Below are 115,343 nucleotides of genomic sequence, written 5' to 3'. Positions count from 1 at the left end.
TGCACGGCCATCCCGGTATAGCAGCCCTTTTCCCCTAAAAGATCCCGGATCTCATCCACAGCACGGGAAGTTCTCTTGGCCGTATCTCCTTCATCAAAAGTAATATCCATTACTGCACAGCGATCCTTATAGTAATCCTCTATGTCATCCATGGAGATAAAGTCCTCTCCTGCATAAATATTAACGGCAGCATCACACCAGAGTACCTGATCCACTCCGTCCACAGCCTCTATCTGATCCTTATACTGCTTCGCCTCATAAAGACTTACATCCTTTACCATCACCCGTGCGGTTCCCGGATATCCGAACGTCTCCTCCATACGGTCCAATCCAATACGGGATGCCGCCTCCCTTGGCAGATATTCGGTCAGATCGTAATTCACATTTACAAACAGCATTGCAATAAAGGAAAAAACACATCCTGCCACAAATATGCTTTCAATCCATTTCTGCCTTCTTAAAATAAAGCGGGCAAGGCGGACAGACAACCGTTCCGTCAAGCCATTCTCTGTCTGCTTCTCTTTCTTTTTATGTACGAATTTCAATTTCTCCTTCATTTGATCCTGCTCCTAACATCCCGGGGTTCATTTCATTCAGCGCTTCAGTACCACCATAAACCAGTGACGTCCGTCCGCCTCATAATGGGCCATACCCAAATACCGATAATAATCCAGCGTATCCTGATAAGCTTCTCCTCTGCTGTACTGTTTTTCCAGCACATCCATGATTTTATCAAAAGCAGCTTCCCCATCCTCACAATTTCGTATATAAAGCTCCTTATAAGTGCTGTTTTTCCCATCTGCATACCCATTTTCCATGGCCTCCTTAAGGCGGGCAGCCGCAATCCGGTTCAGCTTTACATCCATTTTTAAGCCCGCATACCGGTCATAGGACGTATGCATATCCCCGTCATACTCATGTTCCCGATCCGGTCTGGCGTCAAAATACTGATCCCGCTTTTCATCGCATAAATACTCAAACAAAATCTGCTCCTGCGTATCATAGCAGCCTGCAAAATAGGCTCCTCCTCCCGTATTTTCCTTCCATGAGGCTCCGGTAAGAGCACCTTCTGCCGAAAAGGTATATACCGCATTATCAAGCTCCAGATCTCCCAGATTCATTCCACCGTCCTCATGGAAATAATACCACTCATTTCCTACCTTTTGAAATCCGGTCGCCATGACCCCGTCCTCCCTCAGATAGTAAGTTCTTCCTCCAGCTGAAAGCCAGCCTGTGGCTGCTGTCATATCCGCTTTCTGCCAATACCACTTTCCATCCAGACAGATCCATCCCGGATCAGAACCTCCCGGCTCTGCCGCCAGCGCATCCATATTTTCCATTTGAAGCAGAACCGCCCCGATCAGGCACATCAACCTGATACTCTTCCATTTTTTCATACAACCGATCTCCTGATTCTTTGCTGGTCATGTTTATTTTCTCAACTCTGTGAACGATAATTGACATATGTTCATTACTTAACTATAATAGATTATACTAATGAATGTTTAAAATAACAATGATTGATTTCACATTCAATGTACGTTAATCAACATATTTGATTTTTATGTTCATTATTATACAAAATCCCATACATAAGGAGGTTATGAAAATGGGAACAGAACTGATCGACCGAAGAATCCGCAAAACGCGGAAACAATTAAAAGACTGTCTTATTTCTCTGTTAAAAACAAAGCGTATACAGGATATCACCGTCCGGGAGCTGACGGAAATGGCAGACTTAAACCGCGGAACCTTTTATCTTCATTATAAAGATGTGTTTGATCTTCTGGAACAGACAGAAACTGAGCTCCTTGGAAAATTAAACTCTGTGATCCAAAAGCACCGGGCTGAAGAGCTTTTAGACCGCCCCTTTAATATTTTCCATGAGGTGTATACGCTGGTATATGAAAATGCGTCTCTGGTAGAAATTCTCCTGGGAGAAAATGGAGATTTGAACTTTCTCAACCGGATGAAACAGATCATGCGTGATAAATGTCTTCACGACTGGATGGAAGTGGTTCGTACCGAAAGTACCGCAGTATTTGACGCCTACTTCGCCTTCATCGTTTCCGGCTGCCTGGGGCTGGTGCAGCACTGGCTGAAGACCGGTCTTAAGGAAACGCCGGTTCAGATGGCGCGGCTGACCGAAAAAATCATTACTGACCAGCTTCATGTGCTTTCCCAGAATCCTCTGGAATAAAGCATCCCCATTAAAATCCGCAGTTTCAGTCAAAATCTCTGTAGCGCCTCTGAGTAATCTGTGGTATAAAAGAAGATATTCCTATGGAAGAAAGCTAAAGGAGAGTCCTATATGACAAAAGATGAATTATACAGAGAAACCGCCTGCGTACGGATCAAAAAGGGAGCCGGGCGTTCCTTAAAGGCTGGCGGAGCATGGATCTATGACAATGAGATCGACACCATTTCCGGTGAATATAAGGACGGAGATCTGGTAACAGCCGAGGACTTTGACGGCTATCCTCTGGGCCATGGCTTTATCAACACACATTCCAAACTGACCGTTCGGATGTTATCCAGAAAAAGGGATGCTGTCATTAATGATGAATTTATCGAAATGCGGGTAAGAAATGCCTGGGAATACAGGAAGGCCACCGTAGATACCTCCAGCTGCCGTGTCATCTTTGGAGAAGCCGATTTCCTGCCGGGTATTGTGATCGATAAATTTTCCGATGTTCTGGTAGTAGAATCCCTGGCTCTGGGAATTGACCGTTTAAAGCCGGTAATCCTGGAAAAGCTGCTTAAGGTACTCAAAGAGGAGGATATCCATATTCGGGGTATCTACGAGCGCAGCGACGCCAAGGTACGTCTGCAGGAGGGGATGGATCGCTATAAGGGCTTTATCGGCGAAGCCTTTGATACCAAGGTGGAAATTCTGGAAAACGGGATCCGCTATCTGGTGGATGTAGAGGATGGACAGAAAACCGGCTTTTTCCTGGATCAGAAATACAACCGGCTGGCTGTACAGAATCTGTGTAAAAAAACGCAGCCGGAACGAGTGCTGGACTGCTTTACCCATACCGGCTCCTTTGCCTTAAATGCGGGAATCGCCGGTTCCGGCCATGTTCTGGGAGTAGACGCCTCGGAGCTTGCAGTGGAACAGGCCCGTGAGAATGCCCGCCTTAACGGCTTAGAGGATCGGGTTCATTTCCAGTGCGCCGATGTATTTGACCTTCTCCCGCAGTTAGAGCAAAGAGGAGAACGCTTTGATGTGGTAGTTCTGGATCCTCCCGCCTTTACCAAATCCAGAAGTTCCATCAAAAATGCAGTAAAAGGCTATCGTGAAATCAATATCCGAGGCATGAAGCTGGTAAAAGACGGAGGATACCTTGCCACCTGCTCCTGCTCCCATTTTATGGATCCGGAACTTTTCACAAAAACCATCCGTGAAGCAGCCGCCAATGTACACAAACGGCTGCGTCAGATCGAATACAGAACCCAGGCCGCCGATCATCCGATCCTGTGGGCGGCAGACGAATCCTATTATCTCAAATTCATCATCTTCCAGGTGTGCGATGAAAAATAATTCAGGAAACTATTGTAATTTCTGATTTTTATTCCACCTGTCATTTGGAATTAAAGTGAATCAAGCAGGCGGGAGTAATTAACTCCCGTCCTCTCACACCAGCAAGCATCAAACGGTTTAACAAAATCACTTTTTAATTAAAAGTGTTAAATTCTCATATTTCCTTCTGTCCCCAATCTGTAAGGCAACTATTGATATAATCACTTGTTGAATATATTTGCTATATTCCACAGTTTTTCAACTGCAGCTTCCATTCACTCACTTCTATTCGTATGGATTTCTTTCCTTTTTCCCTAATTTTAAAATTTAAACAAACCAGTAAATCTGATTTAGTTTAGAAATAAATTTCACAAAATGTCACAATTTCCCAATACGCAGCATTATTTCTCAAAGTTCTCAAAATATTGTACTTTAATCATGCAAATGATACAATATTTTCACGATATCACTTACAGCGCGCAGGTAATGAATCACTATTACTAGAACACACAGGAGGACAGTATGAGAATATTTATACAAAAACTAGGTAAGTCTCTGATGGGCCCCTTATCCATCATTGTTGCAGCAGGTTTGCTTTTGGGTTTAGCTTCCTCTCTGCAAAATCCCAATGTATTTGGAACTGCACTGGCTAATGTAAAATTTGTAAACGATTTTATCAGTCTGGTTAATTCCCTTGCAGGCGGATTGTTTGGTCTTCTTCCAATTCTTTTCTGTATGTCTGTTGCGCAGGGAATGTCAAAAGAAGATAAGGAAGTAGCCACATTTACATCCGTTATCGGCTTTATACTATTTCACACCACAATCCGGTTCTTTCTGCAAATTAACGGTATTACTGCAGAGACTGCCAGCATTGAATATTTAACCAGCCAGGGAATGAGCCTTTTAGAGGCCACTCAGGAAAATGCAGCCTATGATACGGTAATGGGTATTTTTACTTACCGGATGAGTATTTTCGGAGGTATTATCGTAGGACTATGGTCTGCCATGATTCACAACCGGTTCCACGAAACTCAGCTTCCCACTGCATTCAGCTTTTTTAGCGGCAAACGGTTCGTCCCCATTATGATTGTAGTGACCATTCCATTTTTAGCCATTGCCATGTACTTTATCTGGCCTGTCTTTAATATGGTCATCAACGGATTTGGTACCCTTTTATCTGTTGCCGGTGCATTTGGCACTTTTATTTACGGCTTCTTAGAGCGTCTCCTGATCCCTACGGGACTGCATCATATCCTAAATCAGCTAATTCGTTTTACTCCCATCGGTGGCACTGCCATGATAGATGGCGAACAGATTTCCGGTGCATTAAATATTTACAACCAGCTTCTGATGTCCAGTAATCCAGATATGGATGTAATGCGCCAGGCTACCAGATTCCTGACTCAGGGAACCCATCCATTTATGGTATTCGGTCTTCCCGCTGCCTGCTATGCTATGTATAAAACCGCCTATCCAAAGAACCGTGAGAAAGTAAAAGGCATACTTTTAGCTGCCGGTTTAACCAGTTTCTTCACAGGAATTACAGAGCCCATCGAATTTGCATTTTTCTTTATTTCTCCTCTGTTATGGATCTTCCATGCTTTTATGGCTGGTCTGTCATTTCTTATTAACACACTTCTTGGTGTATGTATCGGAAATGCCGGAGGCGGTCTGGTTGATTTAGTACTTTTTGGTGTTTTTAGAGGCTCAGAAACAAAATGGCTTCTCAACGTGGCAATCGGTCTGGTTTATGCCGTGATTTACTTTTTGGTATTTCGGTGGGCAATTACCAAATTTAATATCAAGACTCCCGGCCGCGAAGACGAATCAGATGAAATTAGCTACAGTGAAGATGTAACAGAATTGGGCTCTTCCATTTTGTCTGCTATAGGTGGAAAAGATAATATCATAGAAATTGACAACTGCATTTCCCGTCTCCGTTTAATTTTAAAAGACACCTCTGTCATTGATGAAAATGCATTAAAATCCACTGGTTCCCTGGGCCTGATCCGCATCAACGAAACGGCCTGCCAGATTGTATATGGTGCAAAAGTAGAAAAAGCTGCCGCAGAATTAAAACGGGCAGTAAAAGCAAACTAGGAGGAAATAAACCATGCTGACACAGACTAATCGCATTCAAAAAGACTTAGAAACACTGGCTTCTTACACATCCACCCCAGGCCATGGGGTAACCCGTTCCTCCTATTCCAAAGAAGATACTCTGGCCAAAGAATACCTGATAAAAGAAATGAAAAAGCTCCATCTTGATGTCTATGAAGACGGAATTGGAACGATTTTCGGCAGACGAGAAGGCACTCTAACAGATGCTCCCGTTGTAATGTTTGGTTCTCATTATGATTCTGTTGTAAATGGCGGCGCCTTTGACGGCGCTGCCGGTACTGTCGCTGCATTGGAAGTCATGCGGGTTCTTACAGAGGAACAGTATGAAAATGATTACCCTATGGAACTGATTCTGATGAACGCAGAAGAAGGGGCTACCTTCGGCCCCTGCACAGGCGTAACTAATTCCAGGGCAATGGTAGGTACTTTAACTATGAAGGAATTAAATACAGTAAAAAACCGGTTTGGACAGACAAAATTGGAAGCTATGAAGGAATATGGGCTGAATCCTGACTTAAAATCCTGCATCCGCAGACCCGGATCTATTAAAAATTTTGTGGAAATGCATATAGAGCAGGGTCCTGTACTTGATCGGGAACAAACGGAAATTGGCTTAATTGAATATCTGGCAGGAATTGGCCGCTATACGGTCCGCTTTTACGGAAAAACCGGAGATTCCACAGCTCCTATGGACTCCAGAAAAGATGCTCTGGTAGCCGCCGCTGCTTTTATCCAGGAATTTGATCGCCAAATCAAGGCATTGGGTCCTGACGTGACCGGAATGGTAGGCAAGTTAGACATTGCGCCCAACTCCAACCAGTTTGTGCCGGAATATGCAGAAGGCAAAATTGAGATCCGTACATTCCGAAAAGAAATCATTGAAACCACTGATTTTAAGCAGTTAATTCAGAACATTTTGGATAAAGTCAGTTGGGAGTACCACATAAATTGCCATCTGGAAGAAATCTGTCGGATTCACTACCCCAATCCTACCGGCCCCAGTGTAATGAATGCTGAAAATGTAGAGAAAATGAAATCCATCTGTAAAGATCTGGGATACAGCTACCTGGTAATCAACAACGGAACCGGTCATGATTCCATGATTATGACAGATTTCTGCGATACCAATATGATTTATGTTCCCAGCAGAAATGGTGGGGTTTCCCATTGTCCGGAAGAATGGACGGATTACGAGAGTATAAAAAAAGGCGCAGATGTCCTTTTGTATCTCATCAAAGATTTGACAAAAAAGAAAAATTAGAAAAGAGGCATTTATGAATACACTGAAACAAATTGATTATGGTTATGTAAAAAATCCAGCCCCTGACTGCAGTCAGATTCCGGTTATGCTTACCGACGAAACCATGGAATCCCGGTACCACAAGGTTATGAAACGGATGAAAGAAGAAAGCTTTGACGTCTTAATAGTTTATGGCGATCTGGAACATGGAAGTAACTTTGAATATTTAACCGGCTTTCTGCCTCGTTTTGAGGAAGCTCTATTAGTTATGCATAAAGACGGTTCTAACTATATGATTATGGGAAATGAAAATCTAAATAAAGTCTCTTCCTCAAGAATCAAAGCCACTCCTCTCCATGCCCCTCATTTTTCCCTGCCCAATCAGCCCATGGAGGGTGGAAAAGATATTGTATCTATTTTATCTGAGGCGAAAATCTGCAAGGGTATGCACATCGGTGTTGTTGGTTGGAAACAGTTTACCAGCCCTGTAGAAAATAACCATTCACTGTTTGATGTTCCCTATTATCTTATAGATGCTATCAAACACCTGGCTGGGCCTGATGGCTGCATCGAAAATGCCGTTTCCCTTTTTATCGGAGAAAACGGCGCCCGCCGCACCAATAATGTTAATGAACTGGAACATTATGAATTTGGCGCTTCTCTAGCCGGAGACTGTATTCTGGCTGCAATGAACCAATTATCTGAAGGCATAAAAGAAACGGAACTTGGAAATACCTTAAATGCCCTTGGGCAGAAAAACAGTGTGGTAACTATTGCCGCTGCTGGAAAGCGTTTTGTAAAAGCTAATCTCTACCCTACAGATAATACCGTAAAAACAGGAGACACTTTAAGCCTTACTGTCGGGTATAAGGGAGGATTGTCCTCCCGCTGCGGGTATGCGGTCAAAAATTCTTCCCAACTTCATGAATCTGTCAGAGACTATGTGGATGTGGTAGTAAAACCATACTTTCGTGCCTATGCCCTATGGCTGGAGCAGATTCACTGCGGCATGACCGGCGGAGAACTATACAATCTCATAGAACATGTGATGCCCAAAACAGACTATCACTGGTCTTTATGTCCAGGCCATCTGACTGCTGATGAAGAATGGCTTTCCTCACCTGTATACAGCGACAGCCAAGAACTGCTGGTCAGTGGAATGCTGTTTCAGCTTGATATGATTCCTTCTGTAGAAGGGTACGGCAACACCAATGCTGAGAGTACTATTGCACTGGCAGATGAAGCTCTGCAAAAACAGATACAGGCCCAGACCCCGGCACTCTGGAACCGAATTGCAGCCAGAAGGGCCTATATACAAAAAGAACTGGGAATCTGTCTTAACCCTCATGTGCTTCCCATGACTTCTACCGTCGCCTATTTAAGACCCTTCCTTTTTGAAAAAGCAAAAGCTATGAAGGTAACTGATTAAAATGGTTAATATAACCATCATATAACAGATGAATCACCAAATGCAACGTTAAATAACTGGAACGGTTAATATTCATCACTTCATCAATACTGGTACTCTGAAAGTACAAATTATATCTGGAAATACTGGACAATTCATTTTTGTGGAAATTGGTAATCGATACCATAGTAATCCCAGAAACATCCAAATTGACCAGTGTTTCCCTGTACTTTTCAATATTTCCCGACCAAGATGCAATAAACAGCAAATCATTCTGACTCATATATTTTTTCACAATTTTCAGTTCTGTAGAAGCAGAGATCATAATAATTTTCTTGTTTACATTGAGAAAACAGCGAGCCATCTCCTGGAGCATCAGCCTCTGCCCCTGTCCGGTTCCATAGGCGTAGATATTTTCTGCTTCATCAATCTTTTTATAAATTTCCTCTATCTGACCATTCTGACGAAACAGTTTTATCGTCTGCGCAATGTCTTGATTTAAAACCTCCACAGAATTTATATCCTGTCTCTCTATCTGAATATCGTCATTTTTTAAAAAATATTTAAATTCGCTGTATCCACTGAAATTTAGTTTTTGGGTCATGCGCAGCACAGTTGCTGTCGAAACGTTGCATCTTTCAGCTAATTTTGCAATACTCAATGTCGTACTCATATGTATGTTATTCTGCACAAAATTTAAAATATGAAAATCAAGATAATTCAGCTTTGAGTAATTTTTATTAATAATACCATCCAGTTGAGTCCCCATTATGCCAACCTCCTGTTAATTCCATTGTCCTGTTCCGACTGTTCATATATACGCCTGATCATACATGAAAAAATATTAGATTTTCCCTGTGAACTAAATAATCTAACAAAATCCCCATTTTCATAATATTCCCAAATCATATCTTAGGCTGTCGGATCTGTCATCTAGGAATATATACAATTTTAAAATATACAACCGTATTACACAGCCTCAGGCATATTCCCATAATAGATCTTTAACATATCTTTACGTCTCCTAAAATCATGTCCTCATTCTATCATATATTCTCTACATTTTACAAGTAAGTTTCCTGTGAGATGAGAATCCCCTAAAATGAAACTTCAGACTATGAAAAATAGCTGATGAAAAATAATTCAGGAAACTATTGTAATTTCTGATTTTTTATTCTATAATACAGCCATAGCAAAAATTCATTTGATAGGAACAAGTAATCCTCAGCGGATTTTTCAGAGAGACAGCGGCTGGTGTGAGCTGTTATTGAACCTGACGGATGAAATCATCCTGGAGAAGCAAACTGAAGTTTAGTAGGAGCGCCGGAGCAGAGCCACGTTACAGGTGATACGCATTAGAGGATGCGGAGATGAGCTGAATTTTATTCAGGAATTAAGGTGGTACCACGGTTTTTAATCGTCCTTTTTATAAGGGCGATTTTTTTTATTTTAAAGGAGGTTTTTTATTATGAAACTGCAAAAGAAACAAATCCTGCTGGTGAGCTTTATGCTCTTTTCCCTGTTTTTCGGGGCAGGAAACCTGATATTCCCGCCATTTTTAGGACAGAATGCCGGAAGCCAGACTCCTCTTGCCATTGCATCCTTCCTGATCACGGCCGTAGCCCTTCCCGTCCTGGGCGTCATCGTTGTGGCGAAGTTTGACGGTCTGGAAAAGCTTGCAAGAAGGGTTAATCCGAAATTTGCCATCGTATTTACCATTCTGATCTACCTTTCCATCGGCCCGGGACTCGGTATCCCCAGAGCAGCCTCCCTTCCCTTTGAAATGGCAGTAGCTCCCTATCTTCCCAAAGAAGCGAACCTGTCTTTATTCATGCTCGGGTTTTCCCTTGTATTTTTCCTCATTGCCGGATGGCTGGCTCTTACCCCTAATAAACTGGTAGAGAGAATCGGAAAATTTTTAACCCCAAGTCTGTTATTTTTACTGCTTTTTGTATTTTTTAACTTTCTTTTAAAGGGAAATGTCCATGTGGCAGGTCCGCAGGAAAGCTATGCTTCCAATCCTCTTGTGAAAGGCTTTCTGGAGGGTTATATGACTATGGACACGATTGCAGCCTTGAATTTCGGCCTTGTAATCGCTACCACCATTACAGGACTGGGAATCAGCCGTAAATCGGATGTGATGAAATATACGGTGATGACCGGTATTTTCGCAGGACTTATCCTGGCCGGTGTCTATCTCATTCTGGCTTATATGGGTATGAGCTCTTCCGGTGTGTTCCCGATTCAGGAAAACGGCGCATGGACTCTGCGCTGCATCGTGCATCAGCTCTTTGGGGATACGGGCGCCGTTCTTCTGGCAGCCATCTTTACTCTGGCCTGCCTGACAACCTGCGTGGGACTGATTACCTCTATCTCCCAGTATTTTTCAACCCTGACTACCCGGCTGTCCTACCGCCAGCTGGTTTTTCTGATCGCAGGTTTTTCCTTTGTAGTCTGCAATCAGGGACTCAATGTGATTTTAAGTATTTCCGTACCTGTACTGGATGCAATTTATCCGATTTCCATCATGCTGATCGTGCTCGGACTGTGTGATGCAAAGCTGGGACATATTCCATTTATCTATCCCTGTACCATCGGCTCTGTGGGATTCATCAGCGTCGTATACGCGGCTGAAAACATCGGCCTGGAACTTGGCGTTTTAAGCCCCATCTTCCACTCCCTTCCACTGTATTCTTCCGGTTTGGGATGGACCGTTGTCGCTGTCTTTGTTATGGCGGTATGTATTCTCACCTTCCGCTTTTTACCGGTCCGCTCTGAAATCCAGTCATAATAAAACGAAGCTCCCTGTATACTGAACTAACCGTATACAGGGAGTTGTTTGTTATTATGAAAAATGATGGATCCTGGGATTTTTCATTCTGGGGAATCATACTCACGGGAGTATTATTTTTAATGGCCTATGGAGCCGGCCAGTGGACTGCAAGACAGGCAGAGGCGGGATTTTTCGGCCCTTCTGACCATCTTGAAGCATCTGCGGACGGAAATTGGGGACTGGGTTTTCCTGAAAAAGGAAAAACACCCGTTGGAAATGCCTCTGCCGAATATTTAAAAAAATACCATGCCTGGTATGCCGGAAATCCGGACGAAAAAGTAATCTATCTCACCTTTGATGCAGGCTACGAAAATGGAAACACGGAACCGATCCTGGATGCACTGAAAAAACATCATGCACCGGCAGCCTTCTTTTTAGTGGGAAACTATCTGGAAACAAGCCCTGAACTTGTAAAGCGGATGGTATCGGAAGGCCATATTGTGGGCAATCACACCTATCACCATCCCGATATGTCAAAGATTTCCGGCAAAGAAGCCTTCCAAAAAGAGCTGTCTGACCTAGAAGCCCTCTATGAGCAGACCACTGGCCAGAAAATGAAGCGATACTACCGTCCTCCTCAGGGAAAATACAGCGAAAACAACCTGCAAATGGCAAAGGATATGGGATATCAGACCTTTTTCTGGAGCCTGGCCTATGTGGACTGGTATGAAGACAAACAGCCCTCGAAAGAAGAGGCCTTTGAAAAACTTCTGGGCCGCATCCATCCGGGGGCTGTGGTTCTCCTTCACAGTACCTCAAAAACCAATGGGCAGATTCTGGATGAACTGCTGACAAAATGGGAAGAAATGGGATATCGTTTCGAATCCCTGGATCATCTTACGGCTCAGTCTGCCAGATGATCCTCCCATTCCTTTTCCCGAAAACCCGGGAAGGCCCACTGGTCTGTAACTGCCAGAGGGCGTTTTACAAGCATACCATCGGATGCAAGAAGCTCCAGCTGCTCCTCCTCTGTCATCTGGGGCAGCTTGTCCTTAAGGCCCAGCTCCTTATACAGATTCCCGCTGGTATTGAAAAAGCGCTTTAAGGGAAGGCCGCTTTTCTTATGCCAGACGGCCAGTTCCTCCTTTGAGGGATTCTGTTCCTTAATGGGTCTTTTTTCATAGGAAATCCCCTTTTCATCCAGCCAGTTTAAGGCTTTTTTACAGGTACTGCATTTGTCATAGCACAATATCGTCAGCTTCATTCTTCTGATTCCTCCATTTCCAAACTTCCTGAAAAGTGACGGTCGTCCAATGTATGGGCCCTGATCCCTGTTCCCTTTCCATTCAGACACTGAATCTGTATCTCCCCGCCTGCAAGCTCTACGGTATCCTCATAAAGAGCCGTTTCCTCTCCGGTAAATACCAGTTTCCCCCCTTCGATCCGCAGGGCAGAGGGTTCATCCTGATTAAGCGTTTCCTCCTTCCACTCCCCCTCCAGGGCCGTTTCTCCCTGAAGCCTTAAGCTTCCTTCTCCGCGTATGGTAAGAGTACCTGCCCCCTTTTTCAGGGCGGCGTCTGTACTTAAAAGTTCGCTCTCTGTCCCCTTTTTCAAAACCAGGGTAAGATCTCCCTGGATTTCAAGAGCCGGAGTCTTTCTTTCCAGGCTGCCTGCCTTTAGTCCGTCCAGAGTCAGTGTGTATTGGCCTTTGGAATTTCTCAGCACCCATCCTTTTCCCTCCGTAACCTTTCCCTGCAAGGGAATGGGTATTTCTTCTCCGTCAATCGCCACATGGCTTAAAGGAACCTGAACCCTGGAGGTGGTAAGCCCCAGCTTTGACGCTGCAAAAAGCCCCAGAAATACAACGGCCGGACAGAAGAACATCACAAGGCCGATAAACAGAAGGGTCTTCACAATTCCCCCTGTAAATTCCTTCATATTTTCTCTCATCCCTGTTTTATCCTTTCCTGCACGTACATGGTGTTTTTAAGTTCCAAATCCTTTTTTGCCTGTTCTAACCGCCTGTAAAATTCCTCATAAAACCCTTTTGTTTCTCCATACGGCTCCATGTAAAACCGGTTCAGCACATAAAGACAGATTTTTTTTGATTTCTCCTGCCCTTCTGCTCCCAAAGAACGGATCCTTTCTCCCAATTCCTTTGTCATGTAGTGCCAGTCACTGATAAACTGCTCATAGGCCGCAAAATCAGGCGTATCCAGCCATTTGCGTACCCGTACCTTTGTCCGATTTTCCTTCCTGCACTCATGGATCTGGAGAAAATACCGGAAGCTTCCGTTTTCATAAAGACGGCCCAGAGGAAAGAGACGGCAGAAGCCTGGCCGGAATGTATGAATGGAACACCGGCCTTCTGAGTTTAAAAAGGAACAGGCCTCTTTCTCCCCCGTCATCTTTAAATACGGAAGGATCAGTCCGTCTGCCATTTTAAGACCCACAGCCTCCTTCATCAGCTCCTCAAAGCTTTTTCCAAGCCCCTCTGACAGGCGGCAGATATCATAAGGATCCAGCAGAATGGAATCCCCCATGCCCTGACAGCAGGCAGAGCAGCCCTCACAGTCTCCGCAGTCCGCCTTTACCATATCCTCTGCCCCGTAAAGCTTTCCATCGGAAATTTCCGCCAGATCAATCCTTCGTTCCATATTGTTCCCTCTTTCTTTTCCTTCCGGACATGTTACGGATCCACCTTAAGCCCTGCAAGCGCCGCGGCAAACGCATTGTTTAATGGTTCCGTTTCTTCTTTTTTCTGCTGGTTTAAGTAGCGGGCCACATCCTTTTTGGATACGCCGGCTCCTTCCTTCTTTCTCCGGTCCTTAAAAGCAGACAGCTTCTCCTTGTGACCGCAGCTGCATACGAAAATCTGTCCCTCTCCCTTTCCCCGCAGCTCCATTTTTTTATGGCATACAGGGCAGCGGGCATTGGAGGTCCGGGAGACAGTCTCTCTGTGACCGCAGGCCCGATCCTGGCAAACCAGCATCTGGCTGTTTTTTCCCTTTACAGAAAGCATCCGTTTTCCGCAGACCGGACATTTGGTATTGGTCAGGTTATCATGGCGAAACTGCCCTTCTCCTGTTTTAATCTGCCCCAGAAGTTCCTTACAGTAGTCACGGATTTCTTCCATAAATGCATCCCGCTTTAAGTCTCCCTTTGCAATGGCTGAAAGCTTCATCTCCCACTGGGCGGTAAGCTCCGGTTTTTTTAAGTCCTCCGGCACCAGCTCTAAGAGCTGTTTTGCCTTGGAGGTGAGGAAAATATCCTTTCCCCGCTTTTCAAGTAAAAAACTGGAAAAAAGCTTTTCGATGATATCTGCACGGGTCGCTACCGTGCCAAGTCCCCCTGTCTCTCCCAGCGTTTTTGCCATAGCCTTATCCTTTGACTCCATATAAGCAGCCGGATTTTCCATGGCAGACAGAAGGCTGGCCTCATTAAAGGGCGCAGGGGGCTTTGTCTTCCCCTCCGTCATGGCAAGAACTACTCCCTTCAGGACATCTCCTTCCTTCAGGCTCAAAAGTTTCTGGCTGTCTGCGCTGCTTTCTGCTGCCTCCGTGCTCTCATCTTCCTCCCATGAGCCGCTCTGTCCCTCATACGCTGTCTTCCAGCCCGTCTGGGTAACCACATTGGCCCTGGCTGTAAAGCGCTCGCTGCCGATCCGTACCGTTACCTCTGTCTGCTCATACTCGCAGGGCGGATACAGCACCGCCAGAAAGCGGCGGACAACCAGATCGTAGATCCGTCGCTCATCTACGGTCATGTGATCCAGCTGGACAAACTGTTCTGTGGGAATGATGGCATGGTGATCTGAAACCTTTGAGTTATCCACAAAAGCCATCTTCTGGGCAAGAGGACGGTTGATCATAGTCCCTGCGATCTTTCGGTATGGCCCTACAGAGCAGGCTTTTAAGCGCTCCTTTATCGTTGGGACAATGTCCTGGCTCAAATATCTGGAATCCGTTCTGGGGTACGTCAGTACCTTATGATTCTCATACAGCCGCTGCATGATGTTTAATGTTTCCTTGGCTGTATAATTATACTGTTTATTGGCGTCTCTCTGAAGCTCTGTCAGATCATATAAAAGCGGCGGCTGCTTCTTTTTGGGCATTCTTTTGATCTGCTCTGCCTGGGCAGACTCATTTTTAAGAGAGGACAAAAGTCCCTCTATCCGCGCCCGGTCAAAGGAACTGCTGCTGGATGCAGCCTTATCCTGCCAGGTAAAGGAAATCCCCTGAACCCTGGCTTTCATTCCATAATAAGGTTTCGGCACAAAGGCTCTGATCCGCTCCTCTCTGGCTGCAATCATGGCTAATGTAGGCGTCTGCACCCGTCCGCAGGATAACTGAGCATTATATTTGCAGGTCAATGCCCTGGTGCTGTTGATCCCAACCAGCCAGTCTGCCTCGGCTCTGCACAATGCGGCGTCCCGGAGGGATTCATACTCTTTTCCGTCTTTTAAGGAGGCAAATCCCTCTTTAATCGCCTTATCCGTAACGGATGAGATCCAAAGCCGCTTAATCGGCTGACGGCTTCCCGCCTTTTTAAGAATCAGCCTCGCTACCAGCTCTCCTTCCCGTCCCGCATCTGTGGCAATGATCACCTGGGAAATATCCTTCCGGTGAAGCTGGGATTTTACTGCCTGATACTGCTTTCCGGTCTGTTTGATCACTTCCAGCTTAAAAGGATCGGGAATCATGGGAAGATCCTCCATCCTCCACTCCTTATAGCGGGCGTCGTAGCTCTCCGGATCCGCCAGTTCCACCAGATGGCCCAGCCCCCAGGTTACTACGTAGCGTTCTCCCTCAATGGCTCCATTTATATTTTTTCCGCATTTCAGCACGCGGGCAATGTCACGGGCCACAGAAGGCTTTTCAGCAATTACCAGCGCTTTCATGCTTCCATTCCTCTTAAACAGGTTTCAATATTATCCAGTACCTTTTTGCTTAAAAGGCCAAAGGCCTGTCTGGTTCTTCCAGCAGAAACTCCTGCGCAGATAACGTTTGGATGATCCTTTAAAATGCCTTCTGTATCTCCAAGGGCTCCTGCGGTGTCGCAGATAAAATAACCGCCCTCATGATCCAGCCATTCTGCCAGCGCCTCCACCTCATGAGCCGGCCCAATGGATGTGTTAAAGAGAAGCTTTCCCTTTCCCAAAGCGTCAAATTCCTCTTTGTGAAGCAGGATCACATTTTTATTCAGACAGGCAAATACCACCTGGCTTTCTGCCAAAAGCTCCTTTAACGGACGGTAGGCAAAGCCTGCTGCCTCCTTTTCCGGCTTGCGGGTACGGCTGAAATAGGAAACCTCCGCTCCCATAAACTGCAGCGCCTCTGCAATCATGGTTCCGGAAACACCAAGGCCGATGATACCAGCCTTTAAACCGGTAATCTCCGTAGGGATGTCATAGAGCATGGGGCGGTCAAACCCGTGAAGGAACCGCACCAGCTCGCTTAAAACGAATTCTACCACGCCCCGGTCTCCGTAATCCCGGATGCCCAGTACACGGATTCCTCTCTCTCTGGCGCAGGCAATATCTACATTGGCGCTCTCCTCTGAATAAAGGCTGCAGCACATACCGATATAACGGATCTGTGGACATGCCTCAATCACATTCCGTCCAATCCTTGTGGTATAGCTTACTAAAACCGCATCTGAATCACCGATGCGCCGGATGATCTCCTCATCATTTTCAGGGATATCTCTGTATAATACAACTTCTTCTGCATAGGTATGAAGCTTTTCCTCCGCCCAGTCCTCCAGGCTGACCGGTTCAATGGCAGTCAGTTTACGAAACATTTCTATCTCCTTTCTTATAATCCATTTTCGGATATTATCATTTTAAATATAAAGTCGGTTAAAATACAACAGGTGACAGGATATTTCTCAGCACGGCTACGGTGCTCCATCCTGCAATGGCGCTGGTACGGGAATAGATATCTACTACTGCCTCTACCTCATCCGGACCGCCGATCTTTGCCGTAATTTTGTGGTCGTCTCCTGCCATACCGGGAACACTGGTGATATCCACTGTAGTTTCATCCGGGCCTGCTGTAGCAAGAGAGGAAGCGACCGCCACATTTACCTTGGTCGGCAGAAGACCGATAGCCTCCTTCGCGCTGCCGGAAAAAGCAGCCGCTTCTTCTGGATCTGTCATGAAATAATCTTTAAAGACCGGTGTTCCCATCAGGGATGCCGGCCCTTTTCTGGTAGAAATTCCGGCTGTAAGATAACCGTCCAGACTTCCGGCCTCAGAAGCAGACAGCCCCTCTGCCTTCATCTTCTGTGCCAGGGCCATCAAAGATGTGGTGCGAAGCACATCAAAGCCGCCTACCGCTCCGGATGCCAGATAAATCCTGGTGCCGTGCTCCATAGCACAGTTTTTTGCCTGCTCATAAAATTCCTGGTCTGCAAATGCTCCGATGGAAAGAACGACCAGGCTGGCTCCCTGACAGAGAATGGTTTTGGCATAGTCTTTAATGGATTTTACAGACGCAGCTTCTGCCACATAATCCGGCTTGTCCTCCATCAGCTCTTCAATGGTGCTGCAGGCTCTGCAGCCTGCCTTTGCAGCCAGCGCCTCTGTTTTCTCCTTTGTCCGTCCCAGGATGCCGGTAAGTTTATAGCCCTCAAGCAGTCCCATATTATACGCCTCGACTACAATCCCGGACAGATATCCATTTCCCAGTAATGCCAGTTTCTTCTTTGTTTGATCCATCTTAAATTACCCCTTTTTCTTTTATGATTCTCCGCTCACCTGGACTGTGCTTCCCACACCGCCTGTTTTGCGGTTTTTAGTTACAGTAATCCTTCGGCTGATTCTCTCTTTTAATTCAGATACATGGGAAATAATCCCCACCATCCGCTGCCCTTCTGCCAGACTGTAGAGAGCCTTCATAGCCTGGTTTAGAGCTTCCTCATCCAGAGAGCCAAAGCCCTCATCCACGAACATAGCGTCCAGGCGGATTCCTCCGGCATTTGACTGTATCTCATCTGCCAGCCCCAAAGCCAGGGACAAAGATGCCTGGAAAGTTTCTCCGCCGGAGAGTGTTTTCACACTGCGTTCACTTCCATTATAATGGTCAATGACATTTAATTCCAGTCCTGCCTTTTCTTTTTTATTTTCTCCTGCCGCCTGACGCTTTAATTCATACTGACCGCTGCTCATAGTCATCAGGCGGAGATTCGCCCTTCGCAGGATACGGTCAAAAAACGCGGTCTGGACATAGGTTTCAAATTCGATTTTCGGCTTTCCGCTTAATGTTCCTCCCGCTGTATCGGCCAGAGCCTTCATCCACACATACTCCTGTTCCGCAGCTGCCATCTTCGCTTCCTTCCCCTGAACTGCATTAAAAATACGGCGGTTATTCTCCATTTCCGCATACAGCTGGCTCCGCTGTGCGGCTTTTTTCTCTTTTTTTTCAGAAAGTACGGCTTTACAGGCCAGAATTTCCGGCTCAGAAAGCAGCTCTGCTTCCTTATTTTGCTCTCTCAGCGTGGAAACGGCAGACTGTAAGGCTGTAAACCTGGTATTACATTCCCGAAATGCTTCGGCTGCCTGCTCATAGGACTTTTCCAGTCCGGACTTTTCCCTGCGCCAGCTTTCAATCTGTACAGAGAGCGTCTCTTCTTTCCAGTCTTCCAGATGCTCGTTCTTCTCTTTTTCCTGCTCCCTCAGAGAATCCATTTTGGCTTTCAGGGAGGCTTCTTCCGCTCTCAGCCGGCTGATCCTTTCCCTGCAGGCTGAAAGCGCCTGTTCCTTCTGCAAAAGGATCTGCCTGAGAGAAATAAATTCCTGAACAAGCGCCTGATTGGAGGCTGTTTTCTCTTTCAGTCCTTTGAGTTCTGCTTCCAGGCTCTGGACAGCCTGTTTCAAAGCCGTAAGAATATAAGCCTCCTCTTCTTCCCGTCCCAGAGCTGTTTGGATATCCTGTAAGGCCTGTTCCTTCTGCGTCCGTATTACCTCCATTCGGCGCAGACGGTTCTGATACTGTTCCTGGCTTTCCTTCCACCTTCTTTGTTCCTGTTCCTGCAGCCTCCCAAGTTTTTTTCGCAGGACAATTTCCTCTGAAATCTGAGCGATCTGTCCGGAAAGCGCTGCAATACGAAGTTTCAGGATCTGCCCCGCCTGCTCCGGTCTTATATCCGTCTCCTCCGTTCCCAGACCAGACCGGATGCTCTTGCCAAGCTCTGCACATTCCCGGTTCCCATGCTCTGCCTCTGCGCAAAACGCCCGAACCCGATCCTCAGCCTGGCTCAGCCTGGCTTTTTTCTGCTCCAATTCTGTCTTTTCCGGAACCCGTTCAGGCCTTATGGCAGGCGCCGGATGATGAAGAGAGCCGCAGACCGGACATCTTTCCCCTTCTTTTAAATGATCTGCCAAAATCCCCGCCTGTGCATCCAAAAAGAGCTGCTCAAACTGGTCATACTCCTGTCTGAGACGGGATTTTTCCACACTTGCCAGACGGTACTGCTCCTGAATCTTTAAAAGCGTTTCCTCTTTTTCCTTCCAGCGGCCACAGACCTGATCTAACTGCTTTAATCCTCTTGCTTCCTCTGTTTTTTTCACTAAAAGCACATCCCGGTCCATCAGGCTGTCGATTTTTTCCTGTCCCTTTGCAAGAGCTGCTTCCTGTTCCTTTAATGCCTCCTCATCCAGACGGATTGCCTCCCGCTCCTGCTTCCCGGCCTCCAACAGCTGGAAATACCGCTTCCCGCAGCTTACCAGTTCTGTTTTTCTGGCCGTCGTTCGCTCTGTTTCGTAGGCTAACTGCTCCCGCCTTGCTTCTGCTCCCGCAAGCGCTTCCTGCCTGTTTTTCCCTTTTTGGATTTCTTCTTCCAAAAGCTCTTCCTGCTTCCTGCAAAGCCCATACTCTTCCTGGATCTTTTGCAGACTGCTTTCCTTATCCTTAAGTTCCTTCTTCAGACCAGAAAGCGCCGTAAACTGCTCTAACTGCCCCATTCCCTTCCGTATCTTTTCATCAAGCGCTTTGCAGTAAACTGTCCTTTCTTCTGCTTCCTTAAGCTGCACGGCACGTTCCTCCAGAACCGGAGCCAGTTCCCTTTCTTCTGTTTCCCTAAGCTTTAACTCCTGTACCAGCCTGCGCCTCTGTTCTGCTTTTCCCAGAAGCTGATCCTGTTCCTGGATTTCTTCCTCCAGTCCTCTGATCTCCTTATCCAGCTGAAACAGGCTGTTCTTATCCATCTCCAGAAGCCGGCTCAAAAGTTCCATGCCGCGGACGGCTTTTCCGTCAAAATGTTCTTTTTTCAGAGTCTTAAATTCTGCGTCAATTTCCGGCGCACATCCGCACTGTACTCCGTCCAGATACTGACTGATACTGCGCCGCATCTCATCATAGTCCTTCCAGCGTTCTTTTACTGCATATTTCAAACGATTTTGAAGTTCCTGACAAGGCTCTGTATGAAAAATACGCCTGAAAATCTCTGACCGCTCTGCGGTTCCGGCTAAGAGAAGCTTTTGAAAATCTCCCTGGGCGATCATGGCAATCTGAGTGAACTGGCGGTAGTCCAGCCCCAAAAGTTCTGTAACAGCCTTTGTGACCTCCTTATTCTTTACGATTGGCGGACGGCCGTCAAAAAAGATCAGTTCCGCATCACTTTTCTGAACAGTAAAGCCGGTCCCTCTCCCTTTTGGACGCAGATACTCCGGATTACGTCGGACACGGTATCTCTTTTCCTGAATAGAAAAAGTCAGCTCTGCAAATGTGGGCGTCTGCTCTGATGCATATTTGCTTCGAAACATTCCCGCTTCTCTGATCTCTCCGCTGGCTTCTCCGTACAAGGCAAAGGAAATGGCATCGAAAATCGTCGTTTTCCCGGCCCCCGTATCTCCTGTGATCAAAAACAGGCCCCTGTCTCCCAGCTTTTCAAAATCAATTTCAATTTCCTCCGCATAAGGCCCAAAGGCGCTTATGATCAGCTTTTCCGGTTTCATCCTCTATTCCTTTATCTCTTCCATAATATGTTTGACAAACGCTTCCTGCTCTGGGCTCATGGGCTGATTGTTCTGCTGCTCATAAAACCGCGAAAACAACTCCAGCTCCGAAAGCTCTTCCTGCTTTTCCCATTCTCTTATCTCTGCGTCTTTTCTGGTACGGCGGTTATCGTATTCCAGGCGCATAATATTAGGGTAAATGGTACGCAGCTTCTGGAGACCATCCGGTATATCCTCCTCATCTGTAAGAGTCACCTGGATATAATCCTGCTGATCGGTTCCCTCATAAAAAGCCCGATCCGTTACCTCCATATACGTACCGCGTATCTTTCTCATATCACGCAGCGGTATGAGAGGAAGAGTTTTTATCTGCACATTTCCTTTTTCTTCCAATTCAACCACGGTAATGGATTTCTCCTGGGATACTTCAGAAAAGGAATACTTAAGAGGCGTACCGCAGTAGCGCACCTCTTTGCGCCCCACACTCTGAGGGCTGTGGATATGGCCTAAGGCCACATAGTCAAACGCATCAAAGAGGGAGGCGTCCCCATTGTCCAGCCCCCCTACAGTCACTTCTTCTGATTCACAGCTCATAGCCCCTGTGATAAACTGATGAGCTGCAAGCACATTCCGTTCTCCTTCTAGCAGCTCCATATGCTCCACTGCAGTCCTTAAAGCTGTCTGATAATCAACGATCCCTTCCGCCTCCTTGGGAAATGCATGGCGTACCGATAAAGGACGCACAAAGGGCAGAAGGTGGATCCGGATCCTTCCAAAGGAATCCTTAAAGTCAACCGTCTCCACCTTCCCCTCATAAACCGGGGACAGAAAAATGTTTCTGGCATTCATAAGCCTGGCGCCGAATGCCAGCCGCTCTGCCGAATCGTGGTTTCCGCTTACAATACACACCGGACACGCTCTGTCTGCAAGCTCTGTAAGAAACCAGTCAAACAGGCTGACCGCCTCTGCAGACGGTACTGCTTTGTCATAGATATCACCCGCCAGGATCAGTACATCCGGCTTCTCCTTATGGACCCATTCCAGAATACGGCTCAAAATATACTGCTGATCCTCCAGCATGGAAAACTCATTTACCCGTTTTCCAAGATGAAGATCCGAAAGATGAAACAGTTTCATTCTTCTCTGCTCCTTCTGCCTTTACGTTTCTTTTTCTCTTCATACATCCGTTCATCCGAAATATGCATCAGCACATGGTAATCCGTTCCGTCCTCCGGATAAAACGCATATCCAACGGAAAATTCCACAGTTCCCAAAATATGTTTCATCTCAGGATCCATAAAAACCTCGCCGCGGTGAGCCTCAAAGTCCCGGAAAACCTTCTCTGCCTCCTCCTTTGAAGCGTAACCATAAAGAAATGCCGAAAATTCATCGCCTCCCATTCTGGCGCTGATAAAACGTTTCTCTCCCGAAAATTCAATCTGACGGCCAATTTGACGTAAATAAACATCTCCCATATGATGTCCGTACATGTCATTGATCCCCTTTAGTCCATCTGCATCCAGCATGATCATCACTCCGCTTCCAATAGCTCCGGGATCGGCAAACAGAGCCTCCAGCCGTTCCGTAAAGCCCCGGCGGTTATAAAGCAGCGTCAGGCTGTCTCTGCTGCTCTGTTCTCTTAAGCGATTGATCTCATTCCACCACTGGGAAACGTCCGTAACGCACCAGGTCGTACTCTGTTCATCTGTAAATTTTTCAATTCTGGCAAAAACCGTTTCCCCGTTTCTGTCATATTCATAAAGAGATTTTCCTACATCCACAGGATGGTTCTCCGCTTCTTCCAGCTTTTTCCTTATCCTGTTGCTCAAAGCATCATTATTTTCATCTGCATCAGAAATCCCAAGAATTTTCAGAATACGGTTGTTCATAAAGGTTTTTTTATAAAAATGGTTATATTCAAATACTCCCACCGGAACACGGCTGTTTTCAATCACATGATCCATCTTATCCCAGTTTAAACGGATACTCTTTAAAAGAGCATTGATATACTGAACCAGCTCGTCAAATTCTAAAATTCCCGTGTGGATGGTAAGATTGGTCAGATCTCCCCCTTCTATTTTTTTCAATTCACCTACAATCGCAGTCAGATTCCCTGCAAGTTTTACTTTCATGTACCACATGATAATCCACAGAACGGCCACAGACGCCCCCAGTATATAGAGAAATACAAGCAGAGTAGACTGCACCGCGCTGCGCAGCGGATAAGCTGACACAAAAGAACGCACCAGGAGATATTGACCGTAATATTTTGTATAGACACAGAATTTCCGGCCGTTATACCGATAGTGGCCGGAAGCAGGAGCTTTTATTTTATCTTCCGTTTTAAGTTCTTCATGAATATCCAGCCCATTCATTCCAGGGACAGTCGAAGCTTCGATCTTCCCTGTGTTTGTATTGATTATATGCAGATATCCCATAAGACCGGAAGGTATCTCAGAAACCACCTTTTTCAGGCTTTTTTCCTCCATCTGCTTTAAAAGGCGTTTGGGTTCCATCCCGATCTGGACAATTCCGCTTTTATCTTCCATCCATACTGCCGCATACTCCATCATCTTTCCTTCTGCAGTATTGGGAGTGATCTCCCGACACAACTCCAGAGAAGTATCTTCCAGCATGGAAAGAAAAAACTGCATCTGTTCTCCATCCCGGAATGTAAAACCATAATACCTGGGATGGGTACCCGCATAAATCTCCCCCTGAGGATCAATAAAATGGATCTCATCTACATCCAGCTTTTCAGCCAGCTCCTTCGTATGCTCCAGATCTGTAATATACCCCGGATTATGTTCCACAAAGTAGGCAGCCATTTTAGCTGACTGAATACATTTTTGAGAAAAGTCCCTTTTCTCCCGCTCCAGATCATATATATTGTTCCGTATAAGCTGTTCCAGCTGCCAGAATATCTCTTCTGAATTCTGCTTCTGGTTCTGATGCTGTATATATAACTGTAATGCCACATTCGTCGGAAGGATCAAAATAATTAAAATCAGTATCATAAACCTTGCCATTCCGGGCAAAGTCTTTTTTATACTGTTACCTGTCATACTCCTCTCTCCACTGCTCAAATTCCCCAACAGGCAGAGGCTTAGAATAAACATAACCCTGAATCAAGTCGCAGCCCATCTTCCTCAGCATTTCCACCTGTTCCTTTGCTTCAATTCCTTCAGCTACCACATCCATATCCAGGCTGTGTGCCAGCTGAATAATGCTTCCTACAATTTTTCTTGATTTGTCATTTTCGTTGACAAAAAAACTGCGATCCATCTTTAGTGTATCAACTGCAAACTCTTTTAACATGGAAAGGGATGAATAAGCAAAGCCAAAATCATCCAATGCAACACGAAGTCCGCAGGACCGGAAACCGTTTAAGACGGCTTTTACAAAAGGAATCTGATTTTCCTCCAAAAGAATAGTTTCCGTAAGTTCCATTTCTATCACGCCCTCAGGAATATCATACCGGTCAAGGATCCGTTTGTACTCCTTCCATATCTCGCTGCCAGCCTCTCTTAAGTGGAAGCGTGACACATTGACCGATATGGAAACCAGTGCCTTTTTCTCCTTGATCCAGCGATCGATCAGGCGGCAAACCTCTTCAAACATATAAAGATCCAGGGAGCAGATTTTCCCGTTTTTCTCAAAAATCGGAATAAATTCAGAGGGATAGATCACCCCTTCCTGGGGATGAAACCATCTTACAAGGGCCTCTGCCTGACAGGCTCTGGTTTCTGAAGGAGACACTTTCGGCTGAAGATAAACCTTGAAATCCCTGTTTTTTACAGAATCCTCAAAAAGAGTATTCAGCCGCTCCTCCCTTTCAAGCATATTTGCAATACCTGCATTGTAAAAGCTGCATACATTGTCTGTATCCGACAGCTTGCTGGCATAAATTGCCTTATTCATCGCTGTAGGAACTCCTCCTGCAATATCCAGACGGCAGGCGCCAACCGCAAAATCAATGCTGTACTCGCTGAATTTACAACGGATCCGCTCGTTTACTGCTTCTTTCATTTTGAGGATTCGACGGTTGACCTCCCGATCGTCCTCTTCCTTTAATAACAGGAAGAAATGATCCATGCTGCTCCTGCTCACCAGCTCCTCTTCATTTATAAGTCCGGAAAGCATACGGTAGATAAACTGAAGCATCAGATTCCCATCTTCTTCGCCCCAGCTTTCGTTAATATGTCGGAAATCTTTAATATTCAGATACACAACGATCCATTCGTGAAGCCTGTGTCCTTCCGTATTTTGCGTACCCAGCTTTATAAAGCCTTCGCGGCTCCAGCCTCCGGTAAGAGGCTCTGTAACAGAAAGCCTCTCCCACCTCTGGTTTTCCTTCATCAGATGTCCGATCAATACGCCCAGCAAAACCATGACAGCCACTACTACCGCGGCATAAACATCCATATGACGTTCGATCTGGGCCATCAGAAAATCGGACGGGATCACGGCTGCCTGTACCCAGTCCGTATCCCTTACCTCATACAAGGAAACAAAAACCTCCTGTCCGTTCGGCATCACCGCTTCATAGACCTGCCTGTCTCCTTCCAGCTCCCTTCCTGTCTCTAGAAGAGCATAGAGCTGCTGATCTGTAACTGATAAAGCTGACTTTTCATCTGCGATCAGGATCTCTCCATCTTTTCTGTCAATGAGAAAGCTGGCTCCCTGCTCCTGATAATCTGCCCGGAAGACCAGAGCCTTGATGCTCCAGTAGTTCTGAAGTCCTACTACAACCGCTTCTGTTCCATCCCCATAATGTACAGGAGCAGTAAAGATAAGATTCTGATCTGCTACATAGGAGGTTACCTGTTTTTCCCATATGTCCGGATTTTTCTCAAACCACTGGCTCAGATAATCCGGACAGGCAGATTCGGGAAACACACTGCCGTCTTCAAAAAGAACCATAAGTCCTTCCAACTCCACGGCGGCTGTCTTTCTGGATATAAAATCCTCTGTGAGAAGAAATTGGGGCATTCGGCTCAGGGTATCGGCAAAGTCCGATACAAACTCTCTTCCCATTTTCAGACGGTATGAAATCTGGCTTGCAACCTGCTGATTGTTTTCTGACACATACCGCTCTACCACCTGGTTCATCATCCGTTCAAAGGATACGGTATTTCCAGCACCTACTGCCAGACAGAACATAGCAACCAACACCGCGCAGATGGTAAAAATACGGCTTCTCTTTCTAATGGTTTCCATGTTCCGCCCCCCCCCCCCAATTTTTTTCATATATTTCATCCTCTGTATGCAATCAATTACCTGCCGTTACTGCAGCTGCTTTTTATAAACAGCAATTACCTGCTTCATTGCCTCAGGCCCGGGAGCACCAATGGTCATGCGCTTCTCGACACAGGTCTTCATACTGATTGCTTCATAAATATCTTCCTCAAATACGGGACTGATCTCCTTATATTCCTCCAGGGAAAGATCATCCAGCGCAATGCCTTTTTCAATACATAAAAGCACCAGCTGTCCTACAATACCATGGGCATCTCGGAAGGGAACGCCGTGATTTACCAGATAATCGGCAGCATCTGTCGCATTTGTAAAGCCTCTCTTTGCGCTGGCTTCCATTACATCTTTTCTGAAGGTCATAGAGGAGATCATCCCTGTAAACAGGGCAAGACAGCCTTTTACCGTATCAATAGCATCAAAGGTAAGCTCCTTATCCTCCTGCATATCTTTATTATAAGCCAGAGGAATTCCCTTCATAGTTGTCAGCATGGACATCAGAGCTCCATAGACACGGCCGCTCTTTCCGCGGATCAGCTCGGCAATATCGGGGTTCTTCTTCTGGGGCATAATGCTGCTTCCGGTGCTGTAGGAATCGTCGATCTCCACAAACCGGTACTCATTTGTATTCCAGATAATAATTTCCTCACAGAAACGGCTTAAATGCATGGAAATAACAGACAGGGCGCTTAAAAGCTCAATAAGATAATCCCGGTCTGATACGGAATCCATGGAATTTAAGGTAGGCCCTGCAAATTCCAGAAGCTCTGCCGTATAAGACCGATCTAGAGGATAGGTCGTGCCTGCCAGAGCGCCGGAGCCTAAAGGACAGTAATTCATCCGTCTGCGGATATCGGCCAGACGGGAGCGGTCTCTTGAAAACATCTCAAAATAAGCTCCCATATGGTGAGCCAGCGTAATGGGCTGTGCCTTCTGCAAATGGGTAAAGCCCGGCATAAAGGTTTCTGTATTTGCCTCCATGATCACAAGGAGTTCCTCTAAGAGCTTCTTTACCAGACCGTCAAGCTCGTCAATTTCATCCCTTGTATACAGCTTCATGTCAAGGGCGACCTGATCGTTGCGGCTGCGGCCTGTATGAAGGCGCTTTCCTGCCTCTCCGATCCTCTCTGTAAGAGTTCCCTCTACAAACGAATGGATATCCTCATAACCGGAACCAGCCGGAATGATCAAAGTGCCCTCGTCCAGATCCTGCCGGATCCCTTCCAGTCCCTTTATAATATCGTCTCTGTCCTTCTCAGAAAGGATTCCCTGCTTTGCCAGCATCTTTACATGAGCAATGCTTCCTCTGATATCCTGACGGTAAAATTTCTGATCAAATGAAAGAGATTCGTTAAAATTCTGTACCAGCTGATCCGTTTCCTTAGTAAAACGTCCGCCCCAAAGCTTCATAATAGTAGTCTCCTTTATATATGATTTATTTTAGAAATTTCTTTTTATTTTTCATCCAGCCACAGACAGCCAGTGCTGCCACAGCGGCCGCACTTACGCCTGTAATAACGGCACCTGTCTTTAGCCCCTGAGGCTCATAGGACAGCCGGATCTTATGCTCGCCGGGTTCCAGATCCACGCCCAGAAATGCATCAAACACCGGACGCCCTGAAACAGCCGTCCCGTCTACCCAGATTTTCCATCCCTTATCATAGGGAATGCTGGTAAACATGGTTCCTCCCTCCGGCGTATTTATGCTTCCTGCAAGGCCGGTATCCGTCCAGCTGGAAAGTTCAAGAGGCGATTTGCTCAGACACTGATAAATCTCCTCCATGGCCTCCGGATCAAAACGCCAGATTTCCGCCTGCATGGCAGGATTTCCATCTGTTTTGGACTGAAAGATTACCTCCTGTCCCTTTGGCAGATAGCCCAGCTCCAGAAAATAGCCCCTGTCAACATTGTCAAAGGAAAGACTTCTCTCCCCTATTTCGGCGGAAACCTCTTCTACCTTTTTATTGGTCACATAGACATAATAATCGCCGGAGGCATCTGCTGTAAAGGTAAGCTTCTTTCCTTCCGATACTCCCTCTGCCGGCACAAGCAGATTGCTTACTCCCAGTACGGAAGAAAGATCATTCTGCACATTTGCCGGATTTCCCGAATCAAGAACCCAGTTGGTTTCCATATCCTGAGGCATCACAAACCCCACCGGAAGGGTATATTTATTTTCATAAAACCACATGGAGCCCTGACGGCCAATCTGCTCCTTTAAGCTGTCCGCAGGCTGCTGATCCGGATAAATGCCGTAACGGGCAGCAAAAAGAGCGTCAATAAAGGGCGTACTTCCTTTTACACTGTACGCATTGGTGGAGCTCTCACAGCCTACGCTTTTAAAAAAGTCCGACATAGCAGCGCTGGCTACGGAAGAAAACAGGGAGGCAGAAGGGAAATTCATCCATGCCCCATCATTTTTGGTTCGGCTTTCACCCTTTTCAATCCGGTAAAATACCGAGGAGCGGATGCTGTCTGCCAAAAGCATGGTATCTTCATTATCTTTTACATAGGCTGTGCGGCTGGTTGTGGGAATACTCGTTACCGCCATATTGACTGCCGACTCACAAAATACCAGTCCCAGCACTGCTAAAAGAACCCCATCCCGACGCCATTTCCGGCTGTGATACAGATAAATACAGCCCGTATAAAGAGCCAGAAACAGAATGGCTGCATAAAATACGGCAAAATGGAACTGCTCCTCATTATCTACCAGCTTTTCAGCCAGGATCACAAAGGCTGCCGCTCCCCAAAAGGCCATAACGATATGCTTCCAGGATGTATTTTTAAGTTCCAAATACGCCTTATAGCACATCACTAGCACCAACGCGATATAGATGAAGGACTGACGGCAGGGAAGGCTGTTGGGATAATGAAAGCCATGCCAGATAAAATTCAGTACATTAACAGAAAAACTTGCGTAGAAAAAGAGCAGAAGACTGAAATATACTGCTTTTTCCTTTATTTTAATGTTCTTATTCCCAAGATACAGGAGCAGGAGCATCAAAACAGCTACCCCACAGTAAATATTGGGCCAATGATCCAGTCCGATCTCTGTCTGTACGTTCCCCATATGGCGGGCGATCATGTCAAATATGGAAAAATAGGAACTGACTGTCTTTGGAAAGTCAAAATTTCCTGAAGCGGTGGCCTGAAGGGCATAAATTTCCGGCAGCAGGACCACTGCCGCCAGTCCGCCGGCCAAAAGGGAATACAGCGTAAATCTGCCGGCTGTGGCTGCGAACTCCTTTCCCTTCTTCGGAGGATATAAAATCACCAGAACCGCTGCATAGATCACCATAAAAATACAGATCATGATGGAGATATAATAGTTTGACAGGATGGAAAGCCCCAGGGCAATACAGTAAACCATCCCCTTTTTTTCCTTTACCAGCCGTTCCAGCCCGAAAAGAATGACCGGAAATAAAAGGATACAGTCCAGCCACATGATATTCCAGCTGTAGGCTGCCATATAGCCACTTAATGCATAAAAAATGCCGAAAAAGCAGGAACCAAACTCCCTGGTTCCCGTATGTTTTCTAAGGTACCAGGTAAAAGACAAGCCGGACAATCCTGTTTTTATGACAATCAAAACCGTCATGAACTCAATCAAAAACTGCCTGGGACAAAGAGCCACAAGCCAGTTCATGGGACTTGCCAGATAATAGGCATACAATGCTGAGAAATTTACCCCCATACCGATATCCCAGCTGTAAAGCAGACTTCCTCCGTGAGTCAGCTTATACTGAAATTCAGAGAAAAACGGCGCATACTGATGGTACATATCCGTACGCAGAAAACATTCTTCCCCAAAAGGGAAAATACCTCTCTGTGCAAAGATAACCACCAAAACAAGCACCGGAACAAAAAAAGCAGCCAGAAGGCTATCACCCGGACGCAGGATATGAACGTCCCGGCAGCGTTTTAATTCCCGGCACGCTTCATACTGCAGCATATCTGCTGTGTCTTCCATATTAATACGGGTCAGGCTTTCTTCTGCCTCTGCTTCCTGAATCCGATTTCTTTCTTTCATACGCTCCTCTTTTATGTCATCCCTTCCTGAAATCTCCTCCGACTCCTGGATCAGCTCCAATACCGCATCCAGTTCCCGTTCTGCCTGAACGATCTCTTCTCGTTTCACTGCTGTTTCCCCTTGCTCTCTGACCTTTTTTAAAAATCCACAGCTTGCTGAAAATATAATTTGCCACCAGGTTCACCGCAGAAGAGACCATCTTGCAGAACATCTCATATAAAAAGCCTCTTCCCTCTCCAAGCGCTATCATAACAACCATCAGCAGCCAGACAGCCACGCCTGAAATTCCTCTTGTCATCAAAAAAGCGCCTGCCTCCTTCATAAGATAGGATGGCCTGAGATCATAATTTTTAAATACGATCAGCTTATTCACCACATAGGCAAACAGCACAGCTGCCCCCCAGGAAAAAGCCTGTGCCATTCCCACTCCCATATCCATACGGCGGAACATGGCATAGGACACAAAATCTACTGCCGTAGTCAGGATCCCGCAGATCAGATAACTGATCGTTTCATAATTTACACATTTTTTCCATATTGCTTCAAACATTTTATTCCTCGTATTTCTGTATGTAAACACGTTCTCATTATATGGCAGCCTGCAAAAAATGTAAAGTTAAGTTTCTATATTTATGGGCTGCTGATAAAGGCCTCTGCTCCCTTAGAATAATGAAGCGTCCCATCCTCTGTAACAAATACCGCATACACGCCCTCTAAGGACTGTGCAAGCTCCATTCCTTCTTTCAATCCCAACGCAAAACAGGCCGTGCTCAGTCCATCACCATCTACGGACTGCTCAGACAGGATCGTGACCTGAGTAAGGCCATTTTCATAGGGCCATCCGGTAGATGGATTCAAAATATGATGGTAATTGACTCCATTTTCCTCAAAATGGCGCTCATATACCCCGGAAGAAACTACAGACATATCACGGATATCCAAAGCCGCCACTGTCTCGGACCGCTCTGCAAAGGGCTTTTGAAGACCGATTTTAAATGGCTTATTTCCGGGCCGTTCCCCCAGACAAAGGACATTGCCTCCCAGATTGATAATGGCGCTCTCTACACCCTGCTCTTTAAGATATTCTTTCATGCGGTCTGCAATATACCCTTTGGCGATCGCTCCCAGATCAATAGATACCAGATCATCTGCAAAAACCACTGTATTGCCGTTTACCGCAACTCTTTCATATCCTACCTTTAAAAGTTCTTTCCGGATTGCTTCCTCTGACGGTACATGAGGATCTGAGCCCGAAAAATCCCACAGACGGCTTAAGGGTTCTATGGTGATATCAAAGGCCCCATCTGACAGCCGGCTGTACTCCAGTCCTTTTTCTATCAGCTCCGCCGTATCCTGTGACACAGTAAACTCCCGTTCTCCCTGCTTTCTGTGGTTCATTGCATAAATTTCACTGGTTTCTATGGTGGTGCTGAACTTCTTTTCATATTCTGAGCAAAGCTCCGTCACCCCATCCAGAATCTCTTCCTCTCTGGAATCGTAAAGCGTTACCGTAATAAATGTGTTGAGCAAAAAAGAAGACCTGCTGACAGGTTCCCTATGCTTTTGGCACCCCGTCAGACAGGCCGCTATGATCAAAATTCCTGTAATACAAACTGCTATTCTCTTCTTATCCATGGTATTTATTCTAGCATTGGGGGGCGGGAAAGTCAAGAATACACCTGAATGCTTCTTTTCACCGATCCCATCTTTTATTTCATAAATAAAACCCGAAGAAAGATATCGCGCTTTCTCCGGGCTTTCTTTTCTCCCCCTCTTACTCGTCAATCGAGTAGTTGGGAGCTTCTTTTGTGATGTGAATATCGTGAGGATGGCTTTCCTTTAAGGAAGCGGCAGAGATCTTCACGAATCTTGCCGTATTCTGCAGAGTGGGGATATCCTTGGCTCCGCAGTAGCCCATACCGGCTCTTAAACCGCCTAACAGCTGGAATACGGTATCCTCTACCATACCCTTGTATGCCACACGGCCTTCTACACCCTCCGGCACCAGCTTCTTGGCGTCGGTCTGGAAATAGCGGTCCTTGCTTCCGTTCTCCATGGCAGCGATGGATCCCATGCCGCGGTATACCTTGTACTTACGTCCCTGGTACAGTTCAAAGGTACCCGGACTCTCATCGCAGCCTGCAAACATGCTTCCCATCATGCACACGCTGCCGCCTGCTGCGATCGCCTTTGTAACATCACCCGAATACTTGATGCCGCCGTCAGCGATAATCGGGATGCCGTATTCCTTTGCCACATTGTAACAGTCCATAACGGCTGTGATCTGAGGTACGCCGATACCTGCCACCACACGGGTCGTACAAATGGAACCGGGGCCGATACCTACCTTTACACAGTCCGCACCTGCCTCGATCAAAGCTCTGGTCGCCTCACCGGTAGCCACATTTCCTGCCACTACCTGAAGATCCGGAAATGCATCCTTGATCATCTTCACACAGCGGATCACGTTGGCAGAATGACCATGGGCAGAGTCAAGAACAATTACATCTACCTTTGCTTCTACCAGAGCAGCTACACGCTCTAATACATTAGCAGTAATGCCTACGCCGGCTCCGCAGAGCAGACGGCCCTGCTCGTCTTTTGCAGACAGAGGGTACTTGATCTGCTTTTCAATATCCTTAATCGTGATAAGACCCTTTAAATTGAAATTGTCATCTACGATAGGAAGCTTTTCCACTCTGGCTTTAGCAAGGATCGCCTTTGCCTCCTTGAGCGTTACTCCTTCCTTTGCAGTGACAAGATTCTCGGAAGTCATACATTCCTTGATCGGACGGCTGAAATCCTCCTCAAACTTCAGGTCACGGTTGGTAATGATACCCACCAGCTTCTTTCCCTCCGTAATAGGAACACCGGAAATACGGAATTTTGCCATAAGGTCATTGGCATCCTTTAAAGTATGTTCGGGGGAAAGATAGAAGGGATCTGTGATAACACCGTTTTCGGAACGCTTTACACGGTCTACTTCTTCTGCCTGTTCCTGAATAGACATATTTTTGTGGATAATACCGATACCGCCCTGGCGCGCCATGGCAATGGCCATACGGTGCTCGGTCACGGTGTCCATGCCTGCACTCATCAGGGGAATGTTAAGTTTGATCTTCTTTGTAAGATAGGTGGTTAAATCTACCTGATTCGGAATCACTTCTGAATAAGACGGAACCAGAAGTACATCATCAAAGGTAATGCCTTCGCCGATAATTGTACCCATTAAAACTTCCTCGCTTTCTGTGTGGTATACTGCCCTCAGCATCTTATTAGTATCTAATCCTAGCAAATTTTATTAGGATTGTCAAACCCATTTTCCCGTTATGATTCATTGAATTTACTAATAGGATTCCATCAGTGCCCCTAATATTTTGTTTCTCTTACTTCACGAATTTACGCGGAAATGTATGGCGCATGGCTGCCAGCATCTTTTCATTGGGCTCAATAAGAACTTTCATGGTGTCGGCTCCCTTCTGATACATCAGCGCATAAACTTCAGCACCCTGCTTTCCGGAGGTACAGTCCATAACCTTCATCCCCTGCTTGGCATAATCCTTCAGCATATAGGAATCCACCGGAGCGATCAGCTGTACATCATCCTTTTCACAGTCAAAGGCCTTTTTCCGTCTGGCCTTTCCCAGAATCCGGTCAATCCGCAGACCGCCCTCAGCAAACAGATACTCATATTCCACACTTAAATTCAGGAAAATAAAATAGGTACCGATACCTGCTGCTGTCATGATCACAACTCCGATCACCGTCTGCAGCGCCAGCAGTACGGAAAAGGCGCAGACAAGCACCATAATGATCTTTACCGGAAGGGCATAGATAGGATCCTTGCGCTTTACCAGCCATTCAATGTAACTTTCTTCCATAGCAAAACTCTCCTGTTGTCATTTTTTCTTCTTATTATACACCACTTCACCGGTTATTTCCAGTCACATTTTCCCGCCTGAACCATACTGTAATAATAAGAACAAACACGGGCAGGTATACGGATCGTGAATCCTTTCCTTTCCTTAAATGATATACAACCAGGGCAGACCGCCCGGGTAACGGAACTTCTTGTTTCCGGAGCCATGCGCAGGAGGCTTATGGATCTGGGGCTGACTGCAGACACACAGGTAGAATGCCTGGGCGTAAGTCCTTTAGGTGACCCGGTCTCCTACCGGATCCGGGGTGCCGTCATTGCCATACGGCGTGAATACAGCCGCCAGATCCGGGTGGATGGAAACGAAAATAAGAACCAATTTTCAGTGGCTCTGGCCGGCAACCCCAATGTAGGAAAAAGCACCCTTTTCAACAGCCTTACCGGCAGCTCCCAACACACGGGCAACTGGGCCGGGGTTACAGTTTCCTGTTTTAAAGGAAGCTGCTCCTCAAAAAAATACAACTATGTTTTCGCAGACCTTCCGGGAACGTATTCTCTTATGGCTCACTCTGCTGAAGAAGCGCTTGCACGGGACGGCATCTGTTTTGGGAACTGTGATGCCGCTGTGGTTATCTGTGACTCTACCTGTCTGGAACGGAACTTAAACCTTGTCCTGCAGATTCTGGAAACCGGAATTCCCGCCATGGTCTGCGTCAATTTCATGGACGAAGCAGCGAAAAAAAACATACGCATTGATCTGCCGGCTCTCAGCCGGGAACTTTCTGCTCCTGTCGCTGGAACAACTGCAAGAAAAAAACGCTCTCTGGAACATTTTTTAGATCGGCTGGATGAAACGGTCGATCATCCAGACACAGAGCCATTTCATATTTCCTATGACGCAGCTGTAGAACAGGCCATTTCCATGCTTCTGCCCTTTACAGAACCACTCAGCAGCCGCCTTTCTCCCCGCTGGCTGGCCTTAAGACTCCTTGAAAATGATCCCGGCCTGCTTCGCTCTTTAAATACCTTTTTAGGCAGAGATCTGTCCGAGGATGATGCGTTATGTCAGGCTGTCCGCCAGGCCCGGTCACACCTGGATCAGGCTGGGATCTTTGAGGATGATTTAAAGGACCGAATCGTATCCGGCATCGTAAATACTGCGGAGTCCATTGCTTCCCGCACGGTCTCCCTTCCTGAAAAACCCTACGGCAAAAGGGATGCTTTTTGGGATCGCATCCTGACCGGGCGGCTGGCCGGATATCCGGCTATGATTGGTCTTTTGGCGCTCATTTTCTGGCTGACGATCACAGGAGCCAACTACCCTTCCGCCCTGCTTTCCTCCCTCTTTTTCTCCTTTCAGGAAAAACTTACCGCTGCTTTTATGGCAGTCAATGCGCCCCAATGGCTCCACGGGATTCTGGTTCTGGGTGTATACCGGGTACTGGCCTGGGTTATCTCTGTCATGCTTCCGCCCATGGCCATTTTCTTCCCTCTCTTTACCCTTTTGGAAGATTTTGGTTATCTGCCCCGGATCGCATATAATCTGGACCGTCCCTTCCAATGCTGCAAAGCCTGCGGAAAACAGGCCCTTACCATGGCTATGGGCTTTGGCTGCAATGCAGCCGGAGTAACGGGCTGCCGGATCATCGACTCGCCCAGAGAACGGCTCATCGCCATTCTTACCAACAGCTTCGTCCCCTGCAACGGCCGTCTTCCGGCCCTCGTAACTCTGATCACGCTGTTTTTTACAGGAGCTTCGTCCGCAGATCCTATTTCCTTTCTCCGTCCTGCCCTGATCCTTACTTTTTTTATCCTTACCGGTGTTGCCGCCACCTTTTTTGTATCCCGCCTTCTGTCTGCCACGGTCCTTAAAGGTATGCCTTCCTCTTTTACTCTGGAGCTTCCGCCCTACCGCCGACCTCAGATCGGAAGAGTAATCTGGCGCTCCATTTTGGACCGCACCCTTTTTATTCTGGGCCGTGCCGCCGCGGTAGCGGCTCCTGCCGGGCTTGTCATATGGATTTTAGCCAATGTTTCCATTGGAGATATCAGCCTTTTGGCACGCTTTAGCGGATATCTGGATCCGATCGGGCGCCTGATGGGGATGGATGGGGTAATCCTTATGGCATTTATCCTGGGGCTTCCGGCCAATGAAATCGTGATCCCCATCATTATTATGGCCTATACCTCTCAGGGAACCCTGATCGAACCAGGAAATCTTTCCGACCTTCATACGCTCCTTATCTCTCAGGGCTGGACCTGGGTCACTGCCCTTTGCACCATGGTATTTTTCCTGTTTCACTGGCCCTGTTCTACTACCCTTATGACGATAAAAAAGGAAACCGGAAGCTTAAAATGGACCTGTCTGGCCGTTCTTCTTCCCACAGCCTGCGGCGTTATACTGTGCATGGCAATTACTGCCTTCTCCCGGCTCTTGACTTTCCTTTAAGGTACCTATATAATAATTCCCAGTATTCACATATGAATAATATGATACCAAACTGCCAGGCAACCCGGTATCAAAACTATGTATATCCGGAGTTTAGAATGACAAACCATTACGATCACAGACGAAACAAAGCCTCCCGCTCTTCCTACCGCGGCCCCAGAAAAAGCCGCCGGCCTGCATCTGAAACGGAGAAGGGAAAATTCCTTCTTCCCCTGGCTGCCGCCGGAGCGGGAATCTTTCTTTTAGCCGCTGTCTCAGCCGTCACTATTTCCCATTTTAAAGGGAAACCGGCTGCGGGCAGCCATGAAACCTCGCTTTCTGAAACAGATGCCTCGCTTACCGCGCCTGCGGTAACGGTCAACGGCATTTCTCTGAACGGCTTAAGCCCGGATGAGAGCTTTGAAGCCTTAAACCAGCTTTTTCTTTGGGACATGAAAGCAGAATATGGAGAAGAACAGCTGGCTGTGGAAAATCCTTTATCGTCCCGGCTGAAGGAATGGATTGGAACACTCTGCCGTTCCTCCCAGTCCGGAGATCTGACCCTTACCCCTGCAGACCTGATAAACGAAGAATTAAAAAAGGAAATTTTAATCCAGGCAGAAACCTTTGCAAAAAAGTGGGAAACTGCACCTAAAAACAGCGGTCTGGATTATTTTGATCCACAAAAAGGAAGCTTTATATTTACCGAAGGCTGCTCCGGCATTGAAATTGATGAACGCCGGCTGGCTGAGGATATTCTTTCCGCTATCCGTGAAAACCGGCTGGATGCAGTAATCCCCGTTCATTCCGCAGACGCTGCCCCGCCTCTCTCCAAGGCCATGGCAAAAGAGCAGTACAAAACCATCGCTGCCTTTACTACGGAAACCACCAGCAATCAAAAACGCAACACAAACGTACGGCTGGCAGCAGAGGCCTTAAACGGCACCATTGTACAGCCCGGCGAGGAATTTTCCTTTAATCAGGCAGTGGGCCAGCGCACGGCTGAAAAAGGCTATCAGGAAGCAGCTGCATACAGCAGCGGCGCTGTGGTACAGGAAATCGGAGGCGGTGTCTGCCAGATTTCCAGTACCCTGTACCGGGCAGCGTTTAATGCGGGAATGGAAATTACCTTCCGCCGTTCTCACACCTTTGAACCAAACTATGTGACTCCTGGACAGGATGCGGCCATCAGCTGGGAACAGCCGGATTTCCGTTTTGTAAACACCTCCAGTGCCCCCATTGGCATCCGGGCCAGCTATGCGAACCGCAAAGCCACTGTATCCATCTATGGGCTCCCTGTTTTGGAAGAAGGCGTTTCCTGGGATCTTTATTCTGAAAAGGTGGAGGAACTGCCTCCTCCGGAACCGGAATATGCGGAGGATCCTTCACTTGAACCCGGAACAGAAAAGGTGGTAAAGGCAGCGGTTCCCGGCAGCCGCTGGGACACCTATAAGGTAATATCAAAAGACGGGGAAGAAAGGGAACGCATACTGGATCATTCCAAGACCTATAAAGGCCATGCTGCGGTTATCCACAGAAATACTGCTTCTTCAGAAACTTCAAAGGCGGAGCAAACGCCTTCGGCTGCTCCCTATGAGACCAAAACAGGCCCTGAGCATCCGGCTTCTTCCGATCCTGCTCCAGCCGAAACGCTTCCCTCCGATGCTCCGTTCGTAGACGGAATGCCGGACAGCTATACTCCAAAAACAAACCCTATCATCCCTTTTCAGCCAACGGCTTCCTCTTAAAAGAAGGCAGGTGACTCATGAATCTTTCCTATTTAAAATACGCAGTAGAGGTAGAAAAAACCGGCTCTATCACCAAAGCCGCCCAGAACTTTTATATGAATCAGCCCCACTTAAGCAAAATCATACGGGAACTGGAGCGGGAGCTGGGAGAAGATATTTTTGACCGGACCAGCAGAGGCATGATTCCCACTAAAAAGGGCGAAGAATTTCTCCGGTACGCCAAAACCATCATGGCTCAGGAGGAACAGATCGAAGCCCTCTGCGCCCGAAACCGCAAACAGGCTCTGGAGCTTAAGTTCTGCGGCCCCAGAGCCACATATATCACCTGTGCATTTACGGATTTTCTCTGTGAAGCCAACACCAAATCCCCGGTAAATATCCACTATATGGAAACAAACTCCAGACAGGTCATTGAGCTGGTATCTTCCAAGGAATTTGATCTGGGGATCGCACGCTGTCCTGCTTTATATGAACCTTACTATAAAAAGCTGCTCCAGGATGAAAATCTGGACTCCTGCCTTTTATGGGAATTTTCATCCCTGGTTTTAATGGCTCCGGATCATCCTCTGGCAGGCAGATCCGGCCTGACCTATCTGGATCTGGGAAGCTCTCTTGAAATCATCCAGGGCGATTCCTCCAATCCCTCTTTTTCCTTTGAAATCCAGGAAACTTCAGCCACAGGAGGCGATTCCAGCCGTTCTGTGTCCGTTTATGACCGCGGAAGCCAGTTTGCCCTGCTGCGCCGTCTGCCCGGAGCCTATATGTGGACCTCTCCCATTCCCTACAGCGAACTGTCTGCCGAAGGCCTGATCCAGCGTCCCTGCGCTTATCCCGGAAATCTGCACAGGGATCTTCTGATCTTTCGAAAGGGCAGCCGCCGCTCTTCGGCGGAAACCGAACTGATCCATAGTCTGAACCGCATCGTAAGCCGGCTTTCGGACTGATTTAAGCGCTCCCTTCTCCCTCACAGTCTCCGTTCTGATAAGGACAAGCTGATAAAGGATATCCATTCCGGCATACCTGTATTCCATTTTCATATCTACCCGAACCTCTTTTCCTGTGATATTCTATGTTTGTTAAATAAATATCATTCTTCACAGGAGGTTTTACTCATGAGGTTTACATTACCAAGAGATCTGTATCACGGAAAGGATGCTCTGGAGGCATTAAAGACATTAACAGGAAAGAAAGCGATCGTTGTAGTAGGCGGCGGCTCCATGAAGCGTTTCGGTTTTCTGGATAAGGTAGTTGCTTACTTACAGGAAGCAGGCATGGAGGTTCAGCTGTTTGAGGGAGTTGAGCCGGATCCTTCTGTAGAAACTGTTATGAAGGGCGCAAAGGCTATGGAAGAATTCCAGCCTGACTGGATCGTAGCTGTAGGCGGCGGTTCTCCAATCGATGCTGCAAAGGCTATGTGGGCCTTCTATGAATACCCTGAAACAAGCTTTGAGGATCTGATCGCACCATTCAGCTTCCCAACCCTGCGCACAAAGGCAAAGTTCTGCGCTATTTCCTCTACCTCCGGCACCGCTACCGAGGTAACTGCATTCTCCGTTATCACGGATTATGCAAAGGGGATCAAATATCCTCTGGCTGACTTTAACATCACACCGGATGTAGCAATCGTAGATCCCGCTCTGGCAGCTACCATGCCAAAGAAATTGACTGCTCATACAGGTATGGACGCTATGACTCATGCAATCGAAGCGTACGTTTCTACCCTTCACTGCGAATATACCGATCCGCTGGCACTTCATGCCATTGAGATGATCAACGAGTATCTGGTTCCATCTTACAACGGAGATATGGATGCCCGTGCCAAGATGCATGACGCACAGTGTCTGGCCGGAATGGCATTTTCCAATGCTCTTTTGGGAATCGTTCACTCCATGGCTCATAAGACAGGCGCCGCATACTCCGGGGGCCACATCGTTCATGGCTGTGCAAACGCAATGTATCTGCCAAAGGTAATCAAATTCAATTCCAAAAATCCTGAGGCTGCCGAAAGATATGCAAAAATTGCAAAATTCATCGGACTGGCTGGCAGCACCGATCTGGAGCTTACAGACGCTCTGATCGCCCGCCTGCGCGAAATGAATGAGCAGTTAGACATTCCAGCCTGCATTAAGGATTACGAAGGCGGAATCATCGACGAAGCTGAATTTATGGAAAAACTTCCAAAAGTAGCTGAACTGGCAGTAGGCGATGCCTGCACCGGCTCCAACCCAAGATCCATCGATCCGGAGCAGATGGCAAAACTGTTAAAGTGCTGCTTCTATGATGAGGAAGTAACCTTCTAATCTCCCCTGTTTTCAGGGAATGATCTTTGGTTATGCACCAGGATCCGCTCAACCAAACCCAGATATCCACAAAAGGCAGTGGTTACATACACTTCCAAAAGGCCTGTGATAAAGCCGGAGGCATACCACAGTACAAGAGCCGCTGCCGCAAGCTCTGCAAACAGCCAGAGCATCGGAAGAAACGGGTTGGGATCTGAGCGGATCTTTTCTTTTAAAAGGGAAAGCAGGGACAGGGCTAAAAGAACAGGAAAAGAAAAGGAAAAAATCACATGGAGTAAAGAGGCCTTTGGAAAATGCTCCGGATCATAGGGGATCCATACGGATATAGCCAGAAGGATACAGGCCGTATACAAAAATCCCCTTCCTTTAATGCCCTCATATCCGCCCAGAGAAAACAGATATCTTATATAGAAAAAACTGTAGCTGCTGACAAACATCCCCCAGGCATACAGCCAGAGTTCCATACCGGGACTATTCCCGATGACCGAGATATTACTGTCCAGCCAATCCTCCCGGCAAGCCAGCCACAATGTAGCTCCCGGAACCACAAAAAAGGTAACAAAATCCCATTTTCCAGTATAAATTCCCGCTTCTTCCATCAATCGGCTCCTTTCTGAGTCATTCCTGCAGCTTTTCTCTGCCCGGAAAACCATCCGTGAACCAGTCATTCACGCACACAGGGAGTTCCCCGCCGAAACGGTGAACTCCCTGTTAGTATCTGAAGCTGTTTTATTTTTACTCTGGCAGTTGCTGGTCTGCCTCTTTTTTCTTTACAGGCTGTGGATTCTGCTCCATTTCCTTTAAAAGCTTCTCTGCGCTGGTAAGCTTAACACACAGGGCAAAGAGCTCGGTAGCCACGATTAGATCTCCCAGAGGCGGATAAGTTGGTGCAATACGGATATTGCTGTCATGGGGATCCTTTCCATATGGATAAGTAGCACCTGCGCCTGTCATCACCACGCCTGCCTTCTTGCACCGTGCCACAATATCCTTAGCACAGCCATCCAGAGAATCAAAGGAAATGAAATATCCTCCCTTGGGCTTAGTCCATTCTCCGATCCCAAGACCGCCTAACTCTCTTTCCAGAATTTCTTCTACTGCCTCAAACTTTGGACGGATAATATCCGCATGCTTTCTCATATGCTCCACCATACCATGGATATCCTTAAAGAAACGCACATGACGCAGCTGGTTTACCTTATCATGTCCAATGGTCTGATTCTTTAACTGGGCCTTGATATCCTCAAGATTATTATGAGAGGTAGCGATTGCCGCAATACCAGAGCCTGGGAAACTGATCTTGGAAGTGGAAGCAAATTTATATACCAGATCGGGATTTCCTGCCCTCTTGCACTCTGCCAGGATCTCAATCAGGTGATCCTGATCGTGGTCATATAAATGATGAACGCCATAAGCATTATCCCAGAAAATACGGAAATCAGGCGCTGCGGGCTCCAGTCTGGCAAAACGGCGCACTGTCTCATCTGAATAGGAGTATCCCTGAGGATTGGAATACTTTGGCACACACCAGATGCCCTTGATCGCCGGATCAGAAGCTACAAGATGCTCTACCATATCCATATCCGGACCCTCAGAAGTCATAGGAACATTGATCATCTCAATACCGAAATATTCTGTAATAGCAAAATGACGGTCATATCCGGGAACGGGGCAGAGGAATTTCACCTTATCCTGCCTGCACCAGGGAGTATTTCCCATAATACCGTGGGTCATGGCCCGGGAAACGGTATCGTACATTACATTTAAGCTGGAGTTTCCATAAATGATAATCGTCGAAGGATTTACCTCCATCATGTCTGCCAGGAGTTCCTTGGCCTCATCAATACCTGTCAGAACACCATAGTTGCGGCAGTCCGTTCCATCCTCACAGGTCAGATCATCGTCGCTGCTGAGCACATCCATCATACCCATGGAAAGATCCAGCTGGTCAACGCTTGGCTTTCCTCTGGACATATCCAGCTTTAAATCCCTGGTCTGAAACTCATGGTACTTTGCTTTCAGCTCTCTGCGAAGAGCCGTCAGTTCCTCTTTGCTCATCTCTGCATATGGCTTCATAATTTCCTCCTCATATTCCTCTCAGGGCATCGCAGATTCAGCTGAGCCGAACAAACTCTCATCTGAAACCGGCAGATACGCCTTGGAGTGTATTTATTAGACATACATCTGTCAGCCACTCTCTTACATTTTGCTGCATTGTAATAAAATATACACCAAAGGCTTCATTCCGTCAATACAAAATTTTCAGATATTTAATAGCGGAATAACCGCTCATTTCAGGACAACGAAAAGACCGGTCGGGGAACCGGTCTTTTCAGGAGAAGGTATTTCGTTTCTTATGGGGTGTAGCAAAACTATATAATGTATTGGGGGGGTTACGTCTATTATAATAGCATATCCGCCCCTAAAAGTGTGCACAAACTTTAAAAAATGTCTTTTTTGTTTTTATGCATTTTCACATCTTTTTTTCGTTCGCTCGTTCTTTCTCTGATTGAAATGCAACAGCAGAAGCCACATCCCGCTTCTTGTTCTCTGCATAGCCCGATCCACAGCATGCCTTTACATCTTCCTGGGCCTGCTGGGTCTTCTTATAAAAATACTGGATAATGTCCTTCCGGGTAATAATGCCGATAAAACACTTCTGATCATCTAACACCGGAACAAAATTCTGATTCAGTGCCTTTCCCATCAGATCCTCCATATCAGCGCCTGCCTTTACAGGACGGTTGTCCAGACGCCGGTGGATCGCTGTGATCGGGATCTTTTCAGCCCCCTTCAAGTCCAGATGATACTGATTTTTAATTCCCCAGAGCAGATCCCCTTCTGTAAGCGTTCCTATGTAGCGGCCCGTACGACTGATAATAGGGATGGCAGAATATCTGTGGTGCTCCATCTTTTCCAGGGCCTGGCGCAGTGTGTCATCCTCATTGATATAAGCCACCTCACTCTTGGGAGTAAGGAAAAATAATATGTTCATTGTTTCACTCCTCTTTTCGTTGTTATATTTATTATACAATAATGACATGAAAGTGCTATGAACAAATTCTTAAATTTTATAAAATTCATTCCAAACTTTCCCATTTTCTCAGCTTCAAACGAAAAGAGCCCGCCCGGTTTTATGTCTCCGGACAGGCTGGGCTTCACTCCATGTGGTTTAGGGGATCTACCGTTTCCCCCTTGTGCTTTAATTCAAAGAATACATTTACTCCCTCTACGGAATAATACTTGGTAGGCTCGGCTACATATCCTAAAGTCTGGCCTGCTTCCAGATATTCTCCCTCTGCGGCAGAAATCTCCTTTAACTGTCCGCAGACAGCGGTGTACTCATTTCCCAGATCCAGGACCACATAATTTCCGATTTCATCGCTGACTCCCACTTCCGTTACCCTGGCATTGGCAGGAGCAGCTACCGGAGCGCTCACATCCGACTGTATTACAATGCCGGGATTACATTTGTACTGATCCAAAGTGGGAAAATAGATTGTCTGATCCATGCTGTAATCCAACAGCACGTTTCCCCGGACCGGCCATACCATGGAGCTGGATTCCGTAAAGTTTAAGGCCAATGCATGAGCCGCTTCCTTTCCGGCTCCTGCCTCTGCTGCCCCATCCTGTTCTTTCGCCTCTGCAAGCAGATCATTCCCTTCATTGGGATTTTCCCCTGCGTCGGCTCCAACCGTTTCTTCCCTGTCTTCTTCCTGTGTTTTTTCTCTGGCGTCACTGGCGCCCGCCATCTGCAGCGCTTCCTCTGTAGGCGTATTTTCCTCCTCTGCCATATGGAGCATGGGGTCATTGGCACTGTTTTTCCCTTTTTGTACGGTCATAATTCCTGCTGCGGCTACCATAGTCAGCAGTCCTAATACCAGCATCACGAGAAACAGCTTATCCTTGAGCATCTGATTGACTTTCTCTTTCATCTTTTTATCACCTCGGTAGTATTCTTACCGGATTTAGGTGACTTATTCAGAAGAAAATGAAATGCCTGTATAAAAATATTCCAAAATTGCCTCTGCGCTCCATCCATCCTCTGCCAGAGCCTGAGCCTCCGTCTGGCTTAAGCCCCAGCCATGCCCCCTTCCCCTGACCGTAAAACGAACATCACTGCCATGACGGTTCAGTTCAAAGCAGGCAGACGGAAGGCCCAGAGCCAGGCGAACTTCTTCCCCGTTAAAGGGAAATCCCCCGATCTGAAGCTGCAGTGCATACCCGGCTTCGTCTCTTGAAATAATCTGCACCTGTTCGGGAAATGCTTCCGGCGGTATGGTACGAAACGATCCATCCCCAGCCGGAATTGCGGACACACGCTTTGCGGCCTCTTCCGGCTGCATGATCATTTCCTGCACAAATCCCTCCTCCTCAGGATCATGGACACAGGATACGGAAGCCAGATAGGGATGTTCCTCATCTCCCGGACGGGTAAAACCGGTCGTCGTGTGCGTAAATAAAGGGTCAATAAAATGTCCCTCCCAGGTAAGCGTAACCCCTTCTGTCTCTCTGGCTGCCTTCTCAAACCGGCTGTAATATTCAGGAAAAATTTCTGTCCCCCAAAGCGGCTCCATCTGATTATTTCTATTTTTTTCCAGTCCAAGAGAAGATTCCGGTATTTCCTCCTCAAGACCCATCTGTTCCATCTGACGGCAGATATAGGTCCTTGCCAAAATGGTCTGGGCTTTTATCGCCTCCGGATGAGACTCTGCCGAAATCTGTCCTGCCACCACAATGGGAAGATACGTTTCCAGATCTACCGTTTTTTCTGGTGGATCTTCCATGTCCATGCGGATTCTGCGAAAAGACCGTTTTTCCCGGGAATCAGAAGCCCAAGCAGCCGAAAGAGCCTCCTGTTCCTTAAGCCCGCCGGGCTTTGCCAAAGAAGTGCCTAAAAGAGCCATAGAACAGCCATAGGGAACAGCCAGCGACATGATCAAAATAAACAGGATGCGCCTGTCCATAAAAAAAGAAGCTCCTTTTTTATCCTCTGGATATTATATGGAGCCTCCCTTTTTCATATTCCCTATCCCAGATATGCCTGGATCAGACGGAATGTATTGCAGACGCCGTCCTTATGGCTGCGCTCATAACCATGGGACGCGTAAACGCCGGGACCGATCAACGCATGGCGGATATCATGACCAGAGCGGAGCGTGGTTTCCACATCGGAGCCATAATGAGGATATACATCCACAGCATAGCCGATCTCATGCTCCTTCGCCAGCTCCACCAGCCGGCAGACAACCTCATAATTGTAGGGGCCCCCGCTGTCCTTTGCACAGATCGAAACCTCATGCTCCGTACAGGTAAGTCCGTCTCCCACACAGCCCATATCCACCGACCAGGCCTCTGTAACGCCTTCAGGCACAGAAGCAGAGCCTCCGTGTCCCACTTCCTCATAAATGGTAAAATGCGCATATACATGGCGCTCAGGAACCACCTTTTCCTCCTTTAAATACCGTCCGTATGCCAGCAGGATCGCTGCAGACAGCTTATCATCCAGAAAACGGCTCTTGATATAGCCTGAAGCTGTAACCCTGGTCCTCGGCTCAAAGCATACATAATCACCTGCCATGATCCCCAGCTTCACGGTATCCTCTTTTGTTTTTACACATTCATCCACTAAAACCTCTACTGTATCCCAGCTGCGCTCCGTTGTTTCGTAGTTTCCGTTCACATGAACAGACGCATTGACAAGCTGGCAGACGCCCTCATAGACGTTCCCTCCCTTTGTAATGATGCGCACGTTTTCAGCCTCTGCATTGGCAGGCTTCATGCCGCCGATATTGGTCAGTTTAAGGCGGCCGTTTTCCTTGATCTGGGAAACCATACCTCCAAGGGTGTCGCAGTGGGCTTCCAGAAGGATGCCGTTCTCATCCTCTTTTCCTCCAAAGTCAGCAATCACTCCGCCTTTTATGGTCCGGCGGGCCGGAATCCCCAAAGCGGCAAACTCCTTTAATAAATACTCCGTCACATAATAGCCATATCCGGAAGGACTGTCGATGGCTAAAAGCTTCTTTGCCTGTTCTACGGCATATTCTGTATATTTCTCAAACTGCATCATTTTTTTCTCCTTTTTTTCTTATTTTTCTTTGGACGGGCCTGACCAGGCATAATCCAGAATTTCATGGCAGGATAACTGATCGCCACCTGAGCCAGGATATTAAGCCCGTTGGCACAGGTAGGAGCAAATGCTTCAGGGACTCCCAAACCTGTAAAAAGCTTCTGGCTCCAGGCCGGCAGGGCAGCCGAAAGGATCACAAGAAACACTGCCAGAAGAATATATCGGGGCGCTGCCCTGCTAAATGCGGCATCGGACCGGAAAACCCAGTTTTTCTGAACAAAGAAATTTACCATCTGGGCCAGGGCTGTGGCTGTAAGAAAGCTTAGAAAACCGCAAAGCCCCAATGCATCTTCCCCATAATCAAATATGAAAAACCGGAAGGGAATGTCTGCCAGCCCCTTAAAAACCCAGCCTGTACACAGCCACATTACCACAAAATTAGTAATGGTAGCACAGTTGGAAAGAAGATTAAACAGGATAAATTCCCACAGCTGCGGATGGGCTTTGCTCCATGGGTTTCCCACATTCGGTTCCGTCTTATCCTCCGGCGCCGTCTTACCTTTCAGCGCCTGCTCATACCGCCTCTCCAGACGCCTGTTTTTTAAAAATCCCCTTATAAAGCCAGTGATACCATAAAAATGGCGGCCGTTTGCCGCATAGGTTAACGATTCGGCCATTTCCATGGAAATCCAGCCTCCTGTCATCTTCGCCATGGCCCGGAACGGCATATTATACTGAAAAAGGGTATTTAAATCAGGAATGCCTTTCTTCTGCGCGTTCTCAAGGCGGTGCTTTAAAATCCGGCATATCAGCCTTGCCAGCGGACTTTTGGCATAATACATCTGGCAGAGAGCATCGTTAATCCCCAGTTCCCCCTTCCAGCTTCCGTCCGGAATGGGACAGCCTAACAGGCGCTCGTACTCCTCATCCGGCACAGACCGGATCCGGCCGGAAGCATAAGAGGGAAGCTCGTTCACCTCCCATGGAAGGCTGTCTGTGGTTCCCTCCTGAAAAACTTCCCCTTCCAGACGGATATCCGTAAGCCCGGAACCAATGCTGATGCGGTAAAAACCTCCTTCCCTCTCCCACTGTCCGGTTCTTCCGTTCCAATACCGGAAGGTCATAGAATCAAAGGGAAGAAACACCTCTTTTTTCTCCCCAACCTTTAAAAACACCTTGCAAAAGCCCTTTAATTCCCGTTTGGGCCGAAAAATACGTGCTCCGGGAAGGCCTGTATAGAGCTGAATGATCTCTGCGCCGTCCCTGCTGCCTGTATTTTCAAGCACAAAGGACACCCCCTCAGGTGTGATCTTTAAACCGCTGTAGTCAAATTTTGTATAGGACAGTCCAAAGCCAAAAGGAAAACGGATTGGAACGCCTGCTGTGTCATAATAGCGGTATCCCACATAAATCCCCTCCCGGTACTCAGAATTTCTCTCTTTGGAAGGATAGTACTGAAAGGACGGGGTGTCTTCGTATTTCACCGGCCAGCTTTCTGCCAGCTTTCCGCATGGGTTTAATTTTCCTGAAAGAAGGTCTAAAACGGCGCCGGCTCCCGCCTGGCCCCAGAGTCCTCCGTAAAGAAGCGCCTTTAGATGGCCTTCCCAGGGCATTTCCACCACACTTCCTGTACACAGAATCCCTACAACCGGAAGCTCCAGGCGGGAAAGCCGCTCTAAAAGGTGAATCTGATTTTCCGGTATCCTAAGATGGCTGCGATCCATTCCTTCCGTCTCCCAGGATTCATTGAGCCCAAAGAAAAACAGGATCTGATCTGCCGTTTTTGCCAGGTCAACAGCCTCTTTTTCCAGCGCTGCATCCTGCCTTCCATCCCGGAGATATCCTCTTGAAAAACCGGAAACAGTGATTCCCATTTTTTTCCATTCAAGCCCCGTCTCCCCTTCCAGACATTCCTTTACAGAATCCACCTTCCAGGCATTTACCATGGAAGAACCGGCCCCCTGATACCGGGATTCATAGGCAAAATCGCCGATTACGGCAATCCGGGTACCGGATTTAAGAGGCAGGGTATCCGTTTCATTTTTTAAAAGCACCACACTCTCTGCACAGGCTCTGCGCGCCAGATGGTGATGGGCTTCATAAAGCGTTTCCCTCTCCGGAGAATTCTCTGGCATTTTATTTTGTTTGAACATTTTCTTCTGTCCAGGGAGCAGGTTCAGGATCTCTTCCACCCGTTCATCCAGATCCTGTTCCGTAATCCTGCCTTCCTCTACTCCCTTTAAAAGCGCTGCGGCAGAGCTTAAGCCGGGAGCCGGCATTTCCAGAGAAGAACCGTTTTTCACTCCGGCACAGTGATCGTTCGAGCCGCCCCAGTCTGTAATGACGGCTCCGCAAAAGCCCCACTCTTTTCGCAGGATTTCCTTTAAAAGATGGGGATGTTCATTGGCATAGATGCCGTTTACCTGATTATAGGAAGTCATGAGCGCCCTGCATTTTCCCTCTTTTATTGCGGTCTCAAAGCCGGTGAGATAGATTTCCCGCAGAGTTCTCTCATCCACCACCGCGTTCATCGTCATCCGCCGCAGCTCCTGGCTGTTTACTGCAAAGTGCTTGGGGCAGGCAGCGATTCCCTGGCTCTCTACTCCGCGGATAAAGGCAGCCGCCATTTTTCCGGAAAAATAGGGATCCTCGGAAAAATATTCAAAATTCCGGCCGCAGAGCGGATTTCTCTTGATATTTAATCCCGGCCCCAGAAGAATATCCACACCCTGATCTGCGGCTTCTTCCCCCAGGGCAGCTCCGATCGCTTCCTCCAGCTCCTGATCCCAGCTGCAGGCCATAAGGGAAGGGCACGGAAAACAGGTGGCCGGAAGGGATGGATTCAGGCCTAAATGGTCTCCCGTTCCGGCCTGGCGGCGCAGACCGCTGGGGCCGTCGGAACACACCATAGAAGGAATCCCCAGTCTGGGAATATCCCTGGTTTCCCACTCTCCCTTGCCGCCTAAAAGCGCCGCCTTTTCCTGTAAAGTCATACGCGGGATCAACGTCTTATAGGAATTCAATGAATTTCTCCCTCCTGGGACAGAATGTCACTCAGGCTGCGATAGTATTCCCCCTTCAGCCCCCTCGTTTCCCCTGCCGCTGCCATGGAATTGAGAATCGCTTCCTCTTCTGCCTCTGCTGCTGCCAGAAATGCACGGTTGATGGTCTCCTCAGGGATGGCAGTCAGGGTACGAAGCTCTTCCTCTTCTCTTCGGAGCCCTTTCGTTGGAACACGGTTCGCTGTAGTAAAGCCGATCATCACTTCCCCGCTTCCGTGGCCTGTGTAGGCGCCTGTACGGGCAATCCCCACTCCCAGACGGCGGATGATACGGGTAAGCTGCCTGTCTGTCACCGGAAGATCCGTTGCCAGAATACTCATAATGGATCCCTTATCCTGTTCAGAAAAAGCCGTCTTTTTCACCGGATCCTCTGCTTCATTTCCATACTTTTCCAGAATTTCCCGTCCAAGGGGTCTGCCGTCAACCATCAGATCTTCCGTTGCCCCGAAATTGGACTGAACCAGCACGCCGATGGTATACTCCTTCTCTCCCACCTTTATGACTCTGGAAGATGTGCCGATCCCGCCTTTTAAGCCATAACAGATTGTTCCGGCTCCGGCTCCCACATCCCCTTCCTCCGGATCTTCCCCGGCAGCGTCAAAGGCTTTCTTTACCTGCCCTGCCCCAATGGCCCTGAGGGAAATCCGGTTAATGCGGCTGTCATTGCATTCTCCTACCACGGGATTGATGCTTAAAGCCTCTGCACCGTCATTTTCACACTGCCTAAGCACATATTCTGCCACAGCGTCCCATACTTTCCCCACATTCAGCGTATTTGTAAGGGCAATGGGAGTTTCCAGCGTACCAAGTTCCTGAATCTGTATCAGTCCGCAGCTTTTTCCAAAACCGTTGTGCACATAGGCGGCCGCTGTATAAGGATTTAAAAAGGCATTATCCGGCCCCGGAAGGATCACTGTAACGCCTGTATGAATCTCTCCTTCTTTTACCGTACAGTGTCCTACCCGCACTCCGGGAACATCCGTTATCTTATTCCTCTTTCCCGTCTTTATCCGCCCCGGCATGATACCATAATCCCGAATCCGTTTCTGTGTCATCACTCTTTCCTGCCTTTCCTTCTGCTCATAATATGCTGTCCCCAGTATACCGTTTTCCCTGTGTTTTGTAAATGTTTTGAGATATCTCCCTTGAGTTTCCGCATTTTGCAGTGCGCCCTGGAGCCTGCTGTGCCGGGTGACTTTGGAGGTCATTAGAAAACCTTAGAGGATCAATTTTTTCGTTAAAAGCCATATCAAACCTGTATGAGCGCAGCGAGTTTTTGATATGGTTTTTGCTTTTAGAAAAAATTCAGCCTCTTAGATTTTCTTATGACTGGAAACCGGAACCCAGCACAGCAGACTCCAGGGTGCGGTGCAGAATGCGGAAACTCAAATATCTCCATATTGTCACCCGGCCCCATATCTGCTATACTCAGAACTGCAACATACTATCACTGCCATCAGGAGGATACAATCTATGAGCTATGCAGACCAGCTTTTTATACAAAACTGTAAAGATATTTTAGAAAACGGCGTCTGGGACACAGACCATGAGGTACGCCCGGTATGGGAGGATGGGACTCCGGCCCACACCATCAAGCGCTTCGGCATCGTAAACCGTTACGATCTTACAAAGGAATTTCCCGTTATCACCCTGCGCAGAACCGCGTTTAAATCGGCTGTAGACGAGCTTTTATGGATCTGGCAGAAAAAGTCCAACAATATCCATGACTTAAAAAGCCACATATGGGATTCCTGGGCGGATGAAACGGGAAGCATCGGAAAGGCCTACGGCTACCAGCTGGGCGTAAAGCACCATTACAAAGAAGGGGAGTTCGATCAGGTAGACCGGATCCTCTATGACTTAAAGCACAATCCATTAAGCCGCCGGATCATGTCCAACATCTACAATCACCATGATCTCTCTGAGATGAACCTCTATCCCTGTGCCTACAGCATGACCTTTAATGTATCAGGGAACACCTTAAACGGCATCTTAAACCAGCGTTCTCAGGATATGCTCACTGCCAACAGCTGGAATGTCTGCCAGTACGCAGTGCTTCTTCATATGTTTGCACAGGTAAGCGGCTTGAAGGCCGGGGAACTGGTTCATGTGATCGCAGACGCCCATATCTATGACCGCCATATCCCCATGGTAGAAGAACTGATTAAAAAACAGCCCTTTGAAGGCCCCACGCTTTGGGTGGACCCTGAAGTGAAGGATTTCTATCAGTTTACCACGGACAGTTTCCGACTGGAAAACTACCAGTTCCATCCCTTTGAGCACAAAATCCCGGTTGCAGTCTGATGCAGCCGGGACCGTTTCGGGTTAAATCTCTATCTCTTCTCTTAATGCAAAGGAGTAGATACACCTTCGCACTACCGTTTTCCCTGTGATCTGGCACAATGCCCGTTCGTAGCAGTCAATCTGAGTCCGGTAGCGCTCCTTTAAACGCTCTTTCCCCATTTCTTTATCCTTTCCGGATATCCTGTCTGTCTTGTAATCGATTAACAGAAGTCCCTCCGGCTCTTCGATAAAAGCGTCAATGACTCCCTGAACCAGCACCAGCTCTTCAGAGTCCTCATGGCCCATTTCGGAAGCGGGAACACCAATCATAAACTGCTGTTCCTTAAAAAGCCGCCCCTCTGCCTGCGCCTTTGCCATGGATTTTCCCAGCGGGCTTTCCACAAATTTCCAAATATCCCAGGGGTTGATCCACTCATAAGACTCCTGATCCAGATATCCCTGCTCATAGAGCGAAAGCAGGGCCTTTTTTGTATCTGAAAGGCTGTGCAGTTCATGGAAGGAAAGACATTCCAGCGCCCGGTGGTATGCAGTACCTCTCTTAGAACCGCCTGACCGGCCATAAACCTTCTTCCCTTCTTTCGCTCCTGCTTCAGAGGCTTCTGCTTCCTGAACCGTCCCCCCTGCTTCTGTCTCTTTGACCAAGCCTTCTTCTGCCTCGTCCAGCTCCCTGATCCAGCCGTCCTCTTCCCGGCCGGTTCCCATCGCCTCCTCTTCCCGGCCGATCTGGCTCTGCTTTTTAAGCTCAGACACGGAAACCAGCGTGTAAAGCCCTGTATCGCTTTCATAAGGATAACCATAGGAAAATGCCTGTTCCAGTTCCTTTTTCATCTCTTCATCATAGGTATAACCTGCATCCAGTTCCAACAGATCCTCCTTTGCCATTTTCCGTTCCATCTGTCTTGTTACTTCTTCTCCCACCAGTGTTTCGGGCTGTACCTTGAGCATTTCAAAATGTTCCTGCGGCACTGCCCCGGCTGCCATAAGAATCCAGTCCAGATAGGAACCTGCTCCGGATAAAAGAGTGAATGGAAGCTGTTTTCCCTCCGTCCTTCCGGTTCTCCAGCGCTCCAGCTTACTTGAAAGGCTGCGGTCCGTTCCTGTCATGATCAGCGCCTCTTTTGCACGGGTCATGGCTACATAGAGAATCCTGAGCTCCTCTCCCATGGTTTCCAGTTCCAGCCGCCGTTTTAAAACCTGTTTTTTGAGCGTAGGAGTCTTTGTGCGCAGCTTAAGATCCAGCCAATCGGCTGCCGCCCCCATGTCTGCATCTAAAAGAAGAGTGCCGTAAGCATCCCGCTGATTAAACTTTTTTCCCATTCCTGCCAGAAATACCACCGGAAATTCCAGTCCCTTGCTTTTGTGGATACTCATAATGCGGACCATGTTTTTTTCCTCGCCGGCCACGGCGGCTTCTCCGAAATCCGTATCGTATTTTTTCAGCCGTTCAATATACCTTACAAAATGGAATAGACCCTTGTAGCTGGTCGCCTCATAAGCCGCTGCCTTTTCCACCAGCATATCCAGATTGCCCCGGCGGATCTCTCCTGCAGGCATGGCAGATACATAATCATAATATCCGCTGCGCCTGTATACATAATACAGCAGTTCGTGGATAGGGCGATATCTGGCCTCTGTGCGCAGCTCCTTTAAAAGCGCTCCGAAATCCTCCAGTTTTTTCCATATAAGTGCAGCCTGCTCCACTGGGACAACGGCGGCGCCTATCCGGACTGCATCCTCGGAGTCTCCGGTTTCATTCTCAAATGCTCCACCCGGATGCTCCAAAGCTTCTCTCAGACCCGGATGCTCCCGTTCTTCCTCCCACAGTTTCCATGCTCCATATACGCCCCTGTCCTGGCCTTTTTTTGTGTTTTTCTTATAGGACGCCATCATCCAGGCCATCTCATCATCACTCATTCCCACTACAGGGGAGCGCAAAACTGCTGCAAGGGGAATGTCCTGCATGGGATTGTCAATCACGGACAGCAGGCTTAAAACCGTTTCAACCTCTGTGGTGGAAAAATACCCGGTGCGTGTCTGGGCTCTGGCGGGGATTCCCTCATTCATCAGCACGCTGACTAAAGTCTCGGACCAGCCGGTCATGCTCCGAAGAAGGATCACCATATCTCCCAGACAGGCCCTTCTGTATTTCTCCTGCTCCTTATCCCACACAAGAAGGCCGTCCGTTTCATCGGTCAGCCGTCGTATTTCTCCTGCGATCATCTTTGCTTCCATTTCTCTTGCCGTATATCCCATGGCATCCTCATCCAGCTGTTTATAGGCATCTGATCCCGTATCCGCCATCAAAAGCCTGGATGGAACTCCGGCCATTCCCTCTGCCGATGCAAAAACAGCTCCCGGATACAGGGCGGTTTCCTCGGTGTACCGGATACCGCCCAGCCCCGGCGTCATGATCTGGTAAAAAATGTCATTGATAAAGGCTAACACCGTGTCCCGGCTTCGGAAATTCTGCCTGAGTTCAATCATCTGGTGAGGGCTTTTTTCTCTGGTATAGGATGCATACTTCTCCAAGAAAAGCTCCGGTCTCGCCAGACGGAAGCGGTAAATGCTCTGCTTTACATCTCCTACCATAAACACGTTGGGATGGCCCGTTTCTTCTCTTGAAATGCTCCCGATCAATGTTTCCTGAACCAGGTTGCTATCCTGATATTCATCCACCAGGATCTCCTCATACTGCCTCTGAAGCTCTTTTGCCACTGCCGAAGGCTGTCTGGGAGAATCTCCCTCAAGAAGCACCTCTAAGGCCAGATGCTCCAGATCGTTAAAATCAAGTACATTCCGCTCCCGCTTTGCCTCCCGGTAAAAATCGTCAAATTTCTGTACCATATCAAGGAGCGTTTCAACCACAGGAGCAGCCCCTGCCATCGCCTCTGCCGCTTCTTTTGGACTCTGAAAGCCAAAGCTTTCCCGGCATTTTTCAACCAGCTTTTTCACCTGGGTCCGGCATTCCTTTACATACTCCTTTTTATCCTCGTCAATGGCCTTGTTTCTGGCCGCTGCCAGACGGACAAACTCCATAGCCTGAAGGGCTTCATAAAGCTTCTCAAAGGTTCCTCTTTCCGCCGCCTTCTTAATTCCTAAAAGCCCTGCAAGGTCATTTTCCAGCATGGGCTCATAAACGGCAGGTCCCCCTTCCTCCCTGCACACCTCCAAGGCCGCCTGAAGCTGATGTGTAAGCTCCTCCATCTGCAGCGCCGTGTCCTTTAAAAGGAATTTCATCCACGGGCTTTCATCCAGATTTCCCTCTGCCTCCTGTTTCAGCTGCCGTCTGCATTCGTCCAGCCATTCGCCGGGCCATGGATGGCTCTGGGAAAACTGCCAGGCCTGTACGATCACATCCTCCATGGCCTTATCCGACTTTCCGGCCCCAAACTGCTCTGCAAACCGGATAAAATCTTCATTTTCCTCCTGATAACACGCCTCTAAGAGCTCCTCCATCACATCGCCCCTTAATAGGGTCAGCTCCCCCTCATCCCCGATCCGAAAAGACGGGTCAATGTCAAGGCTGTTGTAATGGTTTCGTATGAGATTCAGGCAGAAGCTGTCAATGGTCATGATCTGGGCCTGGGGAATTAAGGCAGCCTGAAGCCACAGGTGCTCATCTAGGGGATGCTCCCGCAGCTTTTTTTCTACTGCCGCGCCAATCCTCTCACGCATCTCAGCCGCCGCCGCATTGGTAAAGGTCATTACCAGAAGCTGGTCAATATTTAACGGATGATCCCCCTCGCTGATCATGGAAATGATCCTTTCTACCAGTACGGCCGTCTTTCCGCTGCCTGCTGCAGCAGAGACTAAAAGACTGCTGTTCCGGCTGTTAATGACCTGTTTTTGTTCATCAGTCCAGTTCACTGCCATTTTCTTCCTCCTCTCTCTCGATGGCCTCCCATACTGCGTTCGGGCTCATGGAACAAAGCTGCCTGAAGCCATAGCCTGCTGTCTTGGTATCAAAGCCGCAGACTGCATGATACGGACAGTAATCACAGGCAGTACGGCTTCCCTGCTTATAAGGACGAAGCGCCGTATCGCCGTTAAGGATCTGTTTTCCCGAAGCTTTCAGTTTCCGTCCCACAAAGGCGCGAAGGGTTTCAAACTGCACCGCCTTTGCCACGCTGGAACGTGATTCCTGCACGCCTCCGTCCTTTCCGAATACAACCGGGATCACATCCGAATCCTTCACCATCTCACGATCCAGATGATGGATCACATCCAGGTCGCTGTTTACCAGCCCATTCATCCGAAGCTGCTTTAAAATCTGCTTCTCAATAAACTCCGGGCTCATTTCCCCATCCTTGTCCACTACCGGATCCTTAATGTTGTAATAGAAAATCCCCGCAGGTACGGCCTCCTTTCCCGGATTCTTCCGCTCCTGCATCTCTAATGCAGCATCCATGTACACCACCAGCTGAAGCTGGAGGCCGTAATAAAGGGCCGCCAGGTCAAAGGAGGTGCTCCCTGATTTGTAGTCAATGATTTTCACATAGATATGCTCCTCATCCTCGCACAGATCCAGCCGGTCAATCCGCCCCTTCAGCTGGAGCTTTTCGTCCTCGGACAGCCGGATCCGCATGGCCTTCAGATCATCAATGGCGGAAAAGGACACCTCGAAACCTGCCGGTACAAAATCTCCCTTTTTCACCTGCTCTGCCAGAGCCCAGATGGTACGGTCTGTGATCCGTTCCACCCGGCGGGCCAGATAGGCATTGCGGGCAGAGCTTTCCATAATGGTATTCCCATACTGGCCTGTCACCTGCTCCACACATTCCCTTACCAGAGCCTTTCTCTCAGCCTCCGTAATCCCTTTCCAGTCCAGCTTCCTGCTCTGGATCGCCTGAAAGCACAGGTCAATGGACTGGTGGAACAGATTTCCCATATCCACTGCCTCCAGCCGGTATTCCTGCCGCTCCATGAGCTCCAGGCCGAATTTCAGAAAATGGGCATAGGCACAGGAAGCGAACTGCTCCAGCCGGGTAACGCTTCCCTCCAGAGTCCTTCCGTAAAGCGCTCTGGCTGCAGCCCGTCCGATCCCGCGGTCCTCATAGGTAAAAAAGGCCGCATTCACCAGCTGTTTTACCTGTTCCCTGTACGCCTCCTCACTGTAAAAATAGCGGTACAGCTCTAAAAATGCCGGCTTCTTTTCCTGACTTTCCCTGGCCTCACGCAGCATCCCTATAAGCCGTTGTCTTCCGTCCCAGATCGTCTGGATGGGATATCCCTCTTCAAAGCAGATTTCCTCCCGAAGCTCCCCAAACAGCTTTTTTACCTCTCCGATCAGGCTGGAGGGGCGCATACTCTTTCCGTCTCCCGAAGAGGCAGCCCAGGTAAGGATCAATTTGCGTGAGGGCTTGCACAGCATTAAATACAGATAAAATTTCTGAATACAGCTGTCCTCTCTGGCCGTAGGCGCCAGCTCCATATCAAAGGAACGGAAGATTTCCCGGTCTGTATCTGTCAAAAGACTTCCTCCTGATTTTCTCTGAGGTACAAGGCCTTCGTTTAATCCGGCGAAAAATAAGACCTTCACCGATTCCAGACGGCTTCGGGTCAGATCTCCGATCATCACCTGATCTGCCGTAGCAGGGATCACGCCCACCCGGATTTCCTCAAATCCAGCTTCCAGTATCTGGATATAATTTTTCCGGTCTGCCTTTTCCTCGCCCAACAGCCCCTCCAGACGCAAAAGCAGCTCCTCCACACGTTCATAGACCTGACCATACTCCTTTGCCAGATTCTCATCTCCCCGGCAATGCCTCATTTCAAAAAACTCTGCATATTCCTCCAGCTTTTCCTTAAGTTCCATCTTCTCTAAAAAGCTTCTTACGGCGGATGTCACTGTAGAAATAGAGGCTCCTTCCTGTGAAAATGCTTCCCGCAGCTCCTTAAGAGGGGCTAAAACCCACTGGCGGTACTGATTTAATTCCTTTAAATTGAGCCGTTCTCCGCCCCGAGAAGGCCTGGTCCACTCCTGATCCCATTTCTTCCATCCCCGGATTCCCAGAGCTCTTACATAATTTTCCAGTCGATCGGTAAGAACAGACACATTTTCCCTGGAAAATACAGGAGTATCTTCATTTTCCTCTGAATTCCCCGTTTCTCTGTCATATACCAGTCCTGTTTTCAGATAACGGAACACGCTCTCATAGGAGCAGTCCCGGACCGTTTCCAGTGCTGCCCGTATAAGCTCTACCATAGGATTTTCCAGAATGCTTTTCTTCTGATCCATAAAATAGGGAATCCCTGCTTCCTCAAAGGGATGTATAAGCTCTCTGCCATAGGAAACAGGATCTCCCGTAATCACAGCAATCTCCCTGTATCGAAGGCCGTCTTCCCGCACCAGCCGGTTTACCATGGTGCAGATATAAGCAGCCTCCTCTGCCGGAGTCTTTCCCTGGCACAGCCGGATATCAGGCTTTTTCCCTGCCCATACCTTTCCCGTATACCGGTACAGATTCTGTTCCAGAAAATCCAGGCTTTCGCTGTCTTTAAACCGCCAGCCCGGATGCCTGTCACAGCGGATTTCCTGTTTTATTTCCACATGATGGCGGTCTGCCAGCTCCTTTAACCGGCATACGGTATGACGTCCCATGTAAAACAAATGCTGGATCCCGCATTTCTCATAGGGACTTTCCCGCAGATCCACGGTCACCGTACATACTACCTCTCTGGCATGGAGCATAAACAGCTCCGCCAGCCGGTACTGTACCGGAGTAAAGCCTGTATAGCCGTCCAGATAGATCACGCTGTTTTTCAGCTTTTCCCATCTTGGAAGTTCCCTGCAAAGGATATCCAGAATTTCCTCTGCCGTAATATAGTGATCCTCAATATAGTCCCGAAAGCTCTTATAGATCACTCCCAGATCCTTAAGCTTGTCCTTTAAAAGAGGATGATCCGTTTCTGCCTCTACCTGTTTTAAATCCTCCGGGCGGATGCCGTACTGGCCCAGCTCTGAAATCTGTGATTTCAGCTGACTGATAAAGCCTGGCTGCTCTAAATGGCTGCCGTAAAGCCCCAGATCCCGCCTTACCATTCCGGCTACCTTTCTGAGTACCATGGATTTTCCCATATCATCCAGCACAGCCGGAACCTGCACTCCCAGATCCTCAAATACCCGGTAGGCCAGACGCTTAAAGCTTAAAACGTCCATGTTCATCAGGCCCTTTCTGGGGTGAAGGCGCACCAGTTCCTTTTGTGTCTGCATGGTATACTGCTCCGGTACAACAAACAGGAACAGCCGGTCCGGCTGCTCCACGGCCTGTTTTATGGCTGTTTGATACAGATACCGTGTTTTTCCCGAACCTGCGCCTCCCATAACAAACTGCAATGACATATTTTATCCTCCCGTCTCATATGCTGTAACAAATTCTCTCAGAGGTCCTGACACTATGAGTTCCAAAACCAAAATCGTGGTGCTGCGGATGAAGGAGATCATCTACACAGCCATTTTCGCCGGACTGGCCATTCTCCTTATCACCCTCTGTTTCATCATGTTCCGCCATGGAGATGAAAATACTTCCGAAACAGATGCCGCAAAGGCACAGCAGACCGCCTATGTTCCCGGCGTCTACAGCACCTCCCTGACCCTTGGAAACGAACAGGTAAATGTAGAGGTAACGGTTGATAAGGATCAGATCCGTGCCGTGACCCTGGTGCCCCTAAGCGAAGCTGTCGCCACCATGTATCCCCTGATGCAGCCCACCATGGAAGGCCTGGCAGAGCAAATCGTGAACACCCAGTCAACGGAGAATCTTACATACCCTGACTCCTCCCGCTACACCTCCCTGGCTCTTTTACAGGCCGTAAATACGGCTCTTGGCAAAGCAAAGCCCTGACTCTTACTCATTATCACCCAAAAACCCCCGGGCCGCAAGTCTTTTCGACCGCAGTCCGGGGGACGTTTTAAACCCTGTGTATCATACGTTTTACACTTTGCCGTATGCCCGGTCTGGCATGCAATGTTCGCTGCCCGGCTTCAGGCTTTTACTTCTTCCGCAAATCTGCGGATATTGGACGCATTGGCAAATTTCTGCACCATGCCGTCCCGCACCAGAACAAGAGTAGGAGCCTGCATGATCCCAAACTTCTCTGCCAGCTCCGGATGCTCCTCGGCGTCAATGATCTGATAATCCACGCCCTTTAAAAATTCTTTGGCTGTGCGGCAGTTTGGACAGGTTCTGGTTGTAAACAGATACAGCTGGGGCTTCTTTTTTAAACCCTCCCCGCTCTCATTCTGAGATTCCGCTTCCACACGTTCCACCGGCCTCATGGAAACCGGCTCTTTTTTCAGGACGGATTTTCCTGTATCATATGTTACACGGTCCTTATATTCCTGAAGTTTTCCCTCATTCCAGTTCTGTACAGGACGGTAATACCCTGTGATGCGGCTGTAAACCTCTGCCTTCTGCTTACAGATCGGACAGGTAAAGTGCTCTCCTGCCAGATAGCCGTGACTTTTACAGATGGAATAAGTGGGAGACAGGGTATAATATGGAAGCTTATAATTCTGCGCGATCGTACGCACCAGACTGGCAGCTGCCTTCCAGTCCGGCAGCTTTTCTCCCAGAAAGGCATGGAACACCGTACCTGAGGTATAGCGGGTCTGAAGCTCGTCCTGGATATCCAGCGCATCGAAAATATCCTCTGTATAGCCTACAGGAAGGTGAGAGCTGTTGGTATAATAGGGCGTTTCCCCTTCCTTTCCCGCGGTGATAATATCGGGATAGCGCTCCTTATCATGCTTTGCCAGACGGTAAGTGGTAGACTCTGCAGGAGTAGCCTCCAGATTGTAGAGGTCGCCATACTCCTCCTGATAGTCCGACAGCCGCTCTCTCATATGATCCAGAACCTCTCTGGTAAACCTCTGGCACTCCGGCTGGGTCATATCCTTCCGGATCCAGCGTGCATTCAGCCCTGCTTCATTCATGCCGATGAGGCCGATGGTGGAAAAATGATTTTCAAAAGTGCCAAGATACCGTTTCGTATAGGGGTACAATCCCTGCTCCAGAAGCTTTGTGATCACTTCCCGCTTGGTCTTTAAGGATCTGGCGCTGATATCCATCATCCGGTCCAGACGGCGGTAAAAATCCGCCTCATCTTCTGCCAGATACGCAATTCTCGGAATATTGATCGTCACCACGCCCACAGAACCTGTACTTTCTCCTGAGCCGAAAAATCCTCCCGTCTTGCGCCGCAGCTCCCTCAAATCCAGACGCAGACGGCAACACATACTGCGCACATCGCTCGGCTGCATATCACTGTTAATGTAATTGGAAAAATATGGAGTTCCGTATTTGGAAGTCATCTCAAAAAGCAGGCGATTGTTCTCCGTATCAGACCAGTCAAAAACCTTTGTAATGGAATAGGTGGGAATAGGATACTGGAAGCCCCGTCCATTGGCATCTCCCTCGATCATGGTTTCAATAAAGGCCCGGTTTACCATGTCCATCTCTGCCTTACAGTCCTTATATTTAAAATCCATCTCCCGGCCGCCTACAATGGCATTCATCTCTGCCATATCATCGGGAACGGTCCAGTCCAGAGTGATGTTGGAAAAAGGCGCCTGCGTTCCCCAGCGGCTGGGGGTATTTACTCCGTAAATAAAGGATTCAATACACTTTTTTACCTCCCCGTAGGACAGATGGTCTGCTTTTACAAAGGGAGCCAGATAGGTATCAAAGGAGGAAAACGCCTGAGCGCCTGCCCACTCGTTCTGCATGATTCCCAAAAAATTTACCATCTGGTTGCACAGAACGGACAAATGCTTTGCAGGAGCCGAGGTGATCTTTCCCGGAATCCCCCCCAGTCCCTCCATCAGAAGCTGCTTTAAAGACCAGCCGGCACAGTAGCCTGTGAGCATGGAAAGATCATGGATATGGATATCCGCATTTCTGTGGGCATCTGCAATCTCCTGATCATAGATCTCGCTGAGCCAGTAGTTTGCCGTCACCGCGCCGGAATTACTCAGGATCAGGCCGCCTACGGAATAGGTCACTGTGGAATTTTCCTTTACACGCCAGTCCTCCACCTTTACATAGCTGTTTACCACGTCCTTATAGTTCAGCAGAGCGCTGTTCATGCTGCGGATCTTCTCCCGCTGCTTCCTGTAAAGAATATAAGCCTTTGCTACATCCGTGTAGCCGGTCTGCTCCAGCACATGCTCCACGCTGTCCTGGATCTCCTCCACAGAAATGCTTCCATCCTTCATCCTGGGCTGAAAATCAGCCGTCACGCGCAGGGAAAGCAGTTCTAAAATCTCATCATTAAACTCATTCCCCGTTGCCCTAAATGCCTTTTTAATTGCCTCCGTTATCTTTTTCAGACAAAACTCAGCGGTTTCCCCATCCCTCTTTACCACCTGGATCATACCTCAAAACTCCTTTCAACATTCCAAATACAAGCTACCACACTTAAACCGAAATGTATTTTTCATTATAGCAGAGGAACACAAAAAACACAACATCTATGCCATATGTTATATATTAAACAAGATGTTGTGTTTTATTATATTTTCTAATACTGCCACTGATGGTATGTTTAATCCCGGTACAGCCCTTCAAAAAGCTCTGCGGGCACATAGGCCTTTACTGCAATGCCCTGCTCCGTATACTCCTCGGACAAAAGCTGTCCGTAGGCGCGTATGGTCTGGATCTTTCCCGCACCGCTGTAGGGATATACCTTTTCCAGATAAACCCGGCTGCTGCGGATAATGCCCCCAAGAATCTGCTCCAGATTCTTTAACCCGTCTCCTGTCTTAGCGGAAATCCTCACCTGATAGTCTGAGGAAAAATCTCTGGGAAGCAGCTCCGTCTCCTTTCCCTCCAAACGGTCAATCTTATTAAACACCGTCACCACGGTCTTATCCACAATCTCAAGTTCTCTTAAGGTTTCCTTTACCACATGCATCTGCATATCCATCTGGGGATTGGAGCAGTCCACCACATGGAGGATCACATCGCTGTAGCGGGCCTCCTCCAGGGTACTCTTAAAGGCATCGATCAGATGATGGGGCAGCTTACGGATAAATCCTACCGTATCCGTCAAAAGGATCTGCTGTCCATCTGCCATTACAAAGGCCCTTGTAGTGGGATCCAGAGTCGCAAAAAGCTTGTTTTCCGCCAGGATCCCTGCTCCTGTCAGCCGGTTTAACAGAGTGGATTTTCCCGCATTGGTATATCCCACAATGGCTGCTGTCAGGCTGTAATTTTTCTCCCTGTGCTGCCTTGTGACCTCTCTATGGCGCTTTACATCCTCCAGCTCCCGCTTTAACTGGCCAATCCGCTGGTGGATCAGACGGCGGTCTGTCTCCAGCTTTTTCTCTCCCGGTCCCCTGGTTCCGATACCGCCGCCCAGACGTGAAAGAGAATTTCTCATGCCTACCAGACGGATGGCCCGGTAACGCAGCTGCGCCAGTTCCACCTGGATCTTTCCTTCTCTTGTATGAGCCCTGGAGGCAAAAATATCCAGGATCACCATGGTGCGGTCCATGACCTTTGTATCCAGCGCATCTTCCAGATTGCGCAGCTGGGCCGGGGAAAGCTCATCATCACAGATGACACCCGTTGCCCCCGTGTCAGCCAGGAGCTCTCGAATCTCTAAAATCTTCCCTTTTCCCAGATAGGTCCCAGGATGAACAGCTTCACGGTTCTGAACGATCCTTGCAATGGGGACTGCTCCCGCAGTCTGAGCCAGTTCTTCCAGTTCATCCAGAGAAGCTGACGTCTCCCTCTCATCGCCCACATTTACAGCGATCAGGATCACCCGCTCCTCCAGTTCCTTTAAATCAATCAGTTCTGCCATATATCTCCCTACCGTATCCTGGTATTTAAAAAGTCAATCTCATGCTGCGCCGCCTCATCCGGCCCAAATACCTGGATATATGTTTCAAAACGGCTTTTGGCCTCTTCATAGTTCTGCATATACTCACAGACAGCCGCCTGGTAAAACGCCAGCTTCTTAAGAAGCTGCCAGTCTGCCTGATTTTCCTCTGTGATTGCTGCCGCTGCCTGATCCAGGCTGGCTCCCGTACCTGCCTTATAACTGGTGATCAGCCGGTCATATCCCTGATAAAACGAATCAGCAGCTCCTTCGTAGTCCTCTTCAGCCATCTGGTATAAGCCCATCTGGCAGCGAACCCTGCTTTCAAATCTCCCATCTCCTCCTGTCGTTCTTAAGGCCTCTTCATATAATACCTTGGCGCCCTCATGGTCTCCTGCCTCCATACAGGCTTCTCCTGCTGCCAAAAGAGCCTGTTCATAACCAGGGGATGTTTTTCCTTTTTCTTCCATCCCCAGAGCCTCTCTGTATAAAGCCACTGCCTGATCCTTATTCCCCAGACGGCTCTCGCAAAAGCTCTTCATATACCGCCCGGAAATGGGATCTCCTCCCTGTTCCAGGATCAGATCCCAGCTGTGTTTTGCTGCCTCAAAATCATCCAGCATCATCTCTGCCTCGGCCCGATAAGAAAGAACGTCGATATTAAAGGTTTTGCTTTTATCTCCCGCCGCTGCTAAGGCCTCATCAAACGCAGAAACGGCGCCGCCTGCATCTCCTCCCCTTAAAAGCTCAATACCCTGAGCTCTGAGCTTCTTTTTCTTTGAAAAATGAAAGGAGCCTGCCAGACGGCTTACGCCAAAGGCGATTCCTCCTGTGAGAATAAGGCAGAACGCTGCTGTGAGAATCCGTTTCATCAGGCGCTTTCTCCTTCTCCGCCTGGGGTTTCCCCCATTTCTCCGGCCGGATGAAGAGCCGGCCCTTACCGGCCGCCGGCCTGCATCACCGGGACGGCCTGCTCCCAGCGGACGGCTCCCCCCTGGATAGGAGCTTCTTCTCCTGCTGCCTTCCATGATCAGTTCCTTCCTTTATCTGTGCTTCCAAAGCCGCCATTTCTCTGTCCGCTGCTGGCATCATCTAAGGTGATGCCGAAGGGCAGGAAAATACCCTGGACAACGCCTGCGCCCTTTGGCAGTTCCAGCGTTTTATCTTCATTGGAATCATTCGTTATCTTAATAAACATATGGCCTTCATTATCTGAGTAAAAATAATCGCTGTCAATAATACCTACCGTATTATTAAGCTGCAGGCGGTACTTAAATCCCAGGCTGCTTCTTGGAAATAAAGCCAGCACCCAGCCCTCATCAATTTCTGCCCGGATGCCTGTAGGGATCTTTACCGTTTCCCCCGGCTGAATAACAAATGCTTTTGGAGCAAAAAAATCGTATCCTGCAGAGCCTGAAGTAGCACGCTCCGGAAGACGGATATCCTCATAAATACTGCGTATATCCTCCTGCTTTCCAAAGGTATCCTCCCAGTCTCCTTTAAATTGTTCAAAGCTTACTTTATGAAATTTTGCAATACGGCTGATCATCGTTTTTCTGTTCTCCTGTATTTTGTTCTCAATCTCTTATTTTATCCCTTTTCGCCGGTTTTCTGCCAAAGGGCTCTGCCTCATGTGTCCGGCTCCTCATACAGCACCGCTTCCCCCATAAGAAGGGATCTCTGCACATCGATCACTCTCTGATTGGAGCTTCCCTTCCAGTGAAGGCTGCCGTCCTTATATGCTTCTATGAATTCTCCATCCACCACTACATCTATATTTTTAAGCAGCGCAAATTCACAGATCTGCTCCCAGTCATAGCCTGTATACAGCCATATGGTCTTATTGGGATAACGCCCGCGGATCTCCTCTGCCAGACGGGCTATGTCCTCTCTGTTGGCCGGATGAAGGGGATCTCCTCCGCTGAAGGTCACACCTGAAATATAATCCTTCTCCAGTTCAGCAAACAGCTCCTCTTTTGCCGCCTCATCAAACGGCAGTCCGCCCCTCACATCCCAGGTCACGGGATTGTGGCAGCCGGGACAGTTATGGCTGCATCCTGCCACCCACAGCACAGTCCGCAGCCCTTCTCCGTTCAGCATATCATCCTTTGTAATATTGTGATACCGCATCTTATTTATTCTCCTGCTTTATTTTTCCTGTTCATCCAGATTAGAGGTGCAGTGAGGGCACCGCACAGCACTCAACGGGATCATGGTGCTGCAGTAGGGGCATTTTTTCTCCGTAGGAGCTTTAGGCGCTTCCGGCTGTTTTCCTATTTTTTCCAGACGACTGATGGCCTTTACTGCCAGAAATACCACCAGAGCCATTAACAGAAAATTGATGGTCTGAGTAATAAAAGAACCATAGTTAATGGTAGCCGTCACTTCTTTAGCCGCCTCCAAGGTAGGATATTTATTCCCATCCAGAGCAATAAACATATTGGAAAAATCGATTTTTCCCGTAAAAATACTCAGCACAGGCATAAAAATATCATTCACCAGCGAATTAACAATACTGGTAAACGCACTGCCGATAATCATACCAACTGCCAGATCGACCATATTGCCCTTCAGTGCAAATGCCTTAAACTCTTCAATAAACTTTTTCATATACGCCAGCCTTTCTTTTGTACTACCTACCAGTCTAACATAAACCCGCTTTTTTTTCCACCTGATTTTCCCTCATGGAAATTCATGGAAGTGCATACTTCCTTCCTCACAGTATCCCAAGCCCCCTCCTCCATCCGTTTCCCAGGGCGACTTTGAAGGCTGTAAGTAAATCTTAGAGGATCAAATTTTTCGTTAAACGGCATATCAAGCCTGTCTGAGCGCAGCGAGTTTTTGATATGCCGTTTGTTTTTAGAAAAATTTCAGCCTCTTAGATTTACTTACAGCCGGAAACCGGAGCCCTGGGAAACGGACGAAGGAGGGGGCGACCCCTATTCCACAAAATTTATTTTCCCAAATTTCATTATTGGAACCTTTTTTTCGATTTTCTTCATTACAATCAGTTAGTACATAACCATTATTTTACAGGTGTGCCTTGTGTACACCATTAATTCAGGAGTTTTTATGCGAAAGATAACCACCAGTGAGCAGAAAAATATCATTGGCAGCCGGATCCGCCAGCTGCGGATGGCTCGAAAGCTGACTCAGGATGAACTGGCCGCCAGACTGCAGGTCAATGGCTACAATTTTTCCAAGCTGACCATTCTGCGGATCGAGCTCGGCAAACGTCTGGTGACTGACATTGAACTGAAAGGCCTGTGTGAATTCTTTGAAACAGACCCAAACAGCCTCCTTGGCTACCGCCCCGACTCTCCCAAAGAAGAAGCGCTTAAAGATCCTTTCATCCGCAGATTCTAACTGTATATTTCTGCGCATAAGGTAATTTTTATTCATTTGTACACTATTTCGTGCATAAATCATGCACTCTATTTCAGCCTGATGTTTTTTATAACTGTGGGATACAATAATACAAAGCACGAAAATGACAGCACGACAGGAGGCAGAAGCAGATGATCCTCTAAGGATGTCTCTTCTGATATGACTACAATGAGTTTTGAGCTGGAACGTATTGAAGAACTCTGCCGCATCAGAGGCTGGAGCCATTACCGCCTTGCAAAGGAAATGGACGTTTCTCCAAACAGCATAGGAAATCTTTTCCGCCGCACTTCCATCCCCAGTGTCCCCACCATACGCCATATCTGCGAGGCCATGGGCATTACCATTTCCCAGTTTTACAGTACGGACGGCTCCGCCGCTACAATCACAGAGCAGCAAAAGGCTTTTCTGGAACTGTTTGACCGGTTAAGTCCGGGAGATAAGAAAAAGGCAGAAGGATATATAGAAGGGTTACTGGCTAAATCCCAGTCTGAGCCATAAAAGGCCGCCGGTCTGATGAACGCATCAGATACCGACGGCCTTTTTGCTCATTTCTCTTACATGCTCTTTCTCTCTGCTATTTCAGCCATCTTGGCTTCATTCAAACGGGTATCTCCCTTTACTCTCGAATAACTCAGGTAACCGTTCATACGGTCAATCTTTGTCAGGTTGCGGCTGCCGCAGACAGGACACACATCCATCTCCAGTTCCTCATGGCCGCAGTCGTCACAGTAAGCCAGCGACAGATTTACTCCCTCATAAAAGCCCATCTTCATCGCCCGGCGCACCAGAGTACGGATGGCTTCTTTATTGTAGCTGATGGGGTATTTCACATACTGGATCTTTCCTCCGTTGCTCAGTTCCCAGAAACGGTACTCCAGATCCTGCTTTTCAATCGGCGTAATGTCCTCTGTCACATGACAATGGAAGCCGTTGCTCACATACTCCCTGTCCGACACATTTTCAATGATGCCGTACTTTTCACGGAACTGCTTTACCTGAAGGCCGCAGAGATTTTCCGCCGGAGTCGCATAAATGGCATACAGATTGCCATCCTCTTCCTTAAATTCCTCAATCTTTTTATTGATATGCTCCAGAACCTCCAGCGCAAACTGTCCATCTTCTACCAGAGACTTTTTGTTATACAGCTGCTGAAGCTCATTAAAGGCTGTGATGCCAAAGGATGCTGTGGCAGTTTTAAGAAGGGGCTTGATCTTATCATGCAGGCCCAGATGACCGCCGTAAAAACCGCCTTCACAGTAGGCCAGCGGATTGGTAGATGCCTTCAGCTCGCCCAGGTAAGCGTAGGTGCGGATATGGATCTTGCGGATCAGCTCCAGATAGTAGTCCAGCACCTCGTAGAAATCCCGGCTCTCCTGTCTTGCCTTTGCAAGGATCATAGGAAGGTGAAGGCTGACTACGCCGATATTAAACCGTCCCACAAATACGGGAGAGTCCTTATCATCTGCCGGATACATTCCGCCCCGCTCATACCAGGGGGATAAAAAGGCACGGCAGCCCATAGGGGAAATGATTTTGCCATAGCGCTTATACATACTGGCGATATACCCCTTTCCCGTCAGGGACAGCCAGTCGGGATACATGGTCTTGCTGGAGCAGTCGATCCCTGCCTCAAACACATCCTCCAGCTCGCCTCCCGGCCCGTGAAGAGCCTCATCATAAAGGAATACGATCTTCGGGAAAAGCACAGGCTTTTTATGATCCTTCTTTCCCTGTCCGCCCTTGCGCACATTGAGCATGGTCATAGTCGCCATCTTGGCAAAACGGCTCGTTCCCGTGCCTGCTGTCATGGTGATAAAGGGGTAATCTCCCCGGCTGGAAGAAACGGAGTTAAACTTGTACTCCCATCCCTGAAAGCCCTGCTCCATATCCCTCTGTACATCCTTCCAGGCCACCTCTTTGGCCTTGTCCGCTGCAAGACCCAGATCCAGATATTTTTCAATGTACTTTTCATAAGACTTTTCCGCATAGGGCGCCAGGATCTCCTCCACGCTGGGAACCGTAAAACCTCCGTACTGCTGGCTGGCCGCACTTAAGACAATATCCCCGATCACATCAAAGGCCACATCCAACGTTTTCGGCTCGTTATACCAGAGATTTCCCATCTCAAAGCCCCCGGTCAGAACCGCCTTTACATCAAACAGACAGCAGTTCATGGTGTCGCGTCTGGCAGACATATCATGGATGTAAATATACCCCTCTCGGCAGGCCTGAAGCTCCTCCACGGTCATAAAAAACTTCTGATACAGGGATTTATTTAATTCATTAAAAATCAGGCTGCGCTTCGTAGATACCAGGGCGCTGTCCGTATTGCTGTTCTCCTTATCACCGATGTACATAATAGACTGGCTCTTCTTATACACATCATCCAGCATCCGGACAAAATCCTGCTTATAGTTTCTGTAATCCCGATAGCTCTTTGCCACCAGAGGATTTACCTTTTCAAGAGCGCCTTCTACAATATTGTGCATCTGGGGAATTGGGATCAGCTCCTGATCCAGCTCCTGAACCTTCTCTTCTACAAATTCGCAGATAAAATTCAGTTCTGCCTTTGAAAATGTGATCATGGCCCTCTCAGCGGACTTGCTGATGGCGGAAATCACCTTCTGAACGTTAAAATCCTCTTTTGTTCCGTCTTTTTTTACTACCTTTACTCTGGTTAGATCCATACGTCACCTCTCAATAGAACGATTACATTATATACTATATATTGTGTTTTATCTTTTTTGTCAGCACACTATGTATTGTGTCTTAATTGGTGATGCTATCTTACCATGGATACAAGGCTCCGTCAATAGGCGTATTAAAATCAGACTTCAATCTTATTTTTTCATTCGTTTCCAGTAATCTCCCGTTTCTGCTGCAACAACTCCGCTGAGGGCAAGTACCGCAATCAGATTGGGAATTGCCATCAGCGCATTAAAGATATCGGCAATCGTCCAGACCGCCTCAACCGTCATAAACGGCCCGATAAAAATAGCAAGGATATATAAGAAACGATACGTCATTACTGCACGTCTGCTTCCTCCTGACAAATACTCCAGACAGCGTTCCCCATAATAATTCCATCCTATAATAGTTGTAAATGCAAAGAAAATCAGGCACGCCATCAGAAGAAAGGAACTGGCCCAGGCGGGCAGAGGAAGCCCGTGATTAAAGGCATAAGTGGTTACTGCAACCCCCTCCAGACCTGTCTCATAGGCTCCGGTCAGCACAATTGAAAGACCTGTCATGGTACAGATTATAATCGTATCTATAAAGGTTCCCGTCATCGAAACCAGTCCCTGACGAACCGGTTCTCTGGTACGGGCTGCTGCAGCAGCAATGGGAGCGCTTCCCAATCCTGCCTCATTTGAAAAAATGCCTCTTGCGATTCCCTTCTGCATTGCAAGAAGAATGCTTCCCAAAGCGCCTCCTGCTGCCGGCCGAAGCCCAAAGGCGCTTTCCAGTATCATCTTAAATGCTATAGGAACTCTTTGTGCATTTACACATAAAATCGTAATGCATGCAGCCACATAAAAGACAGCCATAAACGGCACGATAATCTGGGAAACGGTAGCAATACGCTCCAATCCACCCAAAACCACCAGTGCAACACAAATTGTCAAAATCAGTCCGGCGATCAGCACGGCCACCGTATACTCTCTTCCAAACAGCGCCACTGTACAGGCTTTCTGACTATCAAAAAAATCTCCTACTGCAGAAGTAATGCCATTAACCTGAGTAAAGGTTCCGATTCCCAGAAGACCGACACCGGCGCCAAAAAAAGCAAATATTTTTCCCAGCCATCTCCATTTCTTTCCCATTCCGTTTTCGATATAGTAAAAGGGACCTCCCAAAACATGACCGGTTTCTTTGTCTACACTTCGATAGCAGATTGCCAGAACACCCTCTGCATATTTGGTTGCCATTCCAAATAAAGCGGCAATCCACATCCAGAATAAAGCGCCCGGTCCACCAGCCACAATGGCGGTCGCTACACCTACAATATTTCCCGTTCCGATCGTTGCTGACATGGCAGTACAAAGAGCTCCAAAGCTGGTAACCTCTCCGCTTCCCTCTTCTTCATTCTGAACCATGTAGCGCAGAGCAGCGGGAAGTTTTCGGATCTGCATCCCCTTCAGACGTACCGTCAGATAAATCCCTGTTGCCAAAATCAGCACAATCAGCGGAACTCCCCATACAAGATCATCAATGGCCTTTAACGCAGTATTCAAAAATTGCAGCATCTTCCTGTCCTCCCTTTGCATTGTAAATACACTCCTTCACTTTACCAGAGTAATGTATCATACAATCAAAGTGGTTGCAAGTTTTTTTATGTGTACATTTTTACATTGCTCAAACATCCGCAGATTACCTTCTTAATAATAAACTACGGATGTTCTAAGAAAATATTTTATTATCTTAACTCTACCAATACCTCAATCTCGCAGGCAATCCCACCCGGAAGAGCATTTACGCCAATTGCAGAACGAGCTGGAAGCCCCGCTTCCTCTCCAAACAGCTCTGCAATCAGATTTGATCCGCCGTTTACAACCTGTGGCTGCATTCCAAAATCATCTGCACTGTTTACAAAGGCAAGTACTTTTACAAAACGCTTTATCCGATTCAAATCGCCTGTTTTTTCATGGAGATTTGCAAGAAGATTTAACATACAGTTATATGCCGCTTTCTGCCCATCCTCCAAACTCAAATCTTTTCCAAGTTTTCCAATTACTGTATTTCCTTCTCCCAGATCTGGTCCACAACCTGAACAATACAGCATTTTTTCACCAAATTCCTGTACGGGTGTATACACCCCTCCCTTAGGCGGAGGCTGGGGCAATGTAATCTGTTTTTCCTTTAATACCTCATAAATATCTCTCATATTTCTATCATCCTTTCTGTGATCCTGTCACATTTATATCAATATTTCTTTTATAATCCCTTTATACAGGGATACTGCCTGGAGAATCTGCTGCCGATTTATAAATTCATTTACTGTATGGGCCTGCGCTAAATTGCCAGGCCCGCAGATAACAGTCTTTGTACCGTGCTCCACCAGAAAACACTGCTCGCAAGATGCATCAAATGCACATATCGGTTCTTCTGTTTTCAAAATCTCCTGTCTCTTTTTTGCGCATAAAAGCACAAAGGGATCTTCCTGTGAAATTTCTCCTCCCGGCATATAGAAATGAGATTCTATTCTGGCATCTGCAATACCTGCCAAAGCAAGCCCATTTTGTAATATTTCTACTGCTGCTTCATGATGCATTCCCGGAAGAATACGAAAATCCAGCAGAATTCGGGTTTTCCCTGGAACCACATTATCCTTTTCATAGCCCTCCAATTTTGTAACAGAAATACCTGGCGAAGGAAGAAGAGGATGTGTAAGTTTTGCAAGCTTCTTATTTATTTCCCGTATCTGTAAAACAAAAGAAGCCATTTTTTCCACAGCATCCTTCTCTCTGGACGGAAGAGCCGCATGGCGTGCCGGGGCAGTAAATTCAATATAATCCCTTGAAACACCTCTGTGGGCTGCTGCCACAGCCAGTCCTGTAGGCTCACCAATAATACCATAATCCGACGGCCCATACTCTTTCATGTAAGCCCTGGTTCCCAGATTAGAGCACTCCTCATCTGCCACAAACAGAAGCTTTAACCTTCCCCTCGTTATGCCTCCTTCTGATGCTGTCTCCATGGCTGCAGCACACATGGCTGCTACCCCGCCCTTCATATCCGCAGTTCCCCTGCCAAACAGCTTTCCATCTTCCGAGTATTTTACCTCAAAGGGATCACTACTCCACAAACCCTGAGCTGGAACTACATCCAAATGACCATTTAACATTAGCTCTGGCCCTGGTTCCTTCCCATCCAGGACTGCAATTAAATTTGCCCTGTCATTTCCAAGCTCCTGTACTCTGCATTGAAGCCCAAAAGCGGTAAGAAGATTTGCCAGATAACTGGCAGCTTCAGCCTCATTTCCTGGCGGAGAAACCGTTTCAAAGCTTACGAGTTTTTCCAAAATTTTAAAAACCCCAATATGATCCATTCCCCTACGCCTCCTGATATGGATTTTCCATATATTTTTAATAATGAATCCTACGGTTTCTTGCTGTTACTGGCCATGCTTCTTTTAACTGTCCCTCTTCTGCTGTCAGAATCTCTGGATAAAGCGCACTTGTAGGACAGATATGAGTAGGAATCACATATAGACAACTTCCCACCGAAGGCACCTGAGATTCATCCTCTACTTTAAAAGCCCAATGCTCTTCACTATGTATCACTGGAACTGCATACTCCATTCCCACAATAAATCCCCTTTGTCCCACAGGATCAGCAGCAATCCCTTTATATCCCAAATCTGTGGTAAAAACTCCGGGGGCCGGATGACTAATAACACGCGTCATTACTGCAGCTCCTGGCACAAAGGGAAGATCCGGCAAATTTTGATAATATCCTGCATCTGTAATAAAAGCTGTTCCTGGTGAAAGATACCAGTCTGTCAGTGCGGCATGGCATGGAAATGACGGTGTACCGCCTGCTACTATGATTTCACAGGGTATCCCATCTGTTTGGAGATTTCCAATCACTTCTTTTATCTTATCATCAGTCTCTTTTACATCCTCCATCCGCTGATGGATATCTTTGTTATTATGGTTGCCGTCATAGCAGTGCAGTCCATCCACAAGAATTCCCTCTAAACTGTTTCCATAACGATACAGCTTCTCCATATCATCAATAGATACTCCTGTACGGTTCATTCCCATATTCACATCAATCAGTACCTTCATTTCATAGTTCATTTCCAGACAGAGATCTGCCAGTTTTTTCAGCTGTTCCCTGTCATCCTCCACTGCATAAAAACAGGTATCCGGATAAGCCATTGCTAAGCGAACCAGTCGTTCCTGATTCGGCCCTACCAGGGGATATGCCAAAATCACATGGCTGGCTCCTGCTTCTGCCGCCATCTCAGCTTCTGCCACCGTAGCAGTTTTAAATTTAGAGATCCCATATTCCATTTGTATTTTCAGCATATCCGCAGACTTGTGGCTTTTCACATGAGGCCACAGCCTATCAGCTGTTCCTGCTATCTCAATCGCTTTGAGTATATTACTGCGAATTATATTCTCATAATAAATAAGCGCTGGAGAAATAATTTTCTCTGTATCCTTTAACTCATATGGATTCATCTTCTATGCCTCCTGTTATAAACATTTCATTAAAAAACCATTTTTCCTCCAAGAAAAGTATGCTCCACGTTCCTGAGAACTCTGATATCTTTTAAAGGATCTTCCCGAACTGCAATCAAATCTGCCCTGTATCCCTGACTAGTTCCTCCGACATCCTCCCATCCCAAAGCCTGTGCGCTCTGTATAGTAGCCGTATATAAGGCCTCTGCTTCTGTCAATTTACACACCTCTGTCAGAAGCCATATCTCCTTCCATGTCTCCTCAAAAAATGTATTTTGACATCCTGCATCTGTACCGACCGTAAGCAGCATTCCCATTGCTTTCAATCTGCATGCAATCTCTGCTTGTACACATTTCGCAACATTAGGATCCCAGGTATTTGATATGCCTGGCATCAAAAAAACATTTTTAATTTTTGTTTTATCCAATCCGCTCCATAATTCAGGCTCCCAAACCCGCATCAAGCAACCGGAAACGTTCTTAAAACACGCAGCATGCTCAATACTGTCCACGCCAGCCTGTATTGCATGTACGGCAGATGTGCCTGTCAGACAATGGGCCGCTATTTTCAACCCCAGTTTATGAGCCTCTTTCACGGCCATATACATCTGTTCTTTTGTATATGTATCTTGTTCTGGTTTGGAGCCAGGTGTCAGCCTACCGCCGCTGGCAATCAATTTTACACAACCACACCCTGCTTTAGCTCTCCTCTGTACAGCATTTTGAATTTCAGTCTCAGTCTGCACTTCACCGCCCAGGAAATACAGATGGCCCCTTGGAAGTGTAAGCGGCGGCCCACAAAATTGTATACTGGGAATATCCCCTCTGTCTTTCAGCGCACAAATCAATTCCATAGAACTGCCCGCATCTCTCACCCCTGTTACACCTGAACGCAGAAGCTTTCTGGCTGCCTGTATCGCCCGATCTATGTGTTTTTTGGAATTTTCCTTCCTGTAAACAGAAAACGTGTCCCCTTCCGGATTGAATTCCAGATGAACATGAGTATTAATCAGTCCCGGAAGGATCCACAGTTCCTTCAGATCCATCACATAGCATTCTGGATAATGTGCTTTCAGTTTCTTAAACTCACCTCGCTCAAGAATTCTTCCAACTCCTTGGTCACTATTCCCAATGCTTACCAAAAGTCCATTTGCACAATACCTGCCTGATACAGGATCATAAATTCCTTTTCCATGAATGAGATATTTTTCCATCTTATCCCTTTACTGCACCAGCCGTCATTCCCTGCACAATATATTTTTGAAGAATCATTGTCAGAATGATCGTTGGTACAATCACTACAATAGTAGCCGCTAACATTCTTCCCCAACGGATGTCTGCTCCCGAAACAAAATACTGAAGAGAAACTGGAAGAGTGCGTGTTTTTTCACCACTCAGAATAAGGGCAAACTGGAAATTATTCCAGGAACCTAAAAAAGATAAGGTAGCACAGGTTACAAGCCCTGGTGTACTAATTGGAAGAAGCACATTTGTAAAACATTTTTGTCTGGTGCATCCATCCACAATAGCAGCCTCCTCCAATTCTAAGGGAAGATCTGCAAAAAATCCGGTCATAATCCATACAATCAGCGGAAGAGACAGTACCATATGGCTTAAAATCAGAACTCCATAAGTATCTATCATTTTCAGCTTGGAAAAAATAAAATAATAAGGCAACAGAATAGAAATATTTGGCAATAATCTAGCTGTCAGAATCGCTGTATTCATCTTTCCCATTTTATACCTTGCAATCGCATATGCCGCAGGAACACCCAACAGCATGGAAAAACCGGTAGATGCCACAGCTACTACTGCTGAATTCCAAATATATGTACCATAATGCTGTGTTTTAAATATGTAAATATAATTGTCAAGAATAGGCTTAAATCCAAAGAGCTTTGGAGGCATAATATACACCTGTGCCATATTTTTAAAAGAGGAAATTAGTACAAAATATAATGGAAATAAAATTGGTATAACAATGATCAATACCGCGATTCCAAACAATATTTTTTTGACACATTTACGAACTTTATAAGGATTAACCGCCATAATATTCCACCAGCCTTTTCTGAATCTTCATTACCAGCACACTGAGCAGCAATACAATAATAAACAGGATCATCAGCATAGCTGAGGCTAGCCCAAATTTATAATAAGAAAATGCTGTTTCATATGCAAAAAGGTTTAATGTCCTTGATGCATTGGCCGGTCCTCCCTTTGTCATGGCATAAATCAGATCAAAGGACTTAAATACATCTATAAAACGGAGCAGGCCAATAGAAAACAGAGTTTGGGTTAAAAGGGGCAATGTTACTTTGAAAAATGTCTGAATCGAAGTTGCTCCGTCTACCTTCGCTGCCTCCATAGGATCTGAGGGAAGTGATGAAAGTCCGGCCAGGCAGACAATCACAACCATAGGTGTCATCTGCCAGGTCTCTACTGCCGCGATTGCCGGAATGACTGTTTCCTTTGCGGAAACAAAAGCTGATCGCGGCAGACCCACACAGGCAAAAATATAATTCATCAGACCAGAAGAAGGCTCATAAAACAGCATCCACATTAACCCCACTGCCACAGGTGCCATCATATAAGGCAGAAGTACAATTGTCTTTACTGCATTTTTTCCGCGAAAATCTTTATTTAAGATTAAAGCAATCGCAAGCCCAAGCATCATCTCTGCAATCGTAGCCAATCCGGTGTAGTAAAATGTGATTACCAGAGACTGCCAGAATTCCTTTCCGGACAGCACATCCAGATAATTTTTTCCAAAGTTAAATTTCATCCCATTTCCCATCAGCAAATTCCAGTCATTTAAACTGAAAAACATGGTCATAACAATAGGGACTGCAATCATAACCAGCATAAAAATCAACGCTGGAAGGGAAAACACCCATTTGATGTGCTTATTGATAAAGTCCTTCATACCTGCGCTTCCTTTCCCTTTTATTCTTCGTAAGGATAGTCTTCTCCGTATTCTCCGGAATCCTTCAGCAGCTGGTCTACCTTTTCAGAGGCCTCTTTCATCCGTTCTTCCAGTTCAGAACCTTCTCCCTTGGTCTCAATTGAATACACAATTGCCTCACCCATGGCATCTCTTGCCTCAGACACGGCGGTCATTCTTGGAAGGCCATACTGATTGGTTGTATCTGCTTTAATCTCTGTATTATAAGCTTCGATATAATCTGCCGGCATTGCAGAAGTAACTCTCTCATCTTCCCACACAGATGCGCGGAAAGTTGGCATACCCTTTGGGGTAATCTCAGCTGCAACATCTTTTCCTGCTGCATATTTCAGAAATTCCCAGGCAGCCTCTTTATTCTTTGAACCAGAATAAATAGACGCTCCCCATACAACCTGTTTATAGGACTGACGTCCTGCCGGGCCTTCTGGAATCGGCGCAACACCCACCTTGTCATAAAAAGCGGATTCATTTGGATCAACCAAAGTCTGATACAAAGCAATCGCATCAATACACATCCCCACCTGACCAGAATTAAACAGCTGTGTCATCTGAGAATATCCTGCTGTAAGAATTCCTTCTGGTGCATAATTTCCTAAAAGGTTTCCATAGAATTTTGCTGCCTCCAAATTTTCTGGTGTGTTAAATGCACAGGTTCCATCTTTAAAATAGGATCCTCCATAACCGTAAAGGAAGGGTGAAAACTGAGAAGTCAACGCAATTTTTTCACCCCGGCAGGCCATCGCATAAAAATTATTCTCCGGATCATTTAATGCCTTACATACCTCTAAAAGTTCATCATAGTTAGCTGGTGGGGTGAGATTTTTCTCCTCAAATATATCCTTGCGGTAATACATCAGCTGTACAGATGAATACAAAGGAAGGGCTCCGATTTCTCCTGTAGACTGTATAGTAATCTGATCCATAGGAGCAGAAGAAAAATCATCCCAGTCAAAGTTTTCATCCTTTACCCATGTGTCAAGTGGTTCAATCCATCCATTATTACTGAAAGCCGCCATATCCTGCAAAGGACTCATAAGAAAAACATCAATCGTAGATGATCCTGCCAGAAACTCGGTCACACATTTCTCCCGCAGCTGTGCCTCTCCGTAAAGTTCCAGATTTACTGTAATTCCTGTTTCTTCTTCAAACTGCTCCAGATTGGCTTCCAAAGCATCTGATATCTGTCCAGTCATACTCAATACACGAATTGTTGTTCCTGCATACGGCTTATCCCCATTTTCAGCAGTATCTTTTTCTACGCTTTCCTTACCAACCGTAATATCCGCTGCTGTAGTATCCCCTGGCAACCTGCTGGTTCCTCCGGAACAGCCTGCAAGCGTCCCCGCCACGATTGCCGCTGCCAATGCTACACTCATTTTCCTTCTCATAATAAGACTCCTCCTTCTTTTTTCTGACTTTTCTGATGTCTTCATTATAACTTTTCCCTTTTTGTATTGGAAGGAACAAAAAAAGGGATTATTTGCACAATTGTCCATGCAAATCTCTCCCCTTTTTTTATTGGTATTTTTGTATGATATTTTTTTAAAATCTTACAAAAATATATTTATTTTTTCCAAACATCACTTGGACTTATACCATGATATCGCTTAAAAAGGCGGCTGAAATACGACAGATCAGACACACCAATTTTCATTGCAACTTCCTGTACCTGCAAAGATCCATTTTCAAGAAGAATCAACGCCTTTCTCATTTTCAATCGATTTACATAATTAACAAAAGTCTCACCTGTTGCCTTTTTAAAAAGACTGCAAAATTGACTTTTTCCCAGTGCACAACGTCCAGCTGCCTCTTCCAGACTGATCGTCTGATCCACATGAACCTCAAGCCAGTCAAGCAATCTGCTAATTTGCGGATCTACTGTTTTTCTGTTCTGGAGATAACCAAACAGAGAATCCAATGCAGTCTCAAATAAATCTTTAAGTTCCTTGACCGTATCTGCACTGTAAAATCCATCTGTCTGTATCATTTTTAATGATTCTGTCCCCCTTCTTTCCTCTGTGACCACAACTCCAGAAACAAACAACCAGGTTTCCATCACAGTATGACGAATCTTTTGTATCAATTCTGTGCTGGAGATTCCTTTTATACTCTCAAAAAAAGTTTCTGTTAACTCAAAGGCTTTTTCCTTATCATGGCGCAATACAGCCTCCTGCATCTGTTTCATCAGCACAATATCCTTATTCCATACGGCATTCCTGTTTTCATCAGACATATGAAATGAAGCTGTACCATCAAAGAATCGCAAATTTGCCGCTTTAACTGCCTGTTGATAAAGAGACGGCAGTTCCACTCTATTTTCTATTTCTTCTCCAAGTCCCATGGATACTGTTGTATTCATATGCGTAGACAATGCCTCATTTAATAACCTTAATAAATCCGGAAAATAGTGTTTTACATCATCAATCCCCTCCCCTCTGTTAAATTTAAAGAGCACAATCATCTGACGATCCCCCACAAAAAACGCCTCATTTTGCGGAAGCTTTGCGAAGTATTCTCTCACCAGATTCAATAAACTATACCGTTTCATATATCCATTATCATTCTCTTCACTTTGAGCAGCCCATGCTTTGTCAATTAAAAGGCAGGCTACTCCATAACAAACAAAAGGATCATACGGATATCCCAGACGATCAAGAAGAGATTCTTTTTCACAGACTGACAGCTTTTCAGCCAGCAAAAGTCTCATCCCCTCCTCCCTGTTAAACGCAGACAACTGCACTTCTGTCTGTCTTATAAATTGTTCTTTCCTTTCCTCCTCTATACTTTTTGACAGTTTCTGGATCAATTCCACAATCGACTCCTGTGTAAAGGATAATTTTAAAATATAATCCTCCGCTCCTAAACGTATTGCCTTTTTTACATAATCAATTTCATTTAAACAGCTTAAAACGACTACACGAATCCAGGGATATCTGGTTTTTGTATACTCTACCAGCTCAATCCCATCCATCTCCGGCATCATAATATCTGTAAACACAATATCCGGAAGCTCTTTGGAAAATATCTCTATTGCTTCCTTACCTGAACCGCAGGCAGCTATCACCTGACAGCCATATTTTTCCCACTCCACACTGGATTTAAATCCTACCCGCACAATAAATTCATCATCCACGATCATTACTTTCAGCATTGTGTTTATCCTCCCTGTCCGGAAACAACGCATATACAGTTGTTCCCATCATTTTATCCGATTCAATGGTAAGACCGTATTCAGGCCCATATTTTGTCTTCATCAGCTCATGAATGCTTTTAAGACCAATCCCTGTCACATGGCGCCGTTTATATTCCCCATCCAATTCCCGACAGATTCTCTCTAATGTCTGCGCATCAATCCCAGATCCGTTATCATGAACAGATACACATACTCCCATATCTTCTCTCTCTGCCTGAATTCGTATCTCTCCATTTTCCTGTCCATTCATCCCATGTAATACTGCGTTTTCTACTAAAGGCTGTAAAAAAAACCTGATAACACGAAAATCCAAAAGGTCATCTGGAATTTCACAGTAAATCTGTATTCTGTTTTTCAACCCCCAGTTTTTAATCTCAGCCCATGCTTTTACCACCTTGATTTCTTCTCTAAGCGCTGTTTCCTTTTCCCCGCGATTCATTGTATTTTCCAAAAGAATCCCCAAAGAGGTAATCATATCTGCTATATTAGCTGCTCCTGACATCATGGCAGACCATTTAATAATATTTAATGTATTAAAAAGAAAATGTGGATTTAACTGTGCCCTCAGCATTTCATATCGCAGATTCTGTTCTATATCTCTTTGTTTCAATGCCTGAGCAGAAAGCTCTTCAATATAATCCACCATACGGTTTATCTCCATTTCAGTTTCTGCAATACCAAATGAAGGACGGGAAATTTCAGCTGCCTCCGAAACTCTGGTTCCTCCAATATTTACACTGCTCACTCTGCGTACCAGACGATTCAAAGGTGCATTAATATAAATATACATAGCCAGACAAACTGCTGCGGCAGCAAGTGCAATCAAAAATACCAATCCTGTAATAGAACGATAGAAATGATCCACAGCCTGAGTTGTGACCATTATAGGAATCATATTCACCAAATACCACCCACAATCCTCAACCTTTTGATAATTTACCAAATATGATACATTCTGCTTATCAAAGTAAAAATGTCCCTGGCCTTTATTAAACTGTGCAGTCAAATCTTCTACATTCACTCCCTCAAAATAATTCTCCGAATCTCTTGTATAAACTGGTTGGTTTTCCTGATTCAACAGCATCAGCCCTCCATTTCCATATGGTGTTAAAAGCTCTGAAAAATTATCAATCGGAAATGATACAATAGATACTCCAAGATATTTCTGTGTATTATAGTCCTGAATACGCCGCACAAAAAAGATATGTGGATCTCCTTCTTCTTTGATAACCCCCTTTTTATCATACATACATGGTGCAACCCAACATGATACCCTCTCTTTTTCCATAAACTCATGAAACCATGCCTGCTGTTTTACACTCTCCAAAAGCTGTTTTCCAAACATAGCGCTGTTCTCTATTCCATCCGCTATACTGTATATCGTTCCATCAGCTCCCATTATCACATAATGAATCCGATAATCCATAAAAATATTTTTATAAAATAAAAGTTCCTCTTCCAGAGATCGGATTCTGCTGGCATTCTCAGATGAATACAACTGATTTTTGTAAGATTCATTTAATAAAGAGGCTATCTGTTTATGGGTATTAGAAACAGCCGAGAGTTTCCTAACAGCATCCATTACCTCTTCTACTGCTAATTCATTTCGGTTCATAACCTGTGAAATAATTCCAATCTCCTGCTGAATAAGCAAATTTCGGCTGCGATTAAATGCATATCTTAAAATAGCCAATACGAATACAAACAAAATAACAATACTGATATAAATTATTTTTAACCGAATATTCAGACGATATTTTTTCACCATCCCATCTTCCCCCGTTTTAGCTATCTGTTTTTTTATTTATCATACACTAAAACGTCTGATTTTTCCAGTTCGTAGGGGGATTTCTCACTACTCTACAGCTTCCCAATCCCCACCGCTATCAAAAGCAGACCGCTGAGCCATCCCAGGTCTCTCTGCCCTTTCTCAGCGGCAAAGCGGCCGGCCATAAGCCCGGCTTCTGTGACCGCAGTTCCCACCAAAAGAGACAAAAGCACTGTAAGAGCAATTCTTCCCTCTGAAAGGGCTGCTGCAGCTCCGGCAGCCAGACTGTCTAAGGACATTGCAAGGCTTAAAATAAATGTTTCCTTCCATTCCAGACTGTGAGAGCCATCTGCATCTGCTTCCATGGGATCACTCCAGATCCGTATAAGCACATGAATACCGGAACGAGAAAAGCAGAAACTGCGTCCATTCTCCCAATGCATCCGGATCCATCTTCGCAGAGAAAAGTCCGTGAGACGAAACAATCCCATAAAAATAAGGCTTCCTCCGCAGAGAGTGCGAAGATTGATCCCCGAAAGCCTCTCTGCGGCAAAAAAGCCTGCTGTCATAGCCAGTCCCAGACAGACGCTGCAGATTCCATTTAAAAACAGCACCTTTCCAAAACCGACCCGTATTCGATTTGTCCCATAGGCAAGACCTGCCCCAAAGGTGTCGGCACACAGCGCCAGCACCAGAATAAAACTCTGAAACACAAAACCGCTCCTCTTCAAACGGGTTACCCTAGCATATTCCCATTTGTCCCCTGAGGTGACGGACTGCGGCATCAGTTTCCGGCACCTGATTCTTTTCTCCGGCTATTCCTCCATATCTTTCTGAATCTCCTCCACGCTCAGCTGCAGCTCCTCCTCTACCTCTGCCCGGATGAGAGCCTCCTGTTCCGGATCCACATCCGGAAGCTCTCCCAGAGAATCCACACCGAACCGGCGCATAAATTCCTCTGTAGTGGCAAACAGGGCGGGACGGCCCGGTGCATCCAGACGGCCCGCCTCATAGACCAGATCATACTCCACCAGACGGTTTACCGCATGATCCGACTTTACCCCGCGGATCTTCTCAATCTCCATCTTTGTCACCGGCTGCCGGTAAGCAATAATAGACAGTGTTTCCAGAACCACATCGGACAACACCTGCTTTTTAGGCGCTGCCGCCACGCGGATGAGGTTTTCATAATATTCAGAGCGGGTACACATCTGATAGCTGTCCTCTAACTGTTTAATCTCCATTCCCCTTGTTTCTTCCCGGTAACGCTTTGCCAGCCGCTCTACCGCCCTTTTGGCCGTTTCCTTATCCTGTCCAATGGCCGCTGCCAGCTGGCGCAGCTCCACGGCCCCGCCTATGGTAAAAAGCACTGCCTCAATAACGGCCTCCTGATCCTTTTCATTTTCCACAGGCTCAAAATTTACATTGATACTGCTGTTTTCCATTTCCTATTCCTCAAAATCACTCAGTTCTGCAAGATCCGGCTCTTCATCCATGCCCTCCGGTTCCAGAGCTTCAATATCCATATCTCCAAAGGTTTCCTCCTGGGTCAGATGGATCTTTCCAATTTTCATCAGCTCCAGCACTGCCAGAAAGGTTACTACGATCTCCAGCTTATCGGACTGGCGCTCTAAAAGCTGGCGAAAACTGAAACGCCGTTTTTTTCTCGCATAAGCCAGTACAGAACCTATCTTTGTTTCAAGACTTACCGGCTCTCTCCGGATCGTTCCAAATTTACTGCGGATAGGATCCACCTTATTTTCCTGGCGTTTCATCACCTGCTCAAAAATCCGTTTCAGCTTTGCAAGCGTCATTCCATCCAAAAGCTCATCCAGATCTACCGGCGGCTGGTATTTTGCAACCTCAGGCGGAAGGGTAGACGCCTTATAAAAATGCATCAGCGCTCCCTCCTCCCGCTCTGCCAGTTCTTCTGCCAAAAGTTTATAACGCTTGTATTCCAGCAGACGGCTCACAAGCTCTGCCCTGGGGTCTATTTCCTCCCCTTCCTCATTTACTTCCTTCGGAAGAAGCATCTTGGCCTTGATATCCAGAAGGGTTGCAGCCATGACAAGAAAGTCGCTGACTATATTTAAGTCTTCCCGTTCCATCTGGCGCACATAGGCCAGATATTGGGCCGTAATTTCCACAATGGGAATATCATAGATATCAATCTTGTTCTTTTCGATCAGATGGAGCAGAAGATCCAGAGGGCCTTCAAAATGCTCCAGTTTATAGGTAATTGTTTCCATAATTACGTTATTTTCCTCTTTAACCGGACGACTAAAAGCTGAGGCCGATTATTTAACCGGATATTGATGGAATGAGTTCCAAGGCCTCTGCTCACCGCCATATATTTCCCGCCCTTTTCATGGGTTCCGGCACATTCCGGCAGAAAAAACTGATACTGGGGCGTCATCACGCCTCCCAAAACCGGAAGCCGTATGGTGCCTCCATGAAAATGGCCGGACAGCGTCAAATCGGCTCCCCACTTCCTGTATGCCTCAAAAAAGAGCGGCGAATGGGCCAGAAGGATCTGAAAATGATCCCTGCTGGCAGGCCCCAGCTTTTTCTCTATATAAGCTTGATCCATCAATGCCAGTTTTTGGGAATATGCCTTTTTATAAAAACAGGGATCCAGTTCCAGCCCGGAAACCCGTATCTCGTCTCCGACCAGTACAGACTGATCTTCTAAAAGACAGATTCCCAGCTTCTTAAGATATGCTCTGTATTGTTCATAGCCATCTTTGTATTCTTCCTTCCGCCATCTCATGCGGCTTTCGTGATTGCCGTTTCCGCAGTATATGGGATAACGGGAAGCCAGCGCGGCCAGAAGGGTCTCCGATACTCTTGTTCTTGCCTGTCTCTTTTTCGTGACGATCAGATCGCCTCCAATTAAAATCCCATCCGGCTTTATGCGGTCAATGGCTGCTATCAGCTGTTCATTTTCCGGCCCAAATTCATTTTCATGGAGATCGGAAAGAAATACAAAGATCCAGTCTCTGGTAAGACGATCCGAAAACACCTCTGTTTCCTCCACAGACAGCGATTTTCTCTCATATTTTGAACGGGCTGCCAGAGCAGCCCCCAGGGCAGCTCCGCAGACTGCCGCTATCCTGTAATCCAGCATACAATCTCCTCATACTATACGATGCTCAGTAAATTATATCATTGTGCTGTAGGTTTGTCATTCGTTATTTTTTCAGTCCCTCTTGTATCCATATCCATCTTATGATATAATCCGTTTACTGATAATATATTATTTAGGAGGAATGGTCAATGATTCGATATGACCGTTTATGGGATACCATGACAAACCGCGGTATGACCCAGTATAAACTAATCAAATTTCATGGCTTCAGCGCCGGACAGATCGGACGCCTGAAAAAAAATATGCACGTTTCTACTCACACGCTTGAAACACTCTGCCGCCTTTTAGACTGCCGTATTGAGGATATCGTGGAATATAGGGCAGATGAACAGATACCGTCTGATCCGCCAGCTTCCAGCCCTCAATCTCCCGCCCCGGACACTGTACCTCCGATCACAGATACCACTCCAGAGCTTCAGGATTCTGATTTTCTGTCCGTTGGCCGCTCCGACAAACCGGAAAAAACAAAAAAAGGCTCCAAGGCTAAAAAAGCCTCAAAAAAGAGCCTTAAAAATGCTAAAAAATCAAGGAAAAAGTGATTTTACCATCTATTTAATTGACATTGTAAACCAAATTACATATAATATACCTGAAAGGCGGTGATTATATGGCAACAGCACCTACCCAGATCAGAATTGATGCAGACATCAAAAAACAGGCCACTGATTTGTTTAATACCCTTGGACTCGATATGTCTGGTGCAGTAAATTTGTTTCTTCATCAATGTGTGCTTAGAGGCGGACTTCCATTTAATATTGAAATGCCCCATTACAATCAACGCACACTTGATGCCATGGATGAAGCCAAACGCATCTCCCGTGATCCTGACGTCAAGGGATATAATAGTATGTATGAACTGCGAAGGACACTTGAAGAATAAATGTACACAGTAAAATTCACAACCGCTTACAAAAAAAGCTACAAACTCATGAAAAAAAGGGGACTGGATCTTGCCCTTTTGGATTATGTTGTTGACACACTTCGTCAGGGTAAACAACTGGAACCAAAATATCATGATCACGAATTAAGCGGCTAGTTAAAAGGCTTCCGTGAATGTCATATTAAACCAGATTGGCTTTTAGTTTATCTTATCGAAAATGACATCCTGACCCTCACTCTGGTGGACACAGGAACACATGCGGATATTTTCAATCTTTAGCAATCAGGGGGATAAATCAATCATCTGGCATTGATGATTGACTTATCCCCCTATTTTTATACAACTCTGTCTTTTCGCTTATATACGAATCTTTTACACACCTTATAAATTTTTCAGCACCCGTTCCAGCCGCGCCGCCATTTCATCCACATCCGACTTCTGAATAATAAGCGGCGGCACAAACCGGATAATATGGCTGCCTGCACTGATCAAAACCAGCTTCTCCTCTAAAAGAGCTTTTGATACAATAGGGCCTGCAGGAACGGTAAACTCCAGCCCCTGGATCAATCCCCGACCTCTGTGGCCGCAGATGATATCGTATTTTTTGGTAAGCTCCTCCAGTTTTTCATAAAGGTAAGCTCCCACCTCTTTGACATGGTCTGTGATCTGTCTCTTTTCAAAAATATCAAGAACTGCTCCCGCTGCCGCTGTCACCAGGGGATTTCCGCCGTAGGTGGTGCCGTGGTCTCCCGGAACCATAGCTGTGGCTGCCTTTCCGCAGGCCAGGAAGGCTCCGATGGGAACGCCGTTTCCAAGGGCCTTTGCCACGGTCATCACATCCGGCTTTACGCCGTAATGCTGCCAGGCGAACATCTCTCCGGTGCGTCCCATTCCGCACTGGATCTCATCCAGGATCAGCAGGATATCGTGCTCATCGCACAGCGCCCGGACGCCCTTTAAAAAGGCTTCCTCTGCCGGGTAAATTCCTCCCTCTCCCTGGATGGTTTCCATGATAATGGCGCAGGTCTTGTCTGTAATCTGTGATTTCACACTGTCCAGATCGTTAAAATCCGCAAAACGGATTCCCGGGATCAGCGGAGCAAAGGGCGCCTGATAGTGGACATTTCCCGTTACGGACAAAGCGCCCAGGCTGCGGCCGTGAAAGGAATGGTTCATGGCAATGATCTCTCCTGTCATGTCGATTTCCTTTTCCTCACAGCCGTCAAAGCCGTCCCCCATTGTTTCATGAAGCTTATTATAATGATATCTCTTTGCGATCTTTAACGCTCCTTCAACCGCCTCGGTGCCGCTGTTGGTAAAAAACACCTTGTCCATGCCGGAGACTTTTAACAGCTTCTCTCCTGCTGTGATTGAAGGTTCATTGTAAAACAGGTTGGAAATATGGGTCAATTTATCCAGCTGGGCCTTTACCGCCTGGGTGTATTCCTCATCTGCGTATCCCAGACCCATAACCGCAATTCCTGCGCCGAAGTCCAGATATTCCTGCCCCTCGCTGTCCCAGAGAGTTACTCCTTTTCCGTGGTCAAACACCACCGGGAAGCGATTGTATGTTTTATACAGAACCTGTTCAGCCCGATTGATCATTTTTTCATCAGCCATGGTAATACCTCTCATCCTCTTTTGAATTATAGATGGCAGTTCCGATACCCTTATCTGTAAAGATTTCAAGCAGCAGGCAGTGTGGAATCCGTCCATCCAGAATATGAACTCTGGAAACGCCGTTTTTAATGGCGTCAATGCAGTTTTGAAGCTTTGGAAGCATACCGCCTCCCAGGCTTCCGCTGTCTACAAAGGCCTGTGCCTCATCCACTTCCATTTCAGAAATCAGGGAATCCTTATCTTCAAAATCTTTATATACGCCTTCTACATCTGTAAGAAAGGCCAGCTTTTCCGCCTGAACCGCCCTTGCGATGGCGCAGGCTGCATCATCTGCATTGATATTGTAGCTCTGGAAGTGCTCGTCATAGCCAATGGGGCAGATAATCGGCAGGAAATCCTTTTCCAAAAGGTCATGGATAATTTCCGGATCTACGGAATCGATTTCTCCCACATAGCCGATATCCTGACCGCCGGAAAGCTTTTTATGGCATTTTAACATCATGCCGTCTTTTCCGCTGATTCCCACTGCCTTGATGCCAAGCTCATTTACCAGCTGTACCAGGCTCTTATTTACCTTATTTAATACCATTTCCGCAATCTCCATGGTAGGCTCGTCGGTAACGCGCAGGCCGTTGATAAAATAGGGTTCCATGCCTACCTTTCCGACCCAGCGGCTGATTTCCTTTCCTCCGCCGTGGACAATAATGGGCTTAAAGCCTACCAGTTTTAAAAGAACTACGTCCTGAATGACCTTTTTCTTTAACTCTTCATCTACCATGGCGCTGCCGCCGTATTTTACCACTACAATTTTGCGGTTAAAACGCTGAATATATGGAAGGGCCTCAATTAAAACAGCCGCCTTCTGCATTGGTTCCAGATTCATTTCTCATTTCCTCCCTGAATTCATATTCTATATTCCCTGTTTCCTGCCACCATCTTATGACCGGTAGTCTGCGTTGATCTTTACATAATCAAAGGTAAGGTCACAGCCCCAGGCTGCCGCCTCTTCGGTTCCCATCTTAATATCTGCGATGGCTGTAACCTCCGGTTCGGAAAGGATCTTTGTGGCCTGCTCCTCGCTGTAGTCCACAGCCACGCCATCCTTTATGATCTGCATGCTGCCTGCAGCGCTCTCAAAATACAAGTCCACCTGCTCCGGATCAAACTCCGCGCCGGAATAGCCCATGGCGCAGAGGATGCGGCCCCAGTTGGCGTCATGACCGAAAATCGCCGCCTTTGTAAGGCTGGAAGTGATCACGGATTTTGCCAGAATCTTTGCCTGCTCCTTTGTCTGCGCTCCCTTGATCTTTACCTCAAAAAGAGCAGTACAGCCTTCTCCGTCTCCTGCCATCTTCTTTGCAAGTGTTTCATTGATATAATTTAATGCCTCGCAGAAGGCTTTGTAATCCTCATTTTTCTCTGTGATCTCAGGATTTCCTGCAAGGCCGTTTGCCAGAAGAAGCACCGTATCATTGGTAGAAGTGTCCCCGTCTACGGAAATCATGTTGTAGGTATCCTTGATATCCTCGCTTAATGCCTCCTGCAGAAGTTCCTTGGAAATGGCTGCGTCTGTTGTGACAAAGCTTAACATGGTGCACATATTGGGGTGGATCATGCCGGATCCCTTACACATGCCGCCGATGGTAACAGGTACGCCCCCAAGAACTACTTTGACAGCCACTTCCTTATTCTTCGTATCCGTTGTCATAATAGCCTTTGAAGCCTCAGTTCCGCTCTCTAAGCTATCCCCCAATTCAGGGGCCATGGCCCGGATCCCTGCTTCAATGCGTTCCATGGGGAGCTGCATTCCGATCACTCCGGTGGAGGCCACAAGGACGCTGTCTTCCTTAATATTTAATGCTTCTGCTGCAGCCTTGGCAGTCTGAGCGCAGTAGTCCATTCCCTCTTTTCCCGTACAGGCATTGGCGATTCCTGCATTTACGATCACTGCCTGGGCTTTCGCGCCGCTTGTCACCTGGGCCTTATCCCATTTGACAGGAGCCGCCTTTACAAGATTGGTGGTAAAGGTTCCTGCGGACTCACAGGGAACCTGGCTGTAGATCATAGCCATATCGGGACGGTTCTTATATTTAATTCCTGCTGCCGTAAATGCTGCCATAAATCCCTTTGCGGCTGTAACGCCGCCCTGAATCACTTCATACATAATACATTTCCTCCTATTTTACAAACCGTGTGATATTTTCCTCATTCAATATAAATTCATAGCTGTTGATATCTTCCCGTTCCGTCCAGCCAATGCCCTGCCAGAAGGCATTTCCAATCTCATTGCTCTTAAAGGCAATGAGGCTGATCTTGCTGACACCCTCTTTCTGCAGGGCGTGAATGGCGGCTCTTACCATCCGGTAACCAATCCCGTGCTTGCGGTAATCCGGATCTACACAGACATGATAGAAGCAGCCCGTGCGCCCGTCATGGCCGCAGAGAATATTTCCCACAATCCGTCCATTCTGAACTGCCACTACGCTGGTGGTGGGATTGCGTTTCAGAAATCGCTCCACTCCCTCTTTTGAATCATCTATACTCCGGATTCCAAAGCCCCGGATCTCTGTCCACAGATGATATACCGCTTCATAATCCTCTATGGTCATTTCACGGATCAGAATCTCCATTGTTCCTGACATTGGTACTGCTCCCTCCTGTCTCTTTTGAAAAATGATGTGTCAAACGGCTTTCAGCCCCTGTATCACGGGAATAACGGCACCTGCTTTAAGCCTGTGTTTTCCGGAAGGCCAAACATCAGGTTCATATTCTGGACTGCCTGTCCGGCTGCGCCCTTTACCATATTGTCAATGGCTCCCATCATCACGACCCTCTTAGTTCTGGGATCAAGCTTGAAGTTTACGTCTGCAAAATTGCTTCCCTCAACCCATCTTGTCTGGGGAACCACTCCCGGTTCTAAGAGGCGGACAAAATATTCATTCTTATAATATTTCTCATAGGCGGCTCTGATCTCTTCTTCCGTTACATCTTTTGCAAGAGATGCGTAGGCTGTTACCAGAATGCCCCGGTTCATGGGAACCAGGTGCGGGGTGAAACTGATAGTAACGGGTTTTCCTGCCGCATAGGACAGCTGCTCCTCAATCTCAGGCGTATGGCGGTGAACGCCTACCCCGTATGCCTTGATATTTTCATTTACCTCACAGTACAGGCTGTCTACCTTTGCGCCTCTTCCTGCCCCTGAGGTGCCGGACTTGGCGTCAATGATCAGTGTATTGGGATCAATGATTCCTTCTTTCACTAAAGGATATGTGGATAAAAAGGAACAGGTAGGAAAGCAGCCCGGATTGGCAATCAGCCTTGCATCCTTAATCTTGTCCCGGTTAATCTCCGGCAGTCCGTAAACAGCTTCCTTAATATATTCCGGTGAACCATGCTCCAGCTTATACCACTGTTTATAAATTTCCACATCCTTAATACGGAAATCTGCGCTGAGGTCAATGATCTTTACTTTGGAAAGAACATCCTCATTTACCAGAGTGGAGCATAAGCCCTGGGGAGTAGCGGTAAATACCACATCCACCTGCTCTGCCAGTTCCTTCATATTGTCATCCATACACTCTGCATCCACCAGTTTAAACATATTCTGATAAACAGATGCATATTTCTGGTCAATGTAGCTTCTGGAACCGTACCATTTGATCTCCACATCTTCTCTCTGAAGCAAAAGCCTTGCCAGCTCTCCTCCTGCATATCCTGTGGATCCGATAATTCCTGCCTTAATCATCATTCATACTCTCCTTTATATAAGAAACCATTCATATTTAAACATCCCGCTAATTGAGATTTTTTGAGGGAAAATGAGCCGTTCTTTTTCCCTGAATCTCTCCCTCTGGAGTTTTGATTTCATAATTATACATCCAAGATGCATAATATGCAACATTTTTTTATTTTTTTATTTTATACTTGCATTTTCCCGAATTGTGGTGTATATTTATGAAAGATTGTTGAATATGATTTTTGGAGGATATAACGATGAAAGAAAAAGTTGTTTTAGCTTATTCCGGCGGTCTGGACACCACTGCTGTTATTCCGTGGTTAAAGGAAAATTTTGGATATGACGTAATCTGCTGCTGCATCGACTGCGGACAGGGCAAAGAGTTGGAAGGTCTGGAAGAGAGAGCAAAGCTTTCCGGCGCTTCCAAATTATATATTGAAGACCTGGTAGATGATTTCTGTGATAACTACATTATGCCCTGCGTAAAGGCAGATGCTGTTTATGAGAATAAATACCTGTTAGGTACCTCTATGGCCCGTCCTGCCATCGCAAAACGCCTGGTTGACATCGCCCGCAAGGAAGGTGCAGTTGCCATCTGCCACGGTGCTACCGGCAAGGGAAATGACCAGATCCGTTTTGAATTATCCATCAAGGCTCTGGCTCCCGACATCAAGATCATCGCTCCCTGGCGTATGACCGATGTATGGAAAATGCAGTCCCGTGAGGATGAGATTGAATACTGCAAGCAGCACGGCATCGATCTTCCCTTCGATCACAGCCACAGCTACAGCCGCGACTGCAATATCTGGCACATCAGTCATGAGGGACTGGAGCTTGAGGATCCTTCCTTAGAGCCAAACTTTGCAAATATGCTGGTACTTGGCGTTACTCCTGAGGAAGCTCCCGATCAAGGCGAATATGTAACCATGACCTTTGAAAAGGGCGTTCCCACCAGCGTAAATGGCGTACAGATGAAGGTTTCCGATGTGATCCGCAAGTTAAATGAGCTGGGCGGAAAGCATGGTATCGGTATTGTAGATATTGTAGAAAACCGTGTAGTAGGAATGAAGTCCAGAGGCGTTTATGAGACTCCCGGCGGAACCATCCTGATGGAGGCTCACAAGCAGTTAGAGGAGCTGGTTCTTGACCGCGCTACTATGGATGTAAAGAAGGACATGAGCAACCGTATGGCTCAGATCGTATATGAAGGAAAATGGTTTACTCCTCTGCGCGAGGCTGTTCAGGCATTCGTAGAGTCCACTCAGGAATATGTAACCGGCGAGGTTAAGTTCAAGCTCTACAAGGGCAACATCATCAAGGCCGGAACCACCTCTCCTTACTCCTTATACAGCGAGTCCCTGGCTTCCTTCACCACCGGCGACCTCTATGACCACCATGATGCAGACGGATTTATCACCCTGTTCGGCCTGCCATTGAAGGTTCGTGCAATGAAGATGGCTGAGATGAAGGCGGAGAAGAATAGTAACTAAATATTTTATAAAACAAAGAGAAGGGCATTGTAAAACGAAGTTCCTATGGAAGCTTTCCGTTTTGCAATGCCCCTGTTTCATTGAATTCCTCATATTAGAAAGATTTTAACAGAATGTTTGAAACAATTAAGTTACAATTAATTACAGTTACAGTTTGCGGAAACTCAAAAAGAAAATGAATCTTGGCAGCCGCAATAAACGTTGTATAATGATAGCAACAGAACCCACCACGCCTCTGATTTTTCATGCGCAACCCGGCGAGACTTTCGACGGAGTGTTACGATAAGCACTCCGCCATTTTTATTTCATATTTTGTTAGGCCGCTTATCCGCTGTATCAAAAAAGGAGATGAACGCCATGCATATGAAACGTTTCATCTCCTTTTTAGAAAAACAACCGCTTAAAGCCCGGCTCTACAATACCTCCAGTTCTTCAACATACCTGACCTCCTGAAAACTGGAAAAATCTGCAATGACCTGAACATGATCGGCAGGAGCATTTAAATCCACCCAGAATACAGCTCCCACCAGATCTCCCACTGTATCCTTGCTCCGATTGATCTCTACATCATAAATCTTGTAATTTTTATCCCTCATCATATGGATAAATTCTCCCAGAGCTTTCATGGACTTAAATTCTGCAAAAAAACTGATTTGCTTTGCATTTTTGCGAAGACGGGTATCCAGCTTTGACATACACGAAAATACTAAAAGCAAAAAAATTCCGCATGTGATAGCTCCGGCATAAAAACCGGCTCCCACTGCCAGCCCCAGACAGGCAGAAGCCCACAGACCGGCAGCCGTTGTAAGTCCCTTCACCTGTTTGGAAGTGATAATGATGGTTCCAGCTCCGAGAAAACCGATGCCGCTTATGACCTGGGCTCCCAGTCGGGAAGGATCTCCTGTATGAAATGTTTCAAACAGAAACTGACCGGTAAGCATCACCAATGCACTGGCCATACACACGATCATGTATGTGCGCAGACCGGCAGGACGTCTCCTTCTCCCGCGTTCAATGCCTAAAACTCCCCCCAGAAGAAGAGCCAGCCCAAGGCGCATGACCGTTGAAAACAGATTCACATCGGAAAGCATGGCGATCATATCCCTCACCATCTCAATCTTCTCCTCCTTCTCCCTTTCCCGCAGCTTCAAAACCGCTATCTCAACACAAATAATCCCCCGGATTCTTTAATATTCTTCCTGTGCTTTCGTTCCTTCCATAATAGACACACCGTTGCTCGTTCCAAGACGGCTACACCCTGATTCCACGTATCGTTTCGCATCTTCCGTAGTACGGATACCGCCGGAGGCCTTCATCTTTGCCGGTATCTTCAAGTATTTCTTAAACAGCTCAATATCTTCAAAATTTGCACCTCTGGAACCATAGCCTGTGGATGTTTTAATAAAATCCGCATGGGTACTTTCCACAATGCTGCACATGGCTTTAATCTGCTCCTCATTGAGATAGCAGGTTTCAATAATAACCTTGAGAATTTTTCCTCTCTCATGGCACAGCTGTACCAAAGCGGCTACCTCCTGTTCCACGTACGCCTCATCTCCCTGGATCAGACGTCCTACATTGATTACCATATCGATTTCATCTGCTCCATTGTCCAGAGCTTCTCTGGTCTCAAACAGCTTCGTCTTAGTAGTATGAGTACCAAAAGGGAAGCCTACTACGCTGCAGACAGCCACATCGCTTCCTGCCAGCTCCTTTGCTACCAGCGGAACATTACAGGGGTTCACGCACACCGACGCGAAATGATATTTCTTTGCTTCGTCACAGATTCTGATAATATCCGATTCCATTGCAAAAGGCTTTAAATATGTATGGTCAATATACTTGTTCAATTCCATTTTTTCCTCCATGTTTATGCATTTTCCCTTTGATGCAGGAAGCACAGGTTTGATTCCTGTGCTTCCATACGTTATAATACTTGCTTTGTTTATTTAGCTAAAAGAGCTTTCGTCTGCTCGGAGATTGCTGTTACAGCCTGCTCCGGTGTATAAGAAGGCTCCTCAATGCAGCGCTGAATCTCTGTCATCATGATCTCAGAGTGGATCTGTGGATAATCCTCATTGATGGGTCTTGGAATATCCGTGTACTGCATCTGCTCCAGGGCAGTCTTGGCATTGCCATTAGCGCTGATATACTCCTGATATACATCTGTATCTGCTGCAGCCTGGCTGGAAGGTACATAACCAGTCTTTGTAGCCCAATATGCTGCAACCTCAGGGCTGGTTAAGTATTTCAGGAAATCCATGGTAGCTGCCGAATCTTCTTCCAAACCAGCCATCATTACCACATTCGCTCCTCCGGTAGGAACACCAAACCGGGTATTTTTAGGAAGGAATGCAGTCCCTACTTCAAAATCACAGGAGCTGTTCAGAGTACCCAGATCACCGGAAGATGTCACAATCATGCCAGTGATACCTGCGGAGAAATCTGAGCGGGCTGCTTCATAGGAATTGTACTCTTTTCCTGGAGGCGCCTTCATGATGCCTTCACTGATCATGCTCTTCCACATAGCCAGAGGTTCTGTTCCCGTCTCGTTGTTAAAGCCTATGTCTGTCTCATCCTCATTCAAAATCCGTCCATCCGACTGCATAATAAATGCTTCGTAGAACCAGGCGTCAATGGGCATCTCAAATCCCCATCGCTCGTCGGGAATAGAAAGCTTTGCAGCATATTCTTTCAGTTCATCCCAGGTCTGAGGCGGAGCTTCCGGATCCAATCCCACTTCTTCAAACATATCTTTATTGTAGTAGAACATAGGAGTGCTGCGGTTAAAGGGAAGCGCATATAATCCCTCTCCCCAGTCACAGCTGCTCATAAGGCCTTCAAAAAACATACTGGTATCCAGCCCTGCCTCCTGAGCCAGTTCTGTCATATCCTGAAGAACGCCATAATCTGCAAACATTTTTGTACGGCCCATTTCCAGCTGTGCTACATGAGGCATCTCGCCGGAAGTAACTGCTGTCTGCAGCTTGGCTGCCATATCATAATAGTTTCCCTGGAATTCTACCGTCACATGAACCTTGTCCTGGCTGGCATTATAATTATTTACAATCTCTTCAATCGTCTCACCCATACCGCCGCTTAAACTGATCCAGAACAGAACTTCCGTAGCATCGGGATTCACAGCAGATGTCTCCCCAGCCTCTGCCTGAGACTGGTTTTCTCCCTGAGCTTGCGTCTGCGCCGCCTCCTGAGTCTTTTCAGCGTCCGCCTGGCCGCCTCCGCATCCGGACAGCAGCGAGGTCATCAGCAATGCGCTCATTACCAAAGCTCCTCTTCTTTTCATAAAACGTACCTTCCTTTCTCCTCCTTGTAGGAATTTATTTTAAAATTTCTTTTAAAACCGTACCTTTTGCATCTGGCAGATCGAACCCGAAAATCTTTGCAAACGTAGGTGCCTCGTCGATGATCCGCTGTCTGGGGATCACTGCCCCTTTCTTCACGTCCGGTCCGGCTATCATAAATACAGGCTGTGGGCCCTTGTGGGGCAGATGGCCGTGAGACGCTACCGAGAATTTATAATCGGAATTATCCGGCTTCACTAAAACTTCCCCGGTGCAGGCAGCTCCAAAGCTTGTCCCTGCCATTCCTTCCAGCACATACTCAAAATCTCCGGTAAGATGCTGCTCTTTCTCCACCTCTTCCTTATTATATACACATTCCACACCATAGGCAGGATTCTTCCTCATCTGGTACAGCAGCGCTTCCAGCTTATCCCTCACCTCTTTGTCTGCCGGATCTTTTAACACCACCTGACAGGACAGCGAGGTTGAATTACAATAAGCATCCCAGCTGGCAATCCTTCCATTTTCATCCAACCGGATGAAGCCTTCTTCTGCTAAAAGAACATTGGGATTGAACATCTGCTTCACTGGCAAATGGCCATGATCGCTGATCACTGCAAAATTTGTATCTTCATAAACCCCTGCATCCATAGCAGCCTCCATCAGGCGGCCAAGCCAGTCATCATTGGCAATGATCGCCTGGTTCACAGCCGGCCCATGAATCCCATTGGCATGTCGGGTATGATCCAGATGGGACAGATGAATAAACAGTATATCCGGCTGATAACGGCGTATGATATCGCAGGATGCACCTACCATCATGTGATCCATAAAGGGCTGGGTGGTTTTTCTCAGCTTGTGCCAATGGCGCTCCATAACTCCCCCCGCCTCAAACATGTTTTCACTGCATCCTGTCTTTAAAATAGGTCTGGGATCCACTTTATCATTCTCAGGCCAAATCTCTGCCACCAGCCAGTCCACATTGGGATCTGCTCCCATACAGGGCCAGCCCACGCACGCAGTCGTAAGCCCCTGCCGGTGAGCCACATCCAAAATGGTATCCACCTTTAGATCCTTATGGTACCAATACCAATCCGGCGAAGGATTTCCCACATCTAACTTCTCATTATGGTAAATTCCATGGAACTCCGGCCAGGTTCCCGTGATAATGGATGCATGGGCGGGATATGTGAAAGAAGGATAGACACTCCTCATCCCGCCTTCCGCGTAACAGCCTTGATCCAGTATCTTCTTAAAATTAGGAAGAGTTTTTAAAAATTCCATGTCCTCGTCAAACAGCGAGTCCACCGACAGTACAACTAATTTCTTTTTCATGTGCAGCCTCCGTTTTTATTTAATTCCAGAATAAGCAAATGCCTTGCGAATCTGTTTATTTGCAAACAGATAAACGATCAGGATCGGAACCACCAGAAACATATTTCCAGCCATCAGGACATTCCAGAGCCTTCCGCCCTCCTGGCTGTTCAACATAGCCACACCGATCGGCAGTGTGCGGTAAGCATCCTTAGTCGTCATGATAAGCGGCCAGAAATAGGAATTCCAGCTGGAAATAAAGCTGAGAAGTCCAATCGTAAAAATAGCCGGCCTTGCCATGGGGATCATAATCCTCAAAATGATTTTTAACTCTCCCGCATCATCCAGTCTGGCCGCCTCAATAATCTCCTCCGGGATCTGCATAAAATACTGCCGGAGCAGGAAGATTCCAAACGCGTTGGAGATAAACGGAAGAATTTGGGGAATCAGGCTCTGGAGCAGCCCTGCCTTGCTGAACATCAGATAAATAGGAATAAAGGTAACCTGCTGAGGAATCATAAAACCAAGCAGTACGATACCAAAGAAAAATCCCTTAAAACGGAATTTACATCTGGCAAAGGCATAAGCCGCCGGTACAATCACCAGATACTGAAGTACCAGAACAGTCAGGCTTACAATCAGGGAATTCTTAAGAAACGTTGCCACATCCACCATTTCCAACGCCTTTACATACCCTTCTGTTGTCCAGTTGGTAGGGAGCAGGGTAGGCGGATAAATCGTTGTCTCCTTATACGGTTTAAAAGATGTAAATACCATCCAGATAAAAGGATACGCGATCAGAAAGATTAAAAGAAGCTTTAATGCCGCATTCAACGCTCCTCCCAGAATGCGTCCCTTTTTTTTCATAACTGTCTTTTTCACGTCGCAGCCTCCTTTTTATTGATAATGTACCTTCTTGCCCAGGAAGAAGAAATACAGGAAGGTTAAAATTCCTACCATAGTCAAAAGCACTACTGCCTCTGCCGTCGCCGGTCCCAGCTTTAAGTACTTAAAAGCATCCGAATAGATCTGGTATACCAACGTGTTGGTGGAGTTCACCGGGCCTCCCTGAGTCATCAGATTTACCGTCTCAAACACCTGAAAGGAACTGATGGTAGCCACAATCGTAGTGAAAAACAGAGTAGGACTGATCATAGGCAGGGTAATCCGAAAGAATGTACGGATTTTGGGTGTATCATCAATCTCGGCAGCCTCATAAATGTCCTTTGGTACTCCCTGCAGAGCCGCCAGAATTAAGAGTGAATAATATCCCAGGCTTTTCCACACCATCATGCCTACCAGAGATGCCAATGCAGTTTTACTGCTGGCTAAAAATGGGAAGGGCTTTAAGCCCAATGTGCGCAACACATAATTGATTGCTCCAATCTGGGGATCCATGATCCATAAAAATACCGTAGATACAGAAACCAGAGAAATAATATGAGGGGTAAACACTGCTGCTAATGTCACACTGTTTAAACGCTTCTGAGCTTTTCCATTCACCCATACAGCAAGCAAAGTAGCCAGTACCATAAGGATTGCCACCAGACCAACGGAATAAATAAACGTATTTTTCAGAGTCGTGTGAAAATCCACACTTTTGAACAGAGTGATAAAGTTTTCCAGGCCTACAAACTCCCTCTTTTTACTTAAAAGGCTTCCATCCCGAAGGCTGGAGTCCAGCAGGTAAAAAATAGGGTAAATCGTAAAAATCCCCAGAAGCAGAATGGATGGAAAAATCAGAAGATAGCCTTTTAAGGCATCCTTGCGGTCATGATTCCAAAAGTTCCCCTTCTGTTTTACAGAACCTTTTTTATCCTCCATACTCTACACCCCTTTCTCCACCTGTTCCAAAGCCTTTTTAATCTCCTCTGTCACAGGAATGCGGTTTCCGTCCTCCCCAAAGGCAAAGACATTCTTTTCCCGGATGTACAGACGGCATTCTTGCCCTTCAATATCATCCTCCGTCTTTACCATCACCTTTCCAAAGGCCGTTTCAATCGAATAGTTCATCTCAGCTCCCAGCTGTTCCTTGGTAATGATCCGTCCCTGAATGGAAAGGACAGCGTCTCCCGGATCAATGAGGGAAGTCTTTTCCGGCCTGAATCCCACCCGGATCCCTTTCACCATATTGCTCACAATATTCATGGGCGGCGTACCAATAAACTGGGCTGTGTAGACATTCTGGGGATTGTGATACATTTCCTTAGGCGTAGAGCGCTGCATAATAATGCCCTTATCCATAAGGATAATATTATCTCCCATACTCATAGCCTCAACCTGATCATGGGTCACATAAATGAATGTAGTTCCCAAACGCTTGTGCAGTTCAATCAGCTCCACACGCATCTGCTGACGCAGCTTGGCATCCAGGTTGGACAGAGGCTCGTCCATCAAAAATACCTTGGGATTTTTTACCATGGCTCTGGCCAATGCCACACGCTGTCTCTGTCCGCCGGACAGTTCAGATGGCTTTCTGCTCAGATACGGCGTCAGGCCAACAACCTCGCTCACATCGGCAATCAGTTTATTTCTCTCTTCCTTCGGCACTTTTTTATTCTTCAATCCAAATTCGATGTTGTCCCGCACGGACATGGTGGGGTATAATGCATAATTTTGGAATACCATAGCGATGCCCCGCTTGCCCGGATCTACATCCACTACGTTTTCATCATCAATAAAAATTTCTCCTGATGTGGGTTTTTCCAGTCCCGCGATCATCCGTAAGGTGGTTGATTTTCCGCAGCCGGAAGGTCCTACCAATACAGTAAAGGAACCGTCTTCAATGGTAAAATTAAGATCCGGAATGATCACGTCCTTTCCGTAAGCCTTATGAATGTTCTTCAATGTGATTGAACTCATGCTCTATTCCCCTCCTTAAAATTTAATCTGTTCTTTTTCAATAAAAACGTCTATTTCTTGCTTTGTTGGCATAGCAGGGGCCGTTCCCAGCTTCGTCACCGCAAGATTCGATACCACGTTTCCATATCGAGCTGCAGAAAGAAGCTCCATTCCCTGACTGAGCCCTGCTAAAAGTCCTCCGTTAAACGCATCTCCTGCTCCGGTGGTATCAAGCACTTTCACATTATAATTTCCAATGATTTCCTCGGTCTCTCCGTCATAATAATACACGCCCCGCTTGCCGATGGTGATGATCACCCGCTCCACGCCTTTTTCCATAAATGCCCTGGCCGCCTGCCTGCACCCTTCTATGTCATCGCAGGCAATTTCTGTAAGGATTCTGGCTTCCACCTCATTAGGCGTTACCAGATACAGCTTAGAATATAACTCTTCTGAAAGCTGCTGTACCGGCGCCGGATTTAAAATCACACGAATCCCCATATCGTAGGCCATGGAAATCAATCTTTCTGTAGCCTCCCGATTGATCTCCATCTGAAGAAGCAGGTATTCACAGCCTGAAAGTGCCTCCTTAAGCTTTTCCAGATCCTCCTCCTCATAAGTGGCGCTGGCTCCTAAAATCACGATAATTTCATTCTGGGAGGTAACTTCATCCACAGAAATCAGTGCCGCTCCTGTGGCAGCCTTCTCCGTCTCAAACACATAATCCATGGAAATCCCGTTTTCCGCAAAGGAGGCCCTGGCAATCTCTGCAAAGCTGTCCTTACCAATCTTTGTGGAGTATACCAGATTGCTTCCTGCCCGCTTGGCAGCCACTGCCTGATTCCCTCCTTTACCTCCCGGTCCAGCCTTAAAAAAGCTTCCCATCACCGTTTCTCCCGGCTCTGGAAGATGAGGCGTCCTGGCCATAAGATCCACAATAAAGCTTCCAATCACCGCCACTTTTTTCATAACCTGTCATTCTCCTTTTCCTGTTTAATCTGCCGGCCTGCACAGCCGTTCCGAACCGCGGATAATTAGCTTGGGAATCAGAATGATTCTCCGCGTCATATCAGTGCGTTTTCCATTCATCATTTTAGCCAGAATTTTAACAGCCTGATGTCCCATCTCTTTGGTGGGCCTGCCTACCACCGTAATTTCATAGCCAAGCTGATTCAGGATCGGAATGTCATCGAATCCTATCACCGCCATATCCTCCGGTATTTTAAGCCCTTCCTCAAAAAGGCGGGAAAGACAGCCGATCGTCATATGGTTGTTAGAAGAAAAAATAGCCGTTACCTCCGGATGTTCCCTTAATATCATTTCCGTGGCCTCTCTGCCTCCCTGAATACTAAAATGCCCCTCATAGATCAATTCCTCCCTTAAGGGTACATTCATAAATTCAAATGCATTGCGGTAGCCTTCTTCTCTTCCACGCCCCGGCACCGTATTTAAAGGGCCAGAAATCATGGCAATATTGCGATGCCCGTTTTCTAAAAGAAGCTTCACTGCATTAAAGGCCCCATTTTCATTATCAATAAATACACCGTCCAGCTGAGAGTATTTCACATCCCTGTCCAGTAAAACTACCGGAATTTTCATGTCGATCAAAAGATTTAAATACTCATTGTTCATATAGTCATTATCATCGGATGTGGGAGTCATAATGATCCCGCATACATGCATTTCCTTTAACATCCGAAGATACCTCACTTCTTCCTGGTCGGACTCCTTCGTATGGCAAATAATGGTGGTCAGTCCCGCTTCCCTGGCATATTCTTCGATTCCCAAAATGCACTCTGAAAAAAAGGAATTGGACAGATCTGGCACCAGAATTCCCACAATTCTGGTATCCATCCTGGCACTGCGTACCAGTTCCCCTGCTGTTACCTGAAGCTGTCTCATCGCTTCTTCCACTTTTTTTCTGGTTTCCGGCTTTACCTGCTCCGATTGATGTAACACTCTTGAAACAGTTGCAGCAGAAACATTGGCTTTTTTTGCAATTTCTCTTACGTTTACGGCCATCCGCTTCCCTTTCTGCGGGTTCTGTTTCATCCGCCTATTTTTGGTCATTTCGTTCCATTTCTTCTTTATATTTCTATATAATCACACATTTTGCACAAAGTAAATGTACACTTTTCACATTCTTTTATCTGTCTTGTTGGATATTGTGTCGAAAATCAGCTGTTTTTTCATTCCGTTTCATTCTGTTTCATAAATTCCTTTGCCTTTTATCATTTGACTGCCGCTTGCAAACCATGCCGGCTGTTAAAATAAACATTACAAAGATATACCCTTTTTTAGATTTCAGCCCACCGGATCGGATGAATATAAGTATAAAAAAAGAAATGTAAAATTTACTATCAGATTTTGGAAAAACTATTGTAAAAAAATCATAACGTCATGATACTAAAATGTACACTTTTCACATTCTTTTATCTATCTTGTTGGATATTGTGTTGAAAATCAGCCGTTTTTCCATTCCGTTTCATTCTGTTTCATAATTTGTTTTTGCTTTTTTTTAACGGCTGTGCTATTTTGTAGTCAGAGACAGAAATAACCACTTTTATCATCAAACTGCTGCCTGCAAATGATACCGGCAGTTAAAATAACGATTACGGAGGTACACATTATGTTAAGAGGAATTCCAAACTGTCTTTCCCCTGATCTTTTAAAAGTCCTTGCAGAAATGGGTCATGGAGATACTCTGGTCATTGGAGACGCGTTTTATCCCTCCGCCTCCAGCGCCCGCCACAGTATGCTGGTGAGAGCTGATGGAGTACGGGCTACAGAACTTTTAGACGCGATTCTGCATTTTTTCCCTCTGGACGCTTCTGTAAAAGCTCCAGTTCTGATCATGGACAAACAGGAATGTGACAAAGACATACCCACCCCCATTTGGGAAGAATACCGCCAGATCGTCCGGCGCCATGACCCCCGTGGTGATGACTGTATCGGTATGATTGAACGTTTTGATTTCTATAAGGCTGCAGAACATGCTTATGCTGTAGTAGCTACTGGTGAAACTGCACTCTACGGATGTATCATCCTTCAGAAAGGTACTCTGTAATTCCCTGCAGGATAAACTGGCTGCCAACAGAGTTTCTCTGAATTTTTTCATGTATAAATGTATAAAACGAGGGTACCGCCCAATCATCTGATTTGATAATGATTGGGCGATACCCTCATTTTTATGGCGCTCAGACCGTAGTCCCTCTCCATTTCACAATATTCTTAAACACAACCTCTGTATCCTTCTTTTTTCCGTCCAGCAGCTCTAAAAGCTCTGTCATGGCACGTTTTCCCTCTTCCTGCGCCGGGGGGATAATAGCGGAAACCGGCGGGCTGGTCATCCGCGTCCAGCCTTCGGGGTCAAAGCCAATGAGCCCCAGATGCTCAGGAAAAAGGCGTTCATAATCCGGAAGGGAACGCAGCGCCTGAAAAACAGCCTTTAAAAGTTCTGAAGCCGCTACATAGATCAGGGTATGGAGACTTAAATCCAGTTCATCCTTTAAGGCCTCAAAAATCTGAGCCGACCGTGCGCCGGACTGAACGTACAGGGTTCTCCCCTCCAGTCCTGCATCCTGTAAGGCATCTCTGTAACCGGCTGTATTCTCGAAGGCAGTTCCCATAGAACTCTCACCATCAGAAATCATCAGAAAGTCTCCATATCCCTTTTTGATACATTCTGTAATCACCTGATAGACGCAGTCATAATTATTTCCCTTCACATACCTGCCTTTAAAATCATAGGGCTTGGCCTCCAGATAGATAATGGGCTTGCGCTTTTTTTCCAGTTCGCCAGCCAGCATTCCAAACCGGTAGGTGGCCTGAATGATAAATCCCTCTGCCCCTGCTTTTAACATCCGTTCCACATGCTCCCGCTCGTTTTTAAAGGTATAGCCGCTGCTTCCAATAAGAATCTGATACTCCGTCTCACCGGCTGCCTCTCCCATTCCCTTTAAGGCTCTGGCACAGTAGGGATCTGCCGCATCCTTTAAGATCACGCCAATGAGACCGCTGCTTTTGGCCTTCATGGCTCTGGCCGCCGCGCTGGGCTCATACCCGGTTTCATCAATAATCTGCTGAATCCGCTGCTGGGTTTCCTCAGACATCTTATTGGCTTTTCCATTGAGGTAAAAAGACACGGTTGTCTTGGACACGCCTGCTTTTTCCGCAATTTCATTTATCGTCAGTTTTTTCATGCTCTGTTCTTCCAATCTTCTACCAAACTTATACTTTACTATACCACAAAAAAACGGGTTGGGAAATGCTTTCCCGGCGCTCTTTTTAATTTCTGAGCCGAATCCAGGTCTGTTCTCCTCCAAGTCTGTGGACAGCTCCCGCCTTTCCATAAACAGGGACTCCGCTGCACTCATACATCTTTCCCCCCCGGAAGGTCTCACGGTTCCATACTAAAAAGGTCCAGGATTCTTCCTCTGACAGATGGAAAGTTTTGGCAGTGACACGGCCGTCTGATACCGGCTCCCCAGCCCCAAATTGATATACTTCAGGAGCCGAAACCTGTACTCCGGCCCCACAGAAAGCACTGCTGCTTACAAAAGAGTCTGAAAAGCTTCCTTCTTTTACCAGACACATACTATCCGAAAGTCGGTTGTACTCCAGTGAAACCTTACAGCTTTCCAGCTGAAATGGAATCGGAACCGGCTGGGTCCATGGCCCATGCTCCTGCTGCTCTCCCAGCGCCTTTAACTGTACAGATCCGTTTGTAAGGAGAATCTCATCTTCTGCCGCCCTTGCTTCTGCATCTGGATCAAGATGGTAATATTCTCTTACCGTATGCTTTCCCTCACACCAGATATCATTGACAATCAGCCACAGCCCCTCTCTTGCTGTCATAACCTTCCTCGTAACCAGACAGCCTTCTCCGTTTGCAAGCCTTCCGCGGTAAGCCATCTCGCAGTAGGAGATTCCTTCCTTTTCCCGGTAATATGTCTTAAAACAATCCCCGTAGGAATGAAAGCTCCATGAACCGTCCGGACGGATCAAAGAACCGTCGTCAACCACACAGACATTGTGGGCCTGAAGCATTTTAAACTCCATCCTCAGCGGTTCATCCTCCCGGTAGGAATACCGGCCGCTGTCAATCAAAAATGGTTTTCCCTGATAGTACAGGGAAATGTGCGTCAGATCCCCATGACCATGACCGCTTCCCTGAGGGCCGCAGGAAAGGTATGTGTAGTTTGCGTCCTCTTTCCAGCTGCTCCGTATATAGATATTACCTGTATCCTGGGCATGATAGTCCAGGCGCTCCGGCTCCCGGGATACAGCTGCTTCATACCGCTCCGCTCCCTTTCGTCCAAAAAGCCACAGGCTTTCCAGATCCAGAGCCTCATATCCGCCAAACCGGAATACGCTATTTCCAGTAAGAACAGACGCCTTTACCATAATGTCCCTTACATCAGTCCGGTCACTGTCACACTGGGCCGGCTGCCTGTGATCTGGACCGGCACAATAAAGCACATAGAGGCTCATTTTCTCTATAAGGGCTTTCAGCCAATCCCATTCCTCCGGAAAATCGCTTCTGTATCTCTCTGGACACAGATTATTTTCTTCCAGTTCTTTCCATTTCATCAGCCGCATGGAGGCCAAAAGTACCTCCATATGGTACATGACAGACTGCTCCCAGTGGGAACCGTCATCCATAACCTGCAAATCAAGCTGGCGCTTTAACTCCTGCCAGGCCCATTTTCCCGTATCAGGATGACAAAGACTGTCTCCGAACAGCAGATAACCCTCGCAGATCGCTGTTGTCTGAAGAAGCCCCCAGTTGCTTAAGGTATATTTCCCGATGTAACGCTGTCTTAAATTTTCAAACTGCTCATCCAGCTTTAAGAGAAGCTCATCCAGCTCCTCCTGCGTGAGCATCCCGTTTCCTGCCAGATGGAGGATCAGATCTTCCCAGTTCATACAGCGGATTCCCGTATCTATGGTACGGGTGCTGTCAGAGCCTTCAGGCAGTATGGGATTATGACACATCCAGTGAAACAGATACCATTTCAGCTTATCTGTATAAGCCTCGTTTCCTGTCAGGTAATAGGCCATCATAAGCTTATGAAGGTAATCATGGCGGTTTAACATAAATATCCACTCCGGATCCCCGTTTGGCGTCCTCTGCCACTCCATCTCTGTCAGGGTATAGGGCTCTCTGCATGGCTCCATATCCCATTTATCTGCAAACACAAAGGTCTGATCCATCAGCTCCCCGGCCCGTATAAGAAGCTCTTCCGCCTCTGCTTCCTCCCGTTTTTTCATATAACCAGCTGCAAACTCCGGATCAAATCCTTTTACAAAATTCTCTGCCCGTTCTGTCACGGCGGCGAGAATCTTCTTTCTTTCCTCTGTCATTTTTTCTCCTTTTAATGCACCAACAGGGGAGCCGCCGAAATGCGTCTCCCCTGGGTAAATCTCCCCTTTTGGAATCCTTTTTTATGCGATCACATGAAGGCAGGACAGTACCACGCCGATGATGATCGTTAAAACAACTAACTTGTAAGTGGTCCACTTCTTTACCTTGATCAGGTAGAAGATCAGACCTGTAAATAATACAGGCAGCAGATTTGGCGCAATAGCGTCAATCATGTCCTGAATTGCAACGATCTTCTGCTGGTTATCAGGCATCTGCGCCACATACTGGATTGGCGTTGTAATCTTTACAAAGTTTACAGCCAGTCCGGAAATAACGGTTACGCCGATCATGCTTGCCACGCTGGAAATCTGCTCCATACGGGTGCTCAGGCTTTCGATAATGCTGGTTCCTACCTTATATCCCCACATACCGGTCGCGATCTTTAAGGCTAACAGCACCAGGTTCATTCCCAGGAAGAACAGGATCGGTCCCATGATCAGGCCTTCCTGTGCCAGGGATGCGCCGATGGTTGCAAAGAGAGGCGCCAGACAGAACTGAGCCAGGGAATCGCCGATACCGGCCAGAGGGCCCATGAGGGCCATCTTGATATTGCGGATTTCCTTGGAAGGAGTCTTATTTTCCAGCATAACCAGATGAAGGCTGGTAATAAATGGAAGGAAATGGATATTTGTGTTGAAGAACTCGATATTTTCCCTTAATGCTTCCTGAAGCTTATCGTCATCATCTTTGTACAGCTTGCGAAGAGCCGGATACATTACATTGGCATAGCCAAGGCCCTGATAGTTTCCATAGTTAAATCCGTTCTGCAGGAAAAAGGCGCGCAGAGACGTTTTTAAATAATCTTTCTTTTCCAAACGATTAGATGCCATCTTCAAACTCAACCTCCACTTCTTCTACTGAATCTTCACCCTTTCTGCCGGCATTGAAAAATACCAGCAGCGCGATTGCTGTTCCCAGGATTGCCACGCCCATTACAGGAAGCTTCATATACGCAATTGCAATGTAGCCTAAAAGCACGAACGGGATCAGCTCCTTCTTTGCCATTACGTTTAAGATCATGGCAAAACCGATGGCAGGAAGCATCTTTCCAGCCATTCCCAGGCCGGTGCTCAGCCATGCAGGAATCAGGGAGATAACCTTCTGAAGTCCCTCTGCACTGAATGCTCCTCCAAAGCCGATGATAAAGCCTACCAGAGCGAAAATACATACGGTAGCGTTGGCTGCCAGACGAAAGCCTCTGAAATCCTTGCGGTCTAATGCCTTGTATGCAAGACCGGTCAGAGTCGTTGCAAATGTATAAGTAGCTGTGATCACGAACTGGAATGCGACTGCAAACGGGAAGGATAATGCCAGGGCAGAGCCTGTATCAATGCCGGAATCCTTCATGGTAATTGCCATAATGGTTCCTACGATACCAGGTCCCATTGGGTTTGGCGGAACGGATCCGCCCTGAGATACGCCAAATCCCATAAATGCAAGCTCACCGACAGCTCCCATTGCAAGTCCTGTAGGAAGATCTCCCAGGATCAGACCTACGCCTGCAGACATAATCAGACACCGGTTCGTATAAATACCGAACAGCATACCTGCCAGACAGAATGCGGTCCACAGACCGATCAAAACACACTGCGTAATTGAAATAGTCACTTTTTTTCCCTCCTGTATCCTTTATAAATACTTATTCAGATCGACCTTTCCGGAACCGTCGTCACCGGATGCTGTTGCTCTTGTATTGAATGTAATTCCATAGGAATCGCGAAGCTCTCTTAAAGCAGCCTTATCTTCCTCGCCCAGAGCGATATATTTGCTGATCTCCTCTTTCCCTGGAGCTCTGTGGATATTTCCCACATTGATCTCCTTCACCGGAACGCCGCCCTTTACCAGACGCAGCGCATCTGCCGGAGTCTTGCAGACAATGAAAATGGTCTGCTTGGGAGAAGCCTTCATGATCACGTCACAGGTATGCTGAACAGAGAAGAAACGCATGGCAATGGTCTTTGGAACAACTGCCTTCATTAACATCTGCTGCATAGGATCCTCGCTTGCGCCGTCATCTGCAACGATTACTGTATTTGCACCTAAAGCCTTGATCCAGAGCTGTCCCTGTCCGTGGATCAGACGCTCATCAATACGAAATGCTACAATATTTGGTTCTGCCATTTTTAAATCCTCCATTTTTTACCAGTATAACTGCCAATCTTTATAAAACCGCAGTAAAGCTTCCATATAGAAATAATCTCCCCAGATATTTCCCTCATCCACACCTTTACCGGAATGCCAGGAGTAAACGCCATGAAGCAGGATAGGTGCTCCCGGATGCATATCCGGATTTACATATCCCTGAATCAGAGAACGCAGGATGCCGTGCATGGCTCTCCGGTAGGTTTCCTTCTCTTCATCCGTCTCAGGCAGATACTTCATCATCTCATGCATACCGCACACAGCCACAGCCGCTGCTGAGGAATCTCTGGACTGTCCGGAGCCGTCTCCGAAGATCAGATCCCAGTAGCACACATCATCAGCCGGAAGACGGTTTAAGAAATAATTCGTCATGCCCTCAAACAAGTTAAATGCGCTTTCGTCCTTTGTGTAGCGGTAATTAAATGGAATACCGCTGATACCCCAGGCCTGTCCTCTTGCCCATGCAGAATCATCACTGTAGCCCTGACGTGTTACACCCTTTAAAGGAGCCCCTGTCTCCGGGTCAAAGTAAAATGTATGATAAGCGGAAGCATCGTCTCTGATTACATAGTTGCAGGCTGTTTCATAGTGGCGCTTTGCCGCGTCTGCATACTTCTTATCTCCTGTTGTCTCCGTTGCCCAGTAAAGCAGAGGGATATTCAAAAGACAGTCAATAATGAGACGGTAATTATCTCTGGCTCCCAGTGCTCCCCACGCCTGAATGAAGCCTCCCTTTTCCTGAAAACGCTCCATCAGCTTGTCTGCCGCCAGAATTCCAGCCCGCTTTCCTGTCTCAGAACCGGTCAGTTTATATCCTGCCACACAGGAAGGAATGTAAAGAAATCCCAGATCATGGTGATCCAGTTCAATACGCTTCTCCACTCGATTTAAGAAAGAAGCCATATTTTCCTCAGCACGTTTCCTGAACTTCTCATCCTTGGTGTACTCGTAGCAGAGCCATAAAAGACCGGTCCAGAAGCCGTCTGTCCATTCGATGTTGTCAATGATCTCATATGTACCCTGTTTTGCAGCTGGCCATGGGAAGCGTGTGCCGAAATACTCCATATTCAGCTCTGTCTGCTTCACTACCCGGTCCATGGCTGTTTTTACCTCTTCCTTTGTAAGGAAGGGCATATTCAAAAAATGCTCCCGATTCTTAATCGGTTCAACCTGAATCGTCTTTATCACTTCGTCCTCCTCCTTATCTTCCGGCTTTTGCCCCGGTATCTTACAGGCCGTCCTCAAACTCAGGCGCTTCCTCTTCTTCCTCGTCTGCCAGAGCTTCCAGACTGCAAAGTCCCTCTTTTCCCGCCTTCATCACACCTGCTGCCAGCTCTTCTAAAGAACCGTACATCACTCTTGAAAATACACCTTCCACAAGCGCAGGCATATTGACACCAGAAACTACTGCAAAATGCTTCTCTGTCTCTTCCATCTTAACAGCGGCTGCCATATTGAAAGGCGTTCCTCCGGTAAGATCTGCTAAAATCAGAATCTCCTGTTCCTCCAGACGGTCTGCTGCCTCCTTTAACTGCCCTTTCAGTTCTTCGGAGCTCATCCCCTCTGTAAAATCAACGGCTTCTACCTTTTCAGGCTTACCTGCCACCAGACTTACCGCGCTTAAAAGCCCGGTTGGAAAATGGCCATGTCCTGTTATGATAATCCCTGTCATTTTTCCCTCATCCTTTCTGAATCTGTCACAGATCTGTCAATCCTTAATCTGCGAACAGTCACCCTGTCCTCCCCGAACAGGTTTACTTTTGTTTACCATTCGTATTTCTTTTTTACTTTGTGATATCCCGTACAGCTGTATCTGTTGTCTTTGGTAAATTGGTTTACCTATGGCTTGAGTATAGTGTTTTTGATAATTCCTGTCAATACTTTTTTATTTATTTTCTTATATTCTAATATTTTACACAATTTATATATAATGTTTTTGTACACATTGTACGAATCACCGTATTTATGCAACTCTCATTTCTCTTACACGCGTCTCTATTGTTTACCTAATTTCTCCCTATTGGTTTACCATTCATCTTCCAGGTTTTGTGTTTACCTTCTTTTGTTATCCCCGCGGTCATTTCAAAAATCCGACTATTTTCTACGCTTTTCCAATATATAGCAGCAAAAAACGGATCTGACCGGCAGGCATTTTTTCCTCCGTTCAAATCCGTTTACCAAATATTTCTCTCTCTTAAGTAAATTTTACCAAACTTCCGCTTCTGCTCTTTCTGCCGTGTATCAGGTGTTCTTCAGTATGACACGTTCTGCCGCATTTGCCGTATGTTCACAGGCATCACAGCATTTTTCCAGATAAATATAGATTTCTCTCCAGACAATTACCTCCAGAGGATCCGAACCCTCTGTATGCAGCCTGCGCATAGCCTGTATAAAAAGGCGGTCTCCCTCTCCTTCCAGTGTATGGAGTTCCACCATAAGTCCATAAAGCTTTTTTGACTTTTTAAAGTTTTTAAATTCCTCCATAAGCCTGCTTAAGGTTTTGCAGCAGCGTGTGATCAAATGGGCAAATGCTTCCGCATCCGGACGGATCATACGGATATTGTTGATATAAAGCCGGATCATCACATCCTCAATCGTATCGGTCACCTCATCGATTGCCTCACTGAGCAGGATAATATCCTCCCGTTCGATCGGTGTGATAAATTCCTTTACCAGGGCCGCCAGCATCTCACGCTTTTTCTGATCTGCGGCATGTTCGATTCCATGGATTTCATCCAGCCTTTCTGATAAATGGGTCACGTCAAACTCTTTTAAATTCCGTTCCAGCATACGGGCAGCCTCCTCCCCGTACTCTGCACAGATCACGAAATTCTTAAAATAATAATTGTCGCTTTTTTTTGACATTTTCCCTCCCAAGCATTCTGCTTTTCCTAAAACAATACCATAAAAAGCTTCGCCATCAGAAACCCGATCACTCCGCAGCCTGGAAAGGTCAGTACCCACGTCAGCATCATTTCCCTTACGACCTGAAAATTGACAGCCGACAGCCGCTTTACCGCTCCCACGCCCATTACAGCCGTTGTCTTTGTATGAGTGGTACTCACAGGAATCCCAAACACAGAGGATAAAAGCAGGCACAGCGCTCCAGCCAGATCAGCAGAAAATCCCTGATATTTTTCCAGCTTTACCATATCCATCCCTACTGATTTAATAATCTTTTTTCCCCCAATCGAGGTTCCTGTCCCCATGATCAGAGAACAGAGGAGCATCATCCATACAGGAAGCCGGATCCCTGCTGCATTGTCATTTCCTTCGGACAGACAGATTCCAAGAAGCAGTACCCCCAGAAACTTCTGCCCATCTTGAGCGCCATGCATAAAAGCCATAGCTGCCGCTCCTCCGATCTGAGCTCCCTTAAAAAAACCGTCTGTCCTTCTCCGGTCGAATCTCCCGCACAAAACGGATACCAGCTTGCAGACAAAAAAGCCCAGAACAAACCCCAAAACCGTCGAAAGTCCCAGTCCGTAGATGACCTTGATCCATTCACTGCCATTGATGCCCCAAATGCCACCCTGCATTGCAATGGCAGCGCCTGAGAGCCCTGCGATCAAAGCGTGGCTCTCACTGGTAGGAATGCCGAAATACCAGGCCAACACCGCCCATGCCACAATGGCAAACAGAGCCGCGCAGAGAGCTATGAGAGCCCGATGATTATCTCCCCCAAAATTTACCATATTTGTAATGGTCATGGCCACGGTAGAATTTACCATAGTCATCACCATTACTCCGGCAAAATTGCAGACAGCTGCCATGATGATCGCCAGCTCCACATCCATAGACCGTGTAGAAACACAGGTCGCAATGGCATTGGGGGCATCCGTCCACCCATTTACGAAGATCACACACAGGGTCAGAAAAACAGTGATCATTAAAGCCGGACTTCCAAGAACCTGTTTCCAGAAAAAGGCGAATGAAAGATCCATGTAAGTTCCATCCTTTTACACATTTCAGTTTCATCTTATCACGACCTGCATATGATGTAAAGGCACGGAGATTAAAACTTCTGCATCCGGTCAATATCTATAAAAAATACGGTAGCTCCGCCCACCTTTACTCCTTTTGTCACATCCACCATTGTCATACCGTTAAATTCACTGACCAGGCGCTCCTCTTCCCGCTCGGTACAGCTGCTGCGGATATAGCCCAGTATTTCCTCTTCTCTTTCTTTTGGAATACATACCATCAAAGTAATATTTCGTTTATTCAGATACAGTCCTTCTGTACAGAATTTAGTTGCCAGTACATGATTGTGGATAAATGCACTGGACAGCCTGGGAAAATCCAATTCCTGAACAATAATGATCAAAAGCTCCATACCCGCTCTCCTTTCCCTGTCTTATGACAGACCTGTAAGCACACCAAGAATCACAGCTGCAGAACCGCAGGCTGCAAGCAACGCCTGAAAACGGATCTGAAATTTCGCCCACTGGCCCCATTCCAGCCTGGCTGCGGCAAGGGCTCCCAACAGACAGCCCGATGTCGGAACAATAAAATTCGTAAAGGCATCGCCCAGCTGGAAAGCAACGACTGCCACCTGACGCTCCACGCCTACCAGATCTGCTAATGGCGCCATGATCGGCATAGTGAGCGCTGCCTGCCCGGAACCGGAAACAACAAAGAAGTTGAACACCGACTGGAACAGATACATAAACCAGGCAGAAATCACTGGCGGGAAATTCTTCATCCCATCACTGAGCGTATGAAGAATAGTATTGAGAACGGTTCCCTGAGACGGATCTGTACCACCCAGAATGATAATGATCCCCTGCGCCATACCTACACAGAGAGCCGCTCCCAGAAGATCTGCCGCTCCATGGTCAAAGGCTCTTGGAATATCATTCAGCCTCATATCATTTAAGTGAAATGCAACGCCAATGATGCCTGCCGCAAGGCCCATTACAAAAAACTGGGAGGCTATCTCCGGAATATAATACCCCTTTTCCACTACGCCCCAGATGGTCCAGATGATACACAAAAATACATCCAGGATGACCAGCTTGTGCCCCAAAGTAAAGGGAAGCTCATCTCTGCCCCGTTTTGCAAATTCCTCGCGATACTCCTGATCGGACTCATAGGCTGCAGATAATTTCGGATTTTTCTTTATCCTTGCCGCGTACCGCATGGTAAATACAATTGTAAGGACTGTAAAAAAGATCCACAGCGGGATACGAAACCATGCGCCGGACATAACCGGAACTCCGGCAATTCCCTGTGCCACAGCCAGACCAAATGGATTCTGCCAGGAGCTACCAAAGCCAATCTGAGTTGCCACATAGCTGCACATGATGCCTACGATCGCATCATATCCCATAGCAATAAACATGGGAACCAGGATCATTACAAAGGGAATTGCCTCTTCTCCCATTCCAAAAACTGCTCCTCCCAGTGAAAACAGGGTAATCAGAATCGGAATCAGAAGAATTTCTTTTCCATTCGTCAGATCGATCACACGCATAATGCCGCTTTCAATGGCACCCGTCCGCAGAACAACGCCAAAGGCTCCTCCTACCACCAGGATAAATGCGATGATTCCCACAGCGCCGGAACTCTTATCTCCTGTGGTAAGACCTTCAAAAACATAGTTCAGGATACCTCCCCGGTCTCCTACACTCTCTGTGCCAAAAAGAGGTGCTGCCTGGGTGACTTTATCTCCGTTTTCATCCAGTACATAACGGAAGCTGTCCGGATCCACTACTGTTCGGGTCTTTTCCTCCCCATTCACAGTGTAGGTAATCGCCTTTGTGTCATACTGTCCCAAAGGGATAAAAAGCGTCAAAATTGCCGCCACAAGAATCACCCCAAAAATAATAATATAGGTGTGTGGCATCTGAAAAGATCGTTTCTTTTTCTCCATTTATTTCCTCCATAAATTTCATTTTCAGCAGTAACAATTATATCACTCAACGCCTTATTTCATCAAGGAGCATTTTCTGTTTATATGTTTTTACACACGAAAAAACCGCCCTTTCAGGCGGTCTCACACTCATTCATACAT

General features: G+C 46.8%; 94 protein-coding genes, 2 pseudogenes and 1 other annotated feature (1 of these 97 running past the window's edge). Of the genes and pseudogenes, 20 read left to right on the top strand and 76 right to left on the bottom strand.

The window, feature by feature from the left end; translation table 11 throughout:
- A protein-coding gene (locus tag WKT10_RS08860; RefSeq protein WP_340276748.1) for an efflux RND transporter permease subunit crosses the window boundary here: on the bottom strand, window positions 1-557 show its 5' portion. 1,651 nt of this gene lie to the left of the window's left edge; only the first 557 of its 2,208 coding nucleotides appear in the window; its start codon is at window positions 555-557; its stop codon lies off the left edge, out of view.
- Window positions 558-593: 36 nt separating this feature from the next.
- Window positions 594-1,397 (bottom strand): hypothetical protein, encoded by an 804-nt coding sequence (locus WKT10_RS08855; protein WP_296037256.1) that lies wholly within the window; start codon window positions 1,395-1,397, stop codon window positions 594-596.
- Between the two features lie 212 nt (window positions 1,398-1,609).
- On the opposite strand from WKT10_RS08855, the gene WKT10_RS08850 reads away from it, so the two are divergent.
- From WKT10_RS08850 to WKT10_RS08830, 5 genes are all read left to right on the top strand, one after another.
- Entirely contained in the window at window positions 1,610-2,200 is a 591-nt protein-coding gene (locus tag WKT10_RS08850) for a TetR/AcrR family transcriptional regulator (protein ID WP_066543697.1), read from the top strand.
- A 111-nt stretch (window positions 2,201-2,311) separates the two neighbouring features.
- Window positions 2,312-3,544, top strand: a complete 1,233-nt coding sequence (locus WKT10_RS08845; RefSeq protein WP_340276745.1) for a class I SAM-dependent rRNA methyltransferase — start codon at window positions 2,312-2,314, stop codon at window positions 3,542-3,544.
- 501 nt (window positions 3,545-4,045) lie between these two features.
- The gene (locus tag WKT10_RS08840; RefSeq protein ID WP_340276743.1) at window positions 4,046-5,623 is read left to right on the top strand and encodes a PTS transporter subunit EIIC; all 1,578 of its coding nucleotides are present in this window, start codon (window positions 4,046-4,048) and stop codon (window positions 5,621-5,623) included.
- A 13-nt stretch (window positions 5,624-5,636) separates the two neighbouring features.
- Entirely contained in the window at window positions 5,637-6,905 is a 1,269-nt protein-coding gene (locus tag WKT10_RS08835) for a M20 family metallo-hydrolase (protein ID WP_340276741.1), read from the top strand.
- 13 nt (window positions 6,906-6,918) lie between these two features.
- On the top strand, window positions 6,919-8,313 hold the full coding sequence (locus tag WKT10_RS08830) for a M24 family metallopeptidase (protein ID WP_340276739.1): 1,395 nt from the start codon (window positions 6,919-6,921) through the stop codon (window positions 8,311-8,313).
- Here the strand turns inward: WKT10_RS08830 and WKT10_RS08825 are convergent.
- Entirely contained in the window at window positions 8,294-9,061 is a 768-nt protein-coding gene (locus tag WKT10_RS08825) for a MurR/RpiR family transcriptional regulator (RefSeq protein ID WP_340276737.1), read from the bottom strand. The genes WKT10_RS08830 and WKT10_RS08825 overlap by 20 nt on opposite strands.
- A gap of 425 nt (window positions 9,062-9,486) precedes the next feature.
- Window positions 9,487-9,720 (top strand) — a binding site (T-box leader).
- Window positions 9,721-9,760: 40 nt separating this feature from the next.
- On the opposite strand from WKT10_RS08825, the gene brnQ reads away from it, so the two are divergent.
- Window positions 9,761-11,083 (top strand): branched-chain amino acid transport system II carrier protein, encoded by a 1,323-nt coding sequence (gene brnQ, locus WKT10_RS08820; protein ID WP_340276735.1) that lies wholly within the window; start codon window positions 9,761-9,763, stop codon window positions 11,081-11,083.
- 56 nt (window positions 11,084-11,139) lie between these two features.
- Window positions 11,140-11,985 (top strand): delta-lactam-biosynthetic de-N-acetylase, encoded by an 846-nt coding sequence (gene pdaA, locus WKT10_RS08815; RefSeq protein ID WP_340276733.1) that lies wholly within the window; start codon window positions 11,140-11,142, stop codon window positions 11,983-11,985.
- Here the strand turns inward: pdaA and WKT10_RS08810 are convergent.
- The 16 genes from WKT10_RS08810 to WKT10_RS08735 all read right to left on the bottom strand — a co-directional run bounded on the left by WKT10_RS08810 (window position 11,970) and on the right by WKT10_RS08735 (window position 34,190).
- The gene (locus tag WKT10_RS08810; RefSeq protein WP_066543689.1) at window positions 11,970-12,329 is read right to left on the bottom strand and encodes an arsenate reductase family protein; all 360 of its coding nucleotides are present in this window, start codon (window positions 12,327-12,329) and stop codon (window positions 11,970-11,972) included. The two genes, pdaA and WKT10_RS08810, sit on opposite strands and share 16 nt — an antisense overlap.
- Window positions 12,326-13,015: a hypothetical protein gene (locus WKT10_RS08805; protein ID WP_340276731.1), complete on the bottom strand. Its 690-nt coding sequence runs from the start codon at window positions 13,013-13,015 to the stop codon at window positions 12,326-12,328. The genes WKT10_RS08810 and WKT10_RS08805 overlap by 4 nt, the downstream gene beginning before the upstream one ends.
- A complete protein-coding gene (locus WKT10_RS08800; protein ID WP_066543682.1) occupies window positions 13,012-13,722 on the bottom strand; it encodes a YkgJ family cysteine cluster protein in 711 nt (236 codons plus the stop codon). The genes WKT10_RS08805 and WKT10_RS08800 overlap by 4 nt, the downstream gene beginning before the upstream one ends.
- A gap of 32 nt (window positions 13,723-13,754) precedes the next feature.
- Entirely contained in the window at window positions 13,755-15,965 is a 2,211-nt protein-coding gene (locus tag WKT10_RS08795) for a DNA topoisomerase III (RefSeq protein WP_340276729.1), read from the bottom strand.
- Window positions 15,962-16,867 carry a D-isomer specific 2-hydroxyacid dehydrogenase family protein gene (locus WKT10_RS08790; RefSeq protein WP_337433196.1) on the bottom strand — a complete coding sequence of 302 codons (906 nt, stop codon included), beginning with the start codon at window positions 16,865-16,867 and terminating at the stop codon, window positions 15,962-15,964. Before WKT10_RS08790 ends, WKT10_RS08795 begins: the two co-directional genes overlap by 4 nt.
- 58 nt (window positions 16,868-16,925) lie before the next feature.
- On the bottom strand, window positions 16,926-17,786 hold the full coding sequence (locus WKT10_RS08785; RefSeq protein ID WP_296037280.1) for an aspartate dehydrogenase domain-containing protein: 861 nt from the start codon (window positions 17,784-17,786) through the stop codon (window positions 16,926-16,928).
- Between the two features lie 21 nt (window positions 17,787-17,807).
- Window positions 17,808-21,023: an SbcC/MukB-like Walker B domain-containing protein gene (locus WKT10_RS08780; RefSeq protein WP_340276726.1), complete on the bottom strand. Its 3,216-nt coding sequence runs from the start codon at window positions 21,021-21,023 to the stop codon at window positions 17,808-17,810.
- Between the two features lie 3 nt (window positions 21,024-21,026).
- On the bottom strand, window positions 21,027-22,160 hold the full coding sequence (locus WKT10_RS08775) for an exonuclease SbcCD subunit D (protein ID WP_340276724.1): 1,134 nt from the start codon (window positions 22,158-22,160) through the stop codon (window positions 21,027-21,029).
- Window positions 22,157-24,088: a sensor domain-containing diguanylate cyclase gene (locus tag WKT10_RS08770; RefSeq protein WP_340276722.1), complete on the bottom strand. Its 1,932-nt coding sequence runs from the start codon at window positions 24,086-24,088 to the stop codon at window positions 22,157-22,159. Before WKT10_RS08770 ends, WKT10_RS08775 begins: the two co-directional genes overlap by 4 nt.
- Window positions 24,078-26,243 (bottom strand): EAL domain-containing protein, encoded by a 2,166-nt coding sequence (locus WKT10_RS08765; protein ID WP_340276720.1) that lies wholly within the window; start codon window positions 26,241-26,243, stop codon window positions 24,078-24,080. Before WKT10_RS08765 ends, WKT10_RS08770 begins: the two co-directional genes overlap by 11 nt.
- A 66-nt stretch (window positions 26,244-26,309) precedes the next feature.
- Window positions 26,310-27,686, bottom strand: a complete 1,377-nt coding sequence (gene argH / locus WKT10_RS08760; RefSeq protein WP_337932798.1) for an argininosuccinate lyase — start codon at window positions 27,684-27,686, stop codon at window positions 26,310-26,312.
- Window positions 27,687-27,711: 25 nt separating this feature from the next.
- Entirely contained in the window at window positions 27,712-30,417 is a 2,706-nt protein-coding gene (locus tag WKT10_RS08755; RefSeq protein ID WP_340276717.1) for a YfhO family protein, read from the bottom strand.
- Window positions 30,326-30,859 carry a GtrA family protein gene (locus WKT10_RS08750; RefSeq protein WP_340276715.1) on the bottom strand — a complete coding sequence of 178 codons (534 nt, stop codon included), beginning with the start codon at window positions 30,857-30,859 and terminating at the stop codon, window positions 30,326-30,328. The genes WKT10_RS08755 and WKT10_RS08750 overlap by 92 nt, the downstream gene beginning before the upstream one ends.
- 80 nt (window positions 30,860-30,939) lie before the next feature.
- A complete protein-coding gene (locus WKT10_RS08745) occupies window positions 30,940-31,902 on the bottom strand; it encodes an FAD:protein FMN transferase (protein WP_418496491.1) in 963 nt (320 codons plus the stop codon).
- 181 nt (window positions 31,903-32,083) lie between these two features.
- Window positions 32,084-33,538 (bottom strand): IMP dehydrogenase, encoded by a 1,455-nt coding sequence (gene guaB / locus WKT10_RS08740; protein WP_066543650.1) that lies wholly within the window; start codon window positions 33,536-33,538, stop codon window positions 32,084-32,086.
- Window positions 33,539-33,695: 157 nt separating this feature from the next.
- Window positions 33,696-34,190, bottom strand: coding sequence for a DUF6106 family protein (locus tag WKT10_RS08735; protein WP_066543648.1), 495 nt, complete (start codon window positions 34,188-34,190; stop codon window positions 33,696-33,698).
- A gap of 126 nt (window positions 34,191-34,316) precedes the next feature.
- Between WKT10_RS08735 and feoB the strand changes: the two genes are divergently transcribed.
- From feoB to WKT10_RS08715, 4 genes are all read left to right on the top strand, one after another.
- Window positions 34,317-36,635 (top strand): ferrous iron transport protein B, encoded by a 2,319-nt coding sequence (gene feoB, locus WKT10_RS08730; protein ID WP_340276711.1) that lies wholly within the window; start codon window positions 34,317-34,319, stop codon window positions 36,633-36,635.
- 98 nt (window positions 36,636-36,733) lie between these two features.
- Window positions 36,734-38,362, top strand: a complete 1,629-nt coding sequence (locus WKT10_RS08725; RefSeq protein WP_340276709.1) for a VanW family protein — start codon at window positions 36,734-36,736, stop codon at window positions 38,360-38,362.
- 17 nt (window positions 38,363-38,379) lie between these two features.
- A complete protein-coding gene (locus WKT10_RS08720; protein ID WP_066543643.1) occupies window positions 38,380-39,306 on the top strand; it encodes a LysR family transcriptional regulator in 927 nt (308 codons plus the stop codon).
- Between the two features lie 168 nt (window positions 39,307-39,474).
- Entirely contained in the window at window positions 39,475-40,662 is a 1,188-nt protein-coding gene (locus WKT10_RS08715) for an iron-containing alcohol dehydrogenase (RefSeq protein WP_337433208.1), read from the top strand.
- Here the strand turns inward: WKT10_RS08715 and WKT10_RS08710 are convergent.
- The 8 genes from WKT10_RS08710 to WKT10_RS08675 all read right to left on the bottom strand — a co-directional run bounded on the left by WKT10_RS08710 (window position 40,659) and on the right by WKT10_RS08675 (window position 50,849).
- Window positions 40,659-41,261 carry a hypothetical protein gene (locus tag WKT10_RS08710; protein ID WP_340276706.1) on the bottom strand — a complete coding sequence of 201 codons (603 nt, stop codon included), beginning with the start codon at window positions 41,259-41,261 and terminating at the stop codon, window positions 40,659-40,661. The genes WKT10_RS08715 and WKT10_RS08710 overlap by 4 nt on opposite strands.
- A gap of 136 nt (window positions 41,262-41,397) precedes the next feature.
- Window positions 41,398-42,738 (bottom strand): aminotransferase class I/II-fold pyridoxal phosphate-dependent enzyme, encoded by a 1,341-nt coding sequence (locus WKT10_RS08705; RefSeq protein WP_337433210.1) that lies wholly within the window; start codon window positions 42,736-42,738, stop codon window positions 41,398-41,400.
- A 397-nt stretch (window positions 42,739-43,135) separates the two neighbouring features.
- The gene (locus tag WKT10_RS08700) at window positions 43,136-43,657 is read right to left on the bottom strand and encodes a CBS domain-containing protein (RefSeq protein WP_340276703.1); all 522 of its coding nucleotides are present in this window, start codon (window positions 43,655-43,657) and stop codon (window positions 43,136-43,138) included.
- Between the two features lie 163 nt (window positions 43,658-43,820).
- A complete protein-coding gene (locus tag WKT10_RS08695) occupies window positions 43,821-44,597 on the bottom strand; it encodes a murein hydrolase activator EnvC family protein (RefSeq protein ID WP_337433211.1) in 777 nt (258 codons plus the stop codon).
- 42 nt (window positions 44,598-44,639) lie between these two features.
- A complete protein-coding gene (locus tag WKT10_RS08690; protein WP_340276701.1) occupies window positions 44,640-45,629 on the bottom strand; it encodes a SpoIID/LytB domain-containing protein in 990 nt (329 codons plus the stop codon).
- 62 nt (window positions 45,630-45,691) lie between these two features.
- On the bottom strand, window positions 45,692-46,729 hold the full coding sequence (locus tag WKT10_RS08685; RefSeq protein ID WP_337433236.1) for a M42 family metallopeptidase: 1,038 nt from the start codon (window positions 46,727-46,729) through the stop codon (window positions 45,692-45,694).
- Window positions 46,729-49,725 carry a glycoside hydrolase family 3 C-terminal domain-containing protein gene (locus WKT10_RS08680; RefSeq protein ID WP_337433237.1) on the bottom strand — a complete coding sequence of 999 codons (2,997 nt, stop codon included), beginning with the start codon at window positions 49,723-49,725 and terminating at the stop codon, window positions 46,729-46,731. The genes WKT10_RS08685 and WKT10_RS08680 overlap by 1 nt, the downstream gene beginning before the upstream one ends.
- Window positions 49,726-49,751: 26 nt before the next feature.
- Window positions 49,752-50,849 (bottom strand): P1 family peptidase, encoded by a 1,098-nt coding sequence (locus WKT10_RS08675; protein WP_337932812.1) that lies wholly within the window; start codon window positions 50,847-50,849, stop codon window positions 49,752-49,754.
- 418 nt (window positions 50,850-51,267) lie between these two features.
- Between WKT10_RS08675 and thyA the strand changes: the two genes are divergently transcribed.
- Window positions 51,268-52,098 (top strand): thymidylate synthase, encoded by an 831-nt coding sequence (gene thyA, locus WKT10_RS08670; protein WP_337433214.1) that lies wholly within the window; start codon window positions 51,268-51,270, stop codon window positions 52,096-52,098.
- A gap of 21 nt (window positions 52,099-52,119) precedes the next feature.
- Here the strand turns inward: thyA and addA are convergent, their stop codons facing one another.
- Both addA and addB read right to left on the bottom strand, forming a co-directional pair.
- Window positions 52,120-55,971 carry a helicase-exonuclease AddAB subunit AddA gene (gene addA / locus WKT10_RS08665; RefSeq protein WP_340276698.1) on the bottom strand — a complete coding sequence of 1,284 codons (3,852 nt, stop codon included), beginning with the start codon at window positions 55,969-55,971 and terminating at the stop codon, window positions 52,120-52,122.
- On the bottom strand, window positions 55,952-59,440 hold the full coding sequence (gene addB, locus WKT10_RS08660) for a helicase-exonuclease AddAB subunit AddB (protein WP_340276696.1): 3,489 nt from the start codon (window positions 59,438-59,440) through the stop codon (window positions 55,952-55,954). The genes addA and addB overlap by 20 nt, the downstream gene beginning before the upstream one ends.
- Window positions 59,441-59,495: 55 nt before the next feature.
- Between addB and WKT10_RS08655 the strand changes: the two genes are divergently transcribed.
- Window positions 59,496-59,942: an FMN-binding protein gene (locus WKT10_RS08655; protein WP_066543620.1), complete on the top strand. Its 447-nt coding sequence runs from the start codon at window positions 59,496-59,498 to the stop codon at window positions 59,940-59,942.
- Window positions 59,943-60,082: 140 nt separating this feature from the next.
- On the opposite strand, the gene WKT10_RS08650 is transcribed toward WKT10_RS08655, so the two are convergent.
- The 6 genes from WKT10_RS08650 to mscL form a co-directional block, all read right to left on the bottom strand.
- Entirely contained in the window at window positions 60,083-62,473 is a 2,391-nt protein-coding gene (locus WKT10_RS08650) for a ribonucleoside triphosphate reductase (protein ID WP_337433217.1), read from the bottom strand.
- A 170-nt stretch (window positions 62,474-62,643) separates the two neighbouring features.
- Window positions 62,644-63,906 carry a GTPase HflX gene (gene hflX / locus WKT10_RS08645; protein ID WP_337433218.1) on the bottom strand — a complete coding sequence of 421 codons (1,263 nt, stop codon included), beginning with the start codon at window positions 63,904-63,906 and terminating at the stop codon, window positions 62,644-62,646.
- Window positions 63,907-63,914: 8 nt separating this feature from the next.
- On the bottom strand, window positions 63,915-64,952 hold the full coding sequence (locus WKT10_RS08640) for a tetratricopeptide repeat protein (RefSeq protein ID WP_337932824.1): 1,038 nt from the start codon (window positions 64,950-64,952) through the stop codon (window positions 63,915-63,917).
- 2 nt (window positions 64,953-64,954) lie between these two features.
- Window positions 64,955-65,470 (bottom strand): deoxyuridine 5'-triphosphate nucleotidohydrolase, encoded by a 516-nt coding sequence (locus tag WKT10_RS08635; protein ID WP_066544017.1) that lies wholly within the window; start codon window positions 65,468-65,470, stop codon window positions 64,955-64,957.
- A gap of 83 nt (window positions 65,471-65,553) precedes the next feature.
- Window positions 65,554-66,054 (bottom strand): anaerobic ribonucleoside-triphosphate reductase activating protein, encoded by a 501-nt coding sequence (gene nrdG / locus WKT10_RS08630; protein ID WP_066543615.1) that lies wholly within the window; start codon window positions 66,052-66,054, stop codon window positions 65,554-65,556.
- A gap of 18 nt (window positions 66,055-66,072) precedes the next feature.
- A complete protein-coding gene (gene mscL, locus WKT10_RS08625; RefSeq protein ID WP_066543613.1) occupies window positions 66,073-66,534 on the bottom strand; it encodes a large conductance mechanosensitive channel protein MscL in 462 nt (153 codons plus the stop codon).
- A gap of 462 nt (window positions 66,535-66,996) precedes the next feature.
- Between mscL and WKT10_RS08620 the strand changes: the two genes are divergently transcribed.
- On the top strand, window positions 66,997-67,290 hold the full coding sequence (locus WKT10_RS08620) for a helix-turn-helix domain-containing protein (RefSeq protein WP_296037354.1): 294 nt from the start codon (window positions 66,997-66,999) through the stop codon (window positions 67,288-67,290).
- A 189-nt stretch (window positions 67,291-67,479) separates the two neighbouring features.
- Window positions 67,480-67,809 (top strand): helix-turn-helix domain-containing protein, encoded by a 330-nt coding sequence (locus WKT10_RS08615; RefSeq protein WP_066543609.1) that lies wholly within the window; start codon window positions 67,480-67,482, stop codon window positions 67,807-67,809.
- 56 nt (window positions 67,810-67,865) lie between these two features.
- On the opposite strand, the gene nrdD is transcribed toward WKT10_RS08615, so the two are convergent.
- From nrdD to WKT10_RS08535, 16 genes and pseudogenes are all read right to left on the bottom strand, one after another.
- Window positions 67,866-69,998 carry an anaerobic ribonucleoside-triphosphate reductase gene (nrdD, locus tag WKT10_RS08610; protein WP_066543607.1) on the bottom strand — a complete coding sequence of 711 codons (2,133 nt, stop codon included), beginning with the start codon at window positions 69,996-69,998 and terminating at the stop codon, window positions 67,866-67,868.
- Between the two features lie 153 nt (window positions 69,999-70,151).
- The gene (locus WKT10_RS08605) at window positions 70,152-71,558 is read right to left on the bottom strand and encodes an alanine/glycine:cation symporter family protein (RefSeq protein ID WP_340276687.1); all 1,407 of its coding nucleotides are present in this window, start codon (window positions 71,556-71,558) and stop codon (window positions 70,152-70,154) included.
- A 170-nt stretch (window positions 71,559-71,728) separates the two neighbouring features.
- On the bottom strand, window positions 71,729-72,196 hold the full coding sequence (locus WKT10_RS08600) for a RidA family protein (protein ID WP_317437706.1): 468 nt from the start codon (window positions 72,194-72,196) through the stop codon (window positions 71,729-71,731).
- Window positions 72,197-72,229: 33 nt separating this feature from the next.
- Window positions 72,230-73,360 (bottom strand): M20 family metallopeptidase, encoded by a 1,131-nt coding sequence (locus WKT10_RS08595; protein WP_337932477.1) that lies wholly within the window; start codon window positions 73,358-73,360, stop codon window positions 72,230-72,232.
- A gap of 37 nt (window positions 73,361-73,397) precedes the next feature.
- Window positions 73,398-74,501, bottom strand: coding sequence for a D-TA family PLP-dependent enzyme (locus WKT10_RS08590; RefSeq protein WP_337932475.1), 1,104 nt, complete (start codon window positions 74,499-74,501; stop codon window positions 73,398-73,400).
- Window positions 74,502-74,530: 29 nt separating this feature from the next.
- Window positions 74,531-75,715, bottom strand: coding sequence for an amidohydrolase family protein (locus WKT10_RS08585; RefSeq protein ID WP_340276685.1), 1,185 nt, complete (start codon window positions 75,713-75,715; stop codon window positions 74,531-74,533).
- A 1-nt stretch (window position 75,716) separates the two neighbouring features.
- The gene (locus tag WKT10_RS08580; protein WP_317437710.1) at window positions 75,717-76,553 is read right to left on the bottom strand and encodes a carbohydrate ABC transporter permease; all 837 of its coding nucleotides are present in this window, start codon (window positions 76,551-76,553) and stop codon (window positions 75,717-75,719) included.
- Entirely contained in the window at window positions 76,543-77,427 is an 885-nt protein-coding gene (locus tag WKT10_RS08575; RefSeq protein WP_337932471.1) for a carbohydrate ABC transporter permease, read from the bottom strand. The genes WKT10_RS08580 and WKT10_RS08575 overlap by 11 nt, the downstream gene beginning before the upstream one ends.
- Window positions 77,428-77,447: 20 nt before the next feature.
- Entirely contained in the window at window positions 77,448-78,854 is a 1,407-nt protein-coding gene (locus WKT10_RS08570; RefSeq protein ID WP_340276682.1) for an ABC transporter substrate-binding protein, read from the bottom strand.
- A 176-nt stretch (window positions 78,855-79,030) separates the two neighbouring features.
- The gene (locus WKT10_RS08565) at window positions 79,031-80,278 is read right to left on the bottom strand and encodes a helix-turn-helix domain-containing protein (RefSeq protein WP_340276775.1); all 1,248 of its coding nucleotides are present in this window, start codon (window positions 80,276-80,278) and stop codon (window positions 79,031-79,033) included.
- A 48-nt stretch (window positions 80,279-80,326) separates the two neighbouring features.
- A pseudogene (locus WKT10_RS08560) lies at window positions 80,327-80,605 on the bottom strand (response regulator); the annotation flags it as partial.
- The gene (locus WKT10_RS08555; RefSeq protein WP_340276680.1) at window positions 80,592-82,427 is read right to left on the bottom strand and encodes a cache domain-containing sensor histidine kinase; all 1,836 of its coding nucleotides are present in this window, start codon (window positions 82,425-82,427) and stop codon (window positions 80,592-80,594) included. The pseudogene WKT10_RS08560 and the gene WKT10_RS08555, both read right to left, overlap by 14 nt.
- Before the next feature lie 92 nt (window positions 82,428-82,519).
- On the bottom strand, window positions 82,520-83,140 hold the full coding sequence (locus WKT10_RS08550) for a manganese efflux pump (protein ID WP_337932465.1): 621 nt from the start codon (window positions 83,138-83,140) through the stop codon (window positions 82,520-82,522).
- A 102-nt stretch (window positions 83,141-83,242) separates the two neighbouring features.
- Window positions 83,243-83,872: an SMC-Scp complex subunit ScpB gene (gene scpB, locus WKT10_RS08545; RefSeq protein WP_340276678.1), complete on the bottom strand. Its 630-nt coding sequence runs from the start codon at window positions 83,870-83,872 to the stop codon at window positions 83,243-83,245.
- Between the two features lie 3 nt (window positions 83,873-83,875).
- The gene (locus tag WKT10_RS08540) at window positions 83,876-84,676 is read right to left on the bottom strand and encodes a segregation and condensation protein A (protein ID WP_066543602.1); all 801 of its coding nucleotides are present in this window, start codon (window positions 84,674-84,676) and stop codon (window positions 83,876-83,878) included.
- Between the two features lie 2 nt (window positions 84,677-84,678).
- Window positions 84,679-85,554: a metallophosphoesterase gene (locus tag WKT10_RS08535; RefSeq protein ID WP_340276676.1), complete on the bottom strand. Its 876-nt coding sequence runs from the start codon at window positions 85,552-85,554 to the stop codon at window positions 84,679-84,681.
- A gap of 149 nt (window positions 85,555-85,703) precedes the next feature.
- Here WKT10_RS08535 and WKT10_RS08530 point away from each other — a divergent pair, with 149 nt between their 5' ends.
- The 3 genes and pseudogenes from WKT10_RS08530 to WKT10_RS08520 all read left to right on the top strand — a co-directional run bounded on the left by WKT10_RS08530 (window position 85,704) and on the right by WKT10_RS08520 (window position 86,734).
- The gene (locus tag WKT10_RS08530; RefSeq protein WP_296037367.1) at window positions 85,704-86,114 is read left to right on the top strand and encodes a helix-turn-helix domain-containing protein; all 411 of its coding nucleotides are present in this window, start codon (window positions 85,704-85,706) and stop codon (window positions 86,112-86,114) included.
- Between the two features lie 68 nt (window positions 86,115-86,182).
- Window positions 86,183-86,455: a type II toxin-antitoxin system RelB/DinJ family antitoxin gene (locus WKT10_RS08525; RefSeq protein WP_066543598.1), complete on the top strand. Its 273-nt coding sequence runs from the start codon at window positions 86,183-86,185 to the stop codon at window positions 86,453-86,455.
- Window positions 86,456-86,734: pseudogene (locus WKT10_RS08520) on the top strand (type II toxin-antitoxin system YafQ family toxin).
- A 102-nt stretch (window positions 86,735-86,836) separates the two neighbouring features.
- Here WKT10_RS08520 and WKT10_RS08515 read toward each other — a convergent pair.
- The 5 genes from WKT10_RS08515 to argC all read right to left on the bottom strand — a co-directional run bounded on the left by WKT10_RS08515 (window position 86,837) and on the right by argC (window position 91,820).
- Window positions 86,837-88,075, bottom strand: a complete 1,239-nt coding sequence (locus tag WKT10_RS08515) for an aspartate aminotransferase family protein (RefSeq protein ID WP_340276673.1) — start codon at window positions 88,073-88,075, stop codon at window positions 86,837-86,839.
- Entirely contained in the window at window positions 88,068-88,958 is an 891-nt protein-coding gene (argB, locus tag WKT10_RS08510) for an acetylglutamate kinase (protein ID WP_340276671.1), read from the bottom strand. Before argB ends, WKT10_RS08515 begins: the two co-directional genes overlap by 8 nt.
- Before the next feature lie 54 nt (window positions 88,959-89,012).
- A complete protein-coding gene (argJ, locus tag WKT10_RS08505) occupies window positions 89,013-90,239 on the bottom strand; it encodes a bifunctional glutamate N-acetyltransferase/amino-acid acetyltransferase ArgJ (RefSeq protein WP_066543593.1) in 1,227 nt (408 codons plus the stop codon).
- A gap of 13 nt (window positions 90,240-90,252) precedes the next feature.
- Complete coding sequence (locus WKT10_RS08500; RefSeq protein WP_317437725.1) at window positions 90,253-90,717, bottom strand: GNAT family N-acetyltransferase; 465 nt, start codon at window positions 90,715-90,717, stop codon at window positions 90,253-90,255.
- A 62-nt stretch (window positions 90,718-90,779) separates the two neighbouring features.
- Window positions 90,780-91,820 carry an N-acetyl-gamma-glutamyl-phosphate reductase gene (argC, locus tag WKT10_RS08495; protein WP_337433238.1) on the bottom strand — a complete coding sequence of 347 codons (1,041 nt, stop codon included), beginning with the start codon at window positions 91,818-91,820 and terminating at the stop codon, window positions 90,780-90,782.
- Window positions 91,821-92,068: 248 nt separating this feature from the next.
- On the opposite strand from argC, the gene WKT10_RS08490 reads away from it, so the two are divergent.
- On the top strand, window positions 92,069-93,301 hold the full coding sequence (locus WKT10_RS08490) for an argininosuccinate synthase (protein ID WP_066543591.1): 1,233 nt from the start codon (window positions 92,069-92,071) through the stop codon (window positions 93,299-93,301).
- A gap of 413 nt (window positions 93,302-93,714) precedes the next feature.
- On the opposite strand, the gene WKT10_RS08485 is transcribed toward WKT10_RS08490, so the two are convergent.
- The 9 genes from WKT10_RS08485 to WKT10_RS08445 form a co-directional block, all read right to left on the bottom strand.
- Window positions 93,715-94,452 carry an MgtC/SapB family protein gene (locus WKT10_RS08485; protein WP_242962920.1) on the bottom strand — a complete coding sequence of 246 codons (738 nt, stop codon included), beginning with the start codon at window positions 94,450-94,452 and terminating at the stop codon, window positions 93,715-93,717.
- Window positions 94,453-94,488: 36 nt separating this feature from the next.
- Window positions 94,489-95,157: a deoxyribose-phosphate aldolase gene (gene deoC, locus WKT10_RS08480; RefSeq protein WP_066544011.1), complete on the bottom strand. Its 669-nt coding sequence runs from the start codon at window positions 95,155-95,157 to the stop codon at window positions 94,489-94,491.
- Between the two features lie 89 nt (window positions 95,158-95,246).
- A complete protein-coding gene (locus tag WKT10_RS08475; RefSeq protein WP_066543590.1) occupies window positions 95,247-96,605 on the bottom strand; it encodes an ABC transporter substrate-binding protein in 1,359 nt (452 codons plus the stop codon).
- 34 nt (window positions 96,606-96,639) lie between these two features.
- Entirely contained in the window at window positions 96,640-97,938 is a 1,299-nt protein-coding gene (locus WKT10_RS08470) for an alkaline phosphatase family protein (protein WP_066543588.1), read from the bottom strand.
- 15 nt (window positions 97,939-97,953) lie between these two features.
- Window positions 97,954-98,799: a carbohydrate ABC transporter permease gene (locus WKT10_RS08465; RefSeq protein WP_242962919.1), complete on the bottom strand. Its 846-nt coding sequence runs from the start codon at window positions 98,797-98,799 to the stop codon at window positions 97,954-97,956.
- 15 nt (window positions 98,800-98,814) lie between these two features.
- Window positions 98,815-99,741 (bottom strand): carbohydrate ABC transporter permease, encoded by a 927-nt coding sequence (locus tag WKT10_RS08460; protein ID WP_066543586.1) that lies wholly within the window; start codon window positions 99,739-99,741, stop codon window positions 98,815-98,817.
- A gap of 3 nt (window positions 99,742-99,744) precedes the next feature.
- Window positions 99,745-100,779: an ABC transporter ATP-binding protein gene (locus WKT10_RS08455; RefSeq protein ID WP_066543584.1), complete on the bottom strand. Its 1,035-nt coding sequence runs from the start codon at window positions 100,777-100,779 to the stop codon at window positions 99,745-99,747.
- Window positions 100,780-100,794: 15 nt separating this feature from the next.
- The gene (gene rbsK / locus WKT10_RS08450; RefSeq protein WP_066543583.1) at window positions 100,795-101,727 is read right to left on the bottom strand and encodes a ribokinase; all 933 of its coding nucleotides are present in this window, start codon (window positions 101,725-101,727) and stop codon (window positions 100,795-100,797) included.
- Window positions 101,728-101,751: 24 nt separating this feature from the next.
- Complete coding sequence (locus tag WKT10_RS08445) at window positions 101,752-102,828, bottom strand: substrate-binding domain-containing protein (RefSeq protein ID WP_081422808.1); 1,077 nt, start codon at window positions 102,826-102,828, stop codon at window positions 101,752-101,754.
- Window positions 102,829-103,387: 559 nt separating this feature from the next.
- On the opposite strand from WKT10_RS08445, the gene WKT10_RS08440 reads away from it, so the two are divergent.
- Complete coding sequence (locus WKT10_RS08440; RefSeq protein WP_066543581.1) at window positions 103,388-103,825, top strand: RbsD/FucU family protein; 438 nt, start codon at window positions 103,388-103,390, stop codon at window positions 103,823-103,825.
- A 130-nt stretch (window positions 103,826-103,955) separates the two neighbouring features.
- Here the strand turns inward: WKT10_RS08440 and WKT10_RS08435 are convergent, their stop codons facing one another.
- The 11 genes from WKT10_RS08435 to yfcC all read right to left on the bottom strand — a co-directional run bounded on the left by WKT10_RS08435 (window position 103,956) and on the right by yfcC (window position 115,202).
- Window positions 103,956-104,960, bottom strand: a complete 1,005-nt coding sequence (locus WKT10_RS08435) for a LacI family DNA-binding transcriptional regulator (RefSeq protein WP_340276659.1) — start codon at window positions 104,958-104,960, stop codon at window positions 103,956-103,958.
- 85 nt (window positions 104,961-105,045) lie between these two features.
- Window positions 105,046-107,124: a heparinase II/III family protein gene (locus tag WKT10_RS08430; protein ID WP_340276656.1), complete on the bottom strand. Its 2,079-nt coding sequence runs from the start codon at window positions 107,122-107,124 to the stop codon at window positions 105,046-105,048.
- Between the two features lie 81 nt (window positions 107,125-107,205).
- The gene (locus tag WKT10_RS08425) at window positions 107,206-108,015 is read right to left on the bottom strand and encodes a PTS system mannose/fructose/sorbose family transporter subunit IID (RefSeq protein ID WP_066543574.1); all 810 of its coding nucleotides are present in this window, start codon (window positions 108,013-108,015) and stop codon (window positions 107,206-107,208) included.
- The gene (locus WKT10_RS08420) at window positions 108,005-108,793 is read right to left on the bottom strand and encodes a PTS mannose/fructose/sorbose/N-acetylgalactosamine transporter subunit IIC (RefSeq protein ID WP_066543572.1); all 789 of its coding nucleotides are present in this window, start codon (window positions 108,791-108,793) and stop codon (window positions 108,005-108,007) included. The genes WKT10_RS08425 and WKT10_RS08420 overlap by 11 nt, the downstream gene beginning before the upstream one ends.
- A 21-nt stretch (window positions 108,794-108,814) precedes the next feature.
- The gene (locus WKT10_RS08415) at window positions 108,815-109,306 is read right to left on the bottom strand and encodes a PTS sugar transporter subunit IIB (RefSeq protein ID WP_066543571.1); all 492 of its coding nucleotides are present in this window, start codon (window positions 109,304-109,306) and stop codon (window positions 108,815-108,817) included.
- Window positions 109,307-109,324: 18 nt separating this feature from the next.
- On the bottom strand, window positions 109,325-110,461 hold the full coding sequence (locus tag WKT10_RS08410) for a glycoside hydrolase family 88 protein (protein WP_081422822.1): 1,137 nt from the start codon (window positions 110,459-110,461) through the stop codon (window positions 109,325-109,327).
- A 94-nt stretch (window positions 110,462-110,555) separates the two neighbouring features.
- Window positions 110,556-110,999: a PTS sugar transporter subunit IIA gene (locus WKT10_RS08405; RefSeq protein ID WP_066543569.1), complete on the bottom strand. Its 444-nt coding sequence runs from the start codon at window positions 110,997-110,999 to the stop codon at window positions 110,556-110,558.
- Between the two features lie 569 nt (window positions 111,000-111,568).
- Window positions 111,569-112,192, bottom strand: coding sequence for a DUF47 domain-containing protein (locus WKT10_RS08400; RefSeq protein ID WP_066543568.1), 624 nt, complete (start codon window positions 112,190-112,192; stop codon window positions 111,569-111,571).
- Window positions 112,193-112,218: 26 nt separating this feature from the next.
- Window positions 112,219-113,271, bottom strand: a complete 1,053-nt coding sequence (locus WKT10_RS08395; RefSeq protein ID WP_066543566.1) for an inorganic phosphate transporter — start codon at window positions 113,269-113,271, stop codon at window positions 112,219-112,221.
- A 71-nt stretch (window positions 113,272-113,342) separates the two neighbouring features.
- Entirely contained in the window at window positions 113,343-113,663 is a 321-nt protein-coding gene (locus tag WKT10_RS08390) for a cyclic-di-AMP receptor (protein ID WP_066543564.1), read from the bottom strand.
- Window positions 113,664-113,684: 21 nt separating this feature from the next.
- Window positions 113,685-115,202, bottom strand: coding sequence for a putative basic amino acid antiporter YfcC (gene yfcC / locus WKT10_RS08385; RefSeq protein WP_066543562.1), 1,518 nt, complete (start codon window positions 115,200-115,202; stop codon window positions 113,685-113,687).
- Between the last annotated feature and the right edge of the window lie 141 nt (window positions 115,203-115,343).

The organism is Enterocloster sp. HCN-30185 (assembly GCF_037890305.1).
GTDB lineage: Bacteria > Bacillota > Clostridia > Lachnospirales > Lachnospiraceae > Enterocloster.
This window is presented reverse-complemented; position numbering and strand designations above follow the sequence as displayed.

Coding starts and splice junctions, on each gene's coding strand:
- WKT10_RS08855 (WP_296037256.1), bottom strand. CDS start 1,397: ATGAAAAAATGGAAGAGTATCAGGTTGATGTGCCTGATCGGGGCGGTT.
- WKT10_RS08850 (WP_066543697.1), top strand. CDS start 1,610: ATGGGAACAGAACTGATCGACCGAAGAATCCGCAAAACGCGGAAACAA.
- WKT10_RS08845 (WP_340276745.1), top strand. CDS start 2,312: ATGACAAAAGATGAATTATACAGAGAAACCGCCTGCGTACGGATCAAA.
- WKT10_RS08840 (WP_340276743.1), top strand. CDS start 4,046: ATGAGAATATTTATACAAAAACTAGGTAAGTCTCTGATGGGCCCCTTA.
- WKT10_RS08835 (WP_340276741.1), top strand. CDS start 5,637: ATGCTGACACAGACTAATCGCATTCAAAAAGACTTAGAAACACTGGCT.
- WKT10_RS08830 (WP_340276739.1), top strand. CDS start 6,919: ATGAATACACTGAAACAAATTGATTATGGTTATGTAAAAAATCCAGCC.
- WKT10_RS08825 (WP_340276737.1), bottom strand. CDS start 9,061: ATGGGGACTCAACTGGATGGTATTATTAATAAAAATTACTCAAAGCTG.
- brnQ (WP_340276735.1), top strand. CDS start 9,761: ATGAAACTGCAAAAGAAACAAATCCTGCTGGTGAGCTTTATGCTCTTT.
- pdaA (WP_340276733.1), top strand. CDS start 11,140: ATGAAAAATGATGGATCCTGGGATTTTTCATTCTGGGGAATCATACTC.
- WKT10_RS08810 (WP_066543689.1), bottom strand. CDS start 12,329: ATGAAGCTGACGATATTGTGCTATGACAAATGCAGTACCTGTAAAAAA.
- WKT10_RS08805 (WP_340276731.1), bottom strand. CDS start 13,015: ATGAGAGAAAATATGAAGGAATTTACAGGGGGAATTGTGAAGACCCTT.
- WKT10_RS08800 (WP_066543682.1), bottom strand. CDS start 13,722: ATGGAACGAAGGATTGATCTGGCGGAAATTTCCGATGGAAAGCTTTAC.
- WKT10_RS08795 (WP_340276729.1), bottom strand. CDS start 15,965: ATGAAAGCGCTGGTAATTGCTGAAAAGCCTTCTGTGGCCCGTGACATT.
- WKT10_RS08790 (WP_337433196.1), bottom strand. CDS start 16,867: ATGTTTCGTAAACTGACTGCCATTGAACCGGTCAGCCTGGAGGACTGG.
- WKT10_RS08785 (WP_296037280.1), bottom strand. CDS start 17,786: ATGGATCAAACAAAGAAGAAACTGGCATTACTGGGAAATGGATATCTG.
- WKT10_RS08780 (WP_340276726.1), bottom strand. CDS start 21,023: ATGAAACCGGAAAAGCTGATCATAAGCGCCTTTGGGCCTTATGCGGAG.
- WKT10_RS08775 (WP_340276724.1), bottom strand. CDS start 22,160: ATGAAACTGTTTCATCTTTCGGATCTTCATCTTGGAAAACGGGTAAAT.
- WKT10_RS08770 (WP_340276722.1), bottom strand. CDS start 24,088: ATGACAGGTAACAGTATAAAAAAGACTTTGCCCGGAATGGCAAGGTTT.
- WKT10_RS08765 (WP_340276720.1), bottom strand. CDS start 26,243: ATGGAAACCATTAGAAAGAGAAGCCGTATTTTTACCATCTGCGCGGTG.
- argH (WP_337932798.1), bottom strand. CDS start 27,686: ATGAAGCTTTGGGGCGGACGTTTTACTAAGGAAACGGATCAGCTGGTA.
- WKT10_RS08750 (WP_340276715.1), bottom strand. CDS start 30,859: ATGTTTGAAGCAATATGGAAAAAATGTGTAAATTATGAAACGATCAGT.
- guaB (WP_066543650.1), bottom strand. CDS start 33,538: ATGGGTACAATTATCGGCGAAGGCATTACCTTTGATGATGTACTTCTG.
- WKT10_RS08735 (WP_066543648.1), bottom strand. CDS start 34,190: ATGGAAGAAAGTTACATTGAATGGCTGGTAAAGCGCAAGGATCCTATC.
- WKT10_RS08725 (WP_340276709.1), top strand. CDS start 36,734: ATGACAAACCATTACGATCACAGACGAAACAAAGCCTCCCGCTCTTCC.
- WKT10_RS08720 (WP_066543643.1), top strand. CDS start 38,380: ATGAATCTTTCCTATTTAAAATACGCAGTAGAGGTAGAAAAAACCGGC.
- WKT10_RS08715 (WP_337433208.1), top strand. CDS start 39,475: ATGAGGTTTACATTACCAAGAGATCTGTATCACGGAAAGGATGCTCTG.
- WKT10_RS08710 (WP_340276706.1), bottom strand. CDS start 41,261: ATGGAAGAAGCGGGAATTTATACTGGAAAATGGGATTTTGTTACCTTT.
- WKT10_RS08705 (WP_337433210.1), bottom strand. CDS start 42,738: ATGAAGCCATATGCAGAGATGAGCAAAGAGGAACTGACGGCTCTTCGC.
- WKT10_RS08700 (WP_340276703.1), bottom strand. CDS start 43,657: ATGAACATATTATTTTTCCTTACTCCCAAGAGTGAGGTGGCTTATATC.
- WKT10_RS08695 (WP_337433211.1), bottom strand. CDS start 44,597: ATGAAAGAGAAAGTCAATCAGATGCTCAAGGATAAGCTGTTTCTCGTG.
- WKT10_RS08690 (WP_340276701.1), bottom strand. CDS start 45,629: ATGGACAGGCGCATCCTGTTTATTTTGATCATGTCGCTGGCTGTTCCC.
- WKT10_RS08685 (WP_337433236.1), bottom strand. CDS start 46,729: ATGCAGTTTGAGAAATATACAGAATATGCCGTAGAACAGGCAAAGAAG.
- WKT10_RS08680 (WP_337433237.1), bottom strand. CDS start 49,725: ATGACTTTACAGGAAAAGGCGGCGCTTTTAGGCGGCAAGGGAGAGTGG.
- WKT10_RS08675 (WP_337932812.1), bottom strand. CDS start 50,849: ATGACACAGAAACGGATTCGGGATTATGGTATCATGCCGGGGCGGATA.
- thyA (WP_337433214.1), top strand. CDS start 51,268: ATGAGCTATGCAGACCAGCTTTTTATACAAAACTGTAAAGATATTTTA.
- addA (WP_340276698.1), bottom strand. CDS start 55,971: ATGGCAGTGAACTGGACTGATGAACAAAAACAGGTCATTAACAGCCGG.
- addB (WP_340276696.1), bottom strand. CDS start 59,440: ATGTCATTGCAGTTTGTTATGGGAGGCGCAGGTTCGGGAAAAACACGG.
- WKT10_RS08655 (WP_066543620.1), top strand. CDS start 59,496: ATGAGTTCCAAAACCAAAATCGTGGTGCTGCGGATGAAGGAGATCATC.
- WKT10_RS08650 (WP_337433217.1), bottom strand. CDS start 62,473: ATGATCCAGGTGGTAAAGAGGGATGGGGAAACCGCTGAGTTTTGTCTG.
- hflX (WP_337433218.1), bottom strand. CDS start 63,906: ATGGCAGAACTGATTGATTTAAAGGAACTGGAGGAGCGGGTGATCCTG.
- WKT10_RS08640 (WP_337932824.1), bottom strand. CDS start 64,952: ATGGAAGGCAGCAGGAGAAGAAGCTCCTATCCAGGGGGGAGCCGTCCG.
- nrdG (WP_066543615.1), bottom strand. CDS start 66,054: ATGCGGTATCACAATATTACAAAGGATGATATGCTGAACGGAGAAGGG.
- mscL (WP_066543613.1), bottom strand. CDS start 66,534: ATGAAAAAGTTTATTGAAGAGTTTAAGGCATTTGCACTGAAGGGCAAT.
- WKT10_RS08620 (WP_296037354.1), top strand. CDS start 66,997: ATGCGAAAGATAACCACCAGTGAGCAGAAAAATATCATTGGCAGCCGG.
- WKT10_RS08615 (WP_066543609.1), top strand. CDS start 67,480: ATGAGTTTTGAGCTGGAACGTATTGAAGAACTCTGCCGCATCAGAGGC.
- nrdD (WP_066543607.1), bottom strand. CDS start 69,998: ATGGATCTAACCAGAGTAAAGGTAGTAAAAAAAGACGGAACAAAAGAG.
- WKT10_RS08605 (WP_340276687.1), bottom strand. CDS start 71,558: ATGCTGCAATTTTTGAATACTGCGTTAAAGGCCATTGATGATCTTGTA.
- WKT10_RS08600 (WP_317437706.1), bottom strand. CDS start 72,196: ATGAGAGATATTTATGAGGTATTAAAGGAAAAACAGATTACATTGCCC.
- WKT10_RS08595 (WP_337932477.1), bottom strand. CDS start 73,360: ATGGATCATATTGGGGTTTTTAAAATTTTGGAAAAACTCGTAAGCTTT.
- WKT10_RS08590 (WP_337932475.1), bottom strand. CDS start 74,501: ATGAATCCATATGAGTTAAAGGATACAGAGAAAATTATTTCTCCAGCG.
- WKT10_RS08585 (WP_340276685.1), bottom strand. CDS start 75,715: ATGGAAAAATATCTCATTCATGGAAAAGGAATTTATGATCCTGTATCA.
- WKT10_RS08580 (WP_317437710.1), bottom strand. CDS start 76,553: ATGGCGGTTAATCCTTATAAAGTTCGTAAATGTGTCAAAAAAATATTG.
- WKT10_RS08575 (WP_337932471.1), bottom strand. CDS start 77,427: ATGAAGGACTTTATCAATAAGCACATCAAATGGGTGTTTTCCCTTCCA.
- WKT10_RS08570 (WP_340276682.1), bottom strand. CDS start 78,854: ATGAGAAGGAAAATGAGTGTAGCATTGGCAGCGGCAATCGTGGCGGGG.
- WKT10_RS08555 (WP_340276680.1), bottom strand. CDS start 82,427: ATGGTGAAAAAATATCGTCTGAATATTCGGTTAAAAATAATTTATATC.
- scpB (WP_340276678.1), bottom strand. CDS start 83,872: ATGGAAAACAGCAGTATCAATGTAAATTTTGAGCCTGTGGAAAATGAA.
- WKT10_RS08540 (WP_066543602.1), bottom strand. CDS start 84,676: ATGGAAACAATTACCTATAAACTGGAGCATTTTGAAGGCCCTCTGGAT.
- WKT10_RS08535 (WP_340276676.1), bottom strand. CDS start 85,554: ATGCTGGATTACAGGATAGCGGCAGTCTGCGGAGCTGCCCTGGGGGCT.
- WKT10_RS08530 (WP_296037367.1), top strand. CDS start 85,704: ATGATTCGATATGACCGTTTATGGGATACCATGACAAACCGCGGTATG.
- WKT10_RS08525 (WP_066543598.1), top strand. CDS start 86,183: ATGGCAACAGCACCTACCCAGATCAGAATTGATGCAGACATCAAAAAA.
- WKT10_RS08515 (WP_340276673.1), bottom strand. CDS start 88,075: ATGGCTGATGAAAAAATGATCAATCGGGCTGAACAGGTTCTGTATAAA.
- argB (WP_340276671.1), bottom strand. CDS start 88,958: ATGAATCTGGAACCAATGCAGAAGGCGGCTGTTTTAATTGAGGCCCTT.
- argJ (WP_066543593.1), bottom strand. CDS start 90,239: ATGTATGAAGTGATTCAGGGCGGCGTTACAGCCGCAAAGGGATTTATG.
- WKT10_RS08500 (WP_317437725.1), bottom strand. CDS start 90,717: ATGTCAGGAACAATGGAGATTCTGATCCGTGAAATGACCATAGAGGAT.
- argC (WP_337433238.1), bottom strand. CDS start 91,820: ATGATTAAGGCAGGAATTATCGGATCCACAGGATATGCAGGAGGAGAG.
- WKT10_RS08490 (WP_066543591.1), top strand. CDS start 92,069: ATGAAAGAAAAAGTTGTTTTAGCTTATTCCGGCGGTCTGGACACCACT.
- deoC (WP_066544011.1), bottom strand. CDS start 95,157: ATGGAATTGAACAAGTATATTGACCATACATATTTAAAGCCTTTTGCA.
- WKT10_RS08475 (WP_066543590.1), bottom strand. CDS start 96,605: ATGAAAAGAAGAGGAGCTTTGGTAATGAGCGCATTGCTGATGACCTCG.
- WKT10_RS08470 (WP_066543588.1), bottom strand. CDS start 97,938: ATGAAAAAGAAATTAGTTGTACTGTCGGTGGACTCGCTGTTTGACGAG.
- WKT10_RS08460 (WP_066543586.1), bottom strand. CDS start 99,741: ATGGAGGATAAAAAAGGTTCTGTAAAACAGAAGGGGAACTTTTGGAAT.
- WKT10_RS08455 (WP_066543584.1), bottom strand. CDS start 100,779: ATGAGTTCAATCACATTGAAGAACATTCATAAGGCTTACGGAAAGGAC.
- rbsK (WP_066543583.1), bottom strand. CDS start 101,727: ATGAAAAAAGTGGCGGTGATTGGAAGCTTTATTGTGGATCTTATGGCC.
- WKT10_RS08445 (WP_081422808.1), bottom strand. CDS start 102,828: ATGACCAAAAATAGGCGGATGAAACAGAACCCGCAGAAAGGGAAGCGG.
- WKT10_RS08440 (WP_066543581.1), top strand. CDS start 103,388: ATGTTAAGAGGAATTCCAAACTGTCTTTCCCCTGATCTTTTAAAAGTC.
- WKT10_RS08435 (WP_340276659.1), bottom strand. CDS start 104,960: ATGAAAAAACTGACGATAAATGAAATTGCGGAAAAAGCAGGCGTGTCC.
- WKT10_RS08430 (WP_340276656.1), bottom strand. CDS start 107,124: ATGACAGAGGAAAGAAAGAAGATTCTCGCCGCCGTGACAGAACGGGCA.
- WKT10_RS08425 (WP_066543574.1), bottom strand. CDS start 108,015: ATGGCATCTAATCGTTTGGAAAAGAAAGATTATTTAAAAACGTCTCTG.
- WKT10_RS08415 (WP_066543571.1), bottom strand. CDS start 109,306: ATGGCAGAACCAAATATTGTAGCATTTCGTATTGATGAGCGTCTGATC.
- WKT10_RS08410 (WP_081422822.1), bottom strand. CDS start 110,461: ATGCCCTTCCTTACAAAGGAAGAGGTAAAAACAGCCATGGACCGGGTA.
- WKT10_RS08405 (WP_066543569.1), bottom strand. CDS start 110,999: ATGACAGGGATTATCATAACAGGACATGGCCATTTTCCAACCGGGCTT.
- WKT10_RS08400 (WP_066543568.1), bottom strand. CDS start 112,192: ATGTCAAAAAAAAGCGACAATTATTATTTTAAGAATTTCGTGATCTGT.
- WKT10_RS08395 (WP_066543566.1), bottom strand. CDS start 113,271: ATGGATCTTTCATTCGCCTTTTTCTGGAAACAGGTTCTTGGAAGTCCG.
- WKT10_RS08390 (WP_066543564.1), bottom strand. CDS start 113,663: ATGGAGCTTTTGATCATTATTGTTCAGGAATTGGATTTTCCCAGGCTG.
- yfcC (WP_066543562.1), bottom strand. CDS start 115,202: ATGGAGAAAAAGAAACGATCTTTTCAGATGCCACACACCTATATTATT.